General features: G+C 65.1%; 100 protein-coding genes and 1 pseudogene. 60 read left to right on the top strand and 41 right to left on the bottom strand.

Features of this window, described 5'->3' with window-relative positions; genetic code table 11:
* Window positions 1–495: 495 nt before the first annotated feature.
* The 4 genes and pseudogenes from ABLE85_RS09640 (at window position 496) to ABLE85_RS09655 (ending at window position 2663) form a co-directional block, all read left to right on the top strand.
* On the top strand, window positions 496–1059 hold the full coding sequence (locus ABLE85_RS09640; RefSeq protein ID WP_348792888.1) for a TetR/AcrR family transcriptional regulator: 564 nt from the start codon (window positions 496–498) through the stop codon (window positions 1057–1059).
* An 84-nt stretch (window positions 1060–1143) separates the two neighbouring features.
* Complete coding sequence (locus ABLE85_RS09645; RefSeq protein WP_348792512.1) at window positions 1144–2058, top strand: DMT family transporter; 915 nt, start codon at window positions 1144–1146, stop codon at window positions 2056–2058.
* Window positions 2059–2165: 107 nt separating this feature from the next.
* Window positions 2166–2467 (top strand): annotated as a pseudogene (locus ABLE85_RS09650) (DUF6691 family protein).
* Window positions 2468–2522: 55 nt separating this feature from the next.
* Window positions 2523–2663: a hypothetical protein gene (locus ABLE85_RS09655; RefSeq protein ID WP_348792513.1), complete on the top strand. Its 141-nt coding sequence runs from the start codon at window positions 2523–2525 to the stop codon at window positions 2661–2663.
* A 44-nt stretch (window positions 2664–2707) separates the two neighbouring features.
* Here ABLE85_RS09655 and ABLE85_RS09660 read toward each other — a convergent pair whose 3' ends face one another.
* Window positions 2708–4261: a trimethylamine methyltransferase family protein gene (locus ABLE85_RS09660; RefSeq protein WP_348792514.1), complete on the bottom strand. Its 1554-nt coding sequence runs from the start codon at window positions 4259–4261 to the stop codon at window positions 2708–2710.
* 203 nt (window positions 4262–4464) lie between these two features.
* On the opposite strand from ABLE85_RS09660, the gene ABLE85_RS09665 reads away from it, so the two are divergent.
* The gene (locus tag ABLE85_RS09665; RefSeq protein WP_348792515.1) at window positions 4465–5439 is read left to right on the top strand and encodes a LysR substrate-binding domain-containing protein; all 975 of its coding nucleotides are present in this window, start codon (window positions 4465–4467) and stop codon (window positions 5437–5439) included.
* 38 nt (window positions 5440–5477) lie between these two features.
* Here the strand turns inward: ABLE85_RS09665 and ABLE85_RS09670 are convergent, their stop codons facing one another.
* From ABLE85_RS09670 to ccoN, 11 genes are all read right to left on the bottom strand, one after another.
* Window positions 5478–6746, bottom strand: a complete 1269-nt coding sequence (locus ABLE85_RS09670) for a saccharopine dehydrogenase family protein (RefSeq protein ID WP_348792516.1) — start codon at window positions 6744–6746, stop codon at window positions 5478–5480.
* A gap of 45 nt (window positions 6747–6791) precedes the next feature.
* Entirely contained in the window at window positions 6792–7889 is a 1098-nt protein-coding gene (nspC, locus tag ABLE85_RS09675; protein ID WP_348792517.1) for a carboxynorspermidine decarboxylase, read from the bottom strand.
* A 430-nt stretch (window positions 7890–8319) separates the two neighbouring features.
* Window positions 8320–9945 carry a chaperonin GroEL gene (groL, locus tag ABLE85_RS09680; RefSeq protein WP_348792518.1) on the bottom strand — a complete coding sequence of 542 codons (1626 nt, stop codon included), beginning with the start codon at window positions 9943–9945 and terminating at the stop codon, window positions 8320–8322.
* A gap of 221 nt (window positions 9946–10166) precedes the next feature.
* Window positions 10167–10319 carry a cbb3-type cytochrome oxidase assembly protein CcoS gene (ccoS, locus tag ABLE85_RS09685; RefSeq protein WP_348792519.1) on the bottom strand — a complete coding sequence of 51 codons (153 nt, stop codon included), beginning with the start codon at window positions 10317–10319 and terminating at the stop codon, window positions 10167–10169.
* Window positions 10316–12589, bottom strand: coding sequence for a cation-translocating P-type ATPase (locus ABLE85_RS09690; protein ID WP_348792520.1), 2274 nt, complete (start codon window positions 12587–12589; stop codon window positions 10316–10318). The genes ccoS and ABLE85_RS09690 overlap by 4 nt, the downstream gene beginning before the upstream one ends.
* Window positions 12586–13077 carry a FixH family protein gene (locus tag ABLE85_RS09695; RefSeq protein WP_348792889.1) on the bottom strand — a complete coding sequence of 164 codons (492 nt, stop codon included), beginning with the start codon at window positions 13075–13077 and terminating at the stop codon, window positions 12586–12588. Before ABLE85_RS09695 ends, ABLE85_RS09690 begins: the two co-directional genes overlap by 4 nt.
* Complete coding sequence (gene ccoG / locus ABLE85_RS09700; protein WP_348792890.1) at window positions 13077–14636, bottom strand: cytochrome c oxidase accessory protein CcoG; 1560 nt, start codon at window positions 14634–14636, stop codon at window positions 13077–13079. The genes ABLE85_RS09695 and ccoG overlap by 1 nt, the downstream gene beginning before the upstream one ends.
* A 14-nt stretch (window positions 14637–14650) precedes the next feature.
* A complete protein-coding gene (gene ccoP / locus ABLE85_RS09705) occupies window positions 14651–15514 on the bottom strand; it encodes a cytochrome-c oxidase, cbb3-type subunit III (RefSeq protein WP_348792521.1) in 864 nt (287 codons plus the stop codon).
* Window positions 15515–15516: 2 nt separating this feature from the next.
* A complete protein-coding gene (locus tag ABLE85_RS09710) occupies window positions 15517–15669 on the bottom strand; it encodes a cbb3-type cytochrome c oxidase subunit 3 (RefSeq protein ID WP_348792522.1) in 153 nt (50 codons plus the stop codon).
* A gap of 11 nt (window positions 15670–15680) precedes the next feature.
* The gene (gene ccoO, locus ABLE85_RS09715) at window positions 15681–16412 is read right to left on the bottom strand and encodes a cytochrome-c oxidase, cbb3-type subunit II (RefSeq protein WP_348792523.1); all 732 of its coding nucleotides are present in this window, start codon (window positions 16410–16412) and stop codon (window positions 15681–15683) included.
* A 9-nt stretch (window positions 16413–16421) separates the two neighbouring features.
* Complete coding sequence (gene ccoN, locus ABLE85_RS09720) at window positions 16422–18035, bottom strand: cytochrome-c oxidase, cbb3-type subunit I (protein ID WP_348792524.1); 1614 nt, start codon at window positions 18033–18035, stop codon at window positions 16422–16424.
* Between the two features lie 194 nt (window positions 18036–18229).
* Between ccoN and ABLE85_RS09725 the strand changes: the two genes are divergently transcribed.
* Window positions 18230–18748 carry a hemerythrin domain-containing protein gene (locus ABLE85_RS09725; protein ID WP_348792525.1) on the top strand — a complete coding sequence of 173 codons (519 nt, stop codon included), beginning with the start codon at window positions 18230–18232 and terminating at the stop codon, window positions 18746–18748.
* A gap of 17 nt (window positions 18749–18765) precedes the next feature.
* On the opposite strand, the gene ABLE85_RS09730 is transcribed toward ABLE85_RS09725, so the two are convergent.
* On the bottom strand, window positions 18766–19494 hold the full coding sequence (locus ABLE85_RS09730; RefSeq protein WP_348792526.1) for a Crp/Fnr family transcriptional regulator: 729 nt from the start codon (window positions 19492–19494) through the stop codon (window positions 18766–18768).
* A 291-nt stretch (window positions 19495–19785) separates the two neighbouring features.
* On the opposite strand from ABLE85_RS09730, the gene ABLE85_RS09735 reads away from it, so the two are divergent.
* The 9 genes from ABLE85_RS09735 (at window position 19786) to ABLE85_RS09775 (ending at window position 30128) form a co-directional block, all read left to right on the top strand.
* Window positions 19786–20967, top strand: a complete 1182-nt coding sequence (locus tag ABLE85_RS09735; protein ID WP_348792527.1) for an alanine--glyoxylate aminotransferase family protein — start codon at window positions 19786–19788, stop codon at window positions 20965–20967.
* 98 nt (window positions 20968–21065) lie between these two features.
* Window positions 21066–21902 carry a sulfite exporter TauE/SafE family protein gene (locus ABLE85_RS09740; protein WP_348792528.1) on the top strand — a complete coding sequence of 279 codons (837 nt, stop codon included), beginning with the start codon at window positions 21066–21068 and terminating at the stop codon, window positions 21900–21902.
* A 184-nt stretch (window positions 21903–22086) separates the two neighbouring features.
* Window positions 22087–23256 carry a transporter substrate-binding domain-containing protein gene (locus ABLE85_RS09745; protein ID WP_348792529.1) on the top strand — a complete coding sequence of 390 codons (1170 nt, stop codon included), beginning with the start codon at window positions 22087–22089 and terminating at the stop codon, window positions 23254–23256.
* Window positions 23253–23852 (top strand): ANTAR domain-containing protein, encoded by a 600-nt coding sequence (locus ABLE85_RS09750; protein ID WP_348792530.1) that lies wholly within the window; start codon window positions 23253–23255, stop codon window positions 23850–23852. The genes ABLE85_RS09745 and ABLE85_RS09750 overlap by 4 nt, the downstream gene beginning before the upstream one ends.
* Window positions 23849–24742, top strand: coding sequence for an ABC transporter permease (locus ABLE85_RS09755; protein WP_348792531.1), 894 nt, complete (start codon window positions 23849–23851; stop codon window positions 24740–24742). Before ABLE85_RS09750 ends, ABLE85_RS09755 begins: the two co-directional genes overlap by 4 nt.
* Window positions 24742–25662: an ABC transporter permease gene (locus ABLE85_RS09760; protein ID WP_348792532.1), complete on the top strand. Its 921-nt coding sequence runs from the start codon at window positions 24742–24744 to the stop codon at window positions 25660–25662. Before ABLE85_RS09755 ends, ABLE85_RS09760 begins: the two co-directional genes overlap by 1 nt.
* 45 nt (window positions 25663–25707) lie before the next feature.
* Window positions 25708–27333 carry an ABC transporter substrate-binding protein gene (locus ABLE85_RS09765; RefSeq protein ID WP_348792533.1) on the top strand — a complete coding sequence of 542 codons (1626 nt, stop codon included), beginning with the start codon at window positions 25708–25710 and terminating at the stop codon, window positions 27331–27333.
* Window positions 27323–28267 (top strand): acetamidase/formamidase family protein, encoded by a 945-nt coding sequence (locus ABLE85_RS09770; protein WP_348792534.1) that lies wholly within the window; start codon window positions 27323–27325, stop codon window positions 28265–28267. Before ABLE85_RS09765 ends, ABLE85_RS09770 begins: the two co-directional genes overlap by 11 nt.
* Before the next feature lie 64 nt (window positions 28268–28331).
* On the top strand, window positions 28332–30128 hold the full coding sequence (locus ABLE85_RS09775; RefSeq protein WP_348792535.1) for an ABC transporter ATP-binding protein: 1797 nt from the start codon (window positions 28332–28334) through the stop codon (window positions 30126–30128).
* A gap of 61 nt (window positions 30129–30189) precedes the next feature.
* Here ABLE85_RS09775 and ABLE85_RS09780 read toward each other — a convergent pair whose 3' ends face one another.
* Complete coding sequence (locus tag ABLE85_RS09780) at window positions 30190–30705, bottom strand: MarR family transcriptional regulator (RefSeq protein WP_348792536.1); 516 nt, start codon at window positions 30703–30705, stop codon at window positions 30190–30192.
* Between the two features lie 236 nt (window positions 30706–30941).
* Here ABLE85_RS09780 and ABLE85_RS09785 point away from each other — a divergent pair, with 236 nt between their 5' ends.
* From ABLE85_RS09785 to ABLE85_RS09820, 8 genes are read left to right on the top strand one after another with little or no spacing between them, the layout of a single operon-like run.
* Window positions 30942–31970, top strand: coding sequence for an ABC transporter substrate-binding protein (locus tag ABLE85_RS09785; RefSeq protein WP_348792537.1), 1029 nt, complete (start codon window positions 30942–30944; stop codon window positions 31968–31970).
* 58 nt (window positions 31971–32028) lie between these two features.
* Window positions 32029–33117: an ABC transporter ATP-binding protein gene (locus ABLE85_RS09790; RefSeq protein ID WP_348792538.1), complete on the top strand. Its 1089-nt coding sequence runs from the start codon at window positions 32029–32031 to the stop codon at window positions 33115–33117.
* Entirely contained in the window at window positions 33114–33965 is an 852-nt protein-coding gene (locus tag ABLE85_RS09795) for an ABC transporter permease (RefSeq protein WP_348792539.1), read from the top strand. The genes ABLE85_RS09790 and ABLE85_RS09795 overlap by 4 nt, the downstream gene beginning before the upstream one ends.
* The gene (locus ABLE85_RS09800; protein WP_348792540.1) at window positions 33962–34750 is read left to right on the top strand and encodes an ABC transporter permease; all 789 of its coding nucleotides are present in this window, start codon (window positions 33962–33964) and stop codon (window positions 34748–34750) included. The genes ABLE85_RS09795 and ABLE85_RS09800 overlap by 4 nt, the downstream gene beginning before the upstream one ends.
* Window positions 34751–34766: 16 nt before the next feature.
* The gene (locus ABLE85_RS09805) at window positions 34767–35588 is read left to right on the top strand and encodes a polysaccharide deacetylase (RefSeq protein WP_348792541.1); all 822 of its coding nucleotides are present in this window, start codon (window positions 34767–34769) and stop codon (window positions 35586–35588) included.
* Window positions 35585–36340 (top strand): SDR family oxidoreductase, encoded by a 756-nt coding sequence (locus ABLE85_RS09810; protein WP_348792542.1) that lies wholly within the window; start codon window positions 35585–35587, stop codon window positions 36338–36340. Before ABLE85_RS09805 ends, ABLE85_RS09810 begins: the two co-directional genes overlap by 4 nt.
* A 24-nt stretch (window positions 36341–36364) precedes the next feature.
* On the top strand, window positions 36365–37123 hold the full coding sequence (locus ABLE85_RS09815; protein ID WP_348792543.1) for an SDR family NAD(P)-dependent oxidoreductase: 759 nt from the start codon (window positions 36365–36367) through the stop codon (window positions 37121–37123).
* A gap of 25 nt (window positions 37124–37148) precedes the next feature.
* A complete protein-coding gene (locus tag ABLE85_RS09820; protein ID WP_348792544.1) occupies window positions 37149–38549 on the top strand; it encodes an amidase family protein in 1401 nt (466 codons plus the stop codon).
* Between the two features lie 13 nt (window positions 38550–38562).
* Here ABLE85_RS09820 and ABLE85_RS09825 read toward each other — a convergent pair whose 3' ends face one another.
* Window positions 38563–39537: a pyridoxal-phosphate dependent enzyme gene (locus ABLE85_RS09825; RefSeq protein WP_348792545.1), complete on the bottom strand. Its 975-nt coding sequence runs from the start codon at window positions 39535–39537 to the stop codon at window positions 38563–38565.
* Window positions 39534–40301, bottom strand: a complete 768-nt coding sequence (locus tag ABLE85_RS09830) for a GntR family transcriptional regulator (RefSeq protein WP_348792546.1) — start codon at window positions 40299–40301, stop codon at window positions 39534–39536. Before ABLE85_RS09830 ends, ABLE85_RS09825 begins: the two co-directional genes overlap by 4 nt.
* 182 nt (window positions 40302–40483) lie before the next feature.
* Here ABLE85_RS09830 and ABLE85_RS09835 point away from each other — a divergent pair, with 182 nt between their 5' ends.
* The 4 genes from ABLE85_RS09835 (at window position 40484) to kynU (ending at window position 44514) form a co-directional block, all read left to right on the top strand.
* Window positions 40484–41470, top strand: a complete 987-nt coding sequence (locus tag ABLE85_RS09835; RefSeq protein ID WP_348792547.1) for an ABC transporter substrate-binding protein — start codon at window positions 40484–40486, stop codon at window positions 41468–41470.
* 67 nt (window positions 41471–41537) lie between these two features.
* Window positions 41538–42317, top strand: a complete 780-nt coding sequence (locus tag ABLE85_RS09840; protein WP_348792548.1) for an ABC transporter ATP-binding protein — start codon at window positions 41538–41540, stop codon at window positions 42315–42317.
* A 6-nt stretch (window positions 42318–42323) separates the two neighbouring features.
* The gene (locus ABLE85_RS09845) at window positions 42324–43247 is read left to right on the top strand and encodes an ABC transporter permease (RefSeq protein WP_348792891.1); all 924 of its coding nucleotides are present in this window, start codon (window positions 42324–42326) and stop codon (window positions 43245–43247) included.
* A 19-nt stretch (window positions 43248–43266) separates the two neighbouring features.
* Entirely contained in the window at window positions 43267–44514 is a 1248-nt protein-coding gene (kynU, locus tag ABLE85_RS09850) for a kynureninase (RefSeq protein WP_348792549.1), read from the top strand.
* A gap of 51 nt (window positions 44515–44565) precedes the next feature.
* Here kynU and ABLE85_RS09855 read toward each other — a convergent pair whose 3' ends face one another.
* Window positions 44566–44778, bottom strand: coding sequence for a hypothetical protein (locus ABLE85_RS09855; protein ID WP_348792550.1), 213 nt, complete (start codon window positions 44776–44778; stop codon window positions 44566–44568).
* A gap of 249 nt (window positions 44779–45027) precedes the next feature.
* Here ABLE85_RS09855 and ABLE85_RS09860 point away from each other — a divergent pair, with 249 nt between their 5' ends.
* From ABLE85_RS09860 to ABLE85_RS09870, 3 genes are read left to right on the top strand one after another with little or no spacing between them, the layout of a single operon-like run.
* Entirely contained in the window at window positions 45028–47517 is a 2490-nt protein-coding gene (locus ABLE85_RS09860) for a heavy metal translocating P-type ATPase (protein WP_348792551.1), read from the top strand.
* 11 nt (window positions 47518–47528) lie between these two features.
* The gene (gene cueR, locus ABLE85_RS09865) at window positions 47529–47975 is read left to right on the top strand and encodes a Cu(I)-responsive transcriptional regulator (protein WP_348792552.1); all 447 of its coding nucleotides are present in this window, start codon (window positions 47529–47531) and stop codon (window positions 47973–47975) included.
* Window positions 47976–47989: 14 nt separating this feature from the next.
* Complete coding sequence (locus tag ABLE85_RS09870) at window positions 47990–48385, top strand: DUF305 domain-containing protein (protein WP_348792553.1); 396 nt, start codon at window positions 47990–47992, stop codon at window positions 48383–48385.
* Window positions 48386–48444: 59 nt separating this feature from the next.
* Here ABLE85_RS09870 and ABLE85_RS09875 read toward each other — a convergent pair whose 3' ends face one another.
* On the bottom strand, window positions 48445–49611 hold the full coding sequence (locus tag ABLE85_RS09875) for a diphosphate--fructose-6-phosphate 1-phosphotransferase (protein ID WP_348792554.1): 1167 nt from the start codon (window positions 49609–49611) through the stop codon (window positions 48445–48447).
* Window positions 49612–49808: 197 nt separating this feature from the next.
* Here ABLE85_RS09875 and gabT point away from each other — a divergent pair, with 197 nt between their 5' ends.
* Window positions 49809–51095, top strand: a complete 1287-nt coding sequence (gene gabT / locus ABLE85_RS09880) for a 4-aminobutyrate--2-oxoglutarate transaminase (RefSeq protein ID WP_348792555.1) — start codon at window positions 49809–49811, stop codon at window positions 51093–51095.
* 78 nt (window positions 51096–51173) lie between these two features.
* Here gabT and ABLE85_RS09885 read toward each other — a convergent pair whose 3' ends face one another.
* Window positions 51174–51863: a L,D-transpeptidase gene (locus ABLE85_RS09885; protein ID WP_348792892.1), complete on the bottom strand. Its 690-nt coding sequence runs from the start codon at window positions 51861–51863 to the stop codon at window positions 51174–51176.
* A gap of 531 nt (window positions 51864–52394) precedes the next feature.
* Between ABLE85_RS09885 and ABLE85_RS09890 the strand changes: the two genes are divergently transcribed.
* The 4 genes from ABLE85_RS09890 to ABLE85_RS09905 all read left to right on the top strand — a co-directional run bounded on the left by ABLE85_RS09890 (window position 52395) and on the right by ABLE85_RS09905 (window position 55637).
* Complete coding sequence (locus ABLE85_RS09890) at window positions 52395–53018, top strand: LysE family translocator (protein WP_348792556.1); 624 nt, start codon at window positions 52395–52397, stop codon at window positions 53016–53018.
* Window positions 53019–53210: 192 nt separating this feature from the next.
* Window positions 53211–54659 carry a xylulokinase gene (gene xylB, locus ABLE85_RS09895; RefSeq protein ID WP_348792557.1) on the top strand — a complete coding sequence of 483 codons (1449 nt, stop codon included), beginning with the start codon at window positions 53211–53213 and terminating at the stop codon, window positions 54657–54659.
* Between the two features lie 2 nt (window positions 54660–54661).
* The gene (locus tag ABLE85_RS09900) at window positions 54662–54838 is read left to right on the top strand and encodes a hypothetical protein (protein WP_348792905.1); all 177 of its coding nucleotides are present in this window, start codon (window positions 54662–54664) and stop codon (window positions 54836–54838) included.
* A 43-nt stretch (window positions 54839–54881) separates the two neighbouring features.
* Window positions 54882–55637, top strand: a complete 756-nt coding sequence (locus ABLE85_RS09905) for a TIGR01458 family HAD-type hydrolase (protein ID WP_348792558.1) — start codon at window positions 54882–54884, stop codon at window positions 55635–55637.
* On the opposite strand, the gene ABLE85_RS09910 is transcribed toward ABLE85_RS09905, so the two are convergent.
* Window positions 55638–56618, bottom strand: coding sequence for a GlxA family transcriptional regulator (locus ABLE85_RS09910; RefSeq protein WP_348792559.1), 981 nt, complete (start codon window positions 56616–56618; stop codon window positions 55638–55640).
* A gap of 123 nt (window positions 56619–56741) precedes the next feature.
* Here ABLE85_RS09910 and ABLE85_RS09915 point away from each other — a divergent pair, with 123 nt between their 5' ends.
* The 7 genes from ABLE85_RS09915 (at window position 56742) to ABLE85_RS09945 (ending at window position 64737) form a co-directional block, all read left to right on the top strand.
* Window positions 56742–57659, top strand: a complete 918-nt coding sequence (locus tag ABLE85_RS09915) for a 3-keto-5-aminohexanoate cleavage protein (protein WP_348780706.1) — start codon at window positions 56742–56744, stop codon at window positions 57657–57659.
* A gap of 39 nt (window positions 57660–57698) precedes the next feature.
* Complete coding sequence (locus ABLE85_RS09920; RefSeq protein ID WP_348792560.1) at window positions 57699–58328, top strand: HD domain-containing protein; 630 nt, start codon at window positions 57699–57701, stop codon at window positions 58326–58328.
* Window positions 58325–59410: a carnitine 3-dehydrogenase gene (locus tag ABLE85_RS09925; protein WP_348792561.1), complete on the top strand. Its 1086-nt coding sequence runs from the start codon at window positions 58325–58327 to the stop codon at window positions 59408–59410. Before ABLE85_RS09920 ends, ABLE85_RS09925 begins: the two co-directional genes overlap by 4 nt.
* Before the next feature lie 263 nt (window positions 59411–59673).
* Window positions 59674–60837 (top strand): acyl-CoA dehydrogenase family protein, encoded by a 1164-nt coding sequence (locus ABLE85_RS09930; RefSeq protein ID WP_348792562.1) that lies wholly within the window; start codon window positions 59674–59676, stop codon window positions 60835–60837.
* Between the two features lie 3 nt (window positions 60838–60840).
* Window positions 60841–62967 (top strand): acetate--CoA ligase family protein, encoded by a 2127-nt coding sequence (locus ABLE85_RS09935; RefSeq protein ID WP_348792563.1) that lies wholly within the window; start codon window positions 60841–60843, stop codon window positions 62965–62967.
* A 21-nt stretch (window positions 62968–62988) separates the two neighbouring features.
* Window positions 62989–63771, top strand: coding sequence for a carnitinyl-CoA dehydratase (locus ABLE85_RS09940; RefSeq protein ID WP_348792564.1), 783 nt, complete (start codon window positions 62989–62991; stop codon window positions 63769–63771).
* 24 nt (window positions 63772–63795) lie between these two features.
* A complete protein-coding gene (locus tag ABLE85_RS09945; protein WP_348792565.1) occupies window positions 63796–64737 on the top strand; it encodes an alpha/beta hydrolase in 942 nt (313 codons plus the stop codon).
* Between the two features lie 667 nt (window positions 64738–65404).
* Here ABLE85_RS09945 and ABLE85_RS09950 read toward each other — a convergent pair.
* From ABLE85_RS09950 to puuE, 11 genes are all read right to left on the bottom strand, one after another.
* Window positions 65405–66244, bottom strand: a complete 840-nt coding sequence (locus ABLE85_RS09950; RefSeq protein ID WP_348792566.1) for an alkaline phosphatase family protein — start codon at window positions 66242–66244, stop codon at window positions 65405–65407.
* A 129-nt stretch (window positions 66245–66373) separates the two neighbouring features.
* Window positions 66374–68041, bottom strand: a complete 1668-nt coding sequence (locus tag ABLE85_RS09955) for an ABC transporter ATP-binding protein (RefSeq protein ID WP_348792567.1) — start codon at window positions 68039–68041, stop codon at window positions 66374–66376.
* Entirely contained in the window at window positions 68034–68864 is an 831-nt protein-coding gene (locus ABLE85_RS09960) for an ABC transporter permease (protein ID WP_348792568.1), read from the bottom strand. The genes ABLE85_RS09955 and ABLE85_RS09960 overlap by 8 nt, the downstream gene beginning before the upstream one ends.
* A gap of 13 nt (window positions 68865–68877) precedes the next feature.
* Window positions 68878–69834 (bottom strand): ABC transporter permease, encoded by a 957-nt coding sequence (locus ABLE85_RS09965; RefSeq protein WP_348792569.1) that lies wholly within the window; start codon window positions 69832–69834, stop codon window positions 68878–68880.
* Between the two features lie 16 nt (window positions 69835–69850).
* A complete protein-coding gene (locus ABLE85_RS09970) occupies window positions 69851–71434 on the bottom strand; it encodes an ABC transporter substrate-binding protein (RefSeq protein ID WP_348792570.1) in 1584 nt (527 codons plus the stop codon).
* Between the two features lie 187 nt (window positions 71435–71621).
* The gene (locus tag ABLE85_RS09975; RefSeq protein WP_348792571.1) at window positions 71622–73211 is read right to left on the bottom strand and encodes an ABC transporter substrate-binding protein; all 1590 of its coding nucleotides are present in this window, start codon (window positions 73209–73211) and stop codon (window positions 71622–71624) included.
* A gap of 156 nt (window positions 73212–73367) precedes the next feature.
* A complete protein-coding gene (locus ABLE85_RS09980) occupies window positions 73368–75350 on the bottom strand; it encodes a CocE/NonD family hydrolase (RefSeq protein ID WP_348792572.1) in 1983 nt (660 codons plus the stop codon).
* Window positions 75351–75439: 89 nt separating this feature from the next.
* A complete protein-coding gene (locus ABLE85_RS09985; RefSeq protein WP_348792573.1) occupies window positions 75440–76033 on the bottom strand; it encodes a nucleoside deaminase in 594 nt (197 codons plus the stop codon).
* Window positions 76030–76536, bottom strand: a complete 507-nt coding sequence (locus ABLE85_RS09990; protein ID WP_348792574.1) for an ureidoglycolate lyase — start codon at window positions 76534–76536, stop codon at window positions 76030–76032. The genes ABLE85_RS09985 and ABLE85_RS09990 overlap by 4 nt, the downstream gene beginning before the upstream one ends.
* A 27-nt stretch (window positions 76537–76563) precedes the next feature.
* A complete protein-coding gene (locus ABLE85_RS09995) occupies window positions 76564–77391 on the bottom strand; it encodes a bifunctional allantoicase/(S)-ureidoglycine aminohydrolase (protein WP_348792575.1) in 828 nt (275 codons plus the stop codon).
* Window positions 77392–77403: 12 nt separating this feature from the next.
* On the bottom strand, window positions 77404–78837 hold the full coding sequence (gene puuE, locus ABLE85_RS10000) for an allantoinase PuuE (RefSeq protein WP_348792576.1): 1434 nt from the start codon (window positions 78835–78837) through the stop codon (window positions 77404–77406).
* Window positions 78838–79020: 183 nt separating this feature from the next.
* On the opposite strand from puuE, the gene uraH reads away from it, so the two are divergent.
* The 4 genes from uraH to xdhC are packed head-to-tail and all read left to right on the top strand — an operon-like array spanning window position 79021 to window position 84147.
* Complete coding sequence (gene uraH / locus ABLE85_RS10005) at window positions 79021–79386, top strand: hydroxyisourate hydrolase (protein WP_348792577.1); 366 nt, start codon at window positions 79021–79023, stop codon at window positions 79384–79386.
* A gap of 60 nt (window positions 79387–79446) precedes the next feature.
* Window positions 79447–80928, top strand: coding sequence for a xanthine dehydrogenase small subunit (gene xdhA / locus ABLE85_RS10010; RefSeq protein WP_348792578.1), 1482 nt, complete (start codon window positions 79447–79449; stop codon window positions 80926–80928).
* Between the two features lie 10 nt (window positions 80929–80938).
* A complete protein-coding gene (xdhB, locus tag ABLE85_RS10015; RefSeq protein ID WP_348792579.1) occupies window positions 80939–83293 on the top strand; it encodes a xanthine dehydrogenase molybdopterin binding subunit in 2355 nt (784 codons plus the stop codon).
* Complete coding sequence (xdhC, locus tag ABLE85_RS10020) at window positions 83290–84147, top strand: xanthine dehydrogenase accessory protein XdhC (RefSeq protein ID WP_348792580.1); 858 nt, start codon at window positions 83290–83292, stop codon at window positions 84145–84147. Before xdhB ends, xdhC begins: the two co-directional genes overlap by 4 nt.
* A 2-nt stretch (window positions 84148–84149) precedes the next feature.
* Here xdhC and ABLE85_RS10025 read toward each other — a convergent pair whose 3' ends face one another.
* Window positions 84150–85070 (bottom strand): LysR family transcriptional regulator, encoded by a 921-nt coding sequence (locus tag ABLE85_RS10025; RefSeq protein WP_348792581.1) that lies wholly within the window; start codon window positions 85068–85070, stop codon window positions 84150–84152.
* 140 nt (window positions 85071–85210) lie between these two features.
* Between ABLE85_RS10025 and ABLE85_RS10030 the strand changes: the two genes are divergently transcribed.
* From ABLE85_RS10030 to ABLE85_RS10050, 5 genes are read left to right on the top strand one after another with little or no spacing between them, the layout of a single operon-like run.
* Window positions 85211–86443 (top strand): urate hydroxylase PuuD, encoded by a 1233-nt coding sequence (locus ABLE85_RS10030; RefSeq protein ID WP_348792582.1) that lies wholly within the window; start codon window positions 85211–85213, stop codon window positions 86441–86443.
* Complete coding sequence (gene guaD / locus ABLE85_RS10035; RefSeq protein ID WP_348792583.1) at window positions 86440–87750, top strand: guanine deaminase; 1311 nt, start codon at window positions 86440–86442, stop codon at window positions 87748–87750. The genes ABLE85_RS10030 and guaD overlap by 4 nt, the downstream gene beginning before the upstream one ends.
* A 32-nt stretch (window positions 87751–87782) precedes the next feature.
* Complete coding sequence (locus ABLE85_RS10040) at window positions 87783–88496, top strand: aspartate/glutamate racemase family protein (RefSeq protein ID WP_348792584.1); 714 nt, start codon at window positions 87783–87785, stop codon at window positions 88494–88496.
* Window positions 88497–88547: 51 nt separating this feature from the next.
* Window positions 88548–89048, top strand: coding sequence for a heme-degrading domain-containing protein (locus ABLE85_RS10045; protein ID WP_348792585.1), 501 nt, complete (start codon window positions 88548–88550; stop codon window positions 89046–89048).
* 42 nt (window positions 89049–89090) lie between these two features.
* Window positions 89091–90356 (top strand): glycerate kinase, encoded by a 1266-nt coding sequence (locus ABLE85_RS10050; protein WP_348792586.1) that lies wholly within the window; start codon window positions 89091–89093, stop codon window positions 90354–90356.
* 315 nt (window positions 90357–90671) lie between these two features.
* Here the strand turns inward: ABLE85_RS10050 and ABLE85_RS10055 are convergent, their stop codons facing one another.
* The 5 genes from ABLE85_RS10055 to ABLE85_RS10075 all read right to left on the bottom strand — a co-directional run bounded on the left by ABLE85_RS10055 (window position 90672) and on the right by ABLE85_RS10075 (window position 96523).
* Window positions 90672–91346 (bottom strand): UdgX family uracil-DNA binding protein, encoded by a 675-nt coding sequence (locus tag ABLE85_RS10055; RefSeq protein WP_348792587.1) that lies wholly within the window; start codon window positions 91344–91346, stop codon window positions 90672–90674.
* Window positions 91347–91420: 74 nt separating this feature from the next.
* Window positions 91421–92833, bottom strand: a complete 1413-nt coding sequence (locus tag ABLE85_RS10060) for a glutamine synthetase family protein (protein WP_348792588.1) — start codon at window positions 92831–92833, stop codon at window positions 91421–91423.
* Window positions 92834–92840: 7 nt separating this feature from the next.
* On the bottom strand, window positions 92841–94196 hold the full coding sequence (locus ABLE85_RS10065; RefSeq protein WP_348792893.1) for an aspartate aminotransferase family protein: 1356 nt from the start codon (window positions 94194–94196) through the stop codon (window positions 92841–92843).
* Between the two features lie 125 nt (window positions 94197–94321).
* A complete protein-coding gene (locus ABLE85_RS10070) occupies window positions 94322–95296 on the bottom strand; it encodes a WD40 repeat domain-containing protein (protein ID WP_348792589.1) in 975 nt (324 codons plus the stop codon).
* A gap of 150 nt (window positions 95297–95446) precedes the next feature.
* Window positions 95447–96523: a GTP-binding protein gene (locus ABLE85_RS10075; RefSeq protein WP_348792590.1), complete on the bottom strand. Its 1077-nt coding sequence runs from the start codon at window positions 96521–96523 to the stop codon at window positions 95447–95449.
* 265 nt (window positions 96524–96788) lie between these two features.
* Between ABLE85_RS10075 and ABLE85_RS10080 the strand changes: the two genes are divergently transcribed.
* From ABLE85_RS10080 to ABLE85_RS10095, 4 genes are all read left to right on the top strand, one after another.
* Window positions 96789–97259: a MarR family transcriptional regulator gene (locus ABLE85_RS10080; protein ID WP_348792591.1), complete on the top strand. Its 471-nt coding sequence runs from the start codon at window positions 96789–96791 to the stop codon at window positions 97257–97259.
* A gap of 132 nt (window positions 97260–97391) precedes the next feature.
* Entirely contained in the window at window positions 97392–98315 is a 924-nt protein-coding gene (locus tag ABLE85_RS10085) for a DMT family transporter (protein WP_348792894.1), read from the top strand.
* Window positions 98316–98389: 74 nt separating this feature from the next.
* A complete protein-coding gene (locus ABLE85_RS10090; protein ID WP_348792895.1) occupies window positions 98390–99412 on the top strand; it encodes a LacI family DNA-binding transcriptional regulator in 1023 nt (340 codons plus the stop codon).
* Window positions 99409–100401: a 2-hydroxyacid dehydrogenase gene (locus ABLE85_RS10095; protein ID WP_348792592.1), complete on the top strand. Its 993-nt coding sequence runs from the start codon at window positions 99409–99411 to the stop codon at window positions 100399–100401. The genes ABLE85_RS10090 and ABLE85_RS10095 overlap by 4 nt, the downstream gene beginning before the upstream one ends.
* Before the next feature lie 115 nt (window positions 100402–100516).
* On the opposite strand, the gene ABLE85_RS10100 is transcribed toward ABLE85_RS10095, so the two are convergent.
* The gene (locus ABLE85_RS10100) at window positions 100517–101290 is read right to left on the bottom strand and encodes a gamma-glutamyl-gamma-aminobutyrate hydrolase family protein (protein ID WP_348792593.1); all 774 of its coding nucleotides are present in this window, start codon (window positions 101288–101290) and stop codon (window positions 100517–100519) included.
* A 296-nt stretch (window positions 101291–101586) separates the two neighbouring features.
* Between ABLE85_RS10100 and ABLE85_RS10105 the strand changes: the two genes are divergently transcribed.
* Window positions 101587–102693, top strand: a complete 1107-nt coding sequence (locus ABLE85_RS10105; protein ID WP_348792594.1) for a TRAP transporter substrate-binding protein — start codon at window positions 101587–101589, stop codon at window positions 102691–102693.
* A gap of 124 nt (window positions 102694–102817) precedes the next feature.
* Here ABLE85_RS10105 and ABLE85_RS10110 read toward each other — a convergent pair whose 3' ends face one another.
* The 3 genes from ABLE85_RS10110 to ABLE85_RS10120 all read right to left on the bottom strand — a co-directional run bounded on the left by ABLE85_RS10110 (window position 102818) and on the right by ABLE85_RS10120 (window position 106215).
* Window positions 102818–104545, bottom strand: a complete 1728-nt coding sequence (locus ABLE85_RS10110; protein WP_348792595.1) for a TRAP transporter large permease subunit — start codon at window positions 104543–104545, stop codon at window positions 102818–102820.
* A complete protein-coding gene (locus tag ABLE85_RS10115) occupies window positions 104542–105126 on the bottom strand; it encodes a TRAP transporter small permease subunit (protein ID WP_348792596.1) in 585 nt (194 codons plus the stop codon). The genes ABLE85_RS10110 and ABLE85_RS10115 overlap by 4 nt, the downstream gene beginning before the upstream one ends.
* Window positions 105127–105297: 171 nt before the next feature.
* On the bottom strand, window positions 105298–106215 hold the full coding sequence (locus ABLE85_RS10120; protein ID WP_348792597.1) for a branched-chain amino acid ABC transporter permease: 918 nt from the start codon (window positions 106213–106215) through the stop codon (window positions 105298–105300).
* 94 nt (window positions 106216–106309) lie between these two features.
* On the opposite strand from ABLE85_RS10120, the gene ABLE85_RS10125 reads away from it, so the two are divergent.
* From ABLE85_RS10125 to ABLE85_RS10140, 4 genes are all read left to right on the top strand, one after another.
* Window positions 106310–106912, top strand: coding sequence for a CGNR zinc finger domain-containing protein (locus tag ABLE85_RS10125; protein WP_348792598.1), 603 nt, complete (start codon window positions 106310–106312; stop codon window positions 106910–106912).
* Window positions 106905–107429 carry a hypothetical protein gene (locus ABLE85_RS10130; RefSeq protein WP_348792599.1) on the top strand — a complete coding sequence of 175 codons (525 nt, stop codon included), beginning with the start codon at window positions 106905–106907 and terminating at the stop codon, window positions 107427–107429. The genes ABLE85_RS10125 and ABLE85_RS10130 overlap by 8 nt, the downstream gene beginning before the upstream one ends.
* A gap of 197 nt (window positions 107430–107626) precedes the next feature.
* Complete coding sequence (locus ABLE85_RS10135; protein WP_348792600.1) at window positions 107627–111100, top strand: indolepyruvate ferredoxin oxidoreductase family protein; 3474 nt, start codon at window positions 107627–107629, stop codon at window positions 111098–111100.
* 142 nt (window positions 111101–111242) lie between these two features.
* Window positions 111243–113540 (top strand): EAL domain-containing protein, encoded by a 2298-nt coding sequence (locus ABLE85_RS10140; RefSeq protein ID WP_348792601.1) that lies wholly within the window; start codon window positions 111243–111245, stop codon window positions 113538–113540.
* The last annotated feature ends 40 nt before the right edge of the window (window positions 113541–113580 follow it).

A 113580-nucleotide genomic window follows, 5' to 3' on the forward strand; every position in this document is an offset into this window, starting at 1 on the left:
CACACGCCTCGGGCCTTGGCGCTGCGCAATGCGAAAAGCTCCGCGCCAACGCCCGCCGCTTCACCCGCCCATCAGGGCAAAACCAACGCCGGAAACGAACTCAAAACTGGATAAAACCTGGGGCAACGTCAGGGCACACCAATACCTGGTCGGTTCAAGCTTGTCGCAATATGGCTGGGCGAGAGAGTGGCGAGGACCAGGCCGGGACGAAGCGTGCCGACAACCGTGTTGCCGGTAGCATCTTATCGACAATGGTGCGATTCCTACGGCGAGAGCATGAACCGCAAGACCAGCAACAGTATCGCCGGTGGGGTCGATCGCCACCTCGGCTGAGCGGACGTGGGCTTCGGCGAAGCGCGGGGCCCCCGCGGATTTAGCCACCGCCGCCCAGTATCGCATCCGCGCCAGGAACGGTCGCGTCGAGGTAAGGCGCGAGGATCCAGAAATAGGTAGATCGGTCTACATAGTTGTCGAGGGGCGATCGTGAGCGACAAGATGAAAGTGAGGGAGCGCCTGCTGAAGGCGGCGGCGGAGTTGTTTTATCGCGACGGGGTGGGGGCCACTGGCATCGACGCGATCACCGCGCGTGCGGGCGTTGCAAAAATGAGCCTCTACAACAATTTCTCGTCCAAGGCTGATCTGGTCGACGCCTACATTCAAGGGCGCCATGACGAATGGATGGAGCTTTACCGGGAACGGCTCAGTCACGCCACTACGCCGCGGGAGCGGGTGCTCGCCGTGTTCGATTCCTATGTGGACCACGCGGCCTGTGCCTATGAATGGGGATTTCGCGGATGCGGGCTGCTTAACGCGGCCGCAGAGCTTCCCATGGGCGGCCCCGGTCGGGCGTCGGTTGCCGCCCAGAAGGAAGAGGCGGAGAGACTGTTCAGGGAACACCTCCGCGACATTCGGCCGAGTGCTGGCACGGCCGTCGACGAGGCTGCGGAACACCTGTCCTTTCTTCTGGAGGGCGCGATGGCTCGCGCAGGACTCGACGGGCACGACGCAAGCCTGAAGAAGGCGCGCAAGATCGCGATTTCCATCCTCGACAAGCTTTGAGATCGAGCCGCCTGCGGCGCGCATCAGGACACGGGCGTGCGCGGACCCTTTACCAGCATTCACAGAGATCGGAAATCAGAACAGATGAGCGAATTGGTCACCGCTTCCTATCGGCAGAGGAGCGGCATCTCGGCGGTCGCCGTTCTGGTCATTCTTGAAGCTGCTTTGGTGATTTCCTGGAGCGCCGGGTTCGTCGGCATTCGCTTTGCGATCGATCATGCGCCGATCTTTCTGATCCTGCTTTGGCGCAGCCTGGTCTCCGGGATGGTACTTCTTCCGTTCGCACTGACGATCGGTCCCGCGCTCCGCTGGAAGGATGCCCTGCCACAGATGCTGTTCGGAGCGCTGGCCATGTCCGGCTATCTGGCGGGATTTGCGCTGGCGATCTCGTACGGCGTTCCGACGGGCCTCGTCGCCCTGATCACGGATATGCTGCCCTTGGCGGTGGCAGTGTTGTCGTGGCCCGTGCTCGGGCAGGCGCTCACCTGGCGTCAGTGGCTGGGCTCTTTCATCGGCCTCGCCGGCGTCTTGATCGCATCGGGTTGGTCACTCCAGATGGGCGACGTCCCGCTCTGGGCCTACGGTCTACCTGTGTTGGGAACGCTTTCCCTGGCGATGGCGACACTCCTCCAGAAACGCAGCCCGACCAGTTCCATGCCCGTGCACCAGAGCCTGTGCATCCAATGTCTCTCGGCGTCGGTGATCTTCGCCCTGTTCGCCTGGCATGAAGGTGGTGTGCTTCCCGTGCTCGAAACAGGGTTCATCGGCGGTATTCTGTGGCTCGTCTTCGTCGCGACCTTCGGGGCCTGGAGCCTCTATTACATCGCCCTCCGCAAATCGTCTCCGGCCCGGGTCACGGCGATCCTGTATCTGAGCCCGCCCGTAACGATGATCTGGGCCTGGATCATGTTCGGCGAACCCTTGTCATGGGCAATGGCGGCCGGACTGGCGGTTTCGCTGGTCGGCATCATCATGGTCGCCCGGTCGCAAGGGTCCTAGAACGTATCCAGCGTTCGGATCTGATTTTCCGCGCTCGACGCGTTGAAAGGAGCCAAGTGGTGAGCGTGATGGAAAAACTTCGGCCAGGGGAGAAATCCCTGACCGAAATGGGAGCGCGCGCCACGGACGTGAACCCGGCGCGCGTGCAGGGTTTTCTAGACATATTCGGCAACTGGGATCCGAGCCTGGCCTTCATGCTGGGCGGAGCCGTCACCGTGGCATCGGCGGCGTGGCGCTTGCCCGGCGCATGAGCCGTCTCGCCTTAGAAACGACCTTCCGCCTGCCGGAGACCAACCGGATCGACGGCCGGCAGATCCTGGGCTCGACGGTCTTCGGCCTGGGCTGGGGGTGGCGGCTTCGGCCGTTGCCTCGCTTTCGCTGGGCCTGTAGCCGACGATGCTTTTCGTAGCCGCGATGGTGACGGGCATGGTGATCCATGACCGTGGCTATCGGAAGATCCAGTCATGACCGGGATAATGCTGAGCGCCATCGCTGCGGGCAGTCTGGTCGGCTTCATGCTCCGCCTGGTCGGTGGCGGCGGCTCCATCCTTGCCACGCCGCTCATTGATCGAACCTGGCCGCGCGGATGGTCGGAAGGTGACTGAGAAGAAAAAGGCTTCCGCCGAGACCGGCGGAAGCCTTTCTCACATCAATACCAGGCGTCGTCCATCGATGCCTTGCGGCGCGCGACAAAATCCTTAAGGGCCTCGTCGGTGCCTTCGTCGAGCGGCGGCGCCTCGTACTCGGCCAGCGCCTTCTTCCAGCGCTTGTTGGCGCGGGTAGCCGCATCCTCGGAGCCGGCGGCCTCCCACTTCTCGAAGGCCTCGTTGTCGGCGATCTCCGAATCCCAGAAGGCGGTCTCGTAGTTGCCCATGGTGTGGGCGCAGCCGAAGAAGTGGTTGCCGGGGCCGACCTCCTGGAAGGCATCAAGCGCAAGCTGGTTGTCATCCACCTTCACGCCGTCGAGATAGCTGTGCAGTGCGCCGCAGAAGTCGGTGTCCATGACGAATTTTTCGTAGGACATGGACAACAGCCCGTCGAGGAAACCGGCCGAGTGCAGGATGAAATTGGCGCCGCAATGCACGGCCGCCAGCATCGACACGGTGCCCTCGTTCATGGCCTGGGCGTCGGGCAGCTTCGAGGTGGTGAAGTTGCCGGAGCACCTGAGCGGCAGGCCAAGCCTGCGCGCGAGCTGGCCGACCACCATCGAGCCGACCGCCGGTTCCGGCGTGCCGAAGGTGGGCGAACCGGAGCGCAGGGACATCGAGGACAGGAAATTGCCGAAGATCACCGGCGCGCCCGGGCGTTCCAATTGGGTGAGCGCGCAGCCCGCCATGGTCTCGGCCAGCGACTGGGCGATGGCGCCTGCATTGGTGACGGGCCCCATGGCACCGCCGAGGATGAAAGGTACCACGACAGCGGCCTGGTTGGCGCGGGCATAGGCGCGCAGCGCCGTGGTCATGGTGGCGTCCCACACCAGCGGCGAGTTGACGTTGACGTTGCCAAGGATGACGCAGTTTTCGTCGGTGAATTGCTCGCCGAAGACGAGGCGGGCCATGTCGATGGAGTCCTCGGCCCGGCTTTCGGCCGTTACCGAGCCCATGAAGCCGCGATCCGAATAGCGGATATGGGCATAGACCATGTCGAGATGGCGCTTGTTGACCGGTACGTCGACCGGCTCGCACACCGTGCCGCCGGAGTGGTGCAGCCAGGGCGAGGACTGGGCGAGCTTCACGAAGTTCTCAAAATCCTCGATGGTGCCGTAGCGGCGGCCCTTGTCGAGATCCATGACGAAGGGCGAGCCATAGGCCGGCGAGAACACGACGCTCTTGCCGCCGATGCGCACCGAATTGGCGGGGTTGCGGGCGTGCTGGGTGAATTCGGCCGGCGCGGTCTTGAGGATCTCGCGCAGCATGCCGGGCTCGAACTTCACCAGCACGCCCTCGACCTTGGCACCGGCCCGCTTCCAGTGGTCGAGCGCGACCGGATCGTCACGGAACTCGATGCCGATCTCGGCAAGGATGCGATCTGCGGTCGCCTCGATGCGCAGCAGGTTCTCCTCCGACATCACGTCGTAGGTGGGAATGCCGCGCACGATGTAGGGCCGGTGCAGGCCGCTCGGCGAACGGCTCATGCGGGCGCGCCGGCGCGCTTCGCGTCCGCCCGATCTCTGTTCTTGGGTGGGCGTGGCAGGGGTGGTCATGGTCTCGAATTCCGTTTCTCAGCTGCTGCGCGAACATGACGCCCCGGCGTTCCGCGTCGGTGGCCTCATGTTTCGATTGCGATCTCCTCCCGCAGGAAACTCCGCCGCGAAGCAGGGCCTGCGGATATCGACAGTGCATAAGCGGTCATTATGCGATAAGGCGTCAACGGCATTTTTTGGAACGCCTTGCATGAGGTTTTGTAATGTCAGGCTTTCGCCGGCAATTGCCTTCGATGACGGCTCTGGTGGTGTTCGAGGCGGCGGCGCGGCAGCAGAGTTTTACCCGCGCAGCGGTCGAGCTGGGCATTACCCAGGCGGCGGTGAGCCGGCAGGTGCAGGCGCTGGAAAGCAGCCTCGGCTTTCCGCTGTTTCGCCGCATGCATCGCGCGATCGAGCTGACGGAGCCGGGCAGGGCGCTGGCCGCCTCGATGTCGGAAGCGCTCGGCATCGTGGCGCAGACGGTGCGCACCATCACCAGCGGCAGGGATGCCGGCGAACTGACCATCTCGGCCACGGTGGCGTTCTCGCATTTCTGGCTGCTGCCGAAGGTTTCGAGCTTCCGGCGCACCGACCCCGATATCAAGCTCAAGATTGTGACGCAGGACCCCAGCGTCGACCTGTTGCGCGACGAGATCGACGTGGCGATCCGCTACGGCGACGGCAACTGGCCGGATGGCAGGGCGATCCTGCTGTTCGGCGACGATGTTTTTCCGGTGTGCAGCCCTGACTATCTCGCCCAGCGCAGCGCGCCCGATTGCGTCGCCGACCTTGCCCGCCACAATCTCATCGCCAGCGACGCGCATGAGCCGACCTGGGTCGACTGGGATCATTGGCTGGGCGCGTTCGGGCACGGCGGCGAGCGCAAGAACATCACGCTGAGCTGCAATTTCTACACCGACGCGCTGTACGCGGCGATGCGCGGCGAAGGCATCGCGCTGGGCTGGCACCGGCTGGTCGACGACCTGCTGCAGCGCGGCCAGCTCGTACGGGTGTCGGTGGAAACGTTGCGGCCGCGCTCGGCCTATTATGTCGTGCTGAAGCACGGGGCCCCGAAGGCCTCGGTTGCGTCCTTCCTGAACTGGATACGGACGGAGGCCGACGCGACACCGCCCAAGCCGCTTGAGAACAGCCTCTTCGCAAACGAAAACGCCCCCTCCGGTGTGGGAGGGGGCGCTTAAGCTGCAAGATATAAGACGCGGTTTGGAACCGCTGAGCGTCAGCTGGCGGCGGCGAGGGCCGGGGTATCGAATTCGAGCGCCCGGTCGCCGTCAGCGTCCTTGATGCGCGTGGGCAGGCCGATCCGGTTGAGCAGGCCGAGGAAGGGCCGCGGCGGCAGGTCTTCCACGTTGGCCATCTTCTTCACGTCCCAGTCGCCGCGGGCGACCAGCATCGCGGCGGCCACGGCCGGCACGCCGGCGGTGTAGGAGATGCCCTGGCTGCCGACTTCCTCGTAGGCTTCCTTGTGATCGGCGACGTTGTAGATGAAGACCTCGTGCTCCTTGCCGTCCTTCACGCCCTTCACCAGATCGCCGATGCAGGTCTTGCCGGCGTAGTTCGGCGCGAGCGACGACGGATCGGGCAGGACTGCCTTGACCACCTTGAGCGGCACGACTTCCAGGCCTTCAGCGGTCTTGACCGGCTTCTCGGACAAAAGGCCGAGGTTCTTCAGCACGGTGAAGACGTTGATGTAGTGGTCGCCAAAGCCCATCCAGAAGCGGACGTTCGGCACGCCGAGGCGCTGCGAGAGCGAATGCACCTCGTCATGGCCGGTCATGTAGGCCTTCTGCTTGCCGACCACCGGCAGGTCCCATTCCTTGCCGACTTCGAACATCTTGTTCGAGACCCACTTGCTGTCCTGCCACGACCAGACCTGGCCGGTGAACTCGCGGAAGTTGATCTCCGGATCGAAGTTGGTCGCGAAATACTTGCCGTGGCTGCCGGCATTGATGTCGACGATGTCGATGGAATCGACGCGGTCGAAATATTCATCGAAAGCGAGCTTGGCATAGGCGTTCACCATGCCGGGGTCGAAGCCGGCACCGAGAATGGCGGTGATGCCCGCCTTCTCGCATTCCTCGCGGCGCTTCCACTCGTAGTTGGCATACCACGGCGGGGTCTCGCAGATCTTCATCGGGTCTTCGTGGATCGCCGTGTCGATATAGGCCGCGCCCGTCGCGATACAGGCCGAGAGAACCGACATGTTGAGGAAGGCCGAGCCGACATTGAGGACGATCTGGCTGTTCGTCTTCTCGATCAGCGCCTTGGTGGCCTCGATGTCGAGCGCGTCGAGCGCATGCGCTTCCAGCACGCCGTTCGGGTTCTTCAGGCTCTTCTTTTCCCGGACCGACTCGACGATCGCGCGACATTTCGCGACCGTGCGTGAAGCGACATGGATATCGCCGAGCAGATCGTTGTGTTGCGCGCATTTGTGGGCCACAACCTGGGCCACGCCGCCCGCGCCGATGATCAGTACGTTCTTCTTCATTTCGGGCGTTTGTCTCCTTTTCCCGTCAGCCAAACCCGACGAGCCTCACGAGAGGCTCGCGACGTAATCCTCGAAACCGAACTCGCGCACCACGCGCACGGTGCCGTCCAGCTCGCGCACCGCAATCGACGGCATGCGCACGCCGTTGAACCAGTTCTTTTTGACCATTGTGTAGCCGGCGGCGTCCTGGATCGAGATTCGGTCGCCGACCTTGAGCTCCTTGTCGAAGCGGAACTCGCCGAAAATGTCTCCCGCCAGGCAGGACTTGCCGCAGATCATGTAGCTGTGTGCGCCGGCATTGGGCTCGACCTTGGCGTTTTCGCGGTAAATCAAGAGGTCGAGCATATGCGCCTCGATCGAGCTGTCGACGATGGCGAGGTTCTTGCCGTTGTCGAGCGTGTCGAGGACGGTCACCTCCAGCGTGGTGCTCTTGGTGATCGATGCCTCACCCGGCTCGAGATAGACCTGCACGCCGTGGCGCTCGGCGAATTCCTTGAGCCGTGCGCAGAAGGCATCGAGCGGATAGCCCTCGCCGGTGAAGTGGATGCCGCCGCCGAGGCTCACCCACTCGACGCGGCCGAGCAGCGAGCCGAACCTTTCCTCGATCTGCGAGAGCATGCGGTCGAACAGCCCAAAGTCCTTGTTCTCGCAGTTGTTGTGGATCATGAAGCCGTTGACGCGGTCCATCACGGTCTCGATCCTAGCCACGTCCCATTCGCCCAGGCGGCTGAAGGGTCGCGCCGGATCGGCGAGATCGAAGCTCGAGGAGCTGATCTGCGGGTTGAGGCGCAGGCCGCGCGCCAGGCCACTCGCCTTGTCAGCGAAGCGCTCCAGCTGACCGATGGAGTTGAAGATGATCTTGTCGGCATTGGCGATCACCTCGTCGATCTCGTGATCGGCATAGGCAACCGAATAGGCGTGCGTCTCGCCGCCAAATTTCTCGCGGCCGAGCCGCACCTCGTTGAGCGAGGAGGAGGTGGTGCCGTCCATGTAGTCGCGCATCAGGTCGAACACCGACCAGGTGGCGAAGCACTTCAGCGCCAGAAGCAGCTTGGCGCCGGAATGCTCGCGCACATAGGCGATCTTCTTCATGTTCGGCAGGAGGCGGGACTTATCGATGAGGTAGTAAGGCGTCTGGATCATCGGCTCGGCGCTGGCTGTCGGTTCAAATATCTGTCGCTCGCCGGTCAGGCGTCCTGAGATCGGTCAAGCGGTGTGGGAGATTTTCCGGGCCCTTTTAGGAACTGCCGGCCGCAATCTCAAGCGTTTTGGACCCAAAGGTGCCGGAATGCCCGGCGGCTCACGGAAACGGTTCGGTGTCGAAGTTCTTCTGCGGCTTCAAGGATGCAGCTTTTGCATCTCTCGGAACTGGATAACCCTGGCACCCCCGAACGCGAGCCAGGCTTCGACCGCGTCCGGGCTAGATGCCCGCTTTGATGCGTTGCGGCTCTCGCCGGAACAGGTTCGGAATAAGACACATCATGGTGGCGCAAAGTAGCCGAAGGTCCCCCGGAGTCAAGCAAAGGGATGCCGCCGGGGGCGGGGCACGTTGCCGCCCCTTCGCCGACCGGGATCAGAACTCCATGCCGCCGGGCATGGCCGGCGCGGCAGCTTCCTTCTTCGGCTTCTCGGCGACCATCGCCTCGGTGGTGACCAAAAGGCCGGCAACCGAGCCGGCGCCTTCCAGCGCCGTCCGCACCACCTTCACCGGGTCGATGATGCCCTGCTTGAAGAAGTCGCCATATTCGCCGGTCTGGGCATTCCAGCCATAGGCGGGCCGGGAATGCTCGCGCAGCTTGCCGACTACGATGGAGCCCTCGGCCCCTGCGTTCTCCGCGATCTGGCGCACCGGTGCCTCGAGCGCGCGGCGAACGATGTCGACGCCGACGCTTTGGTCCTGGTTCTCCGTCTTGAGCCCGTCGAGCGCGCTGGCCGCCAGCAGCAGGGCCACGCCGCCACCCGGCAGGATGCCTTCGGCGACGGCGGCGCGGGTGGCATGCAGGGCATCGTCCACGCGGTCCCGCCGTTCCCTGACCTCGACCTCGGTCGAACCGCCGACACGGATGACGGCGACGCCGCCAGCCAGCTTGGCCAGCCGCTCCTGCAGCTTCTCCTTGTCGTAGTCCGAAGTGCTCTCCTCGATCTGCTGCTTGATCTGGTGGACCCGGCTTTCGATCTCGGCCTTCTTGCCGGCGCCGCCGACGATGGTGGTGTTCTCCCGGTCGATCATCACCTTGTGGGCGCGGCCGAGCATCTGCACGGTGACATGCTCCAGCTTCACGCCGAGCTCTTCGGAAATCGCCGTACCGCCGGTCAAGATGGCGAGGTCCTCGAGCATGCCCTTGCGGCGATCGCCGAAACCGGGCGCCTTGACGGCCGCGACCTTGAGCCCGCCGCGCAGCTTGTTGACCACCAGCGTGGCCAGCGCCTCGCCCTCCACATCCTCGGCGACGATGAGCAGCGGCTTGGCCGACTGGATCACCGCTTCGAGGATGGGCAGCATGGCCTGCAGGTTGGAAAGCTTCTTCTCGTGGATCAGGATGTAGCAGTCCTCGAACTCGACGCGCATCTTGTCCTGGTTGGTTATGAAGTAGGGGGAGAGATAGCCGCGGTCGAACTGCATGCCCTCGACCACCTCGAGTTCGGTGGTGGCGGTCTTGGCCTCCTCGACGGTGATGACGCCTTCGTTGCCAACCCTCTCCATGGCTTCGGCCAGCAGGTGGCCGATCTCGGGATCGTTGTTGGCCGATATGGCGCCGACCTGGGCGATCTCGTCGTTGTGGGTCACCTTGCGCGCATTCTGCTTCAGCTCGGCCACGACCGCGTCGATCGCGGCATCGATGCCGCGCTTCAGGTCCATCGGGTTCATGCCGGCCGCGACTGCCTTGGCACCTTCCGTCAGGATCGCCTGCGCGAGCACGGTCGCGGTGGTGGTGCCGTCGCCGGCGGCGTCGCTGGTCCTGGACGCGACCTCGCGGACCAGTTGCGCGCCCATGTTCTCGAATTTGTCGGCGAGTTCGACTTCCTTGGCGACGGTGACGCCGTCCTTGGTGATGCGGGGGGCGCCGAACGCGCGGTCGATCACGACGTTGCGACCCTTGGGGCCGAGCGTGACCCTGACCACATCGGCCAGGATGTTCACCCCGCGCAGCATGCGCTCGCGCGCGTCGGAATGGAATTTCACTTCCTTTGCAGCCATCGCCCTATTCCTTCGTCGGGGGAACCCTGAATGAATGCGAATGCGGCTCGAAATGCGGACCGGAAGCCATGGGACCCAGGCGCCGGCGGCGCGAAAATGGTCTGGCCTTGAGAAAACGGGCCAAGGCCGTCCGGAAAATTTCCGTGGCAAAGTTATCGCGCGATAAGCGCTTGTATTCAATACAAACCTTGTTTCAGCCTTGTGTCGGAGGCATCCGCCTTTCAGGCAGGTCTGTCGTCTTCATCGATCAGAATTCGAGAGGCGGCTCCGTCGAGATCCTCGTACTGGCCGCTTTTGAGCGACCAGAGGAAGGCGGCCAAGCCAAGGCCGCCCAGAAGGAGGGCGATCGGGATCAGGTAGACGAGGATTGTCATTTGGCCGGCTCCATCGTGCCCATCGCGTGGCGCGCTCCGCCTTCCTCGCGTTCTGCTTTGGCGGCGGATTTTTCCGCGCCCTTGAGTCGAAGCGCGTTGGACACCACGAGCACCGAGGACAACGACATGGAAAGCGCTGCCACGAGAGGGGTAACATAACCCATGATCGCGATCGGCACAGCGATGACGTTGTAAATGCCGGCAATGGCGAGGTTCTGCCGGATCAGCCGGCCGGAATCCCTGGAGATGCGAAGCGCCAGCGGCACTGCGGCCAGGCTTTCGCGCAGGAAGACGAAGTCGGCTGCGTTGCGGCCGACATCGGCGGCGGTGGCGGGCGCCATGGAGACATGCGCGGCCACGAGCGCCGGCGCGTCGTTGAGGCCGTCGCCGACCATCAGCACCTTGCGCCCCTCGGCTGCAAGTTCGGCCACGCGGCCCGCCTTGTCGCCGGGCAGCACGCCGGCGCGGAAGGCTTCTATGCCGAGCGTGCGGCTTAGCCTGGCCACGGCTGCTGGCCGGTCGCCGGAGAGGACCTCCATCTTCAGGCCCTTGGCGGCAAGCTGTCTGACCGTGTCGCCCGCGCCATCGCGAAGACGGTCCTCGAAGGTGAACTGCGCGAGCAGCTTGCCGTTTTTGGCAAGCACGGTGCCGGCCTCGGACGAGGCTTCCCCGTCGGCCAGCGCCCAATCGGCGCGGCCGAGCCGGTAGAGATCGCCGCGCGCCTGCGCTTCGATGCCGTAGCCGGGAAGCTCGCGGACCTCAGCGAGGGCCAGGCCTGGCGCGGCGGCGCCGGTTTGCGCCAGTGCCTTCGACAGCGGGTGGCGCGAATGCGCGGCCATGGCGGCCGCTATGCCAAGCGCCTTCGGATTGACAGCGCCGGGATCTACCAGCCGCGGCGTGCCGACGGTCAGCGTGCCCGTCTTGTCGAAGACGACCGTGTCGATGATGGCCAGGCGTTCCATCGCCGAGCCGTCCTTGACCATGATGCCGCTCTCGAACAGCCGGCGAGCCGCCACGACCTGGACAATTGGCACCGCCAGCGCGAGCGCGCAGGGGCAGGTGATGATCAGCACCGAGATGGCGATGGTGATGGCGCGGTGGAAGTCGCCTGAGAGCGTCACCCAGCCCAGGAAGGTGAGGAAGGCGGTGAGATGCACGACCGGCGAGTAGAGCGCGGAGGCGCGGTCGGCGATGCGGCGATAGACGTTGCGACCGCCCTCGGCCGCCTCCATCATCCGCACCATTTCGGCGAAGAAGGAATCCTTCGCAGCCGCCAGGGCGCGGATTGTGAGCGGGCCGGTGAGGTTGAGCGTGCCGGCACGGATCACCGCGCCCGGCGTCACGCGCTGCGGCTCGCTCTCGCCCGACACCAGCGAGCAGTCGAGATCGGAGGCGCCGTCCTCGACGCTGGCGTCGACCGGCACGCGCTCGCCTGCGGCAAGCAGGATGCGCATCTCGGGCTCGATCTCCTCGACCGGCAGATAGTCGCGCGAACCGTCGGGGCGCAGCACCATGGCGCCGCGCGCGGCAAGCCGCGCCAGCCCCTTCACCGCCTCGCGGGCGCGTTCGCGCATGACGTGGTCGAGCGTGCGGCCGATGAGCAGGAAGAACAGCAGCGTCACCGAGGCGTCGAAATAGGCGTGCTGGCCGTGGTGGATGGTCCCGTAGATGCTCATGCCGTAGGCAAGCAGGATGCCGAGCGATATCGGCACGTCCATGTTCATGCGACCGTGCTTCAGGCCGTTCCAGGCGGAGCGGAAGAAGATGCGCCCGGCGAAGGCGAGCGCGGGGATGGCGATCAGCGCCGAAATCCAGTGGAACAGGTCGCGCGTCGAGCCTTCCGCACCCGACCACACCGAGACCGAAAGCAGCATGACGTTGGCGGATGCGAAGCCCGAAATACCCAGCGCCCGGATCAACTCGGCCAGCGTCTGGTCCTTCGTGCCGGCGTCCGGATCGAACAGATGCGTTTCGTAGCCGAGGCCCTCGATGGCCGGAACGATCGGCGGCATCCTCTCTTCGTGCCAGCGCACGCTGACGCGCCGCGTCGACAGGTTCACGCGGGCGTTTTCGACGCCGTCGAGGCGCGAAAGGGCGCTTTCGATCTTCTGGATGCAGGCGCCGCAATGGATGCCGGGCACCGCCAGGTCGCTCTGGCGAAGCCCGTTGCCGACCGCGCGGCTGGCCAGCAGCATTTCCTCGGGCGAGGGGCCGGCGTGCTCGGCGCGCTCGAGGTCGGAGATGATTTCGGTGGGGGCGCAGCAACTCATTTGAAAGCCCCCTCCTTCACGATGATGCGCCGGACATCGCGATAGGGCAGGGCTTCCCCGATGTCGGCGTCGACTTCCACGATCCAGATTCCGTCGCGGATCGTCTGTTCGGCGCCATAGGCACCGTCGGCCAGGGGCTTCAGCGTGATGGTCTGGTCCTCCGCCTCATAGGCGGGGCGGCGGAAGGTGGCGGTGACGCCCTTGGGATGGATCGCCGCGCCGGTCGCGTCGGTGAGGGCGAAGCGTACCAGGCCGGGCTGCAGCTCGAGCGTGGTCTTCCATCCTTTCGCGGCCTGCACGCGGCCCGCCTCGGCCCTGCTGTTGAACTCCTGGCTGGCGACATAGGTGTTCTGGACCACGAGCCCGGTCCAGCTCGTATTGGCATAGATCGCCATGACGATATTCACCGAGATGACGGTGCCGAAGAAGAGCACCATGACGGCCAGCATATGCCAGCCGGTGAACTGCTTTTGGGCGCGTGCAAACATCATCTCTTCTCCGGTGCGTTGAAGGTCGCGACATAGGCGTCGTGCTCGCCGCTCGCCTGGTCCTCGACGGTGAACTTGAAGGAAGTCGCGGCTCCTGGGACACGGTTCTTCGGCAGGCGGACGAAGACCTTGATCGTCTTGAGCCGGTCGGGCTCGAGCGCGATCTCGACCGACCGATCTTCAGGCTGCTGCTCCATGCCGACGACCGCCATGGTGCCGCCCTCCAGCCCCTCCAGCGAGAGCACGACCGTGCGCGGCTCGGGGATCATGTTCAGCAGCTTGACCGTGTAGCCGTTGCGGAACGAGCCGTCGGAAAGGGTGACGAACTGCGGGTTGCGGTCATGCGCGACGTTGAGCTCAAGCCGGTCGCGGCTGAGCAGGGCATAAAAGAGACCTATTCCGACCAGGGACCATGCGGCGAAATAGGCCAAAGTGCGCGGCCGGACGAGCTTGCGGAGATGGAAAGTCGCCACCTTGTCGGAAAGCGTTCCCGACGGGGTGCGGACCTTGCTCGGGTCGATGGCGTGCGTGCCGTTGCCGGTCGCCAGCGTCATGTTGGCCTGGTAGTCGTTCAGCGTGGCGTAGGAGATCAGGCCGCGTTCCTTGCCGATCTTGTCCATGACGCTGTCGCAGGCATCTATGCACAGCGCGCAGGTGATGCATTCGAGCTGCTGGCCGTCGCGGATGTCGATGCCCATGGGACAGACGGCGACGCAGGCGTTGCAGTCGACGCAATCGCCCACCGTCTCGCCGGCGGCGGCCGCCTTCTTGGCGTGGCGCGAACGCGGCTCGCCGCGCCAGTCGTTATAGGTGACGGTCAGCGAGTTCTCGTCGAGCATGGCTGCCTGGATGCGCGGCCACGGGCACATATAGGTGCAGACCTGCTCGCGCATCAGACCGCCGAAGGTGTAGGTGGTGGCGGTGAGGATCGCGACGGTGATGTAGGCGACGGGCTCGGCCCGCAGTGTGAAGAGGTCCTTCAGCAGCGTCGGGGCGTCGGCGAAGTAGAAGATCCAGGCGCCGCCGGTGGCCACCGCGATCAGCAGCCAGATGAGGTGTTTTGTCCCCCGCTTCCAGAGCTTGCCGAGCGACCAGGGCGCGGAATCGAGCTTGATGCGGGCATTGCGGTCGCCCTCGATGGCGCGCTCGACCACCAGGAACAGGTCGACCCACACGGTCTGCGGGCAAGTGTAGCCGCACCAGGCGCGGCCGACGGTCGAGGTGATGAGGAACAGGCCGATGCCGGCCATGACCAGCAGGCCGGCGACGAAGAAGAACTCCTGCGGCCAGATCTCGATCGGGAAGAAATAGAAGCGGCGGTTGGCGAGATCGAGCAGCACCGCCTGATCGGGAGCATAGGGCCCCCGATCCCAGCGCAGCCACGGCGTCAGGTAGTAGATGCCGAGCGTCACCACCATGACCAGCCATTTGAAACGGCGAAAACTTCCCGAAGCACGCTTCGGGAAGATTTTCTTGCGCGGCGCGTAGAGCGGCTGCCGGCTCTTGGCTGAGTTGACCGGTTCGGCCTCGAGTCTCTCGACCTCGGGCTGCTCCAGAATCCGCGCTTCCAAGGTCACTCTCCTCCGCCTAGCGAGTGAACATAGACGGTGAGCTCCTTCACCGTCGTATCGCCCAGACGGGCGGACCAGGCCGGCATCACGCCGTGCCGGGGCGTGCGCACCTGGCGGGCGATGTCGGCTTCGCTCGAACCGTAGAGCCAGATGGCGTCGGCGAGGTTCGGGGCGCCCAGCTCGCGATTGCCCTTGGCATCGTCGCCGTGGCAGGCGGCGCAATTGTCGGCAAACACCTGCTTGCCTGCGGCGGCCGCCGCGGCATCGCTCGGAGTGCCGGTCAGGCCGTAGACATAGGCAGCCACCTGCCGGATCTGCTCCTTCTCGAGGATTTCGCCGAAGGCCGGCATTTCGGAGCTGCGTGTCTCGGGATCGCCGGCATAGCGGATACCATGCGCGATGGTCTGGTGGATCGCATCGGCGCTGCCGCCCCACAGCCAGTCGTCATCGTTGAGGTTCGGGAAGCCCGGCGAGCCTTCAGCGCCCGAGCCGTGGCACTGGATGCAGTTCACCTTGAAGGCGGCGGCACCGGCTGCGGTGGCGAATTCGCGCAGCTTGTCGTCGACGATGATCTCGTCAACCGACTTGGCGGCGATGGCTTCGGCGAAGCTCTGCTTGGCCGTGTCCGCCGCCGCCATCGCGTTCTTCAGTTCGCCGCGACTGGAGAAGCCGAGCACGCCGGAGGTGGCCGAACTGATCATCGGCCAGGCCGGATAGGCGATGGTGTAGCCGAGCGCCCAGACGATGGTGACGTAGAAGGTCAACACCCACCAGCGCGGCATCGGGTTGTTGAGTTCCTTGATGCCGTCCCACTCATGACCGGTGGTCTCGACACCGGAAATTTGGTCGATCTCTCTCTTCGTCATTGTCAGTCATCCTTGAGCGGGATACGGGCGGCCTCTTCGGCCTGCTTGCGGCTGCCGGGCCGGAAGGCGAAAAGAACGACCCCGGTGAAGAACAGCACCATGAACAACAGCCCCCAGCTGTCGGCGAAGTGCCGCATTGCGGTGTAGGTTTCCATCGTGCCCTCCTTCAGCGGTAACCGGCGGCGTCGTCATAGGTGGAGAAGTCGACCAGCGTGCCGAGCATCTGCAGATAGGCGACCAGTGCATCCATCTCGGTCAGCGCCTGCGGGTTGCCGTCGAAGTCTCCGACCTTGGCCTTGGGGTAGCGCGCCAGCAGGTCCGAGGTGCTGGCATTCGGATCGGCCTGGGCCTTGAGGTCGGCCTCGGCGTTGTCGATCATTTCCTGCGTATAGGGCACGCCCACGGCCTTGTTGGCCTCGAGGTGATACTTGATGTCCTTCACCTCAAGCCGGTTGGTCTTGAGGAAGGCGTAGGAGGGCATGATCGATTCCGGCACCACCGAGCGCGGATCGCTCAGGTGCTGGACGTGCCATTCGTTGGAGTAGCGGTCGCCGACGCGGGCGAGGTCAGGCCCGGTGCGCTTGGAGCCCCACTGGAACGGATGGTCGTACATCGACTCCGCCGCCAGGCTGTAGTGGCCGTAACGCTCCACCTCGTCGCGGAAAGGCCGGATCATCTGGCTGTGGCACAGATAGCAGCCTTCACGGACGTAGATGTTGCGGCCGACGAGCTCCAGCGGCGAGTAGGGCCGCATGCCCTCCACCTTCTCGATGGTGTTGTCGAGGTAGAAGAGCGGGGCGATCTCGACGATGCCGCCGATGGTGACCACCAGGAACGAGCCGACCAGCAGGAGCGTCGCGTTCTTCTCGATGATGGAATGTTTGTCGAGCAATGACATTTGAAGCTCCTATTCGGCCGGCTGCAGTGCGGGCGTCGCGCCGGGGATCGGCTTTTCCTGGCGCTCGTGGCCGCGAATGGTCATGAAGACGTTCCAGGCCATCACCAGCCCGCCGGCGAGATAGAGGGCACCGCCCAGCATGCGCAGCACGTAGTAGGGCAGCATGGCGGCGACGGATTCGGCGAAGGAGTAGACCAGGAAGCCCTGCTCGTCGTATTCGCGCCACATCAGGCCCTGCTGGATGCCGGCGACCCACATGGCGGCCGCGTAGATGACGATGCCGAGCGTGGCGAGCCAGAAGTGCCAGGTCACCATGCGCATCGAGTAGAGCCGCTCGCGGTTCCACAGCCTGGGCACCAGGAAGTAGACCGCGCCGAAGGTGATGAGGCCGTTCCAGCCGAGGGCACCGGAGTGCACGTGGCCGATAGTCCAGTCGGTGTAATGGCTAAGCGAGTTGACCGTCTTGATCGACATCATCGGACCCTCGAAGGTCGCCATGCCGTAGAAGGCCACGGCCATGACCATCATGCGGATGATGGGATCTGTGCGGATCTTGTCCCAGGCGCCCGAGAGCGTCATCAGGCCGTTGATCATGCCGCCCCAGGAGGGCATCCACAGCATGATCGAGAAGACCATGCCCAGCGTCTGCGCCCAGTCGGGCAGCGCGGTGTAGTGCAGGTGGTGGGGACCGGCCCAGATGTAGAGGAAGATCAGCGCCCAGAAGTGGATGATCGACAGCCGGTAGGAATAGACCGGGCGATCCACCTGCTTGGGGATGAAGTAGTACATCATGCCCAGGAAGCCGGCGGTGAGGAAGAAGCCGACCGCGTTATGGCCGTACCACCACTGCGTCAGGGCGTCCTGCACGCCCGCAAAGGCCGAGTAGCTCTTGGAGCTGAGGAACGAGACCGGCACCGCCAGGTTGTTGACGATGTGCAGCATCGCGACCGTCACGATGAAGGACAGGTAGAACCAGTTGGCGACGTAGATGTGCGGTTCCTTGCGCTTCAGGATGGTGCCGAGGAACACGATGAGATAGGCGACCCAGACGATGGTCAGCCAGATGTCGAGATACCATTCCGGTTCCGCATATTCGCGGCTCTGGGTGATGCCCAGGAGGTAGCCGGTGGCCGCCATGACGATGAAGAGCTGGTAGCCCCAGAACACGAACCAGGCGAGGTCGCCGCCGAACAGCCGCGCGCGGGAAGTGCGCTGCACGACATAGAAGGACGTTGCGATCAGCGCGTTGCCGCCGAAGGCGAAGATGACCGCCGAGGTGTGCAGCGGACGAACGCGCCCGAAATTCAACCAGGGCTCGAAGTTGAGATCGGGAAAGGCAAGCTGCGCGGCGATGATGACACCGACCAGGAAGCCTACCACACCCCAAAATACGGTGGCGACGACGCCGTAGCGGATCGGGCCGTCGAGATAGCCCGACGTGTCGGCCGTGACGGCCTGGGCGCCGAAGCGCGTGTTGCGCATCAGCAGGATGGCGCCAGCCGTGAGGGCGAAGAACAGCACCCACATATGCGCGCGGAAGAGGTCGTCGCCTGCAAAGGCGGCCCCTAGCAGCGCCAGAAAGGCGGCGACGGTGACGCCGACGATTTCGACACCAAATTTCATGAACGGTCCCCCTATGAGGCAAAAACGGCTGCGAATCTCCCGTCGAGACGGGCAACGCGCGCCGGGACTTTGGCCGGGGGCAGGTCGGGGCTCCTTGATCTGGATCAAAGAGCGGCCAGGCATGGCGTGCATTTCTGGTGCCCAACCATGCGTCAAAAACGACGCAGCTAGTTGTGCAGGAGGAGGTTCATGCGATGTCGATGAGAGCAGGGGACGGGTGCGACCGGCCGCCTCTCGCAACGGGAGACGACAGTGGCGAGGCCGATCCGCTGTTTTGTATCGGCGTGCGGCAGCGCACCCTTAGCCGGCTCCATGCCGAAAAGCTGGCGCTGTGCGACCTGCTCGAGGAGATCGCGGACTCATTGCCGCAGGCGCTTGACCGCGACCAATGCCTGGCTGCTTCCGGCAAGCTGGAGCCGCTTCTGCGCGAAGCTCACACCTATGAGGAGGGGATGCTGTTTCCGGCCTATGTCCGTGCGCAGGGCAACACTCGGTCGGCGGTCGAGATCGTAGCGCGGCTGAAGGCCGAGCATATCGAGGACGCGGACTTCGCCACCGAACTGGCGGACGGGCTGCGCCGACTCGGCGAGGGAGCCGAGGCGGCCAATGTCGAGGCGGTGGGCTATATGTTGCGCGGTTTCTTTGCCGCCATGCGGCGCCACATCGCCAATGAGCGCGAGGCGATGGCTGGGTTCCTGTCCGAAACCGGCTGAGCGTCGCGGCGGCGACCTCAGATCTTCGCGCGCCTCTCGAGGCGGGCGATATCGGGAATCGTGATGTGCCGGTTGTTTTCGATATCGATCACGCCGTCCTTGCGCAGCTTGGTCATCTGGCGGCTGACGGTTTCGATGGTCAGGCCGAGGAAGTCGGCGATGTCGGCGCGCGTCAGCGGCAGTTCGAAGCTGACCGTTCCGTTCGCGACGAAGGCTTCCGGGTCGATGTGAGTCGCGACCAGATGAAGGAAACTGGCGACCTTCTCCGAGGCCGTCTTGCGGCCGAGCGTAAGCATCCAGTCGCGCGCCTCGTCGAGCTCCTTCAGCTTCTGCTTCAAGAGCCGGTGCTCGAGTTCGGGCGCCTCCTTGATCATCCGGTCGACCGCGGATTTGGGGAAGGAGCAGAGCGAAACCGGTGTCGCGGCCACCGCGTTGAGGGCGCTTTCGGACTTGAACGGACGGCCGAGGAAATCCGGCGCGAATTGCAGCCCGACGATCTGCTGGCGCCCGTCCTCGAGCATCTTGGTGAGCTTGACCACACCCGACAGCATGTTCGAGAAACCAGTGATCGGCTCGCTGTCGCTCACCAGCTCGGTGCCGGGCTCGACCTTGTGCTTGGAGGACTGCTTGCTCAGCACCAGCAGTTGTTCGGAGGTCAGAGCGCCGCAGACGCCGCGGTGCCGGGCCTCGCAAGCCCGGCAGAGCACCGGAATGTCGGAATTATGGATATCTTGCCTGACATTCATCTCGATCGCCTGATCTCAACAATGATGGCTTCTTGTACAGCGCCCAGTTGTACAAATCTCGCGGCAGTTTGTCTCCCATGGTGTCGTGCGGCTTTAGGCCAACGTACTCCGCGGGAGGGGGACGCCGCAAAGCACAAGCCAATCCATTTCGCCGGGGCTGCAACATGGCGCAAAAAATACCTTGAGACTGCTGGCGGTCGGGCTTCCATATCGATCCGAAAAAAACGAGGCAGTGCGATTCTGCCTCGCGCGAGGACCTGGGGCGGACACCCGGTAATTCGGAGATGGGAAATGCGATATCTCGACCACGCGGACCCGGTGATCACGCTCACGACCGGCCCGGTCAATGCCTATGCGGAGGTGCTGCGCGGGCTCAGCCGCGTGGTACTCTATGACCATGATCCGGCCTTCCAGCTCTTTTACGAGAAAACCGTGGCCAAGGCGCAGGCCGCGATGCGACTGTCGACCAAGCCGGTCATCCTGCAGGGCGAGCCGGTCATGGGCTTGGAAGCCGCGGCCGCCTCGCTCATCGCTGCCGACGACGTCGTGCTCAATCTCGTCTCGGGCGTCTACGGCAAGGGCTTCGGCCGCTGGGCGAAACGGCATTCGCCCAAGCTGATCGAGATCGAGACGGCCTACAACGAGGCGATCGACCCGCAGGCGGTGGCGGACATGCTCAAGGCGCATCCGGAAATCAGCGTCGTTTCGGTCTGCCATCACGACACGCCTTCCGGCACGATCAATCCGATCGACGAGATCGGCGCGATCGTCTCGGCGCATGGCGCCTATCTCATCGTCGATGCGGTCTCCTCCTTCGGAGGCATGAAGACGCACCCTGAGGATTGCCACGCGGATATCTACGTGACCGGCGCGAACAAGTGTCTGGGTACGCCGCCCGGCCTGACGCTGATGGCGGTGAGCGAACGGGCCTGGGCCAAGATGAAGGACAATCCGGCCGCGCCGCGCGGATCGGTGCTCAGCATCCTCGACTGGGAAAACGCGTGGTCGAAGGACCGGCCTTTCCCGTTCACGCCGTCAGTGGCCGAGATGAACGGCCTGGACGTGGCTCTCGATCTCTACCTCAAGGAGGGAGCTGAGGCCGTCTGGGCGCGCCACGCCCTGACGGCCAAGGCCGCGCGCGCGGGCGCGATCGCCATGGGGCTTTCGCTGTGGGCGGCGAACGAGAGGATTGCTTCGCCCACAACCACGGCCATCCGAACGCCGGAGGGCGTCGAAGAGGTGGCGTTGCGTAAGGCCGCGCGCGAACGCTATGGCGTCGTGTTATCCGCCGGGCGCGGCGAGACGCTCGGCAAGCTGACGCGCATCGGGCATATGGGGCCGACCGCGCAACCGATCTATGCGATCGTGGCGCTGACGGCTCTGGGCGGCGCGCTCAATGCGCTCGGGCAGAAGCTTGACGTCGGCAGGGGCATCGAGGCCGCACTTGCGGTCATCGACGCGGAGGTTTCATAAAGCGGGGCACTGTCTGTCATGCCTGTGGTAGCGCGGGCCGCCGTCCGACTGCGCCAGGTGGCGCGGTCCCTCTATTGCGAATGTGAAGGAAACATCGGTTGGAACTGACATTTGATCCGTCGACGCTCGACGGCCCGACCATCGCCGCGCTCATTGCCGGGCTTGCGGCCACTGGCGTCATTTCCGGCCTCCTCGCCGGTCTGCTCGGCGTCGGCGGCGGCATTGTCATCGTGCCGGTGCTGTTCTGGGTGCTGACGCTGTTTCACTTCCCGCCGTCGATCACCAGCCATCTGGCGGTGGCCACGTCGCTGGCGATCATCATCCCCACCTCCATTTCGTCGATGCAGGCACACGCCAAACGCGGCAATGTCGACCGCGCGCTCCTCGATCTTTGGGGACCAGCGGCGTTCGTCGGCGCGCTGATCGGCGGCATCATGTCGAAGTTCATCCCCGGCGGCGGACTGCGCCTGGTGTTCGGCGTGGTCGGCCTGCTGGTTGCCGTCAACATGTCGATCCCCAGGCATCTGGTCGTTTCCGATCACCTGCCGAAAAGCGCCTGGGTCAATCGCGCCGTCGCGACCGTCATCGGCTTCATCTCCTCGCTGATGGGAATTGGCGGCGGCACGCTCTCGGTGCCGACGCTGACCAGCCTTTCCTTCCCGGTCCACCGTGCGGTCGGCACGTCCGCGGCGCTCGGCCTGCTCATCGCCATCCCGGGTGTAGCCGGCTTCATCTGGGCGGGGCTTGGCGTTGCCGGGCGGCCACCGCTGAGCCTCGGCTTCGTCAGCCTGCCGGCCGTGCTGATCATCGCGCCGATCAGCTATCTCGTCGCGCCATGGGGTGCGCGCCTCGCCCACGCGCTGAACGCACGCTATCTGAAGCTCGCTTTCGCTTTCTTTCTCGCGATCACGGCCGGGCGAATGTTAATTACCTAACTGCGGCAATTCGCACCCGTTAAATTGCGGCTCGTGACCGGCCTCGGCCAGAATCCGCTTGACAGGGAGTAAAGAGGCCGGAAGACTAAAGGGACAATCAGATTTTTCTGGGCATTTGGGCCTCATTTCGGAATCGACGTTCCGGAATGGGGTCGTTGGCGTTTTTTGGGGAAAGCCGCAAGGCATGGGGAACTCGATACCGATCGGTTTGCTGTTTTCGCGGTCCGGGCCCTATTGGGCGCCCGGCCAGCAGGGATTCTATGGCGCCCTGGCAGCGATCGAGGCGGTGAACGCCAGCGGCGAATATCCGTTCGAACTCGTTGCCCATGATGCCGATCCCGAAGGCAACACCGGTCGCTATGCCGGCCTGTGCCGCGACATGATCAGGCGCACGGGGCTGCGCCACGTCGTCGGCTGCACCACCTCCTGGAGCCGCAAGGAAGTCATTCCGGTCGTCGAGAAGGCCGACGCGCTGCTCTGGTATCCATGCGTCTACGAAGGCTTCGAGGCGAGCGAGAACGTCGTCTACATCGCTGCCAGCCCCAACCAGCACCTGTTGCCGCTGCTCGACTACGTCGTGCCGCGCTTCGGCCGGAACGCCTTCCTGACCGGCTCGAACTACATCTGGGGCTGGGAGATGAACCGCATCGCCCGCGAGGTGCTGCACCATTCGGGCGGCAGCGTGCTGGGCGAGCGCTATGTGCCGATCGGCGATGTCGAGATCCATCACATCGTGGCCGAGATCAAGGCCAAGAAGCCGGACTTCATCCTCAACAACCTGATCGGCCCGTCGTCCTATGCCTTCCTGAAGACCTATCACGAGCTCGGGCTTGCCGATCCAAGCTTCGCGTCGGCAGTGCGGCCGGTGCTGAGCTGCAATCTCTACGAGGGCGAGGGCTCCTTGCTCGGAGAGGCCATCGCCGGGCACTTCACGGTGAGCTGCTACTTCCAGTCGCTGCGGACGCCGGCAAACCAGGCCTTCCTGAACGCTGTCGCAGGCCAGCCCGGCACCGAGCAGGTGACCAGCTTTTTCGCCCAGAGCTACACCAGCGTATTCATGATCGCCAATGCGATCCGGCAGGCTGGAACGGACGCGATCACCGAGGTGCTGGCGCAGGCCAAGGCGCATCCGTTCTCGGCGCCGTTCGGCAAGAGCATCGTTGACGCGCGGACCAATCACGTGCTGATGCCGGCACATATTGGCCGGGCGCGCGCCGATGGCGGCTTCGATGTCGTCTTCGAAGCAGGCGGAGCGATCGAGCCTGATCCGTTCCTGACCCGCTCGCGCCTCGGCATTCCCGGCGGGGAGGCTTTGCCGTCCGCCAAGGCTCCACATCTGAGGGTTGTTCAATGAACGACATGAGACCGACCCCGTCCCTCATTGGCTGGCGCGCGCTGGTGGTTCACCAGCCGCACCCCAATGTCGACGCGCTGCTCACGCAGTTCGAACGCATCGGCGTGGCGGCGTCGCACTACTGGCCCGAGATCACCGACCTGCCGGATCTCGATCGCTTCAACGTCGTGCTGATCGACGCCGACATGGGCTATGACGACCAGTTTCCCTGGAAGCCGGGCGAAGCGCCGATCCCGGTGATCGCGCTGATCGGCTCCGAGGCGCCGGGCCGCGTGTCCTGGGCCATGCGCCAGGGGGCAGACGCGCAGATGCTGAAGCCTATCGGCAGCGCTGGCCTCTACAGCGCGCTGGTGGCTGCCGCGCACGGCTTCGCACACCGGCAGGCATTGACGGCGGAAATCGCCTCGCTGCGCTCGCGTCTCGAAAATCGCGAGCTGCTTGCGGAGGCGACCGCCATTCTCATGGTGCGCGACAATATCAGCGCCAAGGCCGCGTTCCAGAAGCTGCGGCTGACGGCAATGGCCGAACGGGTGACGCTGGAAGTCATGGCCGCGCGCCTCGTGGAAACCATCAACGACATGCGGACGGCCCTATGAGTGCAGCTGAAGCTTCTCCTGCCGTGCCGGCGGCCCCGCAAAGGGGCGTGCTGGGCCGGCTCATCCGGCGGCCGCTCGCGGTCTTCGGGCTGGTCATCATTGCCATCGCCGTTTTCGCGGCGGTCTTCGGCCCCTGGGTCGTGCCCCACGATCCCTACGAGCAGTTCTTCGAAGGGCTGAGCCTTGAGGGCGCGCCGCTGCCGCCGGACCCGCAGTTCTGGTTCGGCACTGATCTGGTCGGCCGCGATCTATTTAGCCGTCTCATCTATGGCGCGCGCACCTCGCTCATCATCGGCATCGTGGCCAATGGCACGGCCGTGTTGACCGGCGCCGTCGTCGGCATCTGCGCCGGCTATTTCCGCGGCTGGGTCGAGACGATCCTGATGCGCTTCACCGACCTGATGATGGCGTTCCCGGCGCTGCTGCTGGCCATCGTGCTCGCCGCGATCTTCAAGCCGAGCCTGTGGATCGTCGCCATGGTGATCGCCATGGTGAACTGGGTGCAGATCGCCCGCGTCATCTACACCGAGACCCGGTCGCTGTCGGAGCGTGACTTCATTGACGCCGAGCGCGCGATGGGGGCAGGGCACATGCGCATCATGCTGCGCCACATCCTGCCGCACCAGCTGTCCACCATCATCGTGTGGGCCACGCTCGGCATTGCCACCACAGTGCTGCTCGAGGCGACGCTGTCCTTCCTCGGCATCGGCGTGCAGCCGCCGATCCCGTCGTGGGGCAACATCATCTTCGAGAACCAGACCTATTTCACCAGCGCGCCCTGGCTGGTGTTCATTCCGGGTGCGGCGATCCTGCTGCTCGCGCTGGCCTTTAACCTCGTCGGTGACGCCCTGCGCGACATCCTCGACCCGACGCAGCAGGGACACCACTGATGCTTGCCTATATCGCCCGCCGCCTGCTGCAGACGGTGCTGATCCTGCTGGGGATCAGCCTGGTCACCTTCGTCCTGCTCTATCTGGTGCCTGCCGATCCGGCCCGCCAGATCGCCGGGCGCAGCGCCACCGCACAGACGGTCGCCAACATCCGCGAGCAGCTCGGCCTGAACCTGCCGTTCTACCAGCAGTATCTGCGCTATCTGAGCGGGCTGCTGCACGGCGATCTCGGCCGCTCCTACCTGCAGAAGACGGAAGTTGCGGAACTGATCTGGTCGCGCCTGCCGGCGAGCCTTCTGCTGATGTGCGGCGCCATCTTCTGCGAACTGTTGATGGGCCTGACCATGGGTGTGGTGGCGGCGCTGAAGCGCGGCAGCAAGATCGACAACGGCCTGATGATCGTTTCCTTCCTCGGCGTCTCGGCGCCGCAGTTCGTGATCGGCATCCTGCTGCTCTACGTCTTCGCGGTGCAGCTCGGCTGGTTCCCCATCGGCGGCTACGGCACCTTCGCGCATCTCGTGCTGCCGTCGATCACGCTCGGCTTCCTGGGCGCCGGCTGGTATTCGCGCATGATGCGGTCGTCGCTGCTGGACGTGCTTCGGCAGGACTACATCCGCACCGCGCGCGCCAAGGGCCTGACACGCGCCAAGATCCTGTTCGGGCACGCCATCCCCAATGCCATCCTGCCCATCATCGCCATGATCGGCATCGACATCGGCCTGTTCATGTCGGGCATCGTGGTGGTGGAGAGCGTGTTCGGCTGGCCGGGCATCGGGCAGCTTGCCTGGCAGGCCATCCAGCGCATCGACATTCCGATCATCATGGGCGTCACCATGATCTCGGCCTTCGCCATCGTGTTGGGCAACCTGCTCGCCGACCTGATCGCGCCGTGGGTCGACCCGCGCATCAAGCTTCGTTGAAGTGCATTCCATGACAACAAGAACCCTGGAGTAAAGGAACAGAAAATGAAGACAAAGCTTCTCAAGGGCGTTGCGGCGCTCGCTCTGGCAATCGCCATCGCCGGTCCGGCCGTGGCCGACGACATCAAGAAGGGCGGCTCGATGATCGTCACCTACAAGGACGACGTCTCCACGCTCGACCCGGCGATCGGCTACGACTGGCAGAACTGGTCGATGATCAAGTCGCTGTTCAGTGGCCTGATGGACTATGAGCCGGGTACGACGGACCTCAAGAAGGCCCTCGCCGAAGACTATACGATCTCGGAAGACGGCAAGACCTTCACCTTCACCCTGCGCAAGGGCGTGAAGTTCCAGAACGGCCGCGAGCTGACCGCCGAGGACGTGAAGTACTCCATCGATCGCGTCGTCAACCCCAAGACGCAGAGCCCGGGCGCCGGCTTCTTCGGCTCCATCGTCGGCTTTGAGGAAGCTTCCGAAGGCAAGGCCGACGGCCTCTCCGGCATCACGGTCGTCGATCCCTACACCATCAAGTTCGAGCTATCGCGCCCGGACGCCACCTTCCTGCACGTGATGGCGATCAACTTCTCGCTCGTCGTGCCGAAGGAAGAAGTGGAGAAGTGGGGCGCGGACTTCGGCAAGCACCCGGTCGGCTCCGGCGCCTTCAAGCTGGCCGAATGGTCGCTCGGCCAGAAGCTGGTCTTCGAGCGCTTCGCCGATTACTGGAACGCGGACCTGCCCAAGCTCGACCAGATCACCTTCGAGGTCGGCCAGGAGCCGGTCGTGGCGCTGCTGCGCCTGCAGAAGGGCGAGGTCGACATTCCGGGCGACGGCATCCCGCCGGCGAAGTTCATCGAGGTCAAGGAAGACCCGGCGTTCAAGGACCTGATCATCCAGGGCGGCCAGTTGCACACCGGCTACGTCACCATGAACGTCAAGATCGCTCCCTTCGACAACGTGAAGGTGCGCCAGGCGGTCAACATGGCGATCAACAAGGATCGCATCGTGCGCATCATCAACGGCCGCGCGATTCCCGCCAACCAGCCGCTGCCGCCGTCCATGCCGGGCTATGCCAAGGACTACCAGGGCTACCAGTATGACGTTGAGAAGGCCAAGGCGCTGCTGGCCGAGGCCGGCCTGCCGGATGGCTTCGAGACCGAGCTGTTCGTCGCCAACACCGACCCGCAGCCGCGCATCGCTCAGGCGATCCAGCAGGATCTCGCCGCGATCGGCATCAAGGCCTCGATCAAGGCGCTGGCACAGGCCAACGTGATCGCGGCCGGCGGCGAGCCGGACGGCGCTCCGATGATCTGGTCGGGCGGCATGGGCTGGATCGCCGACTTCCCGGATCCGTCCAACTTCTACGGCCCGATCCTGGGCTGCGGCGGCGCGGTGCAGGGCGGCTGGAACTGGTCGTGGTACTGCAACGAGGATCTCGAGAAGAAGGCCACCGAGGCCGACTCCATCGTCGATCCGGCCAAGCAGGGCGAGCGCGAAGCCATGTGGCGCGACATCTACGTGAAGATCATGGAAGACGCCCCGTGGGCGCCGGTGTTCAACGAAGAGCGCTTCACCATCCGCTCTTCGCGCATTGGCGGTGCCGACAATCTCTTCGTCGACCCGGTCCACATCCCCGTCAACTACGATCAGGTCTACGCAAAAGATGTGCAGTAACTGCGACTACACCATCCACGGCAGGCACCATCACTATGGGTGGGATCGTTCGATCCCGCCCGTGGCGACGGTGGCGCCAGGCTCGAGCCTGAAGTTCGAGTGCGTCGACAGCGGCTCCGGCCACTTCAAGCCGGAAAGCACGGTTGCCGACGTCTCGACGCTGGACTTCTCGAAGGTCAATCCGGTCACTGGTCCCATCTATGTCGATGGGGCCAAGCCGGGCGACGCGCTGAAGATCACGATCCATCAGTTCGAGCCTTCGGGCTTCGGCTGGACGGCGAACATTCCGGGCTTCGGCCTGCTCGCCGACCAGTTCAAGGACCCGGCGCTGGCGCTGTGGAAGTATGACGCTGCAACGCTCGAGCCGGCGCTGTTCGGTAAGCATGCGCGCGTGCCGCTGAAGCCTTTCGCGGGCACCATCGGCTGCGCGCTTGCCGAGGAGGGACTGCACTCCGTGGTTCCGCCGCGGCGTGTGGGCGGCAACCTCGACATCCGCGACATCGCCGCGGGAACGACGCTCTATCTGCCGGTCGAGGTGGAAGGCGCGCTGTTCTCCATCGGCGACACGCACGCCGCCCAGGGCGACGGCGAAGTCTGCGGTACGGCGATCGAAAGCGCCATGAACGTGGGGCTGACGCTCGATGTGGTGAAGGACGCCAACCTTTCCATGCCGCGCTTCACCACGCCGGGGCCGGTCACGCGCCATCTCGATGCCAAGGGCTACGAGGTCACCACCGGCATCGGTCCGGACCTGATGAGCGGCGCCAAGGCTGCGCTGTCCAACATGATCGACCTGCTGGGCAAGCAGCACGGCCTGTCGGCGGAAGACGCCTACATGCTGTGCTCGGTCTGCGGCGATCTGAGGATCAGTGAAATCGTCGACATGCCTAACTGGGTCGTGTCGTTCTATTTCCCGCGCGTCGTATTCGAATGAAATCGTGGGACGCGGGCCAACGGTCCCGCGTCCCTCTCCCCTCTCTCGGAGCTATCCAGGCAGTATGAACAAGCCAACGCAGGACACGCTTCTCAGCGTCAGAGATCTCGTAACCCAGGTGGCAACGCCCGAGGGCGCAAAGATCGTCGTGGATCGGCTGTCGTTCGACCTGGCACGCGGCGAGACGCTGTGCATCGCCGGCGAAAGCGGCTCCGGCAAGTCGATGACGGCGCTGTCGCTGATGCAGCTTCTGCCCAAGCCGATGGCGCGGGTCGCCTCCGGCACGGCCATGCTCAACGGCCAGAACATTCTTGCGCTTTCCGAAGGCCAGATGCGCCATGTGCGCGGCAAGCACATCGGCATGATCTTCCAGGAGCCGATGACTTCGCTCAACCCGGTGCTGACCATCGGCCGGCAGCTTGCCGAAGCGATCGTGGCGCACAAGCCAGTTTCCGCGGCCGAGGCCAGGAAGGCCGCGAAAGATCTTCTCGACCAGGTCCAGATTTCCGACGCGGAGCGCCGCCTCGACCAGTATCCGCATGAGCTTTCCGGCGGCATGCGCCAGCGCGTGATGATCGCCATTGCGCTCGCGCAGAAGCCCGAGATCCTCATCGCCGACGAACCGACGACCGCGCTCGACGTGACCGTCCAGGCGCAGATCCTGGCGCTGATCCGCGAACTCCAGGCCCAGAACGGCATTTCCGTCATGCTCATCACCCACGACATGGGCGTGGTGGCCGAGATGGCCGACCGCGTTCTGGTGATGAACCGCGGCAAGGAAGTCGAAAGCGGCCCGCTGAAGCAGATCTTCACCCAGCCCGCCGATCAATATACCCGCTCGCTGCTGGCCGCCGTGCCGCGGCTCGGCGAGATGACCGGCACGACGCAGCCCAAGCGGGCGCCTGCGCAGCCAAAGGGCGAAGAATCCGAGCCGGCGCAGGCCGCCGCCGAGGCGCCGGTCGTGGAAGTCGACAACCTGGTGGTGCGCTTCGACATCAAGGGCGGCATCCTGCAGCGCCCGGTCAAGCGCGTGCACGCTGTGGAAGGCGTGTCGTTCCAGATCAAGCCTGGCGAGACGCTGTCGCTGGTCGGCGAGTCCGGCTGCGGCAAGTCGACCACCGGCAAGGCGTTGCTCAATCTCATTCCGTGGAGCGGCAGCATCCGTGTCGGTGGCAAGGAAACTGCGGACCTGACGCGGCCCGAGCGCAAGCAGGTTCTGCGCGACATCCAGATGATCTTCCAGGATCCCTACGCCTCGCTCGATCCGCGCATGCGGGTGGGCGACCTGGTGGCTGAACCGCTGGTGATCCACGGGCTGGCTTCGGGCTCGGAACTCGACGACCGCGTCGAATATCTGTTCCGGCGAACCGGCCTCTCGGCCGACCAGATGAAGCGCTATCCGCACGAATTCTCCGGCGGGCAGCGGCAGCGCATCTGCATTGCGCGCGCGCTTTCGCTGTCGCCCAAGGTCATCGTGGCCGACGAAAGCGTGGCCGCGCTCGACGTGTCGATCCAGGCGCAGGTGCTGGACCTGTTGCAGGACATCCAGAACGAGACCGGCATATCCTATCTGTTCATCTCGCACGACATGGCGGTGGTGGAGCAGATCAGCCACCGCGTGGCGGTGATGTATATGGGCCGCTTCGTCGAAACCGGCACGCGCGCGCAGGTGTTCGAGAACCCGCAGCACGCCTATACCAAGAAGCTGATGGAAGCCGTGCCGGTCGCCGATCCGGATCGTCACCGCAAGCCCTTCGTGCGCACCGACGGTGACCTGCCAAGCCCGGTCCACGGGCTAGACTACGTGCCTCCGAAGCTGGTGATGCAGGACATGGGCGCCGGACACCTGGTCTGGAGCTGATGCTTTTCTGACCGGCGGCGCGACAGGTTGCGCCGCCGTAGCCTTTCGATGGGTCGCCGCGTCAGCGTTCGAAAGCGGCGATCATCATGCCGAGCGCGTCGGCGGTCATGTCGCGCGCATCGTCCGAAAGCACCGAGACCAACTTGAGTTCGATCTGGGCATGGTCCGCCATCGCCGTATCGGCGACTTTCAGCCCTTGTTCCGTCAGTTCCACGATGACGCCGCGGCCGTCGCGCTCGTCAGCCATGCGGCGCACCAGCCCATCCTTCTCCATGCGGCGCAGCAGGTTCGACAGCCCGCCGGAGGAGAGCAGCAGCGTGTCCAGCAGTTCGCCCGGCGACATGCGGTAGGGGCTGCCGGCCACGCGCAAGGTGGCCAGCACGGCGTAGGTGGGATATTTCAGCCCGTGGCGGGCCAAGGCGCGGTCGACCGCGCGCAGGATCACGTCGTGCAGATGCAGGATGCGCCCGACCACGGCCTTGCCCGAACAGTCCAGGTCCGGGCGCTCGCTCCGCCACTGCGCCATACCGCGCGCGACCCTGTCGTTGGCCCAGATCTCGGCATTCTCAGCTTTCATCGCATTCTCGGCAGTCTCGTTCAGCATCCATCATACCCAATTTCGCACGGCAAGCCATGCAACGGACACATCGTTGCGGCAGGCTTCTGTTCAGGCAATTTATCTTCCATTTTTCTTTCTTGAAAGACATATTCTTCCATGTTAGGCGTCCGGCCCGGCGTAGGCGCACCAATGCGCGTGCGCCAGGAACGATAAAAAGCCCTGAATTGGCCGCTACGCACCGAATGGGAGCGCACATGAACATCACCACCCGAATTGCCAAAGCCGCCGCGCTTGCCGGCGCTGTCCTGTTCCCGGCCGCCGCCGGCGCCGAGGAGCTGGTCGTCGGCGCCTTCGGCGGCTCCTTCGCCGACAATGCCAAGGCCTGCTATGTCGAGCCCTTCGAGAAGGCGACCGGCGCGACGGTCACGCTGAAGCTGGCGAACTCCTCCCAGCACGCAGCCTCCGTTCGCGCCACGGCGGGCGAATCCGACATGGACGTCGTTTTCATGGACGATGCCTTCGCCGCCCAGCTCAAGAACGAGGGCCTGACCGAGAAGCTCGACCGCTCCAAGCTGACCCACGCCGACGAGATCGTTCCCGACGCCTGGGGCGCGGACGATGCCTATGTCGTGGCAATGCTGAGCGCGACCACCATCGTCTACAACCCGCAGACCGTGACCACGCCGCCGACCTCGTGGAAGGACCTGTTCGATCCGAAATATGCAGGCCGCGTCACCATCGGCGACATTTCCGGCACCACCGGCTGGCAGTTCCTGATGGCCGTCAACAAGATGGAAGGCGGCTCGCTCGACGACATCACGCCCGGCCTGAAGGCCATCAAGCCGCTGGCCGAGAATTCGGTGGTGCTCTACACGCAGGCCGATCAGGTCGTGTCGCTGTTCGAGCGCGGCGAAGTGGACATCGCCGTCTGGTATCCGGACCGCGCCGGCGTTGCTGCGCAGAAGGGCCTGCCGGTGGCGGTCGCCTATCCGCAGGAAGGCGCAGTCGCCATCAAGCCGAGCGTGGTCATGCCCAAGGGCACGCAGAAGAGCGATCTCGCGCTGAAGTTCATCGACCAGGTGCTGTCGGCCGAGAGCCAGAAGTGCTTCTCGGAGGCCGCCTTCATCGGCTCGGTCAACAAGAACGTGAAGCTCTCTGACGAGGTTTCGAAGATCGTGCCCACCGGCGAGGTCGTCGAAAAGCTCCTGTTCCTGGACCCCAACGTCATGTCGCAGAAGCTGCCCGAGTGGACGCGCCAGTGGCAGCGCGAAGTCGCGCGCTGACAAGCTTCATCGGCGGCGGGCATTTGAAGCGCCCGCCGTGGAACCTCCGAGGTAGATCGTGAGCAGCCTGAAACTCGACCATCTCTCGAAGCACTACGGCGAGGCCGTCATCGTGCGCGACCTCTCGTTGGAGATCGCCAATGGCGAGTTCGTGTCGCTGCTCGGCCCCTCCGGCTGCGGCAAGACGACGGTGCTGCGCATGGTCGCCGGGCTGATTGCGCCGACGGGCGGCAAGATCACCATCGGCGAGCGCGAGATCACCGTGCTGCCGCCGAACAAGCGACGGATCGGGCTGGTGTTCCAGTCCTATGCTCTGTTCCCGCATCTCACCGTGTTCGAGAACGTCGCCTTCGGCCTGCGCCGACAGGGCGTGAAGGGCGTCGAGCTTGAAAAGCGCGTGAAGGACGCGCTGGCGCTGGTGCGGCTCGATGCCTTCGGCGATCGTTATCCGCGGCAGATGTCGGGCGGCCAGCAGCAGCGCGTCGCCATGGCGCGTGCGATCGCGCCGCGCCCCGACGTGCTTCTGTTTGACGAGCCGCTGTCGAATCTCGACGCCAAGCTGCGCGACGAGATGCAGATCGAGCTGAAGCGCCTGCAGCGAGAACTCGGCATCACCACGCTTTTCGTCACCCACGACCAGGCCGAGGCGCTGTCGCTTTCGGATCGTGTGTGCGTCATGGCCCATGGCAATATCGAGCAGTTCGCTGTGCCCGAGGACATCTATCATCGCCCGGCCACCGCCTTTGTGGCGAGCTTCATCGGCAAGCCGAACCGCCTGCCTGGCAAGGTCGCGAGCCGCAACGGGGCAGGGGGTACCGTCGAGATCGGCTGCGGGCTGACGCTGAACGCCGACCGGCTCGATGTCGCCGCTGGCGGTGAGGTCGAACTGTTCCTGCGGCAGGAAGCGATCGAGCTGCGCACGACGCCCGCCGAGGCGCCGGCGAACTCCATTCCCGGCACGGTCCAGCTGCGCTCTTTCTCGGGCGCGCATGTGCAATATGTCGTGCGCATCGGCGCGGGCACCGAAATCGTGGTCGAGGCGCCGTCGAGCGGCGCGGCGAGCAACCTCGAAAAGGATGCTTCGGTATTCCTGGCCGTCGCTCCGGCCAATGTCTTCGCGCTCGCGGCCAAGGGAGCGCGCTCGTGAGCAACTGGAAGGCGGGCGTGCTGCTTTTCGGGCCGCTGGCGCTATTGCTGTTCGGCGTTTTTCTGGTTCCGGTGCTGCTTTTGGCGCCGACCAGTTTTCATGAATATTCGCCGGGCGTGGGCATCGTCGCCAATTCCTGGACGCTCGAAAACTATGCCCGTATCGTCACCGACGACTATTATCGCGAGGTGGTGTGGCGCACCCTCTATCTGGGGCTCGGCGTCACCGTCTCCTGCCTGCTGCTCGGCTATCCGGTGGCCTATCTCATCGTGCGCGGGCCGGCGCGGCTGCGCCTGCCGCTGACGCTGCTGGTCATCTTCCCGCTGATGCTCAACCTCGTCGTGCGCTCCTTCGGCTGGATCGCGCTTCTGTCCAACCGCGGGCTGGTCAACAACTTCCTCATCCAGACCGGGCTGATCGGCGCGCCGCTGAAGCTGATGTTCAACCTCACCGGCCTGATGATCGGCATGACGCATATCTACCTGCCGTTCATGGTGCTGATGCTGGTGGCGGCGCTGCAGAACGTGCCGCGCGATGTCGAGGCGGCTGCCGCCACGCTCGGCTCCAGCCGCACGCATGTCTTCACCTCGGTGACGCTGCCGCTGACGGCGCCGGGCATCATCTCCGGCTCCATACTGGTTTTCGTGCTGACCATCAGCGCGCTGGTGACGCCGCGCATGCTGGGCGGACCGACCTACAAGGTCATGGCGACGCTGATCTATGACGAATACATGCAGCTTCTCGATTGGCCGAGCGGCTCGGCGCTGTCGTTCTCGCTGACGGTCATCGCCATTGCCATCATCTGGGCTTCCAGCCGCATCACCAAATGCTGGGCGGGCATGGCATGAACGAGAGCAAACCCGGTCTCACCATCACCTCGATTGCGCTGCTGGTCATATTGTTCCTGCAGCTGCCGGTCATCGTGGTGGTGCTCGCGGCCTTCAGCACGACTTCCTATCTGACGATCCCGCCGCAGGGGCTGACCCTGAAATGGTTCGCCAAGGTTCTGAGCGACCCCGTCTATCTCGACGCGATCCGCATCAGCCTGATGCTGGCGGTCGGCTCCACGGCGATCTCGCTGGTGCTGGGCGTGGCGGCGGCCTATGCGCTGTTCAAGCGCATGCTGCCGGGCACGGAGGCGCTGACCTCGTTCCTGATGGCGCCGCTGATCCTGCCATCGGTCGTCATCGGCGTGGCGCTGCTGCAATATTACAGCCTGATCGGCTGGCGCGGCAGCTTCGCGGCACTCCTTCTGGCGCATGTCATCATCACCGTGCCCTATATCGTGCGCTCCGCGCTCGCCAGCCTCGCCGGCGTCGATACGTCGGTGGAGGAGGCGGCGCGCGTGCTGGGGGCCAACGGCTTCACTGCCTTCCGGCTGGTCACGCTGCCGCTGATCAAGCCCGGCCTAGTCGCCGGTGCGCTGTTCGCCTTCGTGACGTCGATGGAGAACGTGCCGGTCACCATCTTCGTCGCCAGCGCCAAGCAGACGACGCTGCCGATCCTCATCTTCTCCTCGGTGGAAATGGGCGTCGACCCAAGCATCGCCGCGGTTTCGACGCTGCTGATCGTCGCCACGGTCTTCGTGCTGTGGCTGGCCGAGCGCTGGACCGGCTTCCACCGCTTCATCTGAAAATACGGGTACCGACATGAGCTTGACCAGCAAGGGCTTTCCGCTGTTCCTCACCTTTGATCTCGACGCAGAGACCATGTGGACGGCGCGCGACCCGTCCTATGCTTCGCGGCCGATCCTGATGTCGCAGGGCGCCTATGGATGGAAGGTCGGCACGGGCCGCGTGCTGGAGCTTCTGGCGCGCTACGGCGTCACCTCCACCTTCTTCGTGCCGGGTCTCGTCATCGACCAGCGACCGGAGCTGATGGAACAGATCCTGAAGGCCGGCCACGAGATCGCCCACCACAGTTACAGCCATGCCTGGATCCTCAGCCTCACGCCCGAGCAGGAGCGAGAGGAGATGGAGAAGGGCATCGAGGCGATCCAGCGTGTCACCGGCCGCAAGCCGCGCGGCTGGCGTTCGCCGGCGGCCGAGATCAGCGCCGTCACCATGCCGATGCTGGTGGAATATGGCTTTGACTATTCGTCCAACTTCTTCGACGACGACTCGCCCTATCTGCACACGGTGGAGGGCAAGAAGACCGACATCGTCGAGCTGCCCTTCCGCTGGGTGCTCGATGACGCGCCGTTCTTCCAGTATTCCATCGTGCTGCCCGGCCGCACCATGCAGGCGCCCTCGGCCGTGGCCGAGGTGTGGAAATCGGAATTCGACACGCTCTATGCCGAAGGCCGCATGATGATGGTGGGCATGCACCCGCAGCTCATCGGCCAGCCGTCGCGCCTGAAGGCGCTGGAAGCGCTGATCGAGCATGCGCTGAACCACCCCAATGTCTGGATCGGCCGCTGTGATGAGATCGTCGACGACATGCGCCCGAAGCTGAAGGCGGCCGGGCTGTGAGCAAAGGTTTTGCAGGCCGCCGCATCGTCGTGACGGGCGCGGCCCAGGGCATCGGGCTTGCGACCGTCGAGCGCTTTGTAGCCGCGGGCGCGAGAGTCGGCTGCCTTGATCGCGATGCGCAAGCGCTGGCGGCCTTGGCCGAACGTTTCGAGGCCGAAACCATCCACACTGCAGTTTGTGACGTAGCCGTTTCGGCTGAGGTGGCGAAGGCCATCGAAGCCTGCGCGGCGGCACTTGGCGGCATCGACGGCGTGGTCAATTCGGCCGGCGTCGATCTGGTCAAGCCGATCGAGGAGATGAGCGACGAGGCCTGGACGCGCATCATGGCCGTCAATCTCAGCGGCCCAATGCATGTCTGCCGCGCGGCCTTCCCGCATCTGCGTGCGGCCGGCGGCGGCACCATCGTCAATGTCTCGTCCGGGGCGGGGCTGCAGCCTTTGCGCCATCGCAGCGCCTATTCGGCCTCCAAGGCCGCGCTGCAGATGTTCTCCAAATCGCTCTCCATGGAAGCGGCCGAGTTCGGCATCCGCGTCAACACGGTGTGCCCGGGCGCGGTGGAAACGGCGCTGCTGCATTCCAGCATCACCGAGGACGCCGAGGCAGCCCTTGCTGCCATCCGCAACCGCTATGCGCTCGGCCGCATCGCCTCGCCGGACGAGATCGCGGCGGCGATCTTCTGGCTGTCGGGGCCGGAGTCGTCCTACGTCACCGGCACGGCCATGGCCGTTGACGGCGGCCGTACGTTCCATTGATTGGGGCCACCGAGGTTTGAACGCATGAGCGCAGCGACAGGTCGTTTCGAGGGTAAGCTTGCCATGGTCACCGGCGCCGGCAACGGCATCGGCGCGGCGACCGCCCGGCGCTTCATTGCGGAGGGCGCACGCGTCGCCGCGATCGATCTCGATGCCGCCGGCTTGGCTGAAGGTCTTGGCGACCTGCCGCAGGACCGCGTGCTGACCGTGGCCGGCGACTGCACCGATGCCGCCATGCTGGAAGCCTTCCATGCGGCCGCGACGGAAAGGTTCGGGCCGGTCGACATCCTCTTCAACAATGTCGGCCAGAGCGGCCGCGAGCGCTCCGCGCCCTTCCATGCCTCGCAGGAAGATGTCTGGCGGTTTGTCTTCGAAGTCTCGCTGCTAAGCACCATGCGCTTGTCGCGGCTCGTTGCGCCTGCCATGCGCGAGCGCGGCGGCCGTATCGTCAACATGTCGAGCGATGCTGCCTTCGTCGGCGACGCCGGGCTGGTCGACTATGCGACGGCCAAGATGGGCATTGTCGGCTTCACCCGATCGCTGGCACGCGAGCTTGCGCCCCATGGCGTCACCGTGAATGCGGTCGCACCCGGCGCCATCCGCACCCGCGCGCATGACAAGATGCCGGCCGAGGTGCTGGACCGCATCAAGGCCGCGACGCCGGCCGGCTTCGTCGGCGAGCCGGAGGACGTGGCTGGCGTGGTCTGCTTCCTCGCCAGCCAGGACGCCCGATTCATCACCGGCCAGACGCTGCTGATCGACGGCGGCCGCTGGATGATCTGACCGAATCTTTTCGCCGGAGACCGCCATGACCGAGATTGCCGAACTTTCCGCCGTAGCCTTGGCCGCCGCAATCCGTGCGAAGGAGATCTCGCCGGTGGAGGCAGTGGAGGCCGCCTTCGCGCGCATCGAGGAGCGCTCCGACCTCAACGCCTTCATGGCGCTGGCGCATGACCGCGCGCGCTCGGAAGCCACGGCCGCCGAGGCCGCCGTCATGCGCGGCGACGAGCTTGGGCCGCTGCACGGCCTGACGTTTTCGGCGAAGGACCTGACCACCACCGAAGGCATTGCCACCACGCAAGGCTCGGCGCTTTATGCAAATCAGGTGCCGGCGGCCGATGCGGTTGGCGTGGCCCGCGCGCGGGCGACGGGCGCTATCGTGATCGGCAAGACGACGACGCCGGAATTCGGGCACAAGCCTTTTACGGAAGGCCCATTCTTCGGCCGCACGCTCAACCCCTGGAACGCGGACTACACCTGCGGCGGCTCGAGCGGGGGCGCGGCCGTGGCGGTGGCGGCCGGCATGGGGCCGCTGGCGCTCGGCACCGATGGCGGCGGCTCGATCCGCATTCCCGCCGCGTGCTGCGGCGTGGTGGGCCTGAAGGCGACGCTCGGCGTCATCCCCAACCTGCAGGCGCCCGATCTCTTCGGCGCGAACTCTTATGTCGGGCCGATGGCCCGCAACGTCGCCGACACGGCGATGATGTTCGAGGTTCTGGCCGGGCCGGACCGCCGCGACCCGTTCGGGCAGGCAGCGCCCGCGCTGGTCGAGCGCGATGCCGGCAAGCCGGTGCGTGTGGGCTTCCTGCTGAAGTGCGGCAATATCCTTGACCCGGAGGTCGAGGCCGCGACCGTGGCGGCGATGCGCAAGGCCGAAGCGCTCGGCATGAAGGTCGAACCCATCGAGCTCGATTTCGTGTCGATGGAAGAGCCGTTCCTGGTCGTGCTGCGTTCGCTGCTGTGGGCGCGCGTCGGCAAGGCGATGGGAAAGACGCCGGAAAAGCTCGACCCGACGCTGATCGAGACCATCAAGGCCGGCATGAACTACACGGCGGCCGATCTCTACGAGGCGCAGTTTGCGCGCACCGCTTGCTTCGCCAAGGTGCAGGAGGTGTTTGAGCGCTGCGATGTCATCGCCTCGCCGACGCTTTCGGCTCCGGCGCTACCGGTCGGGCTCGACCCGCTCGGCACGGTCGAGATCGCGGGTCAAGACGCCGGCACCATTCGCGGCGCGTGGTATCCCTACACCTTCCCGTTCAATCTGACGGGACACCCGGCACTGTCCATCCCGTCCGGGCTTTCGTCCGCCGGCCTGCCGATCGGCCTCCAACTGGTTGGGCGCTGGCACGAGGACCGCTTCCTGCTCGACTGCGCGGCGAAGCTGGAAGAGGCGATCGGCTTTTCCACGGCCCACCCTTTGCCGAGGTAAGCCTGCGAGGCTTTCAAGCCGAGGGAATTTCTCCGCGCAGCACCTGCATGTAATCTTCGGCGTCGATATTGCCGCCGGAGACGATGCAGACGACATTGCCGGTCGCGTGCGGGTTCGACATAGCAGCCGCGAGTGCGGCAGCACCTGCGCCTTCGGCGACGACCTTCGCGCTGGCGAACAGCAAGCGCATCGCCTCGACCACCTGAGCCAGCGTCACCACGGCCGTGCCGTCGATCAGATCGCGCACCAAGGGCCACATTTTCGGCAGCAGCGAAGGGCCGCCGATGCTCTTGATGAAGGCCGGCGTGGTTTCGACACCGACGATGCGGCCGGCGGCGAGTGCCGCCGTGACCGGCGCGGCATGCTCGCCCTCGACCGCGAAGACCTTTGCCTCGGGCCGCAGCGCCTTCACCGCGCTGGCGACACCGCTGGTCAGGGAGCCACCGCCATAGGGCGTCAGCACGCAGTCGACCTCGGGCAGGTCTTCGACGATTTCCATGCCGATGGTGCCGTTGCCGGTCAGCACCGCCTGGTCGGTCACCGGGTTGATGAGAAGTTCGGTCAGATCCGGGCGCTCGGCATCGGTGATGTATTGCCACCATGCCTCATGCGAGATGAAGCGCACCTGGCCGCCGAGTTTTTGCACGCCTTCGATCTTGGCCTTCGGCGCGTCGGCATACATGTAGGCGGCCATCGGAATGCCCGCGTGGCGGGCGGCCCAGGCCAAGCCATAGGCCATGTTGCCGGAGGAGACGGTGGCTACGCCGTTGCGCAAGTCTGCGGCATCGCGCGTCAGCACCGCATTGAGCGCGGGCCGGATCTTGAAGGCGCCGATGGGCGACAGCGTTTCGAGCTTGAGGAAGATTTTTCGGTCCGGCAGGCCCAGATCGAGATGGATGAGGGGCGTGCGGGCGAGATGCGGCGCGAGCCGCTCCCGCGCGGCGTGGATTTCGTCGAGCGTCGGGCGGCGAGGGTCGGTGTCTGTCATGTTCCGGCTGGCGTTTTCTCTTTAGCCGGTGCGGCTTGCGTCGCTTCCGCCTCGGCCTGGATATAGACGTGAAGCGTGTAGCCGATGTGCTCCGTCATCAGTTTCCTGGCGCGCTCGATGTCGCGGTCGAGCGCTGCTTCCATGAGATCAGTGTGGTGCTCCAGCGCCATCGCCTCGCGCAGCGCCGCGACCGCCTCCTCATATCCGCGTTTCAGGCCGGCCGCCGCGCGCAGGGTGGGGGCGAGGCCGAGGAAGCGATGGTGCCGGCGCAGCTGGTCGGAAATGGTGTCGCGGAAGCGCAGCAGCCAGCGCGAGGTGGCCGCGCTGAGCAGTGCCGCGTGGAAAGCCTGGTGCTTCTCGTCCCATTCGTTGACGGTCGCCTCTGACGGGTCGTCCACAGCCAGCCTGCAGCGCGAGAGCCGGTAGTGCGCGGTCACGACCGCTTCTTCCCAGTCGGCGCCGCCGTTCTGGATCGACTCGATGAAGAGCGGCACCTCTATCACCTGCCGCGCCCGCGTCAGGTCCTCCAGCTCGGCGCGCGAGACCGGCGCGACGGCGAAGCCGCGATTGCTGACGGCCGTCACCAGACGTTCCGCTTCCAGCCGCGACAGGGCCTCGCGCAGAGGCGTCCAGCCGAGGCCATAGGCACTGCGCAGCACGCCCAGCTTCAGGTGCTGGCCGGGGCTGAGGCGCGTCTCCAGAATATCCTTGCGGAGGGTCTGGTAGGCGGCTTCGGTTTTCGTTGTATGTTCGCCGTTCTGCATCTGGCTTGGTCCATGCTGAAGCGATGCTTCGGCAACAAGGGTTATATATCATGTGGGGGCTTCGCAAGAATTATATATAATGTTTGACAGGTCATTTGCGCCGGTTATGATCCTCTCCAATCGCAGCCGCATGCTGCGGTCCGCGGTTGTCGCGGGGACGTCTCGGATATGGGAGGAATGACATGAACAAGGCAAAGACCGGCTGGCTGCGCGGCATTGTTGCGGCTGGCGTTTTCGTGGCGGGCATCGGCTCGGCTCTCGCCGATCCGATCAAGATCGGCATCGCCAATTTCGGCGAGCATCCGCAGCTCAACGCCTCGATCGCGGGCTTCAAAAAAGCACTGACCGAGGCCGGCTTCGTCGAAGGCACGGACGTGGTCTACACTGAAAGCCACACCAATTTCGATGCTTCGCTGGTGCCGCAGATGATAGCCAAGCTGCAGGCGGAAAACCCGAAGCTGATCTACACCGTCACCACGCCGGTTTCGCAGATCGCCAAGAAGGCGTTGGCCGGCTCGGGCATCCCGATCGTCTTCACCGCCGTCACCGATCCGGTCGCGGCCAATCTGGTTCCGTCGTGGGATGCCGGCGACGAAGGCATCACCGGCGCGACCGACCTGCAGGACGTCGCAGCGGTCATGGCCTTCGCGCACAAGCTGCTGCCCGATGCGAAGCGTCTTGGCCAGCCCTACAATCCGGGCGAAGCCAATGACGTGGCACTGCTCGAGAAGGTGCAGGAAGCCGCTCCGGCAGCCGGTTTCGAGGTCGTTCCAGTCGGCGTTGACAACGTCAATGACATCCAGCAGCGCATCGCTTCGCTCGCCGGCAAGGCCGATGTGATCTACACGCCTTCCTCGAACCTGCTGCAGCCGGCGATCGCGGCCGTTGCCGCCGCCGCACGCCAGGCCGGCATCCCGATCGTGAACTCCGACGACGACGCCGTGCGCAAGGGCATCGTGCCGGCCAGCTTCTCCGTCAACTACACGCAGGTCGGTATCAATGCCGGCAATATTGCCGCGCAGATCCTGAAGGGCGCCGATCCGAAGACCATCGCTCCGAGCCGCCCGGCCTATGAGGACCATGCCCCGCTGATCAACAAGGCAACCCTCAAGGAATTCGGCGCCGAGCTGCCGGCTTCGCTCGAAGACTGCAACTGCTTCGTCGACTAAGTCGCCGTCATAGGACAGATGTGGCGGCGCGGTTCGCGCCGCCACATCCCCATAAAGGGAGGTGCCCGTGCTGGAGATCCGGTCGGCGCAAAAAACATTCTATCGTGGACAAGCGGACGAGAAGATCGCCCTCGACGGGCTGAACCTCAAGCTTGCCTCCGGCGAATTCGGGGTCGTCATCGGCTCCAACGGCGCCGGCAAGAGCAGCATGCTCAATGCGATTTCCGGGGCCTTGAGCCTCGATTCAGGGCAGATACTGGTCAACGGCAACGACGTTTCCGGCATGCCCGTGCACAAGCGCGCGGTGCGGCTGGCCCGCGTGTTCCAGGACCCGATGAAGGGCACCGCCGCTTCGATGACGGTGGCCGAGAACATGCTGCTTGCCGAATTGCGCAGCACGACGCGCACGCTGCGGCGCGGCCTGACCGCCGCCCGGCTCGCTACCTACCGCGAGCGGCTTTCGATCCTGGGCCTTGGCCTGGAGAACCGCCTCGACACGCGCGTCGAGCTGCTTTCGGGCGGCCAGCGCCAGTCGCTGTCGCTGATCATGGCGGTGGGCGGGTCGCCCGACCTGCTGCTGCTCGACGAGCATACGGCAGCGCTCGACCCTCGCACGGCCGACATCGTCATGGATGCCACCGTGCGTGCCGTGGACGCGCTGAAGCTGACGACGCTGATGGTCACCCACAACATGCAGCACGCGGTCGACTTCGGCCATCGCGTGATCATGCTGGATGCCGGCCGCGTCCGGCTCGAGATCGCCGGCGAGGAAAAGGCCAAGGTCACGGTTCCCGACCTGATCGGCCATTTCGCCGTCAAAACCGACCGCATGCTGCTGGCGAGCTGACCGATGATGGATTTCGTTCAAACCACCGTTGCGAGCTTCATCTCGCTCATTCCCGTCACGCTCGCGCAGAGCCTGATCCTCAGCTTCGTGGTGCTGGGCATCATGATCCCGTTCCGCATGCTGAGCTTCCCCGACCTCACCAGCGAGGGCGCGTTTCCGCTCGGCGGCTGCGTGTGCGGCGTGCTTCTGGCCGCCGGGGCTTCGCCGCTGACGGCGCTCGCCTGCGCCTTGCTGGCCGGCTTCGTCGCCGGCTGCTGCACGGCCTTCATTCACCTGCGTTTCCGTATCCACACGCTGCTGGCCGGCATTCTCATGATGACGATGCTCTACAGCATCAACCTGCGCATCATGGGCAAGTCCAACCTGTCGGTGTTCGGTGCGCCCACCGTGTTCGACTGGGTGCCGTTCGTGCAGCCGGGCTTCCCCGTCAGCAAGATCGTTGCGGCTGGCCTGATCGCGCTGATCGTGTTCGTGGTCCTCAACCTGTTCTTCAAGACCGAGCAGGGCACGGCGGTTCGCGCTGTCGGCGCCAACCCTGACATGGCCGAGGCGCAAGGCATCAATGTCTGGGCCGCGACCATCGGTGGCGTCGGTCTGGCCGGCGGCTTCTCCGCGCTGAGCGGCGCGGTGATGGTGCAGTCGCAGGGCTTCGCCGACGTCAATATGGGCCTCGGCATCCTCATCAACGGCCTGGCCGCACTGATGATCGGCGAGGCGATCGTGGGCAAGCAGACGGTCTTCCGCCAGTTGGCCGCGCCCTTCGTGGGTGCAGTCGTCTACTACCAGCTCGTGTCGCTCTGCCTTGCAGCCGGCATGCCGCCCCCCGACCTGAAGCTCGCCACAGGCCTGTTCGTGCTCGCCATGCTGGCGTTGCCGAGCCTGCGCCGCAGCCGCGGCCCGGCCCCCGCCCGCGAAGCCTTCCGCGAATAATACGAGGATAGTCGAAGTTATGACTGCAATTCCCGACCTGGCGTCGATCGAAGCCCGCGACGCCGCCGATCCGCTTCGCCATATGCGCGACCGCTTCGTGCTGCCTGAAGGCGTGACCTATCTCGACGGCAATTCGCTGGGCGCGGCTCCCAAGGATGTCTTCATCGAGCTGGACAAGGCGGCCAAGGAAGAATGGGCCGAGGGCCTGATCCGCAGCTGGAACAAGGCCGGCTGGTTCGACCTCACCCTGGAACTGGGCAACAAGCTCGGCCGGCTGATCGGCGCGGAGCCCGGCGAGACGGTGGTCTGCGACACCACCTCGACCAATATCTACAAGGCGCTGCACGCGGCTTTGTCGATGCGGCCGGACCGTTCGGTGATCGTGGCCGAAGGCTCCAGCTTCCCGACCGATCTGTACATGGCTGAAGGCGTGGCCGCGACGCGCCCGGGCGTGACTATCCGTCTTGAAGGCGTCGACGCCGAAAACATCGAGGACCTGATCGACGAGAGCGTGGCCGTGGTTCTGGTCAACCACGTCAACTACAAGTCGGGCGAGCTGCGCGACATGGCGGCGCTGACCGCCAAGGTGCATGCCGCCGGCGCGCTGGTGGTGTGGGACCTCTGCCACACGGCAGGCGCCATGCCGGTCGACCTCAACGGCGCCAATGCCGACATGGCCGTCGGCTGCACCTACAAGTATCTCAATGGTGGCCCCGGCGCCCCGGCCTTCGTCTTTGCGGCCACGCGCCACCATGACCAGTTCCAGCAGCCGCTGTCGGGCTGGTGGGGCCATGCCAAGCCCTTCGCCTTCACGCAGGGCTATGAGGCAAGCCCCGGCATCCGCCGCTTCCTGTGCGGCACGCAGCCTATTCTGTCGCTGCGCGCGCTGAAGGGCGCGCTCGACGTCTGGGACGACGTCGATCTCGACCTGCTGCGCAAGAAGAGCATCGAGTTGACCGAGCTGTTCATCCAGCTCGTCGAGGCCCGGTGCGGCGAATACGGCGTCAAGCTGGAGTGCCCGCGTGAGGGCACGCGGCGCGGCAGCCAGGTCTCGTTCTCGCATGAGAATTCGTACGAGATCATGCAGGCGCTGATCGAGCGGGGCGTCATCGGCGACTTCCGCGCGCCGAACGTGATGCGCTTCGGCTTCACGCCGCTCTATGTCGGCTATCGCGACGTGTGGAATGCGGTGGAGGTGCTGCGCGATATCCTTGCGACCGGCGCCTGGCAGGACAAGCGCTTCGCGGTTCGCTCCGCCGTCACCTGACGGCCTGGCGGCAGGGCTTCGGCTTTGCCCTTCGAGGCTCGTTTTCGGGCTTCAGGGTGTTTCCGAATTTGCGGGAAGGGACGCAGCCTGCGTTTCCTTCCCGTTTTTCTTTCCGTGATTTTCGACGATCTGCTCGTAGCGCTCTATGTGCTGCTCGAGTTCCTTGTTGTCCATGAACGCCGTCAAGGTCGTGATGTCCTTGCCCCTGACAAGCTCGTGTTGTTGCACGGCCTTCAGGCGAGCATGCAGCTCGACGCGTTTCATCGGCACTCCTTTCCCAGCGCACCATTCACGAACCCTAGCGCTGATTGAACATCTCAGCGCGACCGGACCGGAAACGGGATTTCGCCATAGCTGATTGCGCCGGAAGGTGATTTGGCACCCGATTCCTTGGAAGAGGTAAGTTGCCTCTTTTGTCAACCTTCCAAAAACATCGCTGTTAGCCCTTGACCTTCCAGTTGCTGGAAGCCCTAGGTTCCAATCCTATATGAAGCCGGACATGGAATTGGAGCGATGGATCATCATCAACATGCAAGCTGCTGCCAGGCGCATGGAGGCGGCACGCCGTCGGCGGAGACCGTTCGCGACCCTGTCTGCGGGATGACCGTCGACCCGACCGCGGGCAAGCCGACTGCGGAACATAACGGTCATGTCTACCATTTCTGCTGCGCGACCTGCCGCGACAAGTTCGCCAAGGCGCCGGAGAACCAACTGATGGCGGACGACCCGGTCTGTGGAATGAAGGTCGACCGCGCGACCGCGAAGCATTTCGCGCGCCATGAGGGGCAGGGGTTCTATTTCTGCTCGGCAGGCTGCAAGACCAAGTTCGAGGCCGCACCCGAAAAATACCTCGGCGATCGCCCGGCGCCGGAGCCGATGCCTGCCGGCACGCAATACACCTGTCCGATGCATCCCGAGATCATCCGCGACAAGCCGGGCTCCTGCCCGAAATGCGGCATGGCGCTGGAGCCGATGGGCGTGCCTACCGGCGACGAGGGCCCCAATCCCGAGCTCGTCGACTTCACCAGGCGCTTCTGGGTCAGCGCGGCGCTGTCGGTCCCGCTGCTCATCCTCACCATGGGCCCGATGGTCGGCGTGCCGGCGCGCGACTGGGTTGGCGAGCGCCTCGCCGTCTGGATGGAGCTGGCGCTGGCCACGCCGGTGGTGCTGTGGGCGGCTTTGCCCTTCTTCCATCGCGGCTATGAATCGATCGTCAACCGCAGCCCCAACATGTGGACGCTGATCTCGATCGGCGTGGGCGCGGCCTATCTGTACAGCGTCGTCGCCACGCTGTTTCCGGATGCCTTCCCGCATTCGTTCCGAGGCCATGGCGCCGCGGTGCCGGTCTATTTCGAGGCGGCGGCCGTGATCGTCGCGCTGGTCTTCCTCGGCCAGGTGCTGGAGCTGAAGGCGCGCGAGCGCACCGGTTCGGCGATCCGTGCGCTGCTCGACCTCGCACCGAAGACGGCGCGGCTGATCGGCGCCGACGGCTCGGAGGTGGACGTGCCGCTGGAAGAGGTCAAGGTCGGCGACCGGCTGCGCATCCGGCCGGGCGAAAGCGTGCCGGTCGACGGCACGGTGGTCGATGGCCGCTCGTCGGTGGACGAATCCATGATCACGGGCGAGTCGCTGCCGGTTGAGAAGTCGCAGGGCGACCCGGTCACCGGCGGCACCATCAACAAGAACGGCTCGCTGGTCATGCAGGCCGAGAGGGTCGGCGCCGACACCATGCTGTCGCAGATCGTGGCGCTGGTGGCCAAGGCGCAGCGCAGCCGCGCGCCCATCCAGGGACTTGCCGACCGCGTCGCCTACTATTTCGTGCCGGCGGTGGTGCTGGCCGCCATTGCAGCGTTCGTCGTGTGGGCGATCTTCGGGCCGGAGCCCGCGATGATCTTCGCCATCGTCTCGGCGGTGTCGGTGCTCATCATCGCCTGCCCCTGCGCGCTGGGACTTGCTACCCCGATGTCGATCATGACCGCGACCGGACGCGGCGCGCAGGCCGGCGTGCTGATTAAGGACGCCGAGGCGCTGGAGCGCTTTGCCGAGGTCGACACGCTGATCGTCGACAAGACCGGCACGCTGACCGAAGGCCGGCCGGTGCTCACCGAGGTCGTCACCGACAACGGTTTTGGCGAGGCCGAGCTTCTGGCGCTGGCCGCCAGCCTCGAGAAGGCGTCGGAGCATCCGCTCGCCGAGGCGATCGTGGAGGGCGCCAAGGCACGCGGCGTGACGCTGGCTGACGTCACGGAGTTCCATGCCGTGACCGGCAAGGGCGTGTCGGGAACCGTCTCAGGCAAGGCGGTGGCACTGGGCAACCGCGCCATGATGGACGGCCTCGGCCTGGATATTGCGCCGCTCGCTAGCAGGGCCGACGAGCTGCGCGCCGATGGCCGGACGGTGATGTTCGTCGCTGTCGACGGCAAGCTCGCTGGGCTTGTCGCCGCGGCCGATCCGGTCAAGGCCAACGCGGCCGAGGCGATCAGCGCGCTTCATGCAAGCGGGCTCAAGGTCATCATGGCCACCGGCGACAACGAGCGCACGGCCAGGGCCGTGGCTGCCCGGCTCGGCATCGACGAGGTGCGCGCCGACGTGTTGCCCGAGGGCAAGAAGGCTCTGGTGGACGAACTGCGGGCCAAGGGCGCCAGCATCGCCATGGCCGGCGACGGCGTGAACGACGCGCTGGCGCTGGCGGCCGCTGACGTCGGCATCGCGATGGGCACCGGCGCGGACGTGGCGATGGAAAGTGCTGGCATCACGCTGGTGAAGGGCGACCTCAACGGCATAGTGCGCGCTCGCACGCTGGCGCAGGCGACCATCCGCAACATCAAGCAGAACCTGTTCTTCGCCTTCGTCTACAATGTGCTTGGCGTGCCGGTGGCGGCGGGCGTTCTCTATCCCGTCTTCGGCGTGCTGCTGTCGCCCATGCTTGCGGCGGCTGCCATGAGCCTGTCGTCGGTCTCGGTGATCGCCAATGCGCTCAGGCTGCGGACAGTGAAGCTTTAGGAGATCGAAACATGAATATCGGAGACGCATCGGAACGTTCGTGCCTGCCGGCCAAGACGATCCGCTACTACGAGGACATCGGCCTCCTGAAGCCCGGTCGCTCGGAAAACGGCTATCGCGATTATTCGATGAGCGACGTGCATCGGCTGAAATTCCTGCAGCGGTCCCGCAGCCTGGGCTTCTCGGTCGAGGAATGCCGCCAACTCCTGTCGCTCTATGGCGACACGCATCGCGAAAGCGCGGACGTGAAGGCGATTGCCGAGGTGAAGCTCGCCGAGATCGACCGCAAGATCGCCGAGCTGGAAAGCCTGCGCGAAACGCTGCGCCATCTCGTGCACAACTGCCACGGCGATGCGCGGCCCGATTGCCCGATCCTCGACGAACTCGCCGGCGAGCAGGGGCCGGCGTCCTGCGGCGGTTCTGCCTCCCACGACAAATCTCCCCCCTCGAAGCACTGAAGAAAGAAACCCGGATGAATTTTCACCGCAAGCTTGCGGCCTTTTCGGCTGCCCTGTTCCTCGGCCTCGGCGTGGCCGGCGGTGCGTTGGCGCAGGAAACCCACAGCGGCCACGACATGAGCGGCATGGCCATGTCGGAGGGTGCATCGACGCCGGCTGCCAAGGGCTACACCGAGGCGATGGACAAGATGCACGAGAGCATGGGCACGATCGAATATACCGGTGATCCGGATGTCGACTTCGCGCTCGGCATGATCCCGCATCATCAGGCGGCAATCGACATGGCCAGGGTCCAGCTCGAACACGGCAAGGACCCTGAAATCCGCAAGCTGTCGGAAGACATCATCAAGGCCCAGGAAGGCGAGATCAAGCAGCTCAACGAGTGGCTTGCCGCCCACAAGGGCGAGTAACCGGCGTCATTTGCGCGCGAGCGGCCTTGCCGCTCGCTTGCGTTCAGAATTCTCCCGGCTCAGACGAAAGGACTGTCGACCAGATATTTGGGCGGCACCAGTCGACGCAGGTATGCCATGCCGGCCTCCGAAAGCTCGTTGGCGTCGGCTTTCAGGAAATCCTCAGGCATGTGGCGGGTCTTGCCCGCCACGTCGCCGAGCGGCACCCGCCGCGTAACCGTCTTTTCGCCATCGAACTGCAGCGCCACCGAGCCGCCGCCCTGGGCGGCCGTCTCGACTGCGAAAGCGCCAGCCTCGAAGGCCTCGGCCGCGTCGGTCGCGTTGATCGCGCCGATGTAGCCGCGCGGCATGTAGCCAAGGTTGTCGACGCGCGCCCGTTTTCCCGGCAGTCCTTCCTGCAAGGCCCGTTCGAAGGCCATGCCGAGGTCGGCGCCCGAAAGCTTCACATTGCCGTGGGCGTCGCGCTCGAGCCGCTCGGGCGGCACCAGACTTTCCACCAACGCCTTGCCGTCCGCCGTCGTTACGCCTTCCGAAACGGCGACGACGCATCGCTTGTGCCGGTCGAGGGTCGCGCGGACATCCTCGATGAAGCGAGGCACGGAGAAGGCGCGTTCCGGCACGTAGATCAGATGCGGGCCGCCGTGCTCGTTCTGGCGCCAGGCGGCAGCGGCGGCAGTGAGGAAGCCGGCATGCCGGCCCATGACGATGCCGACATAGACGCCTGGCAGGGCGCGGAAGTCCAGGTCCACGCTCAGGAAGGCGCCGGCGACGAACTCGGCTGCAGAGATGAAACCCGGCGTGTGGTCGTTCTCGACCAGGTCGTTGTCGATGGTCTTGGGGGCGTGCACAAAGGCGATGGATCCGCCCGAGGCCTCGGCGAGAATCTGCTGAGTGCCGGCGGTGTCGTTGCCACCGATATAGACGAAGGCGTCGGCCCCCTCCTTCCGGAGCCCCTTCAGGACCAGATCGCAATAGGCGGCGTCCGGCTTGTCGCGTGTGCTGCCCAGTGCTGCGCTCGGCGTCGCGGCGATGCGCAGGAGTTGTTCCTCGGGGACTGCGGACAGATCGACATAGTCGCCGTCGCGGATGCCGCGCACGCCGTGGCGCGCCCCGAGCACCCGCGCGCCGCGATAGCGCTTGCGGATTTCCAGAACTGCCCCAGCCATGGTCTGGTTGATCACGGCGGTTGGGCCGCCGCCCTGCGCAATCACGAATGTCTCGGCCATATGGACAGCTCCTCCGCCTGCTTTTCCGGCATTGTCGCGTGCCTGTCGGCCGGGCGCAATATGGCGAGGGTAAAACTCTTTGGGTGCCCCGGTGCCATCATGATGGGCTCATGCGCGCCGCAAAATCGCGGCGTTGCCGCGCGGCTGGATTTGTCGGATAGATGGCGGTGTAACGCGTTTCCCGAGTGAGGATTGACATGACAAGCAATGCATCCCTCCAGTCGCGCCGCATCGCAGCCGTCCCCCGCGGGGTCGCGACCGCCTATCCCGTCTTTGCCCAGCGTGCCGAAGGCTCCGAGATCTGGGACGCCGACGACAAGCGCTATATCGACTTCGGCGGCGGCATCGCCGTCCTCAACACCGGGCATCGGCATCCGCGTGTGATCGCGGCGGTGCGTGAGCAGCTTGACGCCTTTACCCACACCGCCTTCCAGATCGTGCCTTACGAGCCCTATGTGGCGCTGTGCGAGCGGCTGAACGCGCTGGCCCCGTTCAAGGGCGCGGCCAAGACCATCCTGTTCTCCACCGGCGCCGAGGCGGTCGAGAACGCCGTCAAGATCGCGCGGGCCGCCACCGGCCGCTCGGGCATCATCGCCTTTGCGGGCGGCTTCCATGGCCGCACCATGATGACCATGGCGCTGACGGGCAAGGTCGCGCCCTACAAGAAGAAGTTCGGCCCGATGCCCGGCGGCGTCTACCACCTGCCGTTTCCCATCCCGCAGGACGGGGTGAGCGTGGCCGACACGATGCGGGCGCTGGACCTTCTCTTCCGCGCCGACATCGAGCAGGCGCATGTCGCCGCCATCATCATCGAACCGGTGCAGGGCGAGGGCGGCTTCCATCCGGCGCCGACGGATTTGCTGGAGGCGCTGCGCAAGGTCTGCGACCAGCACGGCATTTTGCTCATCGCCGACGAGGTGCAGACTGGCTTCGCGCGCACCGGCAAGATGTTCGGCATCGAGAACAGCGGTGTCGAGCCCGACCTGCTGACGATTGCCAAGTCTCTGGCCGGGGGCTTCCCACTGTCTGGCGTCATCGGCCGTGCCGAGATCATGGATGCGGCCGAGCCGGGCGGGCTGGGCGGCACCTATGCGGGCAGCCCCATCGCCTGTGCGGCGGCGCTGGCGGTGCTCGACGTGATCAAGGAAGAAAAGCTGATCGATCGCGCCAATGCGCTCGGCGACCGCATCAAGGGCGAGCTGACACGCTTCGCCCAGCGCAACGACACCGTGCCGATGGCGGCTATCCGCGGCCCCGGCTCCATGATCGCCTTCGACATCTTGAAAAGCCGCGGCGGCCATGAGCCGGATGCGGAGGCCACGAAACGGGTGACGCAGGCGGCCCTCGCCGAGGGGCTTGTGCTGCTTTCCTGCGGCGTGAACGGCAACACGATCCGCCTGCTGATGCCGCTGACAATCCCGGAACCCCTGCTGGACGAAGGCATGGCCAAGCTGGAACGGGCGCTTGTAGCGGCCAACGGCTGACGTTCTCACAGGCCGCGCAGACAACAACGCCCGGTCGGGTTTCGACCGGGCGCTCTTGTCGGAAAACAGGCTTGATGACTAGACGACGACAATGGGCGTGCCGGGTGGCACGCGGCTGTAGAGGTCGATTACGTCCTGGTTGATCATGCGCACGCAGCCGGAAGAAACCGCCGTGCCGATGGACCACCATTCCGGCGAGCCGTGGACGCGGAAGAGCGTGTCGTGGCCGTCCTTGAAGATGTAGAGCGCGCGGGCCCCGAGCGGGTTGGTGAGGCCGCCGGGCTGGCCGCCGCGGAATTTCTCCAGCTCCGGCCTTCTGCCGATCATTTCGGCGGGCGGCGTCCAGGTCGGCCATTCCTTCTTGTACTGGATATTGGCGCGGCCGGACCAGACGAAGCCTTCCTTGCCGATGCCCACGCCGTAGCGGATGGCATCGCCCCCTGGCTGGACGAGATAAAGGAACCGCTCCTGCAGATGCACGACGATGGTGCCCGGCTGCTCGCCCGTCGGGTCGACCACGATCTGGCGACGGAATTTCTGGTTGATCTTCTCGAAGGGAACCTCGGGCAGGGTGAAGCCGCTGTCGGTGAAGGAGGCATACATGAGCTCTGGGCTCGTCACCTTCTTGTCGACGCTGATGCGCGGCCGGATGGTGCCGGTCGTGAAGTCGTCGACCTGTAGCGCGGCCATGTCGACCGTCTGTGAGCAGCCGGCCGAGCCGAGCAGGGCGGAGCCGAGGCCGATCAGCGCCGCGCGGCGCGTGATCATGGTGGGATGTTGGGGCAGGCAGTCCGGCGATCCGGGCGAGGCGGGTTTTTGCGACACGGGTACGATTCCAAGATTGGAGACGAAACGCTCTGGCAATCGCGAAACCCTGCGATCAAAGCCGTTCGCATTTTCAGCAATCATGGTTGACAAAGGATGAAGCGCCGCTAGCTCCTTGCGTGGCACGGCTTTGCCGGCCCGGTCGCCGGGCGGGAGCTGCCGAAATGACATTCCGCCGGCTGCGCCGACGCCCAAGCACCTCGCTTGCGTCACAATCTCGGCCAGCCTGCTTCCTACCCGTGACGCCTGACCGAGAGGGAATCATGAGCAGGATATTCAACACGAAACCGACGCCTTCCTATGCTGGCCGCATGGCCGCGAGCTCTGCGGATACCGCCTTCCTGCTGCTCACCGGCGCGGAGGTCATCTCATGAGCAGCAAAGCAAAACATGGCATGTCGGCGCATGATACTTTGCCCTTTACTTCTCCGCGCTGGCAGGGATTTATCCTTTCCTTTGAGCAAAGGAGATACCCATGCCGTTTGAAACCTGGGCAGCCTTCGCGGCTGCATCGGCCGTCCTCCTGATCATTCCCGGACCCACCATTCTGCTGGTGGTGTCCTATGCTCTGGGACAGGGCTGGCGCACGGCCCTGCCCATGGCGGTGGGGGTCGCGCTCGGCGACTTCACCGCGATGACGCTTTCGATGCTCGGCATCGGCGCTCTGCTGGCTGCCTCGGCCACCGTCTTCACCATCCTCAAATGGATCGGCGCGGCCTATCTCATATATCTCGGCATAAAGCTGTTCCGCGCTGGCGGCGCGCTGAAGGCTGAGCCCCGCACGGACGGCGCCTCGGCCGCGAAAATGATGGCGCATGCCTGGCTGGTCACCGCGCTCAACCCAAAGAGCATCACCTTCTTCGTCGCTTTCCTGCCGCAGTTCCTGGACCGCCATGCCGACTTCCTGACCCAGATGGTGATCTTCGAGGCTACCTTCCTCGCGCTCGCCTTCGCCAATGCCTTCGGCTACGCGCTGGTGGCGGCGCGGGCGCGCGACCTCGTTCGTAACCCGCGCGCCATTGGCATCTTCAACAAGACCGGCGGCACGCTGCTGGTCGGCGCCGGCATCGCCACTGTGGCGATCAGGTCCGGCGGCTGACGGGCGAGCGGATTGGACCGCGACCGTCGCTTGTGATTATTTTTTACGAGGCTCGAAAAAATACCTTTCCCGCGCCGCCATATTTGTTATGAAACCCTACATGGGAGGATGATCCGGCGCCGTTTCGCTGCGGCGGCCGGATGAACGGTCGCTCGTGGCGCGGAGTGTCGCCAGGACGACGGGAGGGGCAGCATGTATCTCGGAATCGATCTCGGCACCTCCGGCGTCAAGGCGCTGCTGATCGACCAAGCGCAGACGATCATCGCCTCGGCCACCGGCGGCCTCGACGTTTCGCGCCCGCATCACGGCTGGTCCGAGCAGGCGCCGGCCGATTGGATCCGCGCCACGGAGGAAGCCGTGGGGGCTTTGAAGGCCCGCCATCCGCGGGAACTGGCCGCCGTCAGGGGCATCGGCCTCTCCGGCCAGATGCACGGCGCGACGTTGCTGGACGCGGACGACAAGGTTCTTCGGCCCTGCATCCTCTGGAACGATACGCGCAGCCATGTCGAGGCGGCCGAACTCGACGCCGATCCGCGTTTCCGCGAAATCACCGGCAACATCGTGTTTCCGGGCTTCACCGCGCCCAAGCTCGCCTGGGTGAGGAACAACGAACCGGCCCTTTTCGGTAGGGTCGCGAAGGTTCTGCTGCCTAAGGATTTCCTGCGCCTGTGGCTGACCGGCGAGCATGTTTCGGAAATGTCGGACGGGGCCGGCACGTCGTGGCTCGACGTCGCCACGCGGCGCTGGTCGCCGCAATTGCTGGAGGCTACCGGGCTCGATGAGCGGCACATGCCGCGGTTGGTCGAGGGCACGCAGCTATCTGGCACCCTGCGTACCGAACTGGCCGCGGGCTGGGGCTTGGGCGCTGGCGTGGCCGTCGCGGGCGGTGCGGGCGACAATGCCGCTTCGGCCTGCGGCATGGGCACGGTCGGCGCCGGCCATGCCTTCGTCTCGCTCGGCACGTCGGGCGTGCTGTTTGCCGCAAACGCTTCCTACCTCCCCAACCCCGAAAGCGCGGTGCACACCTTCTGCCACGCGCTGCCGGGCACCTGGCACCAGATGGGCGTCATCCTGTCGGCGACGGATTCGCTGAACTGGCTGGCGGACATCGCTGGGCGGAGCGCCGCCGAACTGACCGGCGAACTGGGCGAGCGGCTCAGGGCCCCGTCGGAAGTTTCGTTCCTGCCCTATCTCTCGGGCGAACGCACACCTCATAACGATGCCGGCATTCGCGGCGTCTTTGCCGGGCTCGACCGTCAGTCGGGCCGCGCGGCCCTCACGCAGGCCGTGCTCGAAGGCGTGGCCTTTGCATTCCGCGACAGCCTCGAGGCGCTGCAGACGGCCGGCACCAGGCTCACGCGCGTCACCGCGATCGGCGGCGGCTCGCGCTCGCGCTACTGGCTGAAGGCGATCGCCACGGCGCTCGGGCTGCCGGTCGATCTACCCGCCGACGGCGATTTCGGCGCGGCCTTCGGCGCGGCGCGGCTGGGCCTGATCGCGGCCGAGGCGGCCAACCCCGCAGAAGTTTGCGCCGCGCCGGCGACGGCCGAAACCATCGAACCAGATGCGGCGCTGGGCGAAGCCTACGCCGCCGCCTATCGGCGCTATCGCGCGCTCTATCCGGCAATCAGAGGGGTTTAATCGTGAGCACCGGCTTTTTCGGCGACATCAAGCCCGTCAGATATGAAGGTCCCGACAGCACCAATCCGCTGGCCTACCGCTTTTACAACCCCGACGAGATCGTGCTCGGCAAGCGCATACCGCTACGTCTGATGCCTGGGCGGCGGTCGCTGCCCTCATTCGACTTGCGTCCGGTTTGACGCAAGGCCGCCCATTCGCCATGCTTCGGCGATGCTACGCGGCGTGCTGCTGGATCTTGCCGGGGTGCTCTATGACGGCGACAGCCCGATAGAAGGGGCTGCCGACGCCGTCCGTCGGCTACGCGAGGCCGGCTTGCCGCTGCGCTTCGTCAGCAATACGACGCGCTCGACCAAGCAGATGGTGCTGGAGCGGCTGGACAGGCTTGGCATCGAAGTCGATGCGGCCGAACTGTTCACGCCCGCGCAAGCCGCGCGCGGCTGGCTCGCCGCGCATGGCTGCTCGGCGCATCTGCTGATCCATCCGGATCTGGAGCCGGATTTTCGCGACATGCCGGCCGGCGAACGGCTTGCGGTCGTCGTCGGCGATGCGGCAAACGCCTTCGACTATGCGAGCCTCAATGCAGCCTTCCGCGCCCTGAACGATGGCGCGGAGTTTCTGGCGCTGGCCGACAACCGCGTCTTCAAGGACGACGACGGCAAGCTCAGCCTCGACGCGGGCCCCTTCGTCCGGGCGCTCGAATTCGCCTGCGGGCGGCCGGCGACAGTGCTCGGCAAACCGTCGACGGGCTTTTTTCTCTCCGCACTGGCCAGCATGGGATGCCTGCCGGAGGACGCGGTGATGGTGGGCGACGACGTGGAAGGCGATGTCGCCGGCGCCCTGCGGGCCGGGCTCGCCACGGCGCTGCTGGTGCGCACAGGCAAATATCGCGTCGGCGACGAACGGCAGGTCGAGCCGGCGCCTACCGCGGTTGTGGCCGATATCACAGCGGCGGCCGAGTGGATCCTGGCGCGGGTTTAGTCAGCGCCGCCGAAGCTGCGTCGGCGACATGCCGAACGCTTTGGCGAATGCCCGCGAAAAGCCGGCAGCGCTGGAAAATCCGGTACGCGCCGCGATGTCGGCCATAGGCACTCCCGTGTCCACCACCAGCCGCCGCGCTGCGCTGAGACGCAGGCGCAGATAGTAGGCGCCGGGCGGCTCGCCGATCGACTTTCCAAAGATCTTTTCCAGCGCGCGAGCGGTCACGCCGGTGCGGCGGGCGATGGCCGAGATCGTCAGCGGCTGGTCTACATGCGCCTCCATCAGCCGGATCGCCTGCGCGAGCCGCGGGTCGTAACCGTCGAGCCGGCCGAGCGAAACCAGCGGCTGCGCGTCCGTTGCCGCACGCGCCTGATCGTAGATGAAGACGCTGGCGACATCGAGGGCCACCGCCATGCCCAGCCGCGAGCGAATGAGGTGCAGCATCAGGTCGAAGGTGGGCGAGGCGCCTCCGCTCGTGAAGATCGGCCCGTCGATGATGTAGCGGTCGGGCCGCACGTCGACGCCCGGGAAGGCGGCCGTAAAATCCTCCATGTCTTCCCAGTGCGTGGTGGCGGTGCGGCCTTCCAGCAGCCCGGCCCGGCCGACAAGCCAGGTGCCGGCCTCGATGCCGCCCACCGCACGCGCCGAGCGCGCCACGCGGCGCAGGCCGGCGAGCAGGGCAGGGGTGCCCTGGTTCTTGGTGCCGAATCCGCCGATGATGCCCAGCATGTCGGTCTTTTCCGCCGGATCGAATTTTCCGCTGACCGCCACCGGCAGGCCGGATGTCGTGACCGGCGGCTCGCCGTCCACCGAAACCAGCTTCCAGTCGAACAGCGTCTCGCCCGAAACGCGGTTGGCCGCGCGCAGCGGGTCGACGGCCGACGCCACGCACATGATCGAGCAGCCGGAGAAAACCAGCATCGTCACCTTGAGCGGCGAACGGTCGGGAAGAAAGATTGAGGGCTTTTCGCTTTTCATCAATGCGAGTTCGTAAAGTGCAAAGCAGCGCCGCGCAAGGGAGGCAATGATCGCGATGGAGGAACGGCGCGATATCCGGGGCTTGTGCAACCGGGTGGCAGACGCGCCGATCGACTGGAGGAATTTATGCCGCTTTCCATGAACCGCGAGGTCTTCATCACCTGTGCCGTGACCGGCTCGGGCGGAACGCAGGACCGTAGCCCGCACGTGCCTCGCTCGCCCAAGCAGATCGCCGAATCGGCCATCGAGGCAGCGAAGGCGGGTGCCGCTATCGTCCACTGCCACGTCCGCGACCCCGAGACGGGCAAGCCGCGCCGTGACGTACATCTCTACCGCGAGGTGACCGAGCGCATCCGCGACGCCAATGTCGACGTGGTGCTGAACCTCACCGCCGGCATGGGCGGCGACATGGTGTTCGGTCCGGTCGAGTCCCCGCTGCCGCTGAAGGAGCAGGGCACCGACATGGGCGGCGCGTCCAACCGCATGGAGCATGTGCGCCAGTGCCTGCCCGAGATCTGCACGCTCGACTGCGGCACGATGAACTTCAACGAAGCCGACTATGTCATGACCAACACGCCCGGCATGCTGCGCGCCATGGGCGGCATGATGACCGAGCTGGGTGTCAAGCCGGAGATCGAAGCGTTTGACACAGGCCACCTGTGGTTCGCCAAGCAGCTGGTTTCGGAAGGCGTGTTGAAGCCCGACGCGCTGGTGCAGCTGTGCATGGGCGTGCCGTGGGGTGCGCCGGACGACCTCAACACCTTCATGGCCATGGTCAACAACGTGCCTTCGGATTGGAACTGGTCTGCCTTCTCGCTCGGCCGCAACCAGATGGCCTATGCAGCGGCCGCAGTGATTGCCGGCGGCAATGTCCGCGTGGGCCTCGAGGACAATCTGTGGCTCGACAAGGGCGTGCTGGCCACCAACGCGCAGCTCGTCGATCGCGCTGTCGGCATCATCGAGCGCATGGGCGCCCGGGTGATCGGGCCGGAGGAAGTGCGCCAGAAGCTGAACCTCACCAAGCGCGCACCCGTGGCGGCGTAAGCCGGCAAGGGCTTCCAGGCGGAAAAGGGAGAGGACGCCATGGAAACGGTCAAGTTCACGGCGATGAAGGATGGCGACCGCGAGGACTACGCCTTCCTCACCGAGCACGAGATCGAGTTCGCCGCCAAGACCGGCGGGCGTCTTCTCGACGCCTTGGTGAAGCTCGACGAGAGCCTTTCGGGCTATAAGGTCACCCGGCTTGGCCACTCGGTTCAGGCGGCCACCCGTGCCTGGCTCGATGGCGCCGACGACGACTGGATCGTCTGCGCCCTCCTGCACGACATCGGCGACATCTACGCGCCTTATAACCACGACGAATATGCGGCCGCGATCCTGCGGCCGTTCGTTCGCGAACAGTGTCACTGGGTGGTCGAGAAGCACGGGGATTTCCAGCGCCTCTATTACGCGCATCACGTCGGCGGCAATCGCCATGCGCGCGATAAGTTTGCCGGGCATCCCTACTACGACGACTGCGACCATTTCTGCGAGCGGTGGGACCAGTCGAGCTTCGACCCCGACTACGAAACCCTGCCGCTCGATTTCTTCCGGCCCATGGTGGAGAAGGTGTTCTCCCGCCAGGCCTACGATCCCGCGGTCATCCGCGTCGGCGAGCGCGTCGCGCTCGTCAATCCCGAAATAGCCAGCCAAAGAGCCGGAGCATCCGCATGAGCAGTATCAAGAAAGCAGCCGCCATCGGCGGCGGAGTCATTGGCGCGGGCTGGGTCGCGCGTCTGTTGCTGAACGGCATCGACGTCGCGATCTACGATCCCGACCCGGAGGCCTCGCGCAAGGTCGATGAGGTGATGAAGGGCGCGCGCCGCGCCTATAAGCAGATGCTGCCCGGCGGCCTGCCCAAGGAAGGCAAGCTGACCTTCGCCAAGACCATCGCCGAGGCGGTGACGGGCGCCGACTTCATCCAGGAAAGCGTGCCGGAACGGCTCGACATCAAGCACAAGGTGCTGGCCGAGATCGACGCGCATGCCCCGGCCGACGCGCTGATCGGCTCGTCCACCTCCGGCATCAAGCCGACAGACATGCAGCCGGCGCTGAAGCACCCGGAGCGTCTGGTCGTCGGCCATCCCTTCAACCCGGTCTATCTGCTGCCGCTGGTCGAGATCGTCGGCGGCGAGAAGACCACGCCGGCATTCATCGACAAGGCGCGTGAGCTCTATGCCTCGATCGGCATGAAGCCGGTGGTGATCCGCAAGGAAATCGAGGCCTTCGTCGGCGACCGCCTGCTGGAAGCCGCCTGGCGCGAGGCGCTGTGGCTCATCAAGGACGGCATCTGCTCGGTCGAGGAACTCGACGACATCATGCGCTACTCCTTCGGCCTGCGCTGGGCCCAGATGGGCATGTTCCAGGTCTATCGCATCGCCGGCGGCGAGGCGGGCATGCGCCACTTCATGGCCCAGTTCGGCCCGTGCCTGTCCTGGCCGTGGACCAAGCTGATGGACGTGCCGGAGTTCAACGACGAGTTGGTCGATTTGATCGCCGGCCAGTCTGACGAGCAATCCGACAAATGGTCGATCCGCGAGCTGGAAAAGATCCGCGACGACAACCTCGTCGCCATCATGGAAGCGCTCGGCAAGCAGAACAAGGGCAAGGGCTGGGGTGCGGGCGAGTTGCACAACGACTACACCAAGCGCCTCGCCAAGCTCGCCGCCAAGAAGCCGGTTTCGAAGGCCGCCGCAAAGGCCAAGGCAGAGAAGCCGGTGAAGAAGGCGGCGGCGAAGAAGAGGGCCGCAGCGTAAGGTTTGAGTCTCGCTAAGGTTTTCGACCCACACTCCGTCGCGCTGCGCGCGACACCTCTCCCCCGATCGACGGGGGAGAGGAAAGACCGGCGGCAGCGAGCCTTCATCTCGCGGTTCCGTTCGGGGTCGAATTGCCCAGCTTACGCGGTTGAAGCGCCCTTCCTCTCCCCCGTCGATCGGGGGAGAGGTGGTTTGCGAAGCAAACCGGAGTGGGGGTCGAATTCAAGGTGGCTGTACCGAGCCACTTGCATGGGAGGTTAATCATGGATTTCGGGCTTTCCGAAGAACAGCGCCTGATCGTCGACACGACACGGGCCTTTGTCGAAAACGAACTCTACCCGCATGAGGCGGAAGTCGAGCGCACCGGGCACCTGCGGCGCGAGCTGATCGAGGAGATCAAGGCCAAGGCGATCGAGGCCGGTCTCTACGCCGCCAACATGCCCGCCGAAGTCGGCGGCGCGGGCCTCGATACGGTGTCGTGGCTGCTCTACGAAAAGGAGCTCGGCCGCGCCAACTATGCGCTGCACTGGACCTGCGTGGCGCGCCCGTCCAACATCCTGCTCGCCGGCACCGACGAGCAGAAGGAAAAGTACCTCTATCCCTGCATTCGCGGCGAGAAGTGGGACTGCCTGGCCATGACCGAGCCGGGTGCGGGCTCCGACCTGCGCGGGATGAAGGCGAGCGCCGTGCAGGATGGCGACGATTTTGTCCTTAACGGCACCAAGCATTTCATCAGCCACGCCGACATCGCCGATTTCGCCATCGTCTTCATGGCTTCGGGCGAGGAGGACTCTCCGCGCGGCAAGCGCAAGAAGATCACCGCCTTCTTCGTCGACAAGGGAACGCCGGGCTTCAACGTGCGTGATGGCTACCGCAACGTCTCGCATCGCGGCTACACCAACGCCATCCTTGAATTCGACAATTGCCGCCTGCCCAAAAGCCAGGTGCTGGGCGAGGTCCACAAGGGCTTTGAGGTTGCCAACAGCTGGCTCGGCGCAACCCGTCTGCAGGTCGCCTCGACCTGCCTCGGACGTGCCGAGCGCGCGCTTGGCCATGCCATCGAATATGCCGCCCAGCGCGAGCAGTTCGGGCAGCAGATCGGCAAGTTCCAGGGCGTTTCCTTCAAGCTCGCCGACATGGCGACGGAGCTGAAGGCGGCGGAGCTGCTCACCCGGGAAGCCGGTTGGAAATACGACCAGGGCACCGTGACCGACCAGGACATGGCCATGGCCAAGCTCAAGGCCACCGAGGTTCTGGCCTTCATCGCCGACGAGGCGATCCAGATCCACGGCGGCATGGGCCTGATGGACGACCTGCCGCTGGAGCGCATCTGGCGCGACGCCCGCGTCGAGCGCATCTGGGAAGGCACGTCGGAAATCCAGCGCCACATCATCAGCCGCGCGCTGCTGCGCGCCGTGGGAGGTTGAGCCATGCTGCGTCTTGAACGGCTCCTGCGCCCCAAATCGATTGCGGTGATCGGCGGCGGCTCGTTTGCGCCCAACGTCGTCAAGCAATCGCTGAAAATGGGCTTTGCCGGCGACATCTGGCCGGTGCACCCCAAGCGCGACGAGGTGGAGGGCGTAAAGGCTTACGCCTCCGTCGCCGACCTGCCGGGCGCGCCAGATGCGGTGTTCATCGGCGTCAACCGTTTTGTCACCATCGACATCGTGCGCGAGCTTTCCGAGCGCGGCGCAGGGGGCGCGATCTGCTTCGCCGCGGGCTTCCTCGAAGCCGGCGCCGACGATGACGACGGCGAGCGCCTGCAGGCCGAACTGATCGCGGCGGCCGGGTCCATGCCCATCATCGGGCCGAACTGCTACGGCCTGATCAACTATGCCGACGGCGCGCTTCTGTGGCCGGACCAGCATGGCGGCCAGCGGCTGGAGCCCGGCACGCGCGGCGTGGCGATCATCACGCAGTCGTCCAACATCGCCTGCAACATCACCATGCAGCAGCGCGGTTTGCCGATCTCGTTCCTGATGACGGCCGGCAACCAGGCACAGACGGGCCTTTCGGAAATGGCGCTCGGCCTGATCGAGGACGACCGCGTTTCCTGCCTTGGCCTGCACATCGAGGGCTTTGACAAGGTCGCGGGTTTTGAGCGGCTGGCAGCGCGGGCGCGCGAGCTGAACAAGCCGATCGTGGCAATGAAGGTCGGCCGATCCGAACAGGCGCGCGCTGCGACCGTGTCGCATACCGCCTCGCTGGCGGGGTCGGACGCTGCGTCTGACGCCTTCCTCAAGCGGCTCGGCATTGCGCGGGTCAATTCGATCCCGTCCTTCCTCGAGACGCTGAAGGTGCTGCATGCCTTCGGCCCCCTGCCGGGCTACACACTTTCCTCGATGAGCTGCTCGGGCGGCGAAGCTTCCGTGATGGCCGATAGCGCGGAAGGCCGCAAGGTGCGCTTCCCCAAGCTGACTGAGGAGCATTGGTCGCGGGTAAAATCGACGCTCGGCTCCTTCGTGGCGGTGGCCAATCCGCTCGACTATCACACCTTCATCTGGAACAACGAGCCGGCCATGACCGACACGTTTACGGCGATGATGTCGGGTGGGTTCGATCTCAACATGCTGGTGCTCGATTTCCCGCGCGGCGACCGCTGCTCGGATGCCGACTGGTGGCCGACGGTGCGCGCCTTCGAGTCCGCAGTGAAGACAAACAAGGCGCGCGGCGCGATTGTCGCCTCGATGCTGGAAAACGTGACCGAGGCGCACGCCGCCGAGCTGTTCAAGCGCGGTATCGTGCCTCTGCAGGGCATCGTCGAAGCAATGGATGCCGCCGAGGCCGCTGCGTTCATCGGCGAGGCATGGGCCCGTCCGGCAAGCGGTGCCATTGGGTCGAATGTAAATTCGACTGCCGGTTCCGGCCGCCATACGCCCGACGAGACCGAGGCCAAGGCGCTTCTCCGTTCGGCCGGTCTTGCCGTGCCGCAGAGCGCGCGCGCGGCCAGCGTGGCCGAGGCGGTCGCGGCTGCGGAGAGGCTCGGCTTCCCCGTTGCGTTGAAGGCGCTGGGCGTCGCCCACAAGAGCGAGCTCGGCGCGGTGAAACTCAACCTCAAGTCTGCCGAAGAGGTGCGGGCGACCGCCGAGGCTCTACTGCCGCTCGGTACCGGCCTCTATGTCGAGCGCATGGTGGAGGGCGGCGTCGCCGAGCTGATCGTCGGCGTCACGAACGACGCGCTGTTCGGTCCAGTCATGACCGTGGGCACCGGCGGCGTATTGGTCGAACTGCTCAAGGACAGCGCCACGCTGCTTCTGCCGGCATCGCGCGAAGAGGTCGAGGCGGCGCTGAAGAGCCTGCGGCTCTACCCGCTTCTCGACGGCTATCGCGGCCGCGCCAAGGCCGATGTGTCGGCTGCGGTGGACGCGATTCTCGCTATTTCGCGCTTCGTCCAGGAACGCGCGGGCACGATCGAGGAGCTCGACGTGAACCCGCTGATCGTCTGCGGCGAGGGCAAGGGCGCGTGGATCGCCGATGCGCTTCTGGTGACCAACGAAGGCGAAGCGGCAGCCGCCGCTTCCCACGAGAAAAAGGTTGCGGTTGCGGCCGAAGGCTGAGCCGCCAGGGAGGTTTTCAAAATGTCCGATGTCGTAAAGACCCGGCGCGAAGGCGCCATTCTCGAAGTCACGCTCGACCGGCCCAAGGCCAATGCGATCGACCTCGCCACCTCGCGCCTGCTGGGCCTGACCTTCCAGGCCTTCCGCGACGATCCCGAACTGCGGGTTTGCATCGTGAAGACGGCCGGCGAAAAGTTCTTCTCCGCCGGCTGGGACCTCAAGGCCGCCGCAAATGGCGATGCGGTCGATGGCGATTACGGCGTGGGCGGTTTTGCCGGCCTGCAGGAATTGCGGGACATGAACAAGCCGGTCATCGCCTGCGTCAACGGCATGGCGGTGGGCGGCGGCTTCGAGCTCGCGCTGTCCTGCGACCTCATCTACGCCTCCGAACATTCCTCCTTCGCGCTGCCGGAAATCCGTGCCGGCACGCTGGCCGATGCGGCGACCATCAAGTTGCCCAAGCGCATTCCCTATCACATCGCCATGGACCTGCTGCTCACCGGCCGCTGGATGGACGTGGCCGAGGCGCATCGCTGGGGCCTCGTCAACGAGGTGCTGCCGGCCGAGAAGCTGGAAGACCGCGTCTGGGAGATCGCCCGCCTGCTCGCCGGCGGTCCGCCGCTGGTCTTCGCGTCCATCAAGGAAGTGGCCCGCAGGGCCGAGGCGATGGAGTTCCAGGACGCCATGAACTGGATCACCAAGCGCAAGTTCCGCACCGTCGACGAGCTCTACGCCTCCGAAGACAACATGGAGGGTTTTCGCGCGTTTGCCGAAAAGCGCGACCCGGTGTGGAAGGGCAAATAGCATAGCAGTGCAGGAGGACGACCGATGACCGACTACAGCAAGCTGATCGATGCCGAGACCTGGGCTTTCATCGACCGCACCAACAGCTTCTATCCGCCGGACGCGGTCGACCACAGCGTGGAAGAACAGCGGCGCACCTATGACCGGATGTGCCGCGAGTTCCATGCCGGCTATCCGGCAAGCGTGACGGCGATTGATTCCGCCGTCGAGACGCCGGCCCACAAGATCCCGGTCCGCATCTACCGCAATGCGGAGCCGAACGATGCGGCGGTCGTGCTCTATTTCCACGGCGGCGGTTTTATCCTCGGCGGGCTCGACAGCCATGACGACGTCTGCGCCGAAATCTGCGAGCGCACCGGCTACGAGGTTGTGTCGGTCGACTACCGCCTGGTACCGGAGCACACCCATCCCGCCGCCTATGACGACTGCCGCGCCGCCTTCGAATGGGCGGCGAAGACCTATTCGCAGCCCATCGTTCTGTGCGGCGACTCGGCCGGCGGCAATCTTGCGGCGGCCGTGGCGCACACCACGCGCGGCCATGCACGCGCAGCGATCGGCCAGGTGCTGATCTATCCCGGCCTCGGCGGCAAGCTCGGGCAGGGGTCTTATCTCACCCATTCCGACGCCCCGCTGCTGAGCGTTCGCGACATGGACTATTATCGCGACATGCGGGCCGGCGGCCGCGATATTTCGAAGGACGTCACCTTCGCTCCGTTCAACGATGCGGACTATTCCGGCCTGCCGCCGACGGCCGTCATCACCGCCGAATGCGACCCGCTGTCGGACGACGGCCGCGACTATCGCGACCGCATCCAGGCTGCCGGCGGCAAGGCCTGGTGGTTCGACGAGCCGGGTCTCGTACATGGCTATCTGCGCGCCCGCCATTCGGTCGGCCGTGCGCGCAAAAGCTTTACGCGCATCGTGGATGCGGTGCGCGCGCTTGGGAAGGGCGACTGGCCGTATTGAGGGCGCTCTCCCTCCCCTCCAGGGGGAGGGATAGTCGTCGCGCGCTTCATCATCGCCACGCCCGGTTTTCACCGTCTGACCATTTCAAAGAGCGCTCCCGATTGGGAGGTTGGGAAGACGGGCGGTCGTCGGACGCGCTCGTTTAGGTAAATCTTGCGGCCCTTCGACCGCCCGTTCGATGCTCTTGCCCCCGCTCAGTCGCCTCCACATTCGCATGGCCAGCCGCCGCCAAGGCCCGGGCTTGGGGGTTCATCACCCAGTGACGCCACCGTAGCGCCACCAGCCCGGACATCGTCGCCCTCCACGTGCATCCGGTTCATGACCCGTGTTCCCGTGAGGCCGATGCGCAGGATTATGCGTGGGGGCGGGAATGGTGGGGAGAAAAGAAGCGGTGACTTTCCTTTGGTGCGAATGATTTCAATTGCTTGACGCTAGTCGGTCCCGGAATTCATCCACGCGATACGATGCGGCAGGCTCTTTCTGCACCGCAGCGGCAGCTTTGGCCGACCGGCATGGGTCCCCGGAACCTCCGCACTTCGCTGTCGCTCGTGCTCCGGCCCGAGGATGACCGGAGGTGGGCGCGCGGCAAGCCGATCACGGGCGATGCCACTTCGCCCCCGCTCGGGGATGACGGAGATGGGGACCAGCCGAGGCGTGCCCGTACAACTTATCCCAAAAACGGCTTGGCCTTCATCGAATCCGGAATCTCGACACCGAGCCGGCTAAGCACTGTCGGTGCCAGCTGCAACTGATCTAGCAAAGCCCCGCTCTCCGGGCCTTCGCCCCGGCCGAAATAATAGAGCGCAAAATCCTGCTGGTCGTCCTCGCGGCCACCATGGTGGCCGCGGTCGGTTTGGCCGTGGTCGGCGGTGACCATCACTTCGTAGCCGGCTTCAATCCACTTTGGCAGGAAGGCCGCCAGCATGCCGTCCATGGCGTAGCAGGCGTGGTCCATCTCGATGCAGTCGTGGCCGTAGCGGTGACCCATGGAGTCCAGCGTGCAGGTGTGCAGGATGCCGTAGTGGATGCCGTGGCGCTTGGTCAGCATGGTCAGCGTGGCGAAGAGGTCGACATCGCTCGGCGTCATCTGGTTCTTGTGGTTGTAGCCGGTCATGGTGTGGAAGCGGCCATGGGTGATCGGACCGCCCGGCTCGTCATATTCCATGTCTTCGACGAGGTCGAAGGGATAGCGATTGAAGAATTCCGACCAGTAGGAATGCGTCACCGCGCCGGTCTTGCCGCCGGCCTTCGATATTTCCGAGAACAGATCGGGCTGCTCGACGCGGAAGCGATCCTCGTTGGAGCGGATGCCGTGTACCTGCGGCGACACGCCGGTGTGGATCGAGGCATAGCAGCAAGCCGAGGTTGAAGGCAGCACCGAGCGCATTTTCCACACGCGCGCATCGCCCGACTGCACCCAGCCTTCGAGATTGCCGAACAGCCGGCGCCAGTTGCGATAGGGCACGCCGTCAAGAATGATGAGCAACAGCTTGTTCTTCAGCGCCATGGGCCGCTCCAACTTAATAGAAAACCCGAGAACCGGAATCGGTTCTCGGGAAGGATGATACGTAGATTCAAGCGGTTAGGTAGTCTGCCGCGCGTCGGTAATTGACGCGCAATGATGTGGCCGTCCGGGTCAGTTCCCCGCGCTTTCCATGCGGCGCCCCGCGATTGCCTTCTCCAGCCAGCCCACTTCCATCTCCGGGACGGAGGAGAGCAGCAGGTCGGTATAGGCGTCGAACGGCGGTTTCAGCACCTGGCTCTTCGGCCCATAGCGCACGATCTCGCCGCGATACATCACCGCGATGGAGTCCGCGATGGCCTTCACCGTGGCGAGGTCGTGGGTGATGAAGAGATAGGCGACCTGCTCCTCCTTCTGCAGCTCGAGCAGCAGCTGAAGGATGCCGTGCGCCACCAGCGGGTCGAGTGCCGATGTGACCTCGTCGCAGATGATAAGGCTCGGCTTGGCCGCCAGTGCGCGGGCGATGCAGACGCGCTGCTTCTGGCCGCCCGACAGCTCGGCCGGGTAGCGGTCGACAAAGCCCTTGCCCATCTCGATCTTGTCAAGCAGTTCGGCCACGCGCTTGTCGCGCTCGCGCCCACGCAGGCCGAAATAGAACTCCAGCGGCCGGCCGATGATGGTGCCCACGGTCTGGCGCGGGTTCATCGCCACGTCGGCCATCTGGTAGATCATCTGCAGCTGGCGCAGGTCCTCCTTGCTGCGGTCGGCAAGCCGTCCGGGCAGGGTGCGTCCGCCGAAGGTGATGCTGCCTTCGAGCGGCGGCAAAAGGCCGGTGATGGCGCGGCCGAGCGTGGATTTGCCCGAGCCGGATTCGCCCACCACGGCAAGCGTCTGCCCGGCGGGGATCTCGACCGAGACGTTCTTCAGCACCTTGATCGCGCCGCCGCCATAGGCCGCGGTGACGTTTTTCACCGACAGCGCCGCCGCCTTGCCCGGCGCATGCTCCTCATGCGCGATCTCGTGCACCGAGACGAGCTGGCTGGTGTATTCCTGCTTGGGCTGGGTGATGATCTGGCGCGTGTCGCCCCATTCGACCAGCTTGCCATGCCGCAGCACGGCGATCTCGTCGGCGACTTGCGCCACCACGGCGAGGTCGTGGGTGATGTAGAGGGCTGCCACGCCGGTGTCGCGGATCGCCTCCTTGATCGCCGCCAACACGTCGATCTGGGTGGTGACGTCGAGCGCGGTGGTCGGCTCGTCGAAGACGATCAGGTCGGGCTCGGAGCAGAGAGCCATGGCGGTCATGACGCGCTGCAACTGGCCGCCGGAGACCTGGTGCGGGAAGCGCTTGCCGATGTTTTCCGGGTCCGGAAGGCTGAGCTTGCGGAACAGGTTCACCGCGCGCTTCTCGGCCTCGGCGCGGCTGGAGACGCCGTGCTTGAGCGAGGCCTCCACCACCTGCTTCATCAGCCGGTGGGCGGGGTTGAAGGCAGCGGCCGCCGACTGCGCGACATAGCAGACCTCGCGGCCGCGCAGTGCCCTGAGGCCGCCCTTGCCGCCTTTCAGGATGTCGCGGCCGTTGAGGATGACCTCGCCGCCGGTAATGCGGACGCCTCCGCGGCCATAGCCCATGGAGGACAGGCCGATTGTGGACTTGCCGGCACCCGATTCGCCGATGAGGCCGAGCACCTTGCCGCGCTCGAGCGATACCGACACGCCGTCGACGATGACGACGTTGCGCGGCGCTTCGCCGGGCGGATAGACGGTGGCCTCGATCTTGAGGTTGCGAATGTCGAGCAGCTTTTCGGATGCGCCGGTGGTCTGCGATGCGAGCCTATCCATTGCCGCGGCCTCCCTTCAGATCGGTGGTGCGGTTGAGGATCCAGTCGGCCACGAGGTTGACCGAGATGGCCAACACGGCGATTGCGGCGGCGGGGATGAGCGCGGCCGGGATGCCGAACACGATGCCTTCCTTGTTTTCCTTGACCATGCCGCCCCAGTCGGCTTCCGGCGGCTGTACGCCGAGGCCGAGGAAGGAGAGCGCCGATAGGAACAGCACGGCAAAGATGAAGCGCAGGCCGAGCTCGGCCACCAGCGGCGACAGCGCGTTGGGCAGGATCTCGCGGAAGATGATCCAGCCGCGGCCTTCGCCGCGCAGTTTTGCGGCCTCGACATAGTCCATGACGTTGATGTCGACGGCCACCGCGCGCGCCAGGCGGTAGACACGGGTGGAATCGAGCACGCCCATGACCAGGATGAGCGTCGCGATGTTGCCGGGCAGCACCGAGAGCACCACCAGCGCGAAGATGAGCGTGGGGATCGCCATCAGGAGATCGACGCCGCGCGACATGGTCTGGTCGAACCAGCCGCCGATGACCGCGGCGGTGAAGCCGAGGATAGAGCCCATGGTGAAGGACAGAGCCGTGGCGAGCGCTGCGATCAGGATCGTCGTACGCGCGCCGAAGATCATGCGCGAGAGCAGGTCGCGGCCGAGATTGTCTGTGCCCAGCCAGTGCGCGGCCGACATCGGCTCCCACACGTCGCCGACGATCTCGGCATTCGGGAACGGCGCCACCCACGGCGCGAAGATCGCAGCGAAGGCGAACAGGCCGGTGACGATGAGGCCGAGCCAGGCGCTGAGCGGTATGTTTTTCAAGGTCAGCATGAACCCGTCCCCCTTACTTCGGATGCCTGAGGCGCGGATTGGACACGATGGCCGTGATATCGGCGATGATGTTGAGCGCGATGTAGACGGCGGCGAAGATCAGGCCGCAGGCCTGCACCACCGGCACGTCGCGCTTGGCCACATGGTCCACCAGATACTGCCCCATGCCGGGATAGACGAAGATGACCTCGACCACGACAACACCGACGACGAGATAGGCGAGGTTCAGCATAACCACGTTGACGATGGGCGCGATCGCGTTGGGGAAGGCGTGACGCCGGATGATCTCGAAGGGCGAAAGGCCCTTGAGCTCGGCCGTCTCGATATAGGCCGACTGCATGACGTTGAGGATGGCCGCGCGCGTCATGCGCATCATGTGCGCCAGCACCACCAGCGTCAGCGTGGCGGCAGGCAGCGCGATCGCCTTCATGCGGTCGAGGAAGGACATGCCGTCGAACACGGTCGAGACGCTGGGGAACCACTGCATCTGCACCGCCACGAAATAGATCAGCAGGTAGCCGATGAAGAATTCGGGCAGCGAGATCGAGGCCAGCGTGAGGCCGGAGATGAGCTTGTCGACGAAGCCGTTCTTGTGGCGCACGGCGATGAGGCCGAGGATGATGGCCAGCGGCACCGAGACGACTGCAGCCCAGAAGGCCAAGAAAAGCGTGTTCTTCAGCCGTCCGCTCAGCGAGGTCGCAATGTCCTGCCCGTTCGACAGGGCCGTGCCCATGTCGCCATGCAGCATGCCCCAGAGCCAGTGGAAGTAGCGGACATAGGCGGGGTCGTTCAGCCCCAGCTGTTCGCGCAGGTTGGCAAGGGCCTGCGGCGTCGCGGATTGACCAAGGATGGACTGCGCCACGTCGCCCGGAAGGATCTGCGTGCCAACGAAGATCAGGACCGAGACGGCGAGCAGCAGGAGCAGGCCCAGCGCAATGCGCTGGGCCACCAGTTTCAGGAGCGAGGACATCTGTGCGGGGCCGGACTCACGCCTGGACCCAGCACTTCGACAGGGCGTAGCCGCCCATCATCTCCTGGTTGCCGTCCTCGAACCAGCCGCCGACCTTCGGGCCGGTCGCGTCGATGAAGTCGTTGAACATCGGCGTGATCACGCCGCCCTCGTCGCGAACCATCTCGCCCATCGACTTGTAGAGTGCGACGCGCTTGTCCTTGACGAGTTCGGCGCGGGCCTGGAACAGCATCTTGTCGAAGTCTTCGCGGAAGAAGCGGGTGTCGTTCCAGTCGGCCTTCGAATAGTAGGCGGTGGAGTACATCTGGTCCTGCGTCGGGCGGCCGCCCCAGTAGGAAGCCGAGAAGGGCTGCTTGTTCCACACTTCCGACCAGTAGCCGTCACCGGGCTCGCGCTTGACCTCGATGGTGATGCCGGCCTTGGCGGCACTTTGCTGGTAGAGCTGGGCCGCATCGATGGCGCCAGGGAAGGCGACGTCGGAGGTGCGCAGCAGGACCGGGCCATCATGGCCGGACTTCTTGAAGTGGAAGGCGGCCTTTTCCGGGTCGAACACGCGCTGCTCGATTTCGGCAAACAGCGGGTAGGACTTGTTGATCGGCGTGTCGTTGCCGACCGAGCCGTAGCCGTGCAGGATCTTCTGCACCATCTCCTCGCGGTCGAGCGCGTATTTCAGCGCCAGGCGCAGGTCGTTGTTGTCGAACGGTGCGGTGTTGCAGTGGGCGATGAAGACGTAGTGGCCCTTGCCGGCCACGTTCTGGATGGTGACGCCCGGCACGCGCTTGATGAGATCGACGATCTTCGGCTCGACGCGGTTGATCATGTCGACCTGGCCGCCCTGCAGCGCGGAGGTGCGGGCCGTCGCGTCGTTGATGACGATGATCTCGATGGTGTCGGCAAAGCCGCGGTCATCGCGCCAGTAGTTGGCAAACTTTTCGCCGACATGGCGCACGCCCGGCTCGTTGACCGCCACCTTGTAGGGGCCGGTGCCGATGCCTGCGACCGGGTTGTCCTTGCCGCCGTTCGGCTGGATCATCAGGTGATAGTCGTCCAGCAGGTAGGGCAGGTCGGCATTGGCATCCTTGAGCGTGAAGACCACGTTCTGGCCGTCGACCTTGATGGTGTCGATGCCGCCCATGATGCCCAGCGCGCCCGACTTCGAGTTCTCGTCGGAGTGGCGCTCCATGGTGGCGAGGACGTCGTCCGGGGTCATCTCCTTGCCGTTGTGGAACTGCACGCCCTTGCGGATCTTGAAGGTCCAGGTCTTGGCGTCGGCGGAAGCGCCCCATTCCTCGGCCAGGCAAGGCTTCACCTCGCCGTCGGGCGCAAGCTGAACGAGCTGCTCGCCCCACTGGCGGCCGAACTTGTAGGGCACCTGGCTCTGCCAGGAAGCCGGGTCGAGGCTGTTGGTGGATTCACCGCCCTGCATGCCGGCCTTCAGCGTGCCGCCCTTCTGCGGGCCTGCCGCGCGTGCGGCGTTGCCCATGAGGGTGTTAGCGAAGGCGGCGGTGACGCCCAGGGCGGCCGCGCGACCAAGGAAATCGCGGCGGCTGAGCTTTCCGGTGGCGACACGACGGCTCAGGAATTCCAGTTCGTTGGACATATATTGTTCCTCACTCTGGTTAGGTGACTTTAAACAGTCTTGTTTTGCTTGTTGGGCAGATATTGCGCGGAAGATTTCGTCTTCGGCAAGGCGAATTGCGACATTGGGTGGCGTAAATGAAGCGCGGCTGTGGACTAAAGGATGCCGGCACGCCGGCACCCCTTGAAAAGCCCGTATTTGGCGGGTCTCAGGCGGTGAGCCAGCAACGCGCGAGCGCCAGGCCGCCCATCAGTTCGCCCGACGGATAGGGCACATAGCCGCCCACCTTGTCGGACACCGCGTCGATCCAGTCGTTGTACATCGGGATGATCGCGCCGCCTTCATCACGCACCATGAGCGCGATGTCGCGATACATGGCCTTGCGCTTGGCCTCGTCGAGCTCGGCGCGCGCGGCCGCGACCATCTTGTCGAAGTCCTCGCGTTGGAAGCGGGTCTCGTTCCAGTCGGCGGTCGACAGATAGGCGGTGGAGTACTGCTGGTCCTGCGTCGGGCGGCCGACCCAGTAGGAAGCCGAGAACGGCTTCTTGTTCCACACCTCGGCCCAGTAGCCGTCGCCCGGCGCGCGCTGCACGTCGAGCTGGATGCCGGCCTTGGCGCAGCTCTGCTGGAACAGCTGGGCGGCGTCGACAGCGCCCGGAAATGCGACCTCGGAGGTGATGAGCTGGATGGGGCCGCTGTGGCCGGATTTCTTGTAGTGGAAGGCGGCCTTTTCCGGGTCGAACACGCGCTGCTCGATGTCGTCCGAGAACAGCGGGTAGGACTTGTTGACCGGGATGTCGTTGCCGACCGTGCCGTAGCCGCCGACGATCTTGTCGACCATCTCCTGGCGGTCGACCGCATATTTCAGCGCCAGCCGGAGATCGTTGTTGTCGAAGGGCGCGGTGGTGCACTGCATGGCGAACACGTAGTGCGCGCCGCCGGCCACGTTCTGGATGGTGATGCCGGGGATGCGCTTGACCAGGCCGACGATCTTGGGCTCGACCCGGTTCATCATGTGTACCTGGCCGCCGCGAAGCGCTGCCATGCGGGCGGTCGAATCGTTGATGACCACGATCTCGACCTGGTCGGCGAAGCCGCCATTGTCGGCATCCCAGTAGCCTTCGTGGCGGGTGCCGAGCTCGCGCACGCCCGGTTCATGCGAGGCGATCTTGTAGGGGCCCGTGCCGATGCCTGCCTGCGGATTGTCCTTGCCGCCATTGGGCTGGATGATCAGGTGATAGTCCGACATCAGGAAGGGCAGGTCGGCATTGGCCTCCTTCAGCGTGATGACGAAGTCGTTGCCGTCGACCTTCATCTGGTCGATGCCGCGCAGCACGCCGAGCGCGCCCGACTTGGTCTCGGGGCCGGCATGGCGCTCGATGGTCGCCAGCACATCGCTGGCGTCGAGTTCCTTGCCGTTGTGGAAGGTCACGCCCTTGCGGATCTTGAAGGTCCATGTCTTGGCGTCGGCCGACGAGCCGTATTCCTCGGCCAGCCGGTGGACGATTCTGCCGTTCTCGTCGATGTCGATGAGCTTTTCGCCCCAGCAGCGCGCAAACGCGCCGGTGACCTGGTTGTTGATGGCGGCCGGGTCGAGGCCGTCGGTCGACTCACCGCCCTGCAGGCCGGCCTTGAGGGCGCCGCCCTTGACCGGGCCGGCGGCGCGCACGGCGCTGCTCAGAAGTGTATTGGCAAACGCGGCACCAACGCCAAGGGCGGCGGCGCGGCCGAGAAAATCACGGCGGTTGAGCTTGCCGGCGGCAACGCGCCGGCCCAGAAATTCGAGTTCAGCCGACAATGACTTCTCCTCCTTGCATGTCGTCTAGACGGGCGATGCTCCTCCACCGTCCTGTCGGAGATAGTGGAGGGCCGCCTGTCCTGGCGTAAGGCAGATTGCGACATGTCGCGACGCAATTAATGGCGTGTCGCTTTTAGGATATCGAAGTCGGCGATGTCAAATGTGGTCGCGCGGAATTTCCTCCCGGAAATCGCGCGCGAAGACGAGTTCATTTCCGTCGTAAGCCTCAATTCTGGCTTCCAGATAGAAATTTTTGGCGTCTGAGCGCATGTGTGAACGGGTCTCGGTGCGCAGCGAAAATCCATTTCGCGACATGACATCGGTCCAGTGAGTCTCGCCTTGCGCCGACAGCGGATCGTCGGGATGGATGGTCCATTTTTCGCGCACGATGCTGCCGCTGACGAGGCCGTGGTCGAGGTCGCGCACCTCGCCGAAATCGTCCGTGATGGAGAGCGTGACCGTGCCGGTCTTCTCGTCGCGGTCGATGTGGCGTTCCGAACTGGACTCACGCAGCGTTTCGATCGCCCAGGGGGCCGCCGCTTCCGGCTCGGGGAAGCTGGCCTCGTCGCCCTTGGCGAGCGGCCGCACCGGCAGGGACAGCTTTGCCTCGGACAGTTCGAGACGAACCGGCTCGGGCGAGGGCCAGATGGCCGGCCAGTAGGCGGTGGAGATGGCGACGCGCAGACGGTGGCCGGCCGGCAGGCGGTAGGCGCACTGGTCGAGCACGACGCGCGCCTCGACGGTCTCGCCGGGCGTCAGCTTCTCGGGGAACTCGTGGCTGTTGCGGTGGGTGAGGTTGAGCACGCCGTAGGAGATCAGCTCGGACGCGCCGTCAGGATGCACGTCGCACAGGCGCACCGCGATGTTGGCCTGCGGTTTGTCGGAAGCGAAGCGCACCACCACTTCCGGCGCGCCGACGATGTCGGTGGCTTCCGCCTGAGCCGCCTGGTCGAAGCAGACCGAGCGGGCGTCGTCGCCGCGCTGGTCGCCGGGGAGTTCCGGACCATAGGTGAAGGGGAAATATTCGCCGCCGGTGAGGCCGCAATCCTGCGGCGAGGCGACGAGCGCGGGTGCTGCGGTGCTTGCCAGAAGCTCGATCTCGCGGGTTTCGATGCGGGGCGAGGGCCATTGCGATTCGGAGATCCAGCGGCCGGGACGCTCGTCATGCCAGCGGCTGGGGCGCACGCTGTCCATCACCCAGGCGCGGTAGGCCGGATCGTTCTCGGCGCCGTTCTCGACGCCCTTCAGCCAACGGTCCCACCAGCGCAGCGCCACCTGCAGAAAGCCGATGGCCGGCTTCGGGGCGGCGAAATGCGGGTATTTGTGGATCCACGGGCCGACAATGCCCTTCACCGGTGCCGAGACGTTGGAGACGAGGTGCGAGATGGTATTGCGATAGCCGTCGTGCCAGCCGCCGATGGAGAGCACGGCGGCTTTGATGGCCGAATAGTCCTCGCAGACCGAGCCGCGCTTCCAATAGGCGTCGCGGCGCTGGTGGCCGAACCAGGTCCGGGCGAGGAAGGGTTGGCTTTCGAGCCGGTTCAGCCACATCTCGCGCCACTTGTCGCCGACCAGCGCCGGATCGGGCGAGCGCGACGAATAGGAGAGCATGGTCGAGGCCCAGCCGAAATTCTCGTTCAGCAGGCAACCGCCCTTGTAGTGGATGTCGTCGGCGTAGCGGTCGGTCGTGGAGCAGAGCGTGATGATGGCCTTCAGCGCCGGCGGCTGCTTTGCCGCCACCTGCAGCGAGTTGAAGCCGCCCCAGGAAATGCCCATCATGCCGACATTGCCGTTGCACCAGGGCTGCGCCGCCGCCCAGGCGATGACGTCGCAGGCGTCCTGCCATTCCTGCTCGGAATATTCGTCCTCCATCAGCCCGTCGGAATCGCCATTGCCGCGCATGTCGACGCGGATGCAGGCGTAGCCGTGGCCGGCGAGATAAGGATGGGTGAGCGAATCGCGCGCGGTGGTGCCGTCGCGCTTGCGGTAGGGCAGGTGCTCGAGAATCACCGGCACCGGGTTCTGCTCGGCATCCTCCGGCATCCAGACCCGCGCCGACAGCCGGCAACCGTCGGGCATGATGAGCCCCATGTCGGGATGTTCGACGACCTTGCGCGGAAATTCGGTGACGGTTTTCATGAATGCCTCTCCTGCATGCAACCAGTGCATGGTGGAGATAGACGGCGATGTTCATGAGCCAGTCAACGGATTTGGCTGGCCAATTTACGTCAATTCAGCGGAATGTCGTTGTCGGCCTTGCCGGACTGATACGAGCCCGACAGTTCGTCATAGCCCTTTGCTATCCTATCGATGCGCGCTTCCAGCTTCTCGCGCTCGGCTTGCGGCAGTTCGCGCACCAGCCGGCGCAGCGAATGGCTTTTCCAGTAGGCGTTCTCGGCATTGTAGCCGCCGGGATCGAGGGTGAAGACCTCCTTGAGAATCTTCAGGTCGTGCGGGATCGCAAAACTGTCGCGCGAATCCTCGTGGCTGAACAGGTAGTGGAAATTGTCGAAGCCGGTCCAGGTGATGGCCGACAGGCACAGCGAGCAGGGCTCGTGGGTGGAGAGGAAGATGCAGTCCTTGGTGTCGGGGCGGTCGGCCTTTGGCATCTCGTAGAACCGCTTCAGGCAGTGGACCTCGCCATGCCAGAGCGGGTTTTCCAGCTCGTTGTTGGTCTCGGCCAGAACCAGCGACAGGTCGGACTTGCGCAAGATCGCCGCGCCGAACAGCTTGTTGCCATGGGCAACGCCCTCGGCCGTCTTCGGCACGATGTCGTCTTCGATGACGTCGAACAGGCGGTTGATCAGCGCGGCATTGCTCATGCGTCGAACCCTTCCGGAAGTACGATCTCAAAGGGCTCGGGGAAGAAGAATTCCTCGAGATTGACGCCGTCGCCGGCGCGATCGACCACGAGAAAATCCTGCGGCTCGCCGATCGGCGTCAGCACGCCGTGCCAGAGGTTGCGCGGATAGTTCACGCCCTGGCCGGGTCGGGTTATGAAGGCGTGCGGCGTGCCCGGGCCTTCCGCCGTGTCGTGGCAGACGACGACCAGGAACGGACGCGGCGAGAGCGGGACAAAGGCCTGGCTGCCGAAGGGATGGCGCTCGACCATCGTCAGCTTCAGCGGGAAGGCATAGGGCGTTCCCTTGAAGATGTTGAGGATGACGCGGCAGTTCGGCCCCGCCGCCTCGGCGGTGGCGAGCGCGTGGTAGCGCTCGCATTTGCCGGCGTTGATCGGATAGTGATGCGCGCCCTCGGCCTCGATGACCTCGCCGAATTCGGCGAAGTTTTCGCGGGTGAGCGGCTGGGCGACGATCCGGGTCATGGTGCCTCGTTCTTCAGCAATGGCCGATCAGAACCGGTCGAGCTTGGCGTGCCGGTTGACGTCCTTGTAGAGCAGGTAGCGGAAGTCGCCGGGGCCGCCGGAATAGCAGGCCTGCGGGCAGAAGGCGCGCAGCCACATATAGTCGCCGGCCTGCACTTCCACCCAGTCCTGGTTGAGCCGGTAGACGGCCTGGCCTTCCAGCACGTAGAGCCCATGCTCCATCACATGCGTCTCGGGGAAGGGGATGATGCCGCCCGGCTTGAAGGTGACGATGGTCACATGCATGTCGTGGCGCAGGTCGGCCGGGTCGACGAAGCGGGTCGTCGCCCATTTCCCGTCCGTGTCGGGCATCGCGGTCGGGGCGATGTCGTTCTCGTTGGCGAAGATCGGGTCCGGAACGTCGATGCCCTCGACATATTCATAGGCCTTGCGGATCCAGTGGAAGCGCGCGGCGGCGGTGCTGTCGTTGCGCAGGGTCCAGCCGCTTGCGGGCGGCAGGAAGGCATAGCCGCCCGGCGTCAGGCGGTGTGCTGCGCCATCCACGGTCACCGTGATCTCGCCTTCCACGACGAACAGCACGCCCTCGGCGTCCGCGTCGGGCTCAGGCTGGTTGCTGCCGCCGCCCGGCTGCACTTCCATCACATATTGCGAAAAAGTCTCGGCAAAGCCCGAGAGCGGGCGCGCGATGACCCAGCAGCGGGTCTTGTCCCAGAAGGGCAGGTAGCTTGCGACGATGTCGCTGAACTCGCGCCGCGGGATAACCGCATAGGCTTCCGTGAAGACGGCGCGGTCGGTGATGAGGTCCGTCTGCGGCGGCAGACCTCCGGTGGGGGCGTAATAGGTGCGGCCGGCCATTTCTGATTTCCTTTAGAGCGGCAGGATGTCCCTGAGCCTCAACAGCGCGATGCGCTCAACCTGGGCGCAGGCGGTGTTGAACTCGGTTTCGCGGTCGTTGTCGACGCGCGTCTGGAAGGCGGCAAGGATCTCGTCCTTGGTGCGGCCCTTGACGGCAATGATGAAGGGGAAGCCGAACTTTTCGACATAGGCGCTGTTCAGTCGCGTGAACGTCTCGCGCTCGGCGTCGGTCAGCGCGTCGAGACCGGCGGAGGCTTGTTCCTTGGTCGATTCCGCCGTCAGGCGCTTGGCTTGCGCCAGCTTGCCGGCAAGGTCGGGGTGGGCCGTCAGCACGCCGAGGCGCTCGGCCTCGGTGGCAGAGCGGAAGGCGCGGCTGAGCGCGTTGTGCAGGCCGCCGGCGCTGTCATGCGCGGCACCCAGCTCCAGCCGGAAGGCGCGCTCGGCGATCCAGGGCGAATGCTCGAAGATGCCGCCGAACTTTTCGACGAATTCCTTCTCGCTCATGCGCGAGGGGCGCAGCGCGGCCGGCTTGTAGGGGTGGTGCTCGCGCCAGTGGTTGGCGATGTCGATGCGGCGCGGCAGCCACACCTTGTCGTGGCTCTTCACATAGTCGATGAAGCGCTGCAGAGCGGCGGCGCGGCCCGGCCGGCCGATCAGGCGGCAGTGCAGGCCGATGCTCATCATGCCGCCGCGTCCGGCCTTGCCCTCGGCATAGAGCGTGTCGAAGGCGTCCTTCAGATAGGCGAAGAACTGATCGCCCGAATTAAAACCCTGTGCGGTGGCAAAGCGCATGTCGTTGGCGTCGAGCGTGTAGGGGATGACGAGCTGCGGCGGAATGGCATTGCCATGGCCGTCATGGTCGAGCCAGTAGGGCAGATCGTCGTCATAAGTGTCGGAAATCCAGGTGAAGCCGCCTTCGGCAGCGGCGATGCGCACCGAATAGACAGAAGTGCGGCCGAGATAGAGCCCGGCCGGCCGTTCGCCCACGACTTCCTTGTGCAGGCGGATCGCCTCGATGAGGTCGGCGCGTTCCACCTCTTCCTCATGGTCGCGATAGTCGATCCAGCGCAGGCCGTGCGAGGCGATTTCCCAGTTCGCTTCCTGCATGGCCGCGACCTGGTCGGGCGAGCGGGCGAGCGCGGAGGCGACGCCATAGACGGTGACCGGCACATCGGCTTCGGTGAACATGCGGTGCAGCCGCCAGAAGCCGGCGCGGGCGCCGTATTCGTAGATCGACTCCATATTCCAATGGCGCTTGCCCGGCCAGGGTGCTGCGCCCACGACCTCGGACAGGAAGGCTTCGGAGGCCGCATCGCCGTGCAGGATGCAGTTTTCGCCGCCTTCCTCGTAGTTGACCACGAATTGCACCGCGACATGGGCTCCGCCTGGCCATTTCGGGTCCGGCGGATTGGCGCCATAGCCACGCATGTCTCTTACGTAACGCATGTTCTTTACCCCTGGTCGCGGTGACCTTATATTCTCACAATATCAAAGGGGTGCATGGATATTCCCCCTAAAAAAATTGAAAGTCTTTTTGTGGCGTTCCACTTCACGCCGAGTTTTGCATCGCCTTTAATTGACACACAACAGATCATGCGCGTTCGTATGTATCGAAGGTAGGGAGGCCATATGTCGACAGCTCAAGGCGGGCGCCTTACAACCCATGTTCTCGATACGGCCACGGGCCGTCCTGCAGACGGCCTCAGGCTGTCGCTCTATCGCCTCGACGGCGAGACCAGGATACTGATCAAGACGGTGAACACCAACCTGGACGGCCGCTGCGACGCGCCGCTCATGGAAGGCGACAGTTTCCGTCTCGGCGAATTTGAGATCGTGTTCGAAGCCGGAGACTACATGCGCACGCATGGCGCCAGCCTGACCGATCCTGCCTTCCTGGACAAAGTGCCGGTGCGCTTCGGTATCGCGGAGCACAAGCACTACCATGTGCCGCTCTTACTTTCGCCCTACGGTTATTCGACCTATCGGGGAAGCTGATGGCCCGGCACGCCGCCGCACAGCATCGAACCAGCGCCGTCCGTATGGAAAGATAACAGCATGTCGTCCGCCTCGATCCGCAACGAAATCCGCTTCCTGCTCAACGGCCGGGAGGCGACCGTGCGCGACGTGGCGCCCGACGCGACGCTGCTCGACTGGCTGCGGCTCGACCGCTCCATGCGCGGCACCAAGGAAGGCTGCGCCGAGGGCGACTGCGGTGCCTGCACGGTGCTGGTGGGCAAGCTAACGGCGGGCGGGCTCGTTTACGAAAGCGTCAATGCCTGCATCCGCTTCCTCGGCTCGCTCGACGGCACCCATGTGGTGACCATCGAACATGTGCAGCCTGTCGGCGGTGATCTGCACCCGGTGCAGAAGGCGATGATCGACTTCCACGGCTCGCAATGCGGCTTCTGCACGCCGGGCTTCGTCATGTCGCTCTACGGCCTCTGGATGAAGGACGCCAAGCCGTCCGACGCCACGATCGAGAAGGCGCTGCAGGGCAATCTCTGCCGCTGCACCGGCTATGAGGCGATCATGCGCGCGGCGCGCGCGATCTCGGACTACGGCAAGGCGGCGAGCGACCCCCTAGCCGTCGAGCGCGCGGCTGTGATCGAAAAGCTCACCAAGTTGCGCGACGGCGCGCGTGTCGAGGTCGGGTCGGGCAAGGCGCGCCTGGTCGTGCCGGCCGATGTCGACGATTTTGCCGCCGTGCTCGAAGCCGAGCCCAAGGCGACCATCGTCGCCGGGTCGACCGACGTCGGCCTGTGGGTGACGAAGCATATGCGCGATATCTCGCCGGTGGTCTTCATCGGCCATCTGGAAGGGCTGCGCGGCATTTCGGAGAAGGATGGCGTCATCACCATCGGCGCGGGCGTCACCTACACCGAGGCCTTCGACCTGCTCAGCCAGCGCATTCCAGCGCTGGGCGAACTGATCAATCGCATCGGCGGCGAGCAGGTGCGCAACATGGGCACCATCGGCGGCAACATCGCCAATGGCTCGCCCATCGGCGACACGCCGCCGCCCTTCATCGCGCTGGGCGCGACCTTGACCCTGCGCAAGGGCGAGGCTCGCCGCACCATCCCGCTGGAAGAGTTCTTTATCGCCTATGGCAAGCAGGACCGCCAGCCGGGCGAGTTCGTCGAGGCGGTGCATGTGCCGGTGCCGGCAAAGGACAGCCACTTTGCCGTCTACAAGATTTCCAAGCGCCGCGACGAGGACATCACCGCAGCACTTGGCGCATTCCATCTGACGCTTGCCGCCGACGGTACGGTTGCCCAGATCTGCATCGCCTATGGCGGCATGGCGGCGACGCCCAAGCGCGCCGCGGCCGTGGAGGCCGTACTGACCGGCAAGCCTTGGACGGAAGTCACCGTGGAAGCGGCGCTGGAGGCCTATGCGCAGGACTTCACCCCGCTGACGGACATGCGCGCCAGCGCGGAATATCGCATGCTGGCGGCGAGCAACCTGCTGCGCCGCTTCTTCGCCGAAACCCAGGGCGGCAGCGAGCCGATCCAGGTTTCGCGGCATCAGGCAGCGTGAGGAGACGGTGATGAACAAGCATTCCGACCTCAAGGCCGCCCGGATCGTCGGTGGCGTACATTCCGACCAGCGCCATGACTCCGCGCACAAGCATGTGGCCGGTACTGCCGTCTATATCGACGACATGCCCGAGCCGGCCGGCACGCTGCATGCCGGCCTCGGCCTGTCGACCGTTGCGCACGGCTTGCTTAAAAGCGTCGACCTGTCAGCGGTGCGCGCCGCGCCCGGCGTGGTCGATGTGCTGACCTATGAAGACGTGCCGGGCGAGAACGACATTTCGCCGAGCGGCATGCATGACGACCCGGTGCTGGCCGAAGGCAAGGTGCAGTTCCACGGCCAGCCGATTTTCTGCGTGATCGCCGAGACGCGCGAGCAGGCCCGCCGGGCGGCGCGTCTGGCCAAGATCGAATATGAAGAGCTTGACCCAATCGTCCACATCTGGGGCCTCGATCCTGAGAAGGACAAGCAGGTGACCACGCCGCTGACGCTGAAGCGAGGCGATGCCGCCGCTGCGATCGCGGCCTCGCCGCGCCGCGTCAAGGGCAGCATGAAGCTCGGCGGCCAGGACCATTTCTATCTCGAAGGCCAGGTTGCGTTGGCGGTTCCGGGCGAGGACGACGAGATCCTCGTCTACAGCTCGACCCAGGGGCCGAGCGAAACGCAGCACATGGTGGCGCACGCGCTGGGCGTGCCGAGCCATGCCGTGACCATAGAGGTGCGCCGCATGGGCGGCGGCTTCGGCGGCAAGGAAACCCAGGCCAACCAGTGCGCGGCCATTGCGGCAATCGCTGCCAAGAAGTTCAAGCGGGCGGTGAAGATCCGGCTCGACCGCGACGAGGACATGACCGCCACCGGCAAGCGGCACGACTTCGACATCGACTACGAGGTCGGCTTCGACGAAGAAGGCCACATCCTCGGCGTCGACTACATGTTCGCGCTCAATGCCGGTTTCTCGGCCGACCTGTCGGGCCCGGTGGGCGACCGCGCGCTGTTCCACTGCGACAACGCCTATTTCTATCCGGCCGTGCATGCCAAGTCGGCGCCGCTGTACACCAACACCGTCTCGAACACCGCCTTCCGCGGCTTCGGCGGCCCGCAGGGCATGGTCGGTTGCGAGCGCGTCATCGAGGAGGTGGCCTTTGCCGTGGGCAAGGACCCGCTCGAAATCCGCAAGCTGAATTTCTACGACGCGATGGGCGTTGCCGGCGAGCGCAACGTCACGCCCTATCACCAGAAGGTCGAGGACTGCATCATCCAGCGCATCGTGGCGGAGCTGGAAGAGAGCGCCGACTATGCCGGTCGCCGCCGCGCCATCGCCGAGTTCAACGCCAAGAGCCGCTTCATCAAGCGCGGCATCGCGCTGACGCCGGTGAAATTCGGCATTTCCTTCACCAAGACCGAGTCCAACCAGGCCGGCGCGCTGGTGCATGTCTATGCCGACGGCTCGGTGCACATGAACCACGGCGGCACCGAGATGGGGCAGGGCCTGCACCTCAAGGTGGCGCAAGTGGTGGCCGAGGAATTCCAGATCGATCTCGACCGGGTGAAGATCACCGCCACGACCACCGCCAAGGTGCCGAACACCTCGCCGACGGCCGCCTCTTCCGGCGCCGACCTAAACGGCATGGCCGCGCAGAACGCGGCGCGGCAGATCCGCAAGCGGCTGACCGATTTTGCGGCCGAGCGCTATCAGGTTCCGGCCGACCAGGTGGTGTTCCTGCCGAACCGGGTGCGCGTCGGCAACCAGGAGATTAGCTTCAACGATCTGGTCAAGCAGGCCTATGTCGGGCGCGTCCAGCTGTCGGCCGCCGGCTTCTACAAGACGCCGAAGATCCACTGGGACCGAGCCAAGGGCCGCGGCCACGCCTTCTACTACTACGCTTATGGTGCGGCCTGCTCGGAAGTGTCGATCGACACGCTGACCGGCGAATATGTGGTCGAGCGCACCGACATCCTGCACGACGTCGGCCGCTCGCTGAACCAGGCCATCGACATCGGCCAGGTGGAGGGCGGCTTCGTCCAGGGCATGGGCTGGCTGACCACCGAGGAGCTGGTGTGGGACGACAAGGGCCGCCTGCGCACGCATGCGCCCTCGACCTACAAGATTCCGCTCGCTTCCGACCGGCCGAAGGTCTTCAATGTGGCATTGACCGATTGGTCGGAGGCCTATGAGCCGACGATCCATCGCTCAAAGGCTGTGGGCGAACCGCCGCTGCCGCTCGGCATCTCGGTGCTGCAGGCCTTGTCTGATGCGGTGGCGAGCGTCGCCGACCACAAGATCTGCCCGCGGCTCGACGCGCCTGCGACGCCCGAGCGCGTACTCATGGCAATCGAACGATTAAGGGCTGAAACGGCGGACAAGTGACACGCAACATTGAGCGTCTCCGCTCTTTCCTCGATCACGCGCCGGAAGCGGCGCTCGTCGAGGTGACGGAGGCAAAAGGCTCGACGCCCCGCGAGACCGGGGCACAGATGCTGGTTTCGCCGCAGGCCATCTTCGGCACGATCGGCGGCGGTCACCTCGAATTCATGGCAATCGACCGGGCGCGGCAGATGCTGGCGGCGCCCCGTGATGTTGGTGCCGCGCATGTCGAGCTCGACATTCCGCTGGGGCCCGAAATCGGCCAGTGCTGCGGCGGCCGCGTCGGCCTGTCGATCAGGCCCGTGGACGCGGCGCTGCGCAACGAACTGATCGCGCAGGCGCGCGCCGAGGATGCTGCAAGCCCGCATATCTATGTCTTCGGCGGCGGCCATGTCGGCCATGCCCTGGCATCGGCCTTCGCGCTTCTGCCAGTGCACGCGACGGTGGTCGACACCCGCCCCGATGCGCTCGACGGCATGCCCGACGCGGTCGAGACGCGACTGACGCCGGTGCCCGAAGAGATGGTGCGCGAGGCGCCCGCCGACTCCGCCTTCGTGGTGCTGACGCACGACCATGCGCTCGACTTTCTGATCGTCGCCGAGGCGCTGAAGCGCGACGATGCGGCCTATGTCGGCATGATCGGTTCGAAGACCAAGAAGGCCACCTTCAAGAGCTGGTTCCTCAAGACGGCTGGCGGCACTGAAGAGGTTTTTGCCCGGCTCGTCTCGCCGATCGGCGGCGATGCGGTGAAGGACAAGCGCCCGGCCGTGATCGCAGCACTTGCGGCAGCCGAGATCATGACGGCGCTGGTCGGCACCAATGGAGGGACGGCAGCCCAAAGCAGGCGTCCGCTGTAAGGTCACCTCCCCGCCAGCGTCTCGCGGATCAGCCGCTGGCAGCGCTCGGCCATGAAATCGAGCAGCAGGCGCACCTTGGGATCCTGCAGGTTCTTGTGCGGATAGACGGCGGCCAGCTGGATCGGGACGGGCGGTGTGTCCGGCAGCAGCACCTGCAGCCGGCCGTCGCGGATGAACGGCTCGACCTCGAAGCGCGGCTTGTTGATGATGCCGCGCCCCGCCAGCGCCCAACCGGTCAGCACGTCGCCGTCGTCGGAATCGAAGGGGCCTCGCACCTCGAACTTGACGGCACCGCGCGACGTCGACAGCGTCCAGTAGAACTCCCGCATGCCGGGATAGCGCAGCAGCAGGCAGTCGTGCCTCTTGTCGATCAATTCCTGCGGTTGCTTCGGCTCGCCGCGCCTTTCCAGATAGGCTGGGGCAGCCACCAGCACGCGCTCGCATTCCATGATGCCGCGCATCCTGAGGCTGGAATCCTCCAGCAGGCCCAGCCGGAAGCCGACGTCGATGCCTTCCTTCATGATGTCGACATTGTGGTCGGAGAGCCGCAGTCGCACCTCGATGTCGGGATATTTGTCGTGGAACTCGGGAATTCCGGAGGCGATTAGCCTGCGCCCGAGACCGAGCGGGGCAGTGACGCGGATGGTGCCGCGCGGTTGGCCGGACAGGGCGCTGACGGCGGCTTCCGCTTCGGTGATGGCCTCCAGCACCTGCTTGGCGCCCTTGTAGAAAACGCGGCCGTGCTCGGTCGGCATGAGCTGGCGCGTGGTGCGGTTGAACAGCCGGACGCCAAGATGCTTCTCCAGTTCCTTGATGCGGTTGGAGGCGACGGCCGGCGAAATGCGCATGTCCCGCCCGGCAGCCGACAGGTTGCCGAGCTCTACGACGCGGACGAAGACGGCGAGATTGTCCAGATATGCCATGCGTGCCTGAGTTGCCGTAAGCGTAAATCGATGCAGTGAGCCTATTATTTTTTATTTTTTTTTGAAAGTCATCGTATAGCTGGGCTCTTTCCGTTTGCTGGCGAGGCCGTAAAGTCGGCGGTCTGCAGTGAGGGCAGTCAATGAACGATTATGCAGTTTTTTGGGACTGGTTGAGCTTCGGCATGCGCTGGACGCATGTCATCACCGCGATCGCGTGGATCGGCTCGTCCTTCTATTTCGTCGCGCTGGACCTGAGCCTGCGCCAGCGACCGGGCCTGCCCAAGGGCGCCTTCGGCGAAGAATGGCAGGTCCATGGCGGCGGCTTCTACCACATCCAGAAATATCTGGTGGCGCCCGAGCAGATGCCCGAGCATCTGACCTGGTTCAAGTGGGAGTCCTACTTCACTTGGATGACGGGCTTCGCGATGCTCGCCATCGTCTACTATGCGGGCGCGGACCTGTTCCTGGTCGACCGCAACGTGCTCGATGTCTCCGCGCCGGTCGCCATCCTGATCTCGCTCGCCTGCCTGGCCGGAGGCTGGATCGTCTATGACCTTCTCTGCCGCTGGCTGATCGGCAAGGCCGACACGGGCCTGATGATCCTGTTCTACGTCATCCTGGTGTTCATGGCCTGGGGGCTGACGCATCTGTTCACCGGCCGGGCGGCCTTCCTGCATCTTGGCGCCATCACCGCCACGATCATGTCGGCCAATGTCTTCATGGTCATCATACCTAACCAGAAGATTGTCGTTGCCGACCTGATCGCCGGCCGCAAGCCCGACCCGAAATACGGCAAGATCGCCAAGCAGCGCTCGCTGCACAACAACTACCTGACGCTGCCCGTGCTGTTCCTGATGCTGTCGAACCACTATCCGTTGGCGTTCGGCACCCAGTTCAACTGGATTATCGCCTCGCTGGTGTTCATGATGGGCGTCCTGATCCGGCACTATTTCAACACCCGCCACGCCGGCAAGGGCAACCCGACCTGGACCTGGCTCGTCACGGCGATCCTGTTCATCATCATCATGTGGCTGTCGACGGTGCCGAAGGTGCTGACGGGCGACGACCAGAAGGTGTCGGCGAACGAGCAGGCATATATCGCTTCGGCGCATTTCCCGGCCGTGCGAGACACCGTGCTCGGCCGTTGCTCCATGTGCCATGCGGCAGAGCCCGTCTATGAAGGCGTCCGCCAGACGCCGAAGGGCGTGACGCTGGACACCGACGAGGCGATCGCCAGCCATGCGCGCGAAATCTATCTCCAGGCCGGCCGCAGCCATGCCATGCCGCCCGGCAACGTCACCGACGTCACCCCGCAGGAACGGCAGCTGCTGGTGACCTGGTTCGAGGAAGCAGGAAAGAAGACACAGCAATGAGCGAAACCCTCCTTCGCGGGCGGACGCTGAGCTTCGTTCGCTGGCCCGACGCCATCGAAGACCATGGCGCCTACGCCTACGAGGAAGATGGCGGCCTGCTCATCCGCGACGGCAAGATCGTCGCTGCCGGCACCTACGAGGACGTCGCGTGCCAGGCCGGCGAGGGGGCGCAGAAAATCGACCACCGGCCGCATCTGATCATGCCCGGCTTCGTCGATGCGCATGTGCATTTCCCGCAGCTGCAGGTTCTGGCTTCCTACGGCGCCGAGCTGCTGGCATGGCTGAACACCTACACCTTCCCGGAGGAGACGAAATTCCGCGACGCGCAGTATGGCCGTCGCGTCGCCCGGCTGTTCCTCGACGAGATGGTGCGCCACGGCACCACTACGGTGGCCGCCTATTGCTCGGTGCACAAGCAGTCGGCCGAGGCCTTCTTCGAGGAGAGCCACGCGCGCAACATGCTCAACATCGCCGGCAAGGTGATGATGGACCGCAACGCGCCGGATGGCGTGCTCGACACCCCGCAATCGGGTTATGACGACACCAAGGCGCTGATCGGCCAGTGGCACGGCAAGGGCCGCCAGCACTATGCGATCACGCCGCGCTTCGCCATCACCTCCTCGCCCGAGCAGATGGAAATGGCCAAGGCTCTGGCGGGCGAGTTCCCCGACCTGCACATCCAGACGCATCTTTCGGAAAATCACGCCGAGATCGAGTTCACGCAGCAGCTCTATCCGTGGTCGAAGGACTACACGGACATCTACGAGCACTACGGCCTGCTGGGGTCGAAGACGCTGTTGGGCCACTGCATCCACCTCTCGGAGCGCGAGGCCGATGCCCTATCGGATTCCGGCGCGGTGGCGGTCTTTTGTCCGACCTCCAACCTGTTCCTTGGCTCGGGCCTGTTCGACTACCAGCGCTATCGCAAGCGAGCGAAGTCGATCAGGATCGCCACCGCCACCGATGTCGGCGGCGGCACCAGCTATTCGATGCTGCGCACCATGGACGAGGGCTACAAGGTGATCGCGCTGAACGGCGAGAAGCTGAATCCCTTCGCTTCCTTCTGGCAGATGACGCTCGGCAATGCACGGGCGCTGTCGCTGGAGGACCGCGTCGGCACGCTGGAGACTGGAACCGACGCCGACATCGTGGTGCTGGATTCGCGTGCGACGCCGATCATGCGGCTGCGCATGGAGGCCATCGAAAGCCTGGCCGAAGAGCTTTTCCTGTTGCAGACAGTGGGCGACGACCGCGCCGTACACGAGGTTTATGTTGCGGGCCGGCCCGCGAAGGGCGATATGGCGTAGCAGCGGCGGCATAAGCGGAGAGGGGCCCAGCCATGACCAGACAGTCCAAGCTCATCGGCATGGTGGGCGGCATGAGCTGGGAATCCAGCGCCATATACTATCGGCTGCTCAACCAGGGAGCGGGCGCACGGCTTGGCGGGCACCATAATGCCAGGTCGCTCATGTACACTCTCGACTTCGACGAGATAAACCGCATGGCTGCTCTCGGCCGTTGGGACGTCGTCGCCGAAAGGGTGGGCGACGCGGCGCGGTGGCTGGAAAAGGCTGGTGCCGATCTGGTCATGCTGACCGCGGTGTCGGCGCACCGTGTTTTCGAGGACGTGCAAGCGGCCGTCTCCGTGCCCCTGCTGCATGTCGGCGATCCAACTGCGCAAAGCATCAAGGCAAGGGGCCTGTCGCGCGTCGGCCTGCTTGGAACGCGCTACACGATGGAGCAGGATTTCCTTTCCGGACGGCTGAGAGGGCACGGCCTGGACGTCATGACGCCGAATCCGGAACAGCGCGAGAGGCTGCATCGCGTCATCATCGATGAACTGACGCTCGGGAAAGTCGAGGATGCCTCGCGGGGGGCGCTGCTCGAGATGACCGCGGATCTCGAGGCGCGCGGCGCGCAGGCGTTCATCCTGGGCTGCACGGAACTGCCGCTGCTGGTGGGCACCGGGGACTATCCGCTCCCCGCCTTCGACGCAACCGAACTGCATGCCGAGGCGGCGCTGGACATCGCATTGGCCGACATGCTGACCTGATCCGCCGGCACGGCCGGACAAAGCCAGCCAGGAAACGGGGAGGGGACGCAAATGGCCGGGGACATCGAACGCATCAGGAAGCAGGAGGAGGAACTCGTCTTCGACCGCTTCGACGAGGCCGTGGCCTTCGAGATCGGCTCGGCCATCCGCGACCGGGCGCTCAAGGAAGACCTGCCGATAATCGTCGACATCCGCACCTTCGACCGGCCGCTCTTCTACGCCGCCATGCCCGGCTCGAACGCGTCCAATCCGGACTGGGCGCGGCGCAAGATCAACGTGGTCAGGCGCTATCTCAAGAGTTCCTACCGGATGGTGCTCGAACAGAACCGCCCGGACCGCACCTTCAAGGTGGGCGAGGGGCTGGACATAGCCGACTATGTGCTGGCCGGCGGCGGCTTTCCGGTCAGGGTCAAGGGGGCCGGCGTCATCGGCGTGATCGCCGTCTCGGGCCTGCCAGAGCGCCAGGACCACAACGTCGTCGTCGCCGCAATCGCTGCCTATCTCGGGCTTCACGCTGAAGCCCTGGCGCTGCCGGCGGAGGCCACGGCCTGAGCCGGCAGTGGGATCGACAAGTCCAGTGAAGGGAAACGACCCGTGACCGACTTCGACGCCAAAACCTTCCTGACCTCGATCTTCGATGCGGCCGTGGCTGCGGCTGATCCTGAACGCACCATCCGCGCGCATCTGCCGGAAAAACCCAAGGGGCGCACCGTCGTCGTCGGCGCCGGCAAGGGCGTGGCGCAGATGGCGGCAGCTTTCGACAAGATTTGGGATGGACCGCTGGAAGGGCTGGTGGTGACACGCTACGGCTATGGCGCGCCAACCGAGCGCATCGAGGTGATCGAGGCCGCGCACCCCGTGCCGGATGCCGCGGGGCTGGAGGCCGCGCGCCGGCTGCTCGAAGCCGTCAATGGTCTCTCGAGTGACGATCTGGTGGTGGCGCTCGTCTGTGGCGGGGGCTCGGCGCTTCTGCCCTCGCCGGCCGGAAGACTGACGCTGGCCGACGAGATCGCCGTCAACGAGGCGCTGCTGGCGTCCGGCGCGCCGATCTCGGCGATGAACCTCATCCGCAAGCATGTTTCGACCATCAAGGGCGGACGGCTTGCCGCGGCTGCCCATCCGGCCAAAGTGGTGTCGCTGATCGTTTCCGACATACCCGGCGACAACCCTGCGCTCGTCGCATCCGGGCCGACCGTGCCGGATGCGGGTGGTCGTGCGGAGGCCCTGGCGGCGATCGACGCCTATGGCATGAAGCTGCCCGAGGCGGTGATGGCGCATCTCAACTCGCCGGAAGCCGACGCGCCGCTTGCCGACGACGAGCGCTTCGCCCGCAACGAGGTGCGGCTGATCGCATCGGCTGCCGTATCGCTCGAAGCCGCTGCGGCCGAAGCCAAGCGGCAGGGCATCGAGGCCGTCATCCTGTCCGACTCCATGGAGGGCGAAGCGCGCGACGTGGGCTCGGTCCATGCCGCGATTGCGCGCGAGGTGGCGACCCGCGACCGGCCGTTCAGGAAGCCGGTGCTGATCCTTTCGGGTGGCGAGACGACCGTGACGCTGCGTGCCAAGGGCAAGGGCGGGCGCAACAGCGAATTCCTGCTGGCGTTTGCGCTGGGTGTAGACGGCCTGCCGGGCATCGACGCGCTGGCGGCCGATACGGACGGCATCGACGGCTCGGAGGACAATGCCGGCGCCTTTGCAGACGGCTCCAGCGTGGTACGCATGCGCGCGGCAGGCGTTGATGCCAAGGCGATGCTGGCCGGCAACAACGCCTGGACGGCGTTCCATTCCGTGGGCGATCTGTTCGTGCCCGGCCCGACCGGCACGAATGTGAACGATCTCAGGGCGATATTGGTGCGGTAGGTCTATTCCGTGACGCGGCGGCAGTTTCAATGTCGAGGCATGGATTCCCGACACTCTCCGTTCGCTGTCGCTCACTCACGAGGTCGGGAATGACGGATGACTTTTGCCGTCTACGCCGAACTCGAACGCTGATGTTGATCCGCTGAACGCGAACACGCTGCGCTTACGCTGAACTCGAACGTCGACGATTTGCGGGGAGCGCCCATGAAGCCGTCATTCCCGACCTCGTCAGCGAGTGTAACGAGCGGAGAGTGTCGGGAATTCATGCCTCGACGGTAGCCGATCAGTGCCGGTGCAAATCGCAGAGATGAAACTCTAGGCCGCCATCATCCGCGCCACCGCCCGCATGTCCTCCAGAAACCGCGCGCGCTCGGCGCGTTTGTCCACCTCCTCCGGCAGGCGCAGGATGAAGGAGGGATGGATGGTCACGAAGACGCGCAGGCCGTCCGATCGATACACTGTTTGACCGCGTAGCTGGGTCACGGATACCACCTCGCCGAGCAGCGCATGCGCAGCCGTCGCGCCGAGAGCTACGACTAGCTTCGGGACGGTCAGCGCCAGTTCCTTCTCGAGCCACCAGCGGCAGGCGCGGATCTCGCCGGCATTGGGCTTGCTGTGAATGCGCCGCTTGCCGCGCGGCTCGAACTTGAAGTGCTTCACCGCATTGGTGACGTAGACCTTGGCGCGGTCGATGCTGGCGTCGTCCAGAACCGCATCGAGAAGGCGGCCGGCCGGGCCGACGAAGGGCCTGCCTGCAAGGTCTTCCTGATCGCCCGGCTGCTCGCCGACGAAGACGATTTCGGGGTGGTCGAGCCCTTCGCCGAAGACGGTCTGGGTGGCGTCGTGCCAGAGCGGGCAACGCCGGCATGAACGTGCTGCCTCGCGGGCAGCCGCAATGGTGGGAAAGTCCGTCGCCGTGTCAGGGGGCGGCTGGTTCAGACGGCCCCTCGCGTGGGGCCGCTCGCCGTGTGGCGTGGGGTGTGTCGGCATGGCTGCCTCCTGCAAGAACCCCTCACTCGGAAAATGAGCGAGGGGCGCGCAGGTTCCGGCAAATATGCTGCCGCTTACACCTCGTGCAGATAGAGGTGGTAGTCGAGCTCGCTCACCGTGCGGGCGACACGAAAATATTCGGATTCCTTGATTGCCGTGAAGGTGCGGTGCAGGTCCTCGCCCAGCGCCTGCTTGAGGAAGGCCGAGCCCTTGGCCGCCTCGATGGCGCTGCGCCAGTCGGACGGCATTTTCCCACGCGAATCCGCGCCCGACTCGTAGCCGTTGCCGGTGGTCTCCGGGCCCGGATCGAGCTTTTCGTCCAGTCCCTTGGCGATGCCGGCCAGAACGGTGGCGGCGACCAGATAGGGGTTTGCGTCGACGCCCGAGGGGCGGTGCTCGATGCGGCGAGCCTTCTTGTCGCCCGCCGGCACGCGCAGCGCGACCGAGCGGTTGTTGACGCCCCAGGTCGGCGCCACCGGCGCGTAGGACTGCGACACGAACCGCCGCCAGGAATTGGCGTGCGGAGCAAACACCAGCATGGATTCGGCCATGGTGTCGGCAAGCCCGCCCAGCGCATGGAGCAGCGTCGGCGACCATTGGCCTTCCGTGTCCTCGGTAAAGACGTTCCGGCCGGCGTCGTCCTGCAGCGAGACGTGGAGATGCATGCCGGAGCCGGCATATTTCTCGATGGGCTTGGCCATGAAGCAGGCGGTGACGCCGTGGCGCCGCGCCTGCGCGCGCACCAGGCGCTTGAGCATGACGAGATCGTCGGCCGCCCGCAGCACATCCTTGCGGTAGTGCAGCGTCAGCTCGTACTGGCCGGGCGCATATTCGGAAATGACGGTCTCGGCGGGAATGCCCTGCGCCTTGGCGGCGGCGTAGATGTCGGAGAACAGCGGCTCCATGCCGTGCAGATGGTCGACCGAATAGACCTCGGTCTTGCCACTCCTGCGCCCGTCCAACACGGCGTTGGCCGGCTGCACGCGGCCTTCGCCGTCGCGCTCATTGGCAAGCAGGAAGAATTCCAGCTCGAAGGCGCCGGCCGGGTGCAGGCCCTTGGCGGCGAGCGCCTCGACCTGCCGCACCAGCGCCAGGCGCGGGTCTGACGTCATCGGCGTGCCGTCGAGATGGAACATCGACATCAGCACTTGGCCGCGCGCCGGACTGGTTCCGTAGAGCGGCACAAGCGTGCCGGGAATGGGCCAGGCGCGCAGGTCGCCGTCGCCGGAATCCCAGATCAGGCCGGTTTCGTGCACGTCCTCGCCGGTGATGTCGAGGCCGAGGATGGAGATCGGCAGATGCCGCCCGCCCTCGTAGAGGCCCATCAGTTCATGGCGGCGGATGATCTTGCCGCGGCCGACGCCGTTGGGGTCGGTGAGGACGATGTCGAAGGCTTCGATCTCGGGATGGGCGTCGAGGAAGGCCTTGGCCTCCTCGACGGTCGAGCCGGAGGGAGAGGTCATGTCGGCAGATACTCTATTGTCCATGATGGTCTCAGGCGGCGAGCTCGTCAGCGATCTCGTCGAAGGCCGAGATCAGCTTGTCGACCTGCTTCTTGGTCGTGACCGGCGAGAGCAGCATCATGTTATGGAAGGGCGCGATGAGCACGCCGCGATTGACGAGCGCGACATGGATCGCCGCCTCCAGCTCGGAGGCGTGCGCGGCCTCGGCCTCGCAGCCGTTCTTCAGAGGGCCCGGCGCGCAGATGAACTCGACGCGGGCGCCGACGCGCTGCACGTGCCAGGGCAGGTGATGGCGGGCGATGGAGGCGTCCAGCCCGGCGGCGAGCCGGCCGGCGAGCTTTTCCATATGCGCGTAGTTCTCTTCGGTCATCACCTGCTCGAGGTTCGCGCGCATGGCGGCGAACTGCAGCGGATTGGCCGAGAGCGTGGTGCCCATGCCGGAATAGCCTGCCTCGCGGTTGCGGTTGTAGGCGTCGTAGCGCGCGCCGACCTCTTCGCTCATGCCCCAGACGCTGGCAGGCACGCCGCCGGCCACCGGCTTGCCGAGCACGAAGAGATCTGGCTCGAGGTTGTATTTGCGCGTGTAGCCGCCGGGGCCGGTGGAGATGGTGTGCGTCTCGTCGATGAGAAGCAGCGTGCCGTTGCGGCGGGTGATAGCGCGCACGCTCTCGTGGAAGCCGGGATCGGGCAGCACCATGCAGCAATTGGTCAGCACCGGCTCGGTGATGACGCAGGCGACGTCGCCGTCTGCCAGCGCCGCTTCGAGCGCGGGGAGATCGTTGAACTCCACGATCTTGGTGTTCTGGGTGAGGTCGCGGAACTCGCCGGCGAGCCCCGGCCGGTTGATCGGCTTGCCGTCCTTCAGGCGCACCATCGTCTCGTCGACCGAGCCGTGATAGCAGCCGTTGAAGACAAGGATCTTCGGCCGGTTGGTGACGGCGCGGGCCACGCGCAGGGCGAAGCGGTTGGCGTCGGTGGCGGTGGTGGCGATCTGCCAGTGCGGGAGGCCGAAGCGCGCGGCAAGCAACTCGCCCAGCGGCAGCACGTCCTCGCTCGGCAGCATGTAGGTCAGGCCGCGCTTGGCCTGGCGGCGGATGGCCTTGGCGACCGGTGCCGGCGAATGGCCGAACATGGAGCCGGTGTCGCCGAGGCAGAAGTCGGCCAGCTTGTTGTCGTCGATGTCAGTGATGGTAGCGCCCTTGGCCTTCTCGACCAGGATGGGGAAGGGGGTGGGCCAGTCGTTCATCCAGTGCATCGGCACGCCGTCGAGGAAGCCTTTGACGCCGTTGCCGACAGCCGCCTCGGATTTCGGTCGCGCCTCGCGGAATTTGGTCGCCTCGGCGGCGCGAATGCTTGCGATGCGCGATAGACTGATCCCGCCCTGCATGGCGGACTTGTGCCCTGATGTCTGCAATTATTTCCTGCCCATTGTTGTGGAGCAGAAGTTGTAGCCTTCCGCCCGCATTCAGGCAATGGCGGGCGGTTGGGGCAGGGAGGACGGTGCGGTCTTGCTCAGCCCGCTATGTCGATGACGCCGCAGTCGCCGGCCTCGGAGCCGAAGGCGATGCGCCGTTCCTCGTCGTCCCAGCTCATCGAGGTGATGGCGCCCTTGCCGGGGCGGCGCAGCAGCACTTCCTTCTGGTCGGCGAAGCGGGCGGCGAGGATCATGCCGTCATTGTAGCCGACGGCGACGATGTCCTCGCTCGGGTGACAGGCCACGCAGGTGACGGCGGCGTTACCGCGCGTGCCGAGCTCCAGCGGCGCCTTGCCCATCGGGCCGTCCTTGCCGAAGAAGGGCCACACGATTGCCGCCGGCGCGCCGGAACTAGCCAGCCATTTGCCCTTGGCGCTCCACGACAGGCTCTTCACCTTGAGCGGGTAGCCGCTCATGCGCATGTGCTTGCCGTCGGAGAGCCTCCAGCCGTGCAGGGCGTTTTCCTGCATGGTGGTGACGACATAGTTGCCGTCGGGCGAGAAGGTGATGCCGGTGTGGGCGCCGGCCCATTCCAGTTCGGTGGGCTTACCCTCGGTGGCCGGGAAATGCAGGGTTGCGCCATTGTAGCGGGCAACGCCGATGCGCATGCCCTTGGGCGCGAAGGCAAGGCCCTCTACCGAGCGGGGATGGACGAACTCCTTCAGCTTGCCGTCGGCGAAGCGTACGGTGGCCGTCTTGCCAGTGGCGAACGCGATCGCGCCCTGAGGGCCGGCAGCCACGCTGGTGACCCACTTCCTGCCGATCTCGGCCAGGCCCTCGACAGCATCGCCCACGCCAAGTGCACAGACTTTGCCGTCTTCGCCGCCGGTGATCAGCCGCGACTTTGCCGGATCGTAGGCGGTGGCGAGCAGGCCGTCATGGAGCTCGGTCCATTTGTGGCCGTTGTCGAGCCGGTGGACGACGCCGTCGGCCAGCGCGAAATGCGGCACGCCGCCGAGGAAAACGGTGGCGATGCAGTGGCCTTCAAGGTCTAGCGGGGCGACGGTGGGCATGGGCTCTCGTGTCTTCCATCGAATAAGTCGGATCGAGCGGGTTACTAAAAAACGGCCCCCTCATCGGCTCTTCGTGAGCCGGTGAGGGGTTACTACCTTTTCAGCGCGGACAGGAATGCGTGGCTGGGCAAAATTGCCCCCGGCCATTCGTCACCCCGCCTGGCAGGCTTCAAAACTCTTGCGCAGGCGCTCTTCGTCCAGCTTGCGGCCGATGAAGACGAGACGGCTTTCGTGCTTCTCGCCGTCCTTCCAGGCGCGCTGGTGGTCGCCTTCGATGATCATGTGCACGCCCTGGATGACATAGCGGTCCGGATCGTCCTTGAAGGCGATGATGCCCTTGAGGCGCAGGATGTTCGGTCCCTCGAGCTGCGTGATCTTTTCGATCCAGGGGAAGAACTTCTTCTGATCCATCACGCCGCCGCGCAGCGAGACCGACTGCACCGTCACGTCATGGATGGGCGAGGCATGGCCGTGGTGATCATGATGATGATGATCATGGTCGTGATCGTGGTGATGATGGTGGTGGTCGTGATTGCAGCCCGGGCCGCATTCATGATCGTGGTCGTGATCATGCGCGTCCAGGAAGTTCGGTTCGTTCTCCAGCACGCGCTTCAGGTCGAAGGCGCCGCGGTCGAGCACGGTGTCCAGCGACACGCCGGCACGGGTGGTGCGGTGAATGGTGGCGGCGGGGTTGATGGCGCGGATGGTGGCCTCCACGTCGCGCAGTTCCTCGGGCGTCACCAGATCGGTCTTGTTGACCAGCACCACGTCGGCAAAGGCGATCTGGTCCTCGGCCTCGCGGCTGTCCTTCAGGCGCAGCGGCAGATGCTTGGCATCGACCAGCGCCACCACGGCGTCGAGCTTGGTCTTGGAGCGGACGTCTTCGTCCATGAAGAAGGTCTGCGCGACCGGCACCGGGTCGGCCAGGCCGGTGGTTTCCACCACGATGGCGTCGAAGCGGCCGGGACGGCGCATCAGGCCTTCGACGACACGGATCAGGTCGCCGCGCACCGTGCAGCACACGCAGCCATTGTTCATCTCGTAGATTTCCTCGTCGGATTCCACGATCAGGTCGTTGTCGATGCCGATCTCGCCGAACTCGTTGACAATGACGGCGTAGCGCTTGCCGTGGTTTTCGGAGAGGATGCGGTTAAGCAGCGTGGTCTTGCCCGAGCCGAGATAGCCGGTGAGCACCGTTACGGGAATCTGCGTCTGTGCTTCGCTCATGGGTGGTCCTCGAATGGATGGTTGGGCTCCATATAGGACGGCGTTTCCGCTTTTGCACGCGCCAATCCGGGCCGCGCCTTCGGCCAGTGGCGCTCGGATTTGGGGTCGTACATGCGCGAAAGGAACCAAGCCGGGGGTATATTCTTTTGTCATCTAACTGTTATGTCGCTCTGGCAATGAGCGGCGGGGCCGGTCCTCGATTGCCATCGCGGCTGGCGGATTTATTCTATCCCGGACTCACCGGCGCGTCCGAAAGAGGTGAAGAATGGCCAAGGCAGACAGAAGCGCGACCATGAACCGCCTGCATGCGGCGGCGAGGTTGTCCCGGACGGCATTGGCCGCGCGGCTGCTGGAGCACGGCTTCTATGCCGGGCAGGACCAGATCATGCTGGCGCTCAATCACGAGGACGGACAGACCCCCGGCCAGCTCGCCATCCGGCTTGGCGTGCGCCCGCCGACCATCACCAAGACGATCAACCGGCTGCAGGTTCAGGGTTTTCTCGAAAAGCGGGCCTCGGAAGCCGATGCGCGCCAGGCGCATGTGTTCCTGACGGAGAGCGGGCGCGAGACCATTCGCGCCATCGAAAAGTCGGTCCGCAAGACCGACAAGCAGGCATTTCGCGGTTTGGACAAGAAGGAGCAGAAGCTTCTGGGCAAGCTCCTGCAGCGGGTGGAAGCCAATCTTTCCGGCACAGTGCCCGTGGAAGCCGACGAAGAGGTCGAGGCGGAGGAATAGCGCCGACGCGACAGGCCCGCGCGGTTTCGCCTTCTGGACCAGAGGTTTCGGCTTGCACGCCGCCAGCGCGTGACCGACAAGCGGTCGTAACGATCACCCAAGCGGCTGCGAATCGTGAGCACCTCCACCGTCATCAGAGAGCAGGCGACCCCGGCTTCGGCGATCCTTCTGGTCTTTTGCGCCGGCTTCCTGTTTTCCTGCCTCGATTCCAGCGCCAAGTACCTCGTGCTGTCGGGCATGGCGGCCCCCTTCATTTCCTGGGTGCGCTTCGCCGTGCATGTCGTGCTGGTGCTCTTGCTGTTCCGCAGCTGGGCCAATCCGGGCATGTTCCGGGTGAAGAGCCTGCCGCGCCAGGTGCTGCGCGGCATCTTCCTGTTCGGCTCCACCATCTTCAACTTTGCGGCGTTGAAGACGCTGCAGCTTGCCGAGACGACCTCGATCTACTTCTTCGCGCCGATGGTCATCACCGCGCTCGCCGGGCCGCTGCTGGGCGAATGGGCCGGCTGGCGGCGGTGGATGGCGATCCTGGCCGGCTTCGTGGGCGTGCTGGTCATCACCCGGCCGGGCGTCGCCGCCTTTCAGATCGGCCATCTCTACGCGATCGCCTCGACCATCAGCTACTGCCTCTATGTCATCATGACCCGGCACATGGGCGCCACCGAGACGGCCGAGAGCCTGATCTTCTACTCCGCGCTCGCGCCGGTGGTGCTGATGTTCCCGGTGGTGCCGTTCACCGCCTCGCTGCCGCCGGATGCGTTCCACTGGATGATCCTGCTGCTGCTCGGCTTCTTCGGCGGCTTCGGCCACTGGCTGCTGATCAAGGCCTACAAGCAGGCGACCACGACAGCGTTGGCACCCTATCCTTACCTGCAAATGGTCTGGATGATCGGCTTCGGCTATATGATCTTCGGCCAGCTGCCCGACGGCTGGACGCTGGCCGGTGCGGGCATCATTGTGGCCAGCGGCCTCTACATAGTGCACCGCGAGCACCGGCTGCGCCTGAAGGACAGCGCCGCCCCCATGGCCGAGGACGAGGAACTGGCAAAAAGGCTTTGATTTGCCCGTGTTCGATGGCATATAGGCCTTTAAACAGTTTAAATGCCATGCGCCCTGTGGGCCGGGAGGACGTGCTGGCACAGAAAATCAAGCTATCGACGATTGCCGATGCGCTCGGCGTGTCCACCGCAACGGTCTCGCTGGCCTTGCGCGACAGCCCGCTGGTCGCAGACTCGACGCGGGACAAGATCAAGGAACATGCGCGCGCCATCGGCTATATCTACAACCGCCGTGCAGCGTCCCTGCGCACGTCGCGGTCGGGCATCGTCGGGGTCGTCGTCCACGACATCATGAACCCCTTCTTTGCGGAAATCCTGCGCTCCATCGAGAGCGAGCTCGACCGCAGCCGCCAGACATTTATCCTGTCCAACCATTACGACGACCTTGAAAAGCAGCGCACCTTCATCGACACGCTGCTGCAGCTCGGCGCCGACGGGGTGATCATGTCGCCCGCCATCGGCACGCCGGCCGAAGACATCGTCATGGCCGAGGAGAACGGCCTGCCGGCGGTGCTGATCGCGCGCACGGTGGAGGGCGCCAACGTGCCGGTGTTCCGCGGCGACGATGCCTACGGCACGGCGCTGGCCACCAACCATCTCATCTCGCTCGGCCACAAGCGCATCGCCATGATCGGCGGCACCGACCAGACCTCGACCGGCCGCGACCGCTACCAAGGCTATTTGAAGGCCATGCAGGCCGCCGGGTTGGAGGTTTCGCCCTCATGGCGCATTCCTGGCCCGCGCACCAAGCAGGCCGGTTTCGAGGCGGCCAGCCAGTTTCTGGCGCTGAAGGACAAGCCGACCGCCGCCGTGTGCTGGAACGATCTCGTCGCCATCGGCCTGATGAACGGCATCGCACGCGCCGGCCTGGTGCCCGGTGTCGACATTTCGGTGACCGGCTATGACGATCTCGAAGAGGCGGCTATCGCCACGCCGGCGCTGACCACGGTGTGGAACGGCCAGCGCGAGGTGGGCCGCCGCGCCGCGAGCGCGCTGCTCGACAAGCTGAACGGCCAGCCGGTGCGGCCGTCGCAGGAATTGATCAGGCCGGAGCTGCACGTCAGGCAGTCGACCGCCAAGCCGGTGGAGCGGACATGAACCAACGACATCTGCCGGTGACGGTCCTGGTGCCGGGCCGTCTGCACGAGCGCGCCCTGGCGCGCGTCGACGCGACCTTCGACATGGTGCGCATCGACCAGGTGCAGCCAGAGCTGATGACACCCGAGATGAAGCGCGACGTGCGCGGGGTTGCGGCCATGGGCTTCTTGCAGCCTATCGGCCCCGCCTTCATCGACGCGCTGCCCAATCTGGAGATCATCGCCTCTTTCGGCGTCGGCTACGACGCGATCGACGCCGGCTATGCGGGAAGCAAGGGCGTGATGGTGACCAATACGCCCGACGTGCTGACCGAGGAGGTGGCCGACACCGCGCTCGGCTTGCTGCTCAACACGGTGCGCGAGCTGCCGCGCGCCGAAGCCTATCTGCGTGCCGGTCGCTGGGAGAATGAAGGCAACTATCCTCTGACGCCGATGACTCTACGCGGCCGCCGCGCCGGCATTTTCGGCATGGGCCGGATCGGCATGGCGATCGCCAAGCGGCTGGAGGCGTTCGGGCTGTCGATCGCCTATCACAATCGCCGCTCGGTGGAGGGCCTGGCCTACACCTATTATCCGAGCCTCGAGGAACTGGCGGGGGCGGTCGACACGCTGATCTCGGTGGTGCCGGGCGGGGCCGCGACGGAAAAAGTGGTCAACGCGAATATCTTCAAGGCGCTCGGGCCGGACGGGGTGTTCATCAATATCGGGCGCGGCAGCACCGTGGACGAGGAGGCGCTGATTGCGGCGCTGCGCGACGGAACGATCCGCGCCGCCGGGCTCGACGTCTTCGCCAACGAGCCGCATGTGCCGCAGGCGCTGATCGACCTGCCCAATGCGGTGCTTCTGCCGCATGTCGCCTCGGCCTCGGTGCACACCCGCAACGCGATGGCCGACCTTGTGGTCGACAATTTGATTTCCTGGTTCTCGAACGGCGAGGTTCTGACGCCGGTGGCCGAGACGGCGCATGTGACGGCGAAGGCGGTGAAGTAGACCGCAGCGCGGCCTATGCTTCAATTGGGCTGTGGCGGAAACCTCGACGGCGAGGCATGGTTCCCCGCTACGTTGCAGAATACTGGGTGTGCTTTCGCTAACGACGGAGGTCGCCTTACTCCGCCGCTTGGCGCGCACCGTCGCGGGCGGCGGCGTGCAGGCGCACGGCGTCACCGAATGCCTTGAAGACGCGTGCCGACGCATTGTCCGACTTGACCCAGTATTCCGGGTGCCACTGCACGCCGACGGCGAAGGCACGTGAATCCTTCACCGACACGGCTTCCACCGTGCCGTCCTCGGCCACGGCCTCGACCTGAAGCCGTCCGCCGAGGCGGTCGACCGCCTGGCGGTGGACGGAGTTGATCATGATCTCGCCGGCGCCGAACACATCGGCCAGGCAACTGCCGGACTTGATGGAAAGCTTGTGGCGGATGGCGAAGCGCTCGTCCTGGAGGTCGCTGACCGGAGCACGGTGGTCGAGCGAGCCGTCGCGCTCCTGGATTTCGGTGGCGAGCGTGCCGCCCAGCGCCACGTTCAACTCCTGCAGACCGCGGCAGATGGCCAGCAGCGGCACGCCGCGCTCGATCGCCTTGCGGATCAGCGGCAGGGTGGTGGCGTCGCGATCTGGATCGTAGGGGCCGTTGGCCTCGGTGGCTTCCTCGCCGTAGAGCGAGGGATGCACGTTCGACTTGGAGCCGGTGATCATGACGCCGTCGACCGAGTCGAGCAGCCGGTCGAGATCCATTCGGTCGCCGAAATTGGGGACGAGGACCGGAGTGACTCCGGCGCCGACGATGGCTGCCTCCAGATATTGCTGGGGTGCTGCGTGCCAGGTGTAGTTTTCGAACTGGCGGACATCAGTCGAGACGGCAACGATCGGCTTGAGCATTTGACTTGGTGCTTTCCAAACAGGGCAGGACGGCAATTCCCCGCTTAGATAGGCGAAAATCCGGCCACTTTCCAACAGAGTTTCGTGAACGCCTTGGAAAAGAGGGAACCCGTCTAAGACTATAGTTTTAGAACGCGCCGAAGTTCCACGTTTTCCGGCTTTTCGGACAGTGCGAACGCCCTGCGGACGCTGGACTCGGACCGCTCGCCATGTATTGTTTTCAACCGCGATTAAGCCGGAAGCGTATGTATTTCAAGGGTATCCGGCTCCGTCCTGGTCCAAATGGGAGGAACTTAATGGATCGCCGTTCATTCATACGCAAGGCCGGCCTGACTGGCGCTGGGGCTGTCGCGGCCACCGCGCTGGCCGCCCCCGCCATTGCCCAGTCCAACCCGAAAATCACCTGGCGCCTGGCGTCATCGTTCCCCAAGTCGCTCGACACGATCTATGGGGCCGCCGAGGTGCTGTCCAAGTACCTGTCGGAAGCGACCGACGGCAACTTCACCATCCAGCCCTTTGCAGCGGGCGAGATCGTGCCCGGCCTGCAGGCAGCCGACGCGGCCGCGGCCGGCACGGTCGAAGCCGCCCATACGGTGGCTTACTACTACTGGGGCAAGGACCCCACCTGGGCGCTGGGCGCTGCGGTTCCCTTCTCGCTCAACGCTCGCGGCATGAATGCCTGGCACTATCAGGGCGGCGGCATCGCGCTGTTCAACGAGTTCCTCGCCACACAGGGCCTGTACGGCCTGCCCGGCGGCAACACCGGCGTGCAGATGGGCGGCTGGTTCCGGAAGGAGATCAACTCGGTCGCCGATCTCAAGGGCCTGAAGTTCCGCGTCGGCGGCTTTGCCGGCAAGGTGCTGGAGAGGCTCGGCGTGGTGCCGCAGCAACTCGCTGGCGGCGACATCTATCCGGCGCTGGAAAAGGGCACGATCGACGCCGCCGAGTGGGTCGGCCCCTATGACGATGAGAAGCTCGGTTTCTACAAAGTGGCGCCGTATTACTACTATCCCGGCTGGTGGGAAGGCGGCCCGACGGTCCACTTCCTGTTCAACAAGGCAAAATACGAAGAGCTGCCGCAGGCCTACAAGGCGTTGCTGAGCAGCGCCTGCCAGGCGACTGACGCCAACATGCTGCAGATGTATGACTTCGTGAACCCGCCGGCCATGAAGCGCCTGGTGGCGAACGGCGCGCAGCTTCGTCCGTTCAACGCGGAGGTCCTTGAGGCCTGCTTCAACGCCGCCAACGAGGTCTATGCCGAGATGGAAGCGAGCAATCCACAGTTCAAGAAGATCTGGGACTCGATCAAGGACTTCCGCAAGGAGCACTATCTCTGGTCGCAGATCGCCGAATACAACTATGACACCTTCCTGATGATCCAGCAGCGCAACGGCAAGCTCTGATCCATTACGGAGAGGCGGACGAAGGAGAACCCGGAGCCAGTGCTCCGGGTTTTTCTTTGGGACCATAACCATCGACCCAGCGGTACGAAAAAGCCCGGCGCGACGGCCGGGCTTTCCAATCGGGTCAGTTGAAGCTTGGCGGCTTCGACAGGTCGCTTACCGGCGCCTGTGGGTCGATCAGCGGCGCTGATTCCCCGGGTGCGCCGAGGGGCGGCAGGCCGAGCCCTCCGCCGCCGAGGCCGGGCAAGGCAGGTATCTCGATCTTGACGTCGTCCGGGTTAACCACCGGACCCTTGTAGTGCATCACCATCTGCGGGAAGGCGATGACGAGGGCAACCATGAGGATCTGGATGCCCACGAAGGGTACCGCGCCCCAATAGATCTGCCCCGTGGTGACGGGCTCCATGCGTCTGCCGGTGATCTTGTCGAGATAGGGCACGCGCGCCGCCACCGAGCGCAGATAGAACAGCGCGAAGCCGAAGGGCGGATGCATGAAGCTCGTCTGCATGTTGACGCCCAGCAGCACCCCGAACCAGATCAGGTCTATGCCCAGCTTGTCGGCCGCCGGCGTCAGCAGCGGCACGATGATGAAGGCCAGTTCGAAGAAGTCGAGGAAGAAGGCCAGGAAGAAGACCAGCATGTTGACGGCGACGAGGAAGCCGACCTCGCCGCCCGGCAGCGACGTCAACAGATGTTCGACCCAGAGATGGCCGTTGACGCCATAGAAGGTGAGCGAAAAGACACGCGCGCCGATCAGGATGAAGATCACGAAGGACGACAGTCGGGTGGTCGAGGCGAGCGCCTGGCGCACGACGTCGAGGGTGAGGCGTTTCTTGCCCGCCGCCATGATCAGCGCGCCGACGGCACCCATGGCGCCACCCTCCGTCGGCGTGGCGATGCCGAGGAAGATGGTGCCCAGCACCAGGAAGATCAGCGCCAGCGGCGGGATCAGCACGATGATGACTTGCTGGGCCAGTCTGGACATCAGGTTCAAATCCATCGCGCGGTCAACAATCGCCACGACATAGATGAGAGCGATGCCGACTACCGCCCCCCAGATGTCCGCGTCCACACCGACACTGGGTGTCAGTGCGACGTGAGCCGTATAGGCGACCGCGGCCGCGACCACGAGTGCGACGGCCAGCGACGTGGCGCCATGGCCGAGCGTGCGGGCTTCGAGAGGCAGCGCCGGCATCGATTTCGGCCGCATGATCGACATGACGACGACGTAGCAGATGTAGATGCCGGTCAGCACCAGGCCGGGGAGCAGCGCGCCCTTGTACATGTCGCCCACCGAGCGGCCGAGCTGGTCTGCCAGAACGATCAGCACCAGCGAGGGCGGGATGATCTGCGCCAGCGTGCCCGATGCAGCAATGACACCGGAGGCGAGCCGCCGGTCATAGCCATAGCGCAGCATGATCGGCAGCGAGATCAGCCCCATGGCGATGACGGACGCAGCCACCACGCCGGTGGTCGCCGCCAGCAGTGCGCCGACGAAGATCACCGCATAGGCAAGTCCGCCGCGGATCGGCCCGAACAGCTGGCCGATGGTGTCGAGCAGGTCCTCGGCCATGCCCGACCGCTCGAGCACGATACCCATGAACGTGAAGAACGGGATCGCCAGCAGCGTCTCGTTCGACAACACGCCCCAAAGCCGTTCGGGCATGGCGTAGAGCAGGGGCCAGGAAAGATTGATTGTGTCGCCCGAATGAGGGGCGAGCTCAACGCCGATGAAGAAAAACAAAAGGCCATTCGCCGCCAGCGAAAAGGCGACCGGGTAGCCAAGCAGCAGAAAAATGATGAGCGAGCAGAACATGATCGGCGCCATGTTCTCGGCGATGAGATGCATCATGAGCGCACCTCGTCGGCGAGAGCTTCGCCTTCGAGTTCTGCCTGCTCGTGCGCGGATACGAATGGGGTGGGATCGTCGATGTCGCCGCGCATCACCGCGATCTTCTTGATGATCTCGGAAACACCCTGGAAGCCAAGCTGCACGAAGCCGATCAGCAGCAGCATCTTGGCCGGCCAGAGGATCAGGCCGCCGGCGCTGGAGGACATTTCGCCGGAGCGGACCGACAGGCTCACATAAGGCACGAAATAGCAGATCATCAGGATGGTGAAGGGCATCAGGAAGAAGATGTGCCCGAGCAGGTCGATCCAGTGCTGCACCCGACGCGAGAACATTCCGTAGACCACGTCGATGCGGATGTGCTCGTTCTGCTTGAGCGTGTAGGCCGCGGCGAGCAGGAAGGCTGCGCCGAACAGATACCATTGAAGCTCCAGCCACGCGTTGGACGAGATGTTGAAGGCCTTGCGGATGGTCGCGTTGGCGGCGCTGATCAGCACCGCCAGCAGGATGAGCCACGCGACCCATCGACCTATGATTTCATTGACACGATCTATCGCTCTGGAGAGAGCTAACAGCGCTGCCATGCGGTTCCTCCCTAGGGTGGAGCCGTTCGTTTCCCTCCCGACGGCTCCTTGCCCACATCGGTAAAATGCGCGGCGGCCATGCGTCAACAACGAGTGGCACAGCTTGCTGATCGGGTTGTGCCAGTGTTGCCGGGAATCCGCCGATTCCGGTTTTCTCCTGCAACGAAAGTCTTAGAAATGCTGGCGGGAGGATTGTAGCGTTTCCTGGCCGCCGAACCGCAGCACCGGCATGGCCGCCAGAAGCACGAACATCCAGCCGTCGCGCCATTCGATGGGGAAGTAGCCGGTCCACAGCGACTCGGCGATGCCGAAGCCGAGGGCGCCCAGCGCGGCGCGGACGGGGGAGCGATAGCCGCCAACGGCCGCGACGAACAAAATCTTCAGGCCGAAGACGAGGCCGCTGCCGAAGCCGATATTGCCGAAATGCAGCGCGGCCAGCATGCCGGCGAGCGCGGCGGTGAGCGCACCTGCCAGCACCGCGCCGCGAAAGACGAGACGGGTGTCGATGCCGCACATGGCGGCCGCGGCCGGATCGTCGGAGACGGCGCGCCAGTCGCGCCCGAAGCGCGAGCGGGCGAGCACCCCCCCGGAGATCGCGAGCACAGCCGCGATGATGGCGCAGTCGAGCAGCTGGATGACGGTGAGGGTCACCTTGTAGCCGCTGCTCTCGGCGAAGACGACCGGGGTGGAAAGCAGGGGCGGCAGCCAAAAATCATGCGTCTGGGCGGAGATGCGGGCCAACTCGGTGAGGAACAGGAGCACGCCGAGCGTGGCCACGACGATCGCGTTGGGCGAGCTCTTGGCCAGCGGTTCGAACACGTTGCGCGACAGCACGCTGCCGGTGAGTGCCGCATAGGCGAAGGTGGCGGCGATGGCGACGGCGATCGTCATCGGCAGAGTCATCCACAGCACCTGCCAGCCGAAGACGGCGATGAGGATCATGGTCTGGCCGCTGAAGGCGAAGATCGCGCCGTGCGCCAGATTGGTCCGGTGCAGCACGCCGTTGACCAGCACATAGCCGAAAGCCAGCAGCGCATAGAGCGCGCCCATGTGCAGGCCGTTGAGGAACTGCTGAAAGAAATAGAGCATGGGCCGCCCGTTCGCCGCACCAATGCGGTCTCGCAGAAAGTTGCGGTGAAAAATCTAACTTGTCAAAGGCAATTTACCAGTTAGATTTCTTCGCATGACAGTTTCCTGGACTCCGCATCGCTTTTCCGGCGGCGTTTTGGCGCTCGACGCGGCCAACACGGTCGTTCTGCGCGGCGACCCGGAACGCTCCTTCGACCGCTTCGAGCAGGCGGTCGAGCTGCCCCGCTTCGCGGCGGCCGCGACCGGCTTCCGTGCCGACGAACTCGGCGGGCGGCGGGTTGAGGTCGAGGATGCCGAGGCGATCCTGCCCACGGTGATTTCCATCCGCGAGGCGACGGACAGGCTGTTTCGGCACGCGGCATCGGACGGCAGCGTGGCGACGGCCGACCTGCCTGATTTCCTGCGAGCCTGCGCCGATGGCCTCGCGGGACGTGAGGAGCATGTCGGGATGCCGGAAAAGCCGTTCGGCGACCCGTCCACGCCGCTGGCGCTGGAGGCCGCGCTTGCCGTCTCGGCGCTGTCGCTGCTCTCGTCGGACAATCTGCGCCGGCTGAGGATCTGTCCCAACTGCAACTGGCTGTTTCTCGACCGCAGCCGCAACGCCAGCCGCCTGTGGTGCGACATGGCCGTGTGCGGCAACCGCCAGAAGGCCAGGCGCCATTACCATCGTCGCAAGGAGGAGGTTTCCCATGTTTGAGCATGCGCGCACTCGGCCGGTTCTGGCCTCTTTCTTGCTGCTGGTGCCTCTGCTCGTGGGCGCATGCCGCGACACAGGCAAGCTGTTCGAGATTTCCGGGCAGCTGATGGTGTTCAACTACCGCGTGGCGAAGGTGACCTACCTGGTGACGCTGAACCCGATCCAGCCGATCGGCGAGGGCCAGACGGCGGTGACCACCTTCGAGAACCCGGCCGGCGGCGAGCCGCTGGTGGTGCGCCAGAAGCTCTTTCCCGAGCACCAGAAGGTGACGATCGAGAGCCCGCCGCTGGAATGCGTGGTGAAGGACCGGCCCTACAAGGTGTCGATCCGCATAGAGGGTCCGAGCGGCGCGCTGTTGCAGGACATCGAGACCACCATGGTGTCTTCGCAGGACCAGAGCATGCTGCCCGACCGGCCGCTGGTGGTCGGGCCGGGCTACGATCCCAATCCGGAGCTTGCCGGCCATCCCGACGGCAAGCTGCCCGGCGGGCGCGGCGTGGCCTGCCCCGCGACCTGACCGGACGGCCTTGGGCCTGAGGCGAAGCCTGGCGGAACAATTCCCCGTGCGTGCCCGGTGCATTACCGGGCGGGGCCCTTGCGCTTTGCCGGCGGAGGTGCTTCGTTTCAACAGGCTTCCGGGGAGCGAGGCAACGGTCCAGTCTGTAACGGTCTTGGCGCCCCGATTCGCCGGTCGATTCCGCAAAGGAATGCCCGATGACGCTGCATGACGTTTCCCTCGACGACAAATTCGATCTCGGCAAGGAACGCGTCTTCCTGTCCGGTGCGCAGGCGATCGTGCGGATGCTGCTGATGCAGCGCGAGCGCGACCGGCGCGCAGGGCTGAGCACGGCGGGCTTCGTTTCGGGCTATCGCGGCTCGCCGCTAGGCGGGCTCGACATGCAGCTGTGGAAAGCCAAGAGCCAGCTCAAGCAGGCAGACATCGTCTTCCAGCCCGGCCTCAACGAGGAGCTTGCCGCGACCGCCTGCTGGGGAACGCAGCAGACCGAGCTGTTGGGCGAGGGCAAGCATGACGGCGTCTTCGCGCTCTGGTATGGCAAGGGACCCGGCGTCGACCGCTCCGGCGACGTGTTCCGCCATGCCAATCTCGCAGGCTCGTCGAAACATGGCGGCGCGCTCGCCCTGATGGGCGACGACCACATGGCCGAATCCTCCACCAACGCGCATGCCACCGAACTGGTGTTCGTCGACTCGATGATGCCGGTTCTCAATCCGGCCGGCGTGCAGGAGCTGATCGATTACGGCCTCTACGGCTATGCCATGTCGCGCTTCTCCGGGACCTGGGCGGCCATCAAATGCGTGAAGGACAACATCGAATCGACCGCTTCGGTGGATGCCTCGCTCGACCGGCTGAACATCGTGCTGCCAAAGTTCGACATGCCGCCAGGCGGCCTCAACATCCGCCACGAGATCAACATGCTCGGCCAGGAGGAGCGCCTGTTCGAGCATAAGCGGGCGGCGGCCAGCGCCTTCATCCGCGCCAACAACCTCAACCGGATCGTCTATTCCGGCGGTTCCAGGGCCCGGCTCGGCATCATCACCGTGGGCAAGAGCTATCTCGACGTGCATCAGGCGCTGGACGATCTCGGCATCGACGAGAAGCGCGCCAATGAGCTGGGCGTGCGGCTGTTCAAGGTGGGCTGCCCCTGGCCGCTCGACCTCGAGCACGTCGCCGATTTCGTACGCGGGCTGGAAACGGTCATCGTGGTGGAGGAAAAGCGCTCGCTGATCGAGATGCAGCTGCGCGAGAAGCTCTACGGCACGGCCAACCAGCCGATGATCGTGGGCAAGAAGGACGAGCGCGGCGGCTGGCTGTTTCCGGCCAAGGGCGTGCTCGACCCCAACGACATCGCCATTGCGCTCGGCGAGCGCATATTGAAGGTGATCGGCCCGTCGGGGGAGATCGCTGCCCACGTCAGCCGGTTGCGCCAGTTCCAGGCGATGCTGGCCGACACCAAGGATGTCGGCTCGCGCACGCCGTTTTTCTGTTCGGGCTGCCCGCACAATTCCTCGACCAAGGTGCCGGAGGGCTCGATCGCGGCGGCCGGCATCGGCTGCCATTTCATGGCGCTGTGGATGGACCGCTCGACGGTAGGCTTCACCGCCATGGGCGGCGAGGGCGCGCAGTGGGTCGGCCAGGCGCCTTTCTCCAAGCGCGACCACATCTTCCAGAATCTCGGCGACGGCACCTACAACCACTCGGGCACGCTGGCGATCCGCTTCGCGCTCGTCTCGGGCGCCAACATCACCTACAAGATCCTCTATAACGATGCCGTAGCCATGACCGGCGGCCAGCCGCATGAGGGCGGGCTGACCGTCGACATGATCGCCCGGCAGGTGCGCGCCGAGGGTATCGACCGTATCGCCGTGGTAACCGACGAGCCGGGAAAATATGCCGGCCGCGTCGAGTTTCCGGCCGGCGCGACCATCCATCACCGTGACGATCTCGACCGGGTGCAGCGCGAGCTGCGCGAGGTCAAGGGCGTGTCGGTGCTGCTCTACGACCAGACCTGCGCGGCCGAGAAGCGCCGCCGCCGCAAGCGCGGCACGTTTCCCGATCCGGACAAGCGCGTCGTCATCAACGAGTTGGTCTGCGAGGGATGCGGCGACTGCGGCGTGCAGTCGAACTGCGTGTCGATCCAGCCGGTGGAGACCGAGTTCGGCCGCAAGCGAAAAATCGACCAGTCGAGCTGCAACAAGGACTTTTCCTGCGTCAACGGCTTTTGTCCGTCCTTCGTGACGGTGCATGGCGCCAAGATCCGCAAGGCCGAGGGCCTCGCCGGCAAGTCCGATCCACTGGCCGGCGTTCCGGAGCCAAAGCTGTTCCCGCTCGGAAACGGCTGGTCGTCGATCATCGACGGCGTCGGTGGCACCGGCGTGGTGACAGTCGGCGCGATCCTCGGCATGGCCTCGCATCTGGAAGGCAAGGGCTGCGGCATGATCGACATGGCGGGGCTTGCCCAGAAGGGCGGCTCGGTCTTCACCCATGTGCGCATCGCCGAAACGCCGGAGGAGATCCATGCCATCCGCGTCTCGGCCGGCAAGGCCGATCTGATCCTGGGCTGCGACCTCGTCGTCTCCGGTGCCAAGAAGGTGCTGGCGGCGGTGCGCGAGGGGCACACGGTCTTCGTCGCCAACACCGCCGAGGTGATGCCGGGCGAATTCACCCGCGCGGCGGATTTTTCGTTGCCGACCGAGCGGCTGAAGAAGGCGATCCGCGATGCGGCGGGCGAGGCGCATGCGCATTTCTTCGACGCCACACGCGCGGCCACCGCGCTGTTCGGCAACTCGCTTGGCGCCAACATGTTCCTGCTCGGCTTTGCCTATCAGAATGGCGGCCTGCCGCTTCCGGCGGAGGCGATAGAAAAGGCCATCGAGCTCAACGGCCAGGCGGTGGCGATGAACGTGGCCGCCTTCCGCTGGGGCCGGCGGGCGGCGCATGAACCGGAATTCGTGCGCGGGCTGGTGGCCCAGCCTGGCCGCGCGGCAGGCGCGGTCGAGCCGGCGCGGACACTGGACGAGATCGTCGCGCGGCGGGTGGAATTCCTCACCGCCTACCAGAACGCGGACTATGCCAAGCGCTACCGCGACCGCATCGAGGCGCTGCGGGCGGCCGAGGCGAAGGCGTCACCCGGCTCCACCGCCGTTACCGAGGCGGCGGCGAGGAATTTGTTCAAACTGATGGCGATCAAGGACGAATACGAAGTCGCGCGGCTCTACACAGACGGCTCCTTCACGCGGCAGCTTGCTGCACAGTTCCAGAGCTACGACCGGCTGGAGTTCCATCTGGCGCCCCCGATCCTCGGTCGCAGCGATGCGGGCGGCAAGCCGCGCAAGTCGAGCTTCGGGGCCTGGATGATGACCGGGTTCCGAGCGCTTGCGGCTCTCAAAGGCCTGCGCGGCACCGCTTTCGATGTTTTCGGCTACACCACCGAGCGGCGCATGGAGCGCGAATTGCTGGCGCAGTATGAGAGCGACCTGGACCTGATCCGCAGCTCGCTGAACGCCGGCAGGATCGAGGCGGCGGCCGCACTCGCCTCGGTGCCGGCGCTGGTCCGCGGTTACGGCCACGTCAGGCAGGCGAGCGCGGCCAAGGCGGCCGGTGAGAGGGCGCGGCTGCTCGAGCGGCTGTCAGGGCAGCCGGCCCGGGCGCTGCAGGCGGCGGAATAGCGGAAACGGATTGTTTACCAAAGCCGCAACATCCATCGTCTCCGTCTTCGAGGTTTGGTTGATGCCAGGGCGCGTTGCGGTCACTCTAAGCCTTTCTTAAGGCGAATCTGGCAGTGCTGGGGTCCCAAAATGGGAACCAGAAGTGACTGCGAGCAAAAAAGAGCTTCCGGACGACATTTATATCCCGTTTGTGGAAACCCTTTTTCGCGACGGTTTCACACTTGCCATTGGCATCACCGCCCAGATGGCGCTTATCACGCTCGCCTGGGCCAAAACCGGAAACGTCGCCTTCCTGGCGGTCGTGCTCGTCCTTCTGATCGTCGGCTTGCTGCGCGTCGGGAGCATGCGCAAATTCGCGAAGCTCCCTGCGATCACGACGCGGGCGGAGGCCCGCAGGCACGAGAACCGCTACATCTTCTATGGCGCGATGCACGGCGCCGCCTTGGGCACGTTCTGCCTGGTTGCCATCTACACCGCCCAGGACGGCTTTGCCGAGATTGCAGCGGTATGCATCTCGCTGGCCACCGCGACCGGCATCGCCGGCCGAAATTATGGCTCGCCACGCATGGTGATCATCCTGATCATCACGCTGACCTGCCCGATGTCGCTCGGCTTCATCCTGCGCGGCGACTTCTACCACGTGCTGCTCGGGCTACTTTCCGCGCCCTTCCTGCTGGCGATCCACAGATATGCCGACACCGTTCGGGACGTCCTGTTCACGGCGCTGTCGGCCGAGAAGCGGGCCAATCGCATTGCCGGGCGCTTCAACCGCGCGCTGAACACCATGTCGCACGGCCTGGTCATGCTTGGGCCCAACGGCAAGGTGGTGGTCGCCAATGCCGAGGCCGCGCATCTGATGTTGCTCAAGTCTCCCGATGCATTGCTAGGGCGTTCGGTCCGTTCGCTGCTCAAGCGCGGCGTGGCTGGCGGCCTGCTGTCGCCGAAGGACTGCCGCTATGTCGAGGGCCAGCTGACCCGGGCGCTGCATGAGGGGCGGGACCGCAAGGTCCTCGTTTCCCTGACGAACGGCCAGCACTACGAGTTCTCGGCGCGCGCCGGCAATCAGGAACTCGGTGTCATCACCTTCGAGGATGTCACGCAGCGCGTCGAGGCCGAGGAGAAAATCCGCTCCATGGCTCGTTACGACAACCTGACGGGTCTGCCGAACCGGGCCTATTTCCACGAGATCGTGGGCGAGTGCATGGCCTCGGGCGACCGCGAGCGCCTATGCGCGCTGGCGGTTCTCGACCTCGACGACTTCAAGAGCGTGAACGACACGCTCGGGCACCCGGTCGGCGACGGTCTGATTTACGCGGCGGCGGAACGGCTGGGCAATCTCGTCAACGAGGACGTGAAGGTCAGTCGCTTCGGCGGCGACGAGTTCATGATCTTCTTCAATCGCGTCGAGGACGAGAGCCATCTGGCCGGAATGCTGGACGCGATCTTTGCCATCCTCCAGGGCGATGTCGATGTCGCGGGTCACGTGCTGCGCCTCCAGGCCAGCGGCGGTGCGGTGCTGTCGCGGGTGAGGGACAGCGACGCCGACGCCATGATCGTCAAGGCGGACCTTGCGATGTACAAGGCCAAGGAGCTCGGCAAGAACGGCTGGCGCCTGTTCGAATCGGCCATGGACGCGGCTTTCCGCGACAAGCAGTTGCTGAAAGCCGATCTCCGCAGCGCTGTCGAGGCAAAGCGCCTGCGCGTGGTCTTTCAACCGATCGTCGCGATCGAGACGATGCGGATCGCAAGCTGCGAGGCCCTGTGCCGGTGGGATCACCCCGAACTTGGCGCAATCTCGCCGGCGATCTTCATCCCCCTGGCGGAAGAGATGGGCATCATCTCGGAAATCAGCACCTTCATGCTGCATGCTGCATGTGGCGAATGCGCCAAATGGCCTTCACCGATCGGCGTGTCGGTCAATCTTTCGGCCAAGGATTTCCGCCGCCGCGATGTGGTCGACAAGGTGCGCGACGCGCTTGCCCATTCGGGGCTCGCTCCGTGGCGGCTCGAGATCGAGGTGACGGAGACCGCGCTGCTCGACGACAAGTCGCAGACGCGCCAGTACATCGAAGAGATCAAGCAACTGGGCGTGCGCATCGCGCTCGACGATTTCGGCACGGGCTATTCCAGCCTCAGCTATCTGCACAAGCTGCCGCTCGACAAGGTCAAGATCGACCGGAGCTTCCTGATGGACGTCACCCAGAATTCCCATTCCCTTCATTTGCTCAAGGGCATCGTGAATCTCTCGCGGCCGCTGGGGCTCGCGGTGACGGTCGAGGGCGTCGAGACATATGAGCAGCTCAAGATCCTGTCGCTGGAGGTCAAGCCGGACCTGGTCCAAGGCTTCCTCTTCGGATCGGCGCTCAGCGCCTCCGGCATCGAGACGATGTCGAACACCGTGTGGCCTTTCGCCGAGGAGATGAGGGTGGCCAAGCGCTGATCGACCTGCCTGGTGATTCTCGACTCTGCCCAGGATTGAG

This window comes from Mesorhizobium sp. KR1-2 (assembly GCF_040045035.1).
In the GTDB taxonomy this organism is placed as follows: domain Bacteria; phylum Pseudomonadota; class Alphaproteobacteria; order Rhizobiales; family Rhizobiaceae; genus Pseudaminobacter.

What these genes read in the sequence shown, in the direction of transcription:
- ABLE85_RS09640 (WP_348792888.1), top strand. Translation starts at nt 496, where the DNA reads ATGAAAGTGAGGGAGCGCCTGCTGAAGGCGGCGGCGGAGTTGTTTTAT.
- ABLE85_RS09645 (WP_348792512.1), top strand. Translation starts at nt 1,144, where the DNA reads ATGAGCGAATTGGTCACCGCTTCCTATCGGCAGAGGAGCGGCATCTCG.
- ABLE85_RS09655 (WP_348792513.1), top strand. Translation starts at nt 2,523, where the DNA reads ATGACCGGGATAATGCTGAGCGCCATCGCTGCGGGCAGTCTGGTCGGC.
- ABLE85_RS09660 (WP_348792514.1), bottom strand. Translation starts at nt 4,261, where the DNA reads ATGACCACCCCTGCCACGCCCACCCAAGAACAGAGATCGGGCGGACGC.
- ABLE85_RS09665 (WP_348792515.1), top strand. Translation starts at nt 4,465, where the DNA reads ATGTCAGGCTTTCGCCGGCAATTGCCTTCGATGACGGCTCTGGTGGTG.
- ABLE85_RS09670 (WP_348792516.1), bottom strand. Translation starts at nt 6,746, where the DNA reads ATGAAGAAGAACGTACTGATCATCGGCGCGGGCGGCGTGGCCCAGGTT.
- nspC (WP_348792517.1), bottom strand. Translation starts at nt 7,889, where the DNA reads ATGATCCAGACGCCTTACTACCTCATCGATAAGTCCCGCCTCCTGCCG.
- groL (WP_348792518.1), bottom strand. Translation starts at nt 9,945, where the DNA reads ATGGCTGCAAAGGAAGTGAAATTCCATTCCGACGCGCGCGAGCGCATG.
- ccoS (WP_348792519.1), bottom strand. Translation starts at nt 10,319, where the DNA reads ATGACAATCCTCGTCTACCTGATCCCGATCGCCCTCCTTCTGGGCGGC.
- ABLE85_RS09690 (WP_348792520.1), bottom strand. Translation starts at nt 12,589, where the DNA reads ATGAGTTGCTGCGCCCCCACCGAAATCATCTCCGACCTCGAGCGCGCC.
- ABLE85_RS09695 (WP_348792889.1), bottom strand. Translation starts at nt 13,077, where the DNA reads ATGTTTGCACGCGCCCAAAAGCAGTTCACCGGCTGGCATATGCTGGCC.
- ccoP (WP_348792521.1), bottom strand. Translation starts at nt 15,514, where the DNA reads ATGACGAAGAGAGAGATCGACCAAATTTCCGGTGTCGAGACCACCGGT.
- ABLE85_RS09710 (WP_348792522.1), bottom strand. Translation starts at nt 15,669, where the DNA reads ATGGAAACCTACACCGCAATGCGGCACTTCGCCGACAGCTGGGGGCTG.
- ccoO (WP_348792523.1), bottom strand. Translation starts at nt 16,412, where the DNA reads ATGTCATTGCTCGACAAACATTCCATCATCGAGAAGAACGCGACGCTC.
- ccoN (WP_348792524.1), bottom strand. Translation starts at nt 18,035, where the DNA reads ATGAAATTTGGTGTCGAAATCGTCGGCGTCACCGTCGCCGCCTTTCTG.
- ABLE85_RS09725 (WP_348792525.1), top strand. Translation starts at nt 18,230, where the DNA reads ATGTCGATGAGAGCAGGGGACGGGTGCGACCGGCCGCCTCTCGCAACG.
- ABLE85_RS09730 (WP_348792526.1), bottom strand. Translation starts at nt 19,494, where the DNA reads ATGAATGTCAGGCAAGATATCCATAATTCCGACATTCCGGTGCTCTGC.
- ABLE85_RS09735 (WP_348792527.1), top strand. Translation starts at nt 19,786, where the DNA reads ATGCGATATCTCGACCACGCGGACCCGGTGATCACGCTCACGACCGGC.
- ABLE85_RS09745 (WP_348792529.1), top strand. Translation starts at nt 22,087, where the DNA reads ATGGGGAACTCGATACCGATCGGTTTGCTGTTTTCGCGGTCCGGGCCC.
- ABLE85_RS09750 (WP_348792530.1), top strand. Translation starts at nt 23,253, where the DNA reads ATGAACGACATGAGACCGACCCCGTCCCTCATTGGCTGGCGCGCGCTG.
- ABLE85_RS09755 (WP_348792531.1), top strand. Translation starts at nt 23,849, where the DNA reads ATGAGTGCAGCTGAAGCTTCTCCTGCCGTGCCGGCGGCCCCGCAAAGG.
- ABLE85_RS09760 (WP_348792532.1), top strand. Translation starts at nt 24,742, where the DNA reads ATGCTTGCCTATATCGCCCGCCGCCTGCTGCAGACGGTGCTGATCCTG.
- ABLE85_RS09765 (WP_348792533.1), top strand. Translation starts at nt 25,708, where the DNA reads ATGAAGACAAAGCTTCTCAAGGGCGTTGCGGCGCTCGCTCTGGCAATC.
- ABLE85_RS09770 (WP_348792534.1), top strand. Translation starts at nt 27,323, where the DNA reads ATGTGCAGTAACTGCGACTACACCATCCACGGCAGGCACCATCACTAT.
- ABLE85_RS09775 (WP_348792535.1), top strand. Translation starts at nt 28,332, where the DNA reads ATGAACAAGCCAACGCAGGACACGCTTCTCAGCGTCAGAGATCTCGTA.
- ABLE85_RS09780 (WP_348792536.1), bottom strand. Translation starts at nt 30,705, where the DNA reads ATGAAAGCTGAGAATGCCGAGATCTGGGCCAACGACAGGGTCGCGCGC.
- ABLE85_RS09785 (WP_348792537.1), top strand. Translation starts at nt 30,942, where the DNA reads ATGAACATCACCACCCGAATTGCCAAAGCCGCCGCGCTTGCCGGCGCT.
- ABLE85_RS09800 (WP_348792540.1), top strand. Translation starts at nt 33,962, where the DNA reads ATGAACGAGAGCAAACCCGGTCTCACCATCACCTCGATTGCGCTGCTG.
- ABLE85_RS09805 (WP_348792541.1), top strand. Translation starts at nt 34,767, where the DNA reads ATGAGCTTGACCAGCAAGGGCTTTCCGCTGTTCCTCACCTTTGATCTC.
- ABLE85_RS09815 (WP_348792543.1), top strand. Translation starts at nt 36,365, where the DNA reads ATGAGCGCAGCGACAGGTCGTTTCGAGGGTAAGCTTGCCATGGTCACC.
- ABLE85_RS09820 (WP_348792544.1), top strand. Translation starts at nt 37,149, where the DNA reads ATGACCGAGATTGCCGAACTTTCCGCCGTAGCCTTGGCCGCCGCAATC.
- ABLE85_RS09825 (WP_348792545.1), bottom strand. Translation starts at nt 39,537, where the DNA reads ATGACAGACACCGACCCTCGCCGCCCGACGCTCGACGAAATCCACGCC.
- ABLE85_RS09830 (WP_348792546.1), bottom strand. Translation starts at nt 40,301, where the DNA reads ATGCAGAACGGCGAACATACAACGAAAACCGAAGCCGCCTACCAGACC.
- ABLE85_RS09835 (WP_348792547.1), top strand. Translation starts at nt 40,484, where the DNA reads ATGAACAAGGCAAAGACCGGCTGGCTGCGCGGCATTGTTGCGGCTGGC.
- ABLE85_RS09845 (WP_348792891.1), top strand. Translation starts at nt 42,324, where the DNA reads ATGGATTTCGTTCAAACCACCGTTGCGAGCTTCATCTCGCTCATTCCC.
- kynU (WP_348792549.1), top strand. Translation starts at nt 43,267, where the DNA reads ATGACTGCAATTCCCGACCTGGCGTCGATCGAAGCCCGCGACGCCGCC.
- ABLE85_RS09855 (WP_348792550.1), bottom strand. Translation starts at nt 44,778, where the DNA reads ATGAAACGCGTCGAGCTGCATGCTCGCCTGAAGGCCGTGCAACAACAC.
- ABLE85_RS09860 (WP_348792551.1), top strand. Translation starts at nt 45,028, where the DNA reads ATGGATCATCATCAACATGCAAGCTGCTGCCAGGCGCATGGAGGCGGC.
- cueR (WP_348792552.1), top strand. Translation starts at nt 47,529, where the DNA reads ATGAATATCGGAGACGCATCGGAACGTTCGTGCCTGCCGGCCAAGACG.
- ABLE85_RS09870 (WP_348792553.1), top strand. Translation starts at nt 47,990, where the DNA reads ATGAATTTTCACCGCAAGCTTGCGGCCTTTTCGGCTGCCCTGTTCCTC.
- ABLE85_RS09875 (WP_348792554.1), bottom strand. Translation starts at nt 49,611, where the DNA reads ATGGCCGAGACATTCGTGATTGCGCAGGGCGGCGGCCCAACCGCCGTG.
- gabT (WP_348792555.1), top strand. Translation starts at nt 49,809, where the DNA reads ATGACAAGCAATGCATCCCTCCAGTCGCGCCGCATCGCAGCCGTCCCC.
- ABLE85_RS09885 (WP_348792892.1), bottom strand. Translation starts at nt 51,863, where the DNA reads ATGATCACGCGCCGCGCGGCGCTGATCGGCCTCGGCTCCGCCCTGCTC.
- ABLE85_RS09890 (WP_348792556.1), top strand. Translation starts at nt 52,395, where the DNA reads ATGCCGTTTGAAACCTGGGCAGCCTTCGCGGCTGCATCGGCCGTCCTC.
- xylB (WP_348792557.1), top strand. Translation starts at nt 53,211, where the DNA reads ATGTATCTCGGAATCGATCTCGGCACCTCCGGCGTCAAGGCGCTGCTG.
- ABLE85_RS09915 (WP_348780706.1), top strand. Translation starts at nt 56,742, where the DNA reads ATGCCGCTTTCCATGAACCGCGAGGTCTTCATCACCTGTGCCGTGACC.
- ABLE85_RS09920 (WP_348792560.1), top strand. Translation starts at nt 57,699, where the DNA reads ATGGAAACGGTCAAGTTCACGGCGATGAAGGATGGCGACCGCGAGGAC.
- ABLE85_RS09925 (WP_348792561.1), top strand. Translation starts at nt 58,325, where the DNA reads ATGAGCAGTATCAAGAAAGCAGCCGCCATCGGCGGCGGAGTCATTGGC.
- ABLE85_RS09930 (WP_348792562.1), top strand. Translation starts at nt 59,674, where the DNA reads ATGGATTTCGGGCTTTCCGAAGAACAGCGCCTGATCGTCGACACGACA.
- ABLE85_RS09935 (WP_348792563.1), top strand. Translation starts at nt 60,841, where the DNA reads ATGCTGCGTCTTGAACGGCTCCTGCGCCCCAAATCGATTGCGGTGATC.
- ABLE85_RS09940 (WP_348792564.1), top strand. Translation starts at nt 62,989, where the DNA reads ATGTCCGATGTCGTAAAGACCCGGCGCGAAGGCGCCATTCTCGAAGTC.
- ABLE85_RS09945 (WP_348792565.1), top strand. Translation starts at nt 63,796, where the DNA reads ATGACCGACTACAGCAAGCTGATCGATGCCGAGACCTGGGCTTTCATC.
- ABLE85_RS09950 (WP_348792566.1), bottom strand. Translation starts at nt 66,244, where the DNA reads ATGGCGCTGAAGAACAAGCTGTTGCTCATCATTCTTGACGGCGTGCCC.
- ABLE85_RS09955 (WP_348792567.1), bottom strand. Translation starts at nt 68,041, where the DNA reads ATGGATAGGCTCGCATCGCAGACCACCGGCGCATCCGAAAAGCTGCTC.
- ABLE85_RS09960 (WP_348792568.1), bottom strand. Translation starts at nt 68,864, where the DNA reads ATGCTGACCTTGAAAAACATACCGCTCAGCGCCTGGCTCGGCCTCATC.
- ABLE85_RS09965 (WP_348792569.1), bottom strand. Translation starts at nt 69,834, where the DNA reads ATGTCCTCGCTCCTGAAACTGGTGGCCCAGCGCATTGCGCTGGGCCTG.
- ABLE85_RS09970 (WP_348792570.1), bottom strand. Translation starts at nt 71,434, where the DNA reads ATGTCCAACGAACTGGAATTCCTGAGCCGTCGTGTCGCCACCGGAAAG.
- ABLE85_RS09980 (WP_348792572.1), bottom strand. Translation starts at nt 75,350, where the DNA reads ATGAAAACCGTCACCGAATTTCCGCGCAAGGTCGTCGAACATCCCGAC.
- ABLE85_RS09985 (WP_348792573.1), bottom strand. Translation starts at nt 76,033, where the DNA reads ATGAGCAATGCCGCGCTGATCAACCGCCTGTTCGACGTCATCGAAGAC.
- ABLE85_RS09990 (WP_348792574.1), bottom strand. Translation starts at nt 76,536, where the DNA reads ATGACCCGGATCGTCGCCCAGCCGCTCACCCGCGAAAACTTCGCCGAA.
- ABLE85_RS09995 (WP_348792575.1), bottom strand. Translation starts at nt 77,391, where the DNA reads ATGGCCGGCCGCACCTATTACGCCCCCACCGGAGGTCTGCCGCCGCAG.
- puuE (WP_348792576.1), bottom strand. Translation starts at nt 78,837, where the DNA reads ATGCGTTACGTAAGAGACATGCGTGGCTATGGCGCCAATCCGCCGGAC.
- uraH (WP_348792577.1), top strand. Translation starts at nt 79,021, where the DNA reads ATGTCGACAGCTCAAGGCGGGCGCCTTACAACCCATGTTCTCGATACG.
- xdhA (WP_348792578.1), top strand. Translation starts at nt 79,447, where the DNA reads ATGTCGTCCGCCTCGATCCGCAACGAAATCCGCTTCCTGCTCAACGGC.
- xdhB (WP_348792579.1), top strand. Translation starts at nt 80,939, where the DNA reads ATGAACAAGCATTCCGACCTCAAGGCCGCCCGGATCGTCGGTGGCGTA.
- ABLE85_RS10025 (WP_348792581.1), bottom strand. Translation starts at nt 85,070, where the DNA reads ATGGCATATCTGGACAATCTCGCCGTCTTCGTCCGCGTCGTAGAGCTC.
- ABLE85_RS10030 (WP_348792582.1), top strand. Translation starts at nt 85,211, where the DNA reads ATGAACGATTATGCAGTTTTTTGGGACTGGTTGAGCTTCGGCATGCGC.
- guaD (WP_348792583.1), top strand. Translation starts at nt 86,440, where the DNA reads ATGAGCGAAACCCTCCTTCGCGGGCGGACGCTGAGCTTCGTTCGCTGG.
- ABLE85_RS10040 (WP_348792584.1), top strand. Translation starts at nt 87,783, where the DNA reads ATGACCAGACAGTCCAAGCTCATCGGCATGGTGGGCGGCATGAGCTGG.
- ABLE85_RS10045 (WP_348792585.1), top strand. Translation starts at nt 88,548, where the DNA reads ATGGCCGGGGACATCGAACGCATCAGGAAGCAGGAGGAGGAACTCGTC.
- ABLE85_RS10055 (WP_348792587.1), bottom strand. Translation starts at nt 91,346, where the DNA reads ATGCCGACACACCCCACGCCACACGGCGAGCGGCCCCACGCGAGGGGC.
- ABLE85_RS10060 (WP_348792588.1), bottom strand. Translation starts at nt 92,833, where the DNA reads ATGGACAATAGAGTATCTGCCGACATGACCTCTCCCTCCGGCTCGACC.
- ABLE85_RS10065 (WP_348792893.1), bottom strand. Translation starts at nt 94,196, where the DNA reads ATGCAGGGCGGGATCAGTCTATCGCGCATCGCAAGCATTCGCGCCGCC.
- ABLE85_RS10070 (WP_348792589.1), bottom strand. Translation starts at nt 95,296, where the DNA reads ATGCCCACCGTCGCCCCGCTAGACCTTGAAGGCCACTGCATCGCCACC.
- ABLE85_RS10075 (WP_348792590.1), bottom strand. Translation starts at nt 96,523, where the DNA reads ATGAGCGAAGCACAGACGCAGATTCCCGTAACGGTGCTCACCGGCTAT.
- ABLE85_RS10080 (WP_348792591.1), top strand. Translation starts at nt 96,789, where the DNA reads ATGGCCAAGGCAGACAGAAGCGCGACCATGAACCGCCTGCATGCGGCG.
- ABLE85_RS10095 (WP_348792592.1), top strand. Translation starts at nt 99,409, where the DNA reads ATGAACCAACGACATCTGCCGGTGACGGTCCTGGTGCCGGGCCGTCTG.
- ABLE85_RS10100 (WP_348792593.1), bottom strand. Translation starts at nt 101,290, where the DNA reads ATGCTCAAGCCGATCGTTGCCGTCTCGACTGATGTCCGCCAGTTCGAA.
- ABLE85_RS10105 (WP_348792594.1), top strand. Translation starts at nt 101,587, where the DNA reads ATGGATCGCCGTTCATTCATACGCAAGGCCGGCCTGACTGGCGCTGGG.
- ABLE85_RS10110 (WP_348792595.1), bottom strand. Translation starts at nt 104,545, where the DNA reads ATGATGCATCTCATCGCCGAGAACATGGCGCCGATCATGTTCTGCTCG.
- ABLE85_RS10115 (WP_348792596.1), bottom strand. Translation starts at nt 105,126, where the DNA reads ATGGCAGCGCTGTTAGCTCTCTCCAGAGCGATAGATCGTGTCAATGAA.
- ABLE85_RS10120 (WP_348792597.1), bottom strand. Translation starts at nt 106,215, where the DNA reads ATGCTCTATTTCTTTCAGCAGTTCCTCAACGGCCTGCACATGGGCGCG.
- ABLE85_RS10125 (WP_348792598.1), top strand. Translation starts at nt 106,310, where the DNA reads ATGACAGTTTCCTGGACTCCGCATCGCTTTTCCGGCGGCGTTTTGGCG.
- ABLE85_RS10130 (WP_348792599.1), top strand. Translation starts at nt 106,905, where the DNA reads ATGTTTGAGCATGCGCGCACTCGGCCGGTTCTGGCCTCTTTCTTGCTG.
- ABLE85_RS10135 (WP_348792600.1), top strand. Translation starts at nt 107,627, where the DNA reads ATGACGCTGCATGACGTTTCCCTCGACGACAAATTCGATCTCGGCAAG.